110 protein-coding genes, 2 tRNA genes and 4 pseudogenes (1 of these 116 only partly in view) are annotated in these 112,113 nt (G+C 61.8%); 70 read left to right on the top strand and 46 right to left on the bottom strand.

Going from position 1 to position 112,113, the window contains the following annotated elements:
- Positions 1-214 (bottom strand): annotated as a pseudogene (locus J5Y06_RS18760) (LysE family translocator); the annotation flags it as partial.
- 573 nt (positions 215-787) lie between these two features.
- Here J5Y06_RS18760 and J5Y06_RS18765 point away from each other — a divergent pair.
- The gene (locus tag J5Y06_RS18765; RefSeq protein ID WP_209336904.1) at positions 788-2,029 is read left to right on the top strand and encodes an acyl-CoA dehydrogenase family protein; all 1,242 of its coding nucleotides are present in this window, start codon (positions 788-790) and stop codon (positions 2,027-2,029) included.
- Here the strand turns inward: J5Y06_RS18765 and J5Y06_RS18770 are convergent.
- Positions 1,987-2,865: pseudogene (locus J5Y06_RS18770) on the bottom strand (FAD-binding oxidoreductase); the annotation flags it as partial. The gene J5Y06_RS18765 and the pseudogene J5Y06_RS18770 overlap by 43 nt on opposite strands.
- Before the next feature lie 57 nt (positions 2,866-2,922).
- Between J5Y06_RS18770 and J5Y06_RS23620 the strand changes: the two are divergent.
- Positions 2,923-3,159 (top strand): helix-turn-helix domain-containing protein, encoded by a 237-nt coding sequence (locus tag J5Y06_RS23620; protein WP_385932009.1) that lies wholly within the window; start codon positions 2,923-2,925, stop codon positions 3,157-3,159.
- On the opposite strand, the pseudogene J5Y06_RS23160 reads toward J5Y06_RS23620, so the two are convergent.
- A pseudogene (locus tag J5Y06_RS23160) lies at positions 3,114-3,314 on the bottom strand (integrase core domain-containing protein); the annotation flags it as partial. The gene J5Y06_RS23620 and the pseudogene J5Y06_RS23160 overlap by 46 nt on opposite strands.
- Positions 3,315-3,382: 68 nt before the next feature.
- Positions 3,383-3,508, bottom strand: a pseudogene (locus J5Y06_RS23625) (IS3 family transposase); the annotation flags it as partial.
- Between the two features lie 696 nt (positions 3,509-4,204).
- On the opposite strand from J5Y06_RS23625, the gene J5Y06_RS18780 reads away from it, so the two are divergent.
- The 10 genes from J5Y06_RS18780 to J5Y06_RS18825 all read left to right on the top strand — a co-directional run bounded on the left by J5Y06_RS18780 (position 4,205) and on the right by J5Y06_RS18825 (position 13,479).
- Complete coding sequence (locus J5Y06_RS18780) at positions 4,205-5,134, top strand: LysR substrate-binding domain-containing protein (protein ID WP_209336735.1); 930 nt, start codon at positions 4,205-4,207, stop codon at positions 5,132-5,134.
- Positions 5,135-5,255: 121 nt separating this feature from the next.
- A complete protein-coding gene (locus J5Y06_RS18785; RefSeq protein WP_209336736.1) occupies positions 5,256-6,065 on the top strand; it encodes an enoyl-CoA hydratase-related protein in 810 nt (269 codons plus the stop codon).
- A 3-nt stretch (positions 6,066-6,068) separates the two neighbouring features.
- Positions 6,069-7,310 carry a CaiB/BaiF CoA transferase family protein gene (locus tag J5Y06_RS18790; RefSeq protein ID WP_209336737.1) on the top strand — a complete coding sequence of 414 codons (1,242 nt, stop codon included), beginning with the start codon at positions 6,069-6,071 and terminating at the stop codon, positions 7,308-7,310.
- Positions 7,303-7,722: a thioesterase family protein gene (locus J5Y06_RS18795; RefSeq protein WP_209336738.1), complete on the top strand. Its 420-nt coding sequence runs from the start codon at positions 7,303-7,305 to the stop codon at positions 7,720-7,722. The genes J5Y06_RS18790 and J5Y06_RS18795 overlap by 8 nt, the downstream gene beginning before the upstream one ends.
- Before the next feature lie 53 nt (positions 7,723-7,775).
- On the top strand, positions 7,776-8,759 hold the full coding sequence (locus J5Y06_RS18800; protein WP_209336739.1) for a TRAP transporter substrate-binding protein: 984 nt from the start codon (positions 7,776-7,778) through the stop codon (positions 8,757-8,759).
- A 26-nt stretch (positions 8,760-8,785) separates the two neighbouring features.
- On the top strand, positions 8,786-9,370 hold the full coding sequence (locus J5Y06_RS18805) for a TRAP transporter small permease (protein ID WP_209336740.1): 585 nt from the start codon (positions 8,786-8,788) through the stop codon (positions 9,368-9,370).
- Positions 9,367-10,647 carry a TRAP transporter large permease gene (locus J5Y06_RS18810; protein ID WP_209336741.1) on the top strand — a complete coding sequence of 427 codons (1,281 nt, stop codon included), beginning with the start codon at positions 9,367-9,369 and terminating at the stop codon, positions 10,645-10,647. Before J5Y06_RS18805 ends, J5Y06_RS18810 begins: the two co-directional genes overlap by 4 nt.
- Before the next feature lie 4 nt (positions 10,648-10,651).
- On the top strand, positions 10,652-12,166 hold the full coding sequence (locus J5Y06_RS18815; RefSeq protein ID WP_209336742.1) for a malonate--CoA ligase: 1,515 nt from the start codon (positions 10,652-10,654) through the stop codon (positions 12,164-12,166).
- Between the two features lie 129 nt (positions 12,167-12,295).
- Positions 12,296-13,057 carry a short-chain dehydrogenase/reductase gene (locus J5Y06_RS18820; protein ID WP_209336743.1) on the top strand — a complete coding sequence of 254 codons (762 nt, stop codon included), beginning with the start codon at positions 12,296-12,298 and terminating at the stop codon, positions 13,055-13,057.
- Positions 13,058-13,278: 221 nt separating this feature from the next.
- Positions 13,279-13,479, top strand: coding sequence for a sigma factor-like helix-turn-helix DNA-binding protein (locus J5Y06_RS18825; RefSeq protein WP_209336905.1), 201 nt, complete (start codon positions 13,279-13,281; stop codon positions 13,477-13,479).
- Positions 13,480-14,284: 805 nt separating this feature from the next.
- Here J5Y06_RS18825 and J5Y06_RS18830 read toward each other — a convergent pair.
- From J5Y06_RS18830 to J5Y06_RS18850, 5 genes are all read right to left on the bottom strand, one after another.
- A complete protein-coding gene (locus J5Y06_RS18830) occupies positions 14,285-14,554 on the bottom strand; it encodes a hypothetical protein (RefSeq protein WP_209336744.1) in 270 nt (89 codons plus the stop codon).
- A 373-nt stretch (positions 14,555-14,927) separates the two neighbouring features.
- A tRNA-Lys gene (locus J5Y06_RS18835) sits at positions 14,928-15,003 on the bottom strand.
- Positions 15,004-15,126: 123 nt separating this feature from the next.
- Positions 15,127-15,327 carry a hypothetical protein gene (locus tag J5Y06_RS18840; RefSeq protein ID WP_209336745.1) on the bottom strand — a complete coding sequence of 67 codons (201 nt, stop codon included), beginning with the start codon at positions 15,325-15,327 and terminating at the stop codon, positions 15,127-15,129.
- A 172-nt stretch (positions 15,328-15,499) separates the two neighbouring features.
- The gene (locus J5Y06_RS18845) at positions 15,500-16,369 is read right to left on the bottom strand and encodes an SDR family oxidoreductase (protein ID WP_209336746.1); all 870 of its coding nucleotides are present in this window, start codon (positions 16,367-16,369) and stop codon (positions 15,500-15,502) included.
- A 60-nt stretch (positions 16,370-16,429) separates the two neighbouring features.
- The gene (locus J5Y06_RS18850) at positions 16,430-17,437 is read right to left on the bottom strand and encodes an SDR family oxidoreductase (RefSeq protein ID WP_209336747.1); all 1,008 of its coding nucleotides are present in this window, start codon (positions 17,435-17,437) and stop codon (positions 16,430-16,432) included.
- A gap of 135 nt (positions 17,438-17,572) precedes the next feature.
- On the opposite strand from J5Y06_RS18850, the gene J5Y06_RS18855 reads away from it, so the two are divergent.
- The 5 genes from J5Y06_RS18855 (at position 17,573) to J5Y06_RS18875 (ending at position 19,490) form a co-directional block, all read left to right on the top strand.
- The gene (locus J5Y06_RS18855) at positions 17,573-17,866 is read left to right on the top strand and encodes a hypothetical protein (RefSeq protein ID WP_209336748.1); all 294 of its coding nucleotides are present in this window, start codon (positions 17,573-17,575) and stop codon (positions 17,864-17,866) included.
- A gap of 77 nt (positions 17,867-17,943) precedes the next feature.
- Positions 17,944-18,291, top strand: a complete 348-nt coding sequence (locus J5Y06_RS18860) for a hypothetical protein (RefSeq protein WP_209336749.1) — start codon at positions 17,944-17,946, stop codon at positions 18,289-18,291.
- Between the two features lie 31 nt (positions 18,292-18,322).
- Positions 18,323-18,472, top strand: a complete 150-nt coding sequence (locus tag J5Y06_RS18865) for a hypothetical protein (RefSeq protein ID WP_209336750.1) — start codon at positions 18,323-18,325, stop codon at positions 18,470-18,472.
- A 77-nt stretch (positions 18,473-18,549) separates the two neighbouring features.
- Positions 18,550-18,909, top strand: a complete 360-nt coding sequence (locus J5Y06_RS18870; protein ID WP_209336751.1) for a hypothetical protein — start codon at positions 18,550-18,552, stop codon at positions 18,907-18,909.
- Positions 18,910-19,349: 440 nt separating this feature from the next.
- Entirely contained in the window at positions 19,350-19,490 is a 141-nt protein-coding gene (locus J5Y06_RS18875) for a hypothetical protein (RefSeq protein WP_209336752.1), read from the top strand.
- A gap of 58 nt (positions 19,491-19,548) precedes the next feature.
- On the opposite strand, the gene J5Y06_RS18880 is transcribed toward J5Y06_RS18875, so the two are convergent.
- Complete coding sequence (locus J5Y06_RS18880) at positions 19,549-20,265, bottom strand: GntR family transcriptional regulator (RefSeq protein WP_209336753.1); 717 nt, start codon at positions 20,263-20,265, stop codon at positions 19,549-19,551.
- A 129-nt stretch (positions 20,266-20,394) separates the two neighbouring features.
- Here J5Y06_RS18880 and J5Y06_RS18885 point away from each other — a divergent pair, with 129 nt between their 5' ends.
- The 8 genes from J5Y06_RS18885 (at position 20,395) to J5Y06_RS18920 (ending at position 29,102) form a co-directional block, all read left to right on the top strand.
- Entirely contained in the window at positions 20,395-21,615 is a 1,221-nt protein-coding gene (locus J5Y06_RS18885) for an aminotransferase class III-fold pyridoxal phosphate-dependent enzyme (protein WP_209336754.1), read from the top strand.
- A 25-nt stretch (positions 21,616-21,640) separates the two neighbouring features.
- Positions 21,641-22,513 (top strand): transketolase, encoded by an 873-nt coding sequence (locus tag J5Y06_RS18890; protein ID WP_209336755.1) that lies wholly within the window; start codon positions 21,641-21,643, stop codon positions 22,511-22,513.
- Positions 22,513-23,544, top strand: coding sequence for a transketolase family protein (locus tag J5Y06_RS18895; RefSeq protein ID WP_209336756.1), 1,032 nt, complete (start codon positions 22,513-22,515; stop codon positions 23,542-23,544). The genes J5Y06_RS18890 and J5Y06_RS18895 overlap by 1 nt, the downstream gene beginning before the upstream one ends.
- A 72-nt stretch (positions 23,545-23,616) precedes the next feature.
- A complete protein-coding gene (locus J5Y06_RS18900; RefSeq protein ID WP_209336757.1) occupies positions 23,617-25,212 on the top strand; it encodes an ABC transporter substrate-binding protein in 1,596 nt (531 codons plus the stop codon).
- Positions 25,213-25,236: 24 nt separating this feature from the next.
- Positions 25,237-26,265 carry an ABC transporter permease gene (locus J5Y06_RS18905; RefSeq protein ID WP_209336758.1) on the top strand — a complete coding sequence of 343 codons (1,029 nt, stop codon included), beginning with the start codon at positions 25,237-25,239 and terminating at the stop codon, positions 26,263-26,265.
- A complete protein-coding gene (locus J5Y06_RS18910) occupies positions 26,262-27,110 on the top strand; it encodes an ABC transporter permease (RefSeq protein ID WP_209336759.1) in 849 nt (282 codons plus the stop codon). Before J5Y06_RS18905 ends, J5Y06_RS18910 begins: the two co-directional genes overlap by 4 nt.
- The gene (locus J5Y06_RS18915; RefSeq protein ID WP_209336760.1) at positions 27,107-28,108 is read left to right on the top strand and encodes an ABC transporter ATP-binding protein; all 1,002 of its coding nucleotides are present in this window, start codon (positions 27,107-27,109) and stop codon (positions 28,106-28,108) included. Before J5Y06_RS18910 ends, J5Y06_RS18915 begins: the two co-directional genes overlap by 4 nt.
- Positions 28,101-29,102, top strand: coding sequence for an ABC transporter ATP-binding protein (locus J5Y06_RS18920; RefSeq protein ID WP_245248108.1), 1,002 nt, complete (start codon positions 28,101-28,103; stop codon positions 29,100-29,102). The genes J5Y06_RS18915 and J5Y06_RS18920 overlap by 8 nt, the downstream gene beginning before the upstream one ends.
- Before the next feature lie 20 nt (positions 29,103-29,122).
- Here the strand turns inward: J5Y06_RS18920 and J5Y06_RS18925 are convergent, their stop codons facing one another.
- Both J5Y06_RS18925 and J5Y06_RS18930 read right to left on the bottom strand, forming a co-directional pair.
- Positions 29,123-29,848, bottom strand: a complete 726-nt coding sequence (locus J5Y06_RS18925; RefSeq protein WP_209336762.1) for a TetR/AcrR family transcriptional regulator — start codon at positions 29,846-29,848, stop codon at positions 29,123-29,125.
- A gap of 19 nt (positions 29,849-29,867) precedes the next feature.
- Positions 29,868-31,130, bottom strand: coding sequence for a four-carbon acid sugar kinase family protein (locus J5Y06_RS18930; RefSeq protein WP_209336763.1), 1,263 nt, complete (start codon positions 31,128-31,130; stop codon positions 29,868-29,870).
- Positions 31,131-31,263: 133 nt separating this feature from the next.
- Between J5Y06_RS18930 and J5Y06_RS18935 the strand changes: the two genes are divergently transcribed.
- Complete coding sequence (locus J5Y06_RS18935; RefSeq protein WP_209336764.1) at positions 31,264-31,911, top strand: class II aldolase/adducin family protein; 648 nt, start codon at positions 31,264-31,266, stop codon at positions 31,909-31,911.
- A gap of 3 nt (positions 31,912-31,914) precedes the next feature.
- On the top strand, positions 31,915-32,718 hold the full coding sequence (locus J5Y06_RS18940; protein ID WP_209336765.1) for a shikimate dehydrogenase family protein: 804 nt from the start codon (positions 31,915-31,917) through the stop codon (positions 32,716-32,718).
- A 56-nt stretch (positions 32,719-32,774) separates the two neighbouring features.
- Here the strand turns inward: J5Y06_RS18940 and J5Y06_RS18945 are convergent, their stop codons facing one another.
- The 4 genes from J5Y06_RS18945 to J5Y06_RS18960 are packed head-to-tail and all read right to left on the bottom strand — an operon-like array spanning position 32,775 to position 36,623.
- Positions 32,775-33,824 carry an extracellular solute-binding protein gene (locus J5Y06_RS18945; protein ID WP_209336766.1) on the bottom strand — a complete coding sequence of 350 codons (1,050 nt, stop codon included), beginning with the start codon at positions 33,822-33,824 and terminating at the stop codon, positions 32,775-32,777.
- A 38-nt stretch (positions 33,825-33,862) separates the two neighbouring features.
- Positions 33,863-34,663: an ABC transporter permease gene (locus J5Y06_RS18950; RefSeq protein ID WP_209336767.1), complete on the bottom strand. Its 801-nt coding sequence runs from the start codon at positions 34,661-34,663 to the stop codon at positions 33,863-33,865.
- On the bottom strand, positions 34,660-35,529 hold the full coding sequence (locus J5Y06_RS18955; protein WP_209336768.1) for an ABC transporter permease: 870 nt from the start codon (positions 35,527-35,529) through the stop codon (positions 34,660-34,662). The genes J5Y06_RS18950 and J5Y06_RS18955 overlap by 4 nt, the downstream gene beginning before the upstream one ends.
- Positions 35,526-36,623 (bottom strand): ABC transporter ATP-binding protein, encoded by a 1,098-nt coding sequence (locus tag J5Y06_RS18960; protein WP_209336769.1) that lies wholly within the window; start codon positions 36,621-36,623, stop codon positions 35,526-35,528. The genes J5Y06_RS18955 and J5Y06_RS18960 overlap by 4 nt, the downstream gene beginning before the upstream one ends.
- A 247-nt stretch (positions 36,624-36,870) precedes the next feature.
- Between J5Y06_RS18960 and J5Y06_RS18965 the strand changes: the two genes are divergently transcribed.
- On the top strand, positions 36,871-38,538 hold the full coding sequence (locus J5Y06_RS18965) for a N,N-dimethylformamidase beta subunit family domain-containing protein (RefSeq protein WP_209336770.1): 1,668 nt from the start codon (positions 36,871-36,873) through the stop codon (positions 38,536-38,538).
- Between the two features lie 11 nt (positions 38,539-38,549).
- Here the strand turns inward: J5Y06_RS18965 and J5Y06_RS18970 are convergent, their stop codons facing one another.
- Complete coding sequence (locus tag J5Y06_RS18970) at positions 38,550-39,020, bottom strand: MarR family winged helix-turn-helix transcriptional regulator (protein WP_245248109.1); 471 nt, start codon at positions 39,018-39,020, stop codon at positions 38,550-38,552.
- Between the two features lie 80 nt (positions 39,021-39,100).
- Here J5Y06_RS18970 and J5Y06_RS18975 point away from each other — a divergent pair, with 80 nt between their 5' ends.
- From J5Y06_RS18975 to J5Y06_RS19065, 19 genes are all read left to right on the top strand, one after another.
- Positions 39,101-40,879, top strand: coding sequence for an N-acetylglutaminylglutamine amidotransferase (locus J5Y06_RS18975; RefSeq protein WP_209336771.1), 1,779 nt, complete (start codon positions 39,101-39,103; stop codon positions 40,877-40,879).
- A gap of 13 nt (positions 40,880-40,892) precedes the next feature.
- Entirely contained in the window at positions 40,893-42,692 is a 1,800-nt protein-coding gene (gene ngg, locus J5Y06_RS18980) for an N-acetylglutaminylglutamine synthetase (protein ID WP_209336772.1), read from the top strand.
- The gene (locus tag J5Y06_RS18985) at positions 42,689-43,792 is read left to right on the top strand and encodes an osmoprotectant NAGGN system M42 family peptidase (protein WP_209336773.1); all 1,104 of its coding nucleotides are present in this window, start codon (positions 42,689-42,691) and stop codon (positions 43,790-43,792) included. Before ngg ends, J5Y06_RS18985 begins: the two co-directional genes overlap by 4 nt.
- A gap of 407 nt (positions 43,793-44,199) precedes the next feature.
- Positions 44,200-45,180, top strand: coding sequence for a TAXI family TRAP transporter solute-binding subunit (locus J5Y06_RS18990; protein WP_209336774.1), 981 nt, complete (start codon positions 44,200-44,202; stop codon positions 45,178-45,180).
- Positions 45,177-45,662 (top strand): DUF1850 domain-containing protein, encoded by a 486-nt coding sequence (locus J5Y06_RS18995; RefSeq protein WP_209336775.1) that lies wholly within the window; start codon positions 45,177-45,179, stop codon positions 45,660-45,662. Before J5Y06_RS18990 ends, J5Y06_RS18995 begins: the two co-directional genes overlap by 4 nt.
- The gene (locus J5Y06_RS19000) at positions 45,659-47,896 is read left to right on the top strand and encodes a TRAP transporter permease (protein WP_209336776.1); all 2,238 of its coding nucleotides are present in this window, start codon (positions 45,659-45,661) and stop codon (positions 47,894-47,896) included. The genes J5Y06_RS18995 and J5Y06_RS19000 overlap by 4 nt, the downstream gene beginning before the upstream one ends.
- A 227-nt stretch (positions 47,897-48,123) precedes the next feature.
- A tRNA-Ser gene (locus J5Y06_RS19005) sits at positions 48,124-48,213 on the top strand.
- 262 nt (positions 48,214-48,475) lie between these two features.
- Positions 48,476-49,453, top strand: coding sequence for a glycosyltransferase family 2 protein (locus J5Y06_RS19010; protein ID WP_245248110.1), 978 nt, complete (start codon positions 48,476-48,478; stop codon positions 49,451-49,453).
- Entirely contained in the window at positions 49,450-49,860 is a 411-nt protein-coding gene (locus J5Y06_RS19015) for a GtrA family protein (protein ID WP_209336778.1), read from the top strand. The genes J5Y06_RS19010 and J5Y06_RS19015 overlap by 4 nt, the downstream gene beginning before the upstream one ends.
- Positions 49,861-49,921: 61 nt before the next feature.
- Entirely contained in the window at positions 49,922-50,236 is a 315-nt protein-coding gene (locus J5Y06_RS19020; protein WP_209336779.1) for a hypothetical protein, read from the top strand.
- A gap of 71 nt (positions 50,237-50,307) precedes the next feature.
- On the top strand, positions 50,308-50,652 hold the full coding sequence (locus J5Y06_RS19025; protein WP_209336780.1) for a RidA family protein: 345 nt from the start codon (positions 50,308-50,310) through the stop codon (positions 50,650-50,652).
- Between the two features lie 225 nt (positions 50,653-50,877).
- Positions 50,878-51,588: a nitroreductase gene (locus J5Y06_RS19030; protein WP_209336781.1), complete on the top strand. Its 711-nt coding sequence runs from the start codon at positions 50,878-50,880 to the stop codon at positions 51,586-51,588.
- Between the two features lie 194 nt (positions 51,589-51,782).
- Entirely contained in the window at positions 51,783-53,222 is a 1,440-nt protein-coding gene (locus J5Y06_RS19035) for a UbiA family prenyltransferase (protein WP_209336782.1), read from the top strand.
- On the top strand, positions 53,219-54,559 hold the full coding sequence (locus J5Y06_RS19040; RefSeq protein ID WP_209336783.1) for an FAD-binding oxidoreductase: 1,341 nt from the start codon (positions 53,219-53,221) through the stop codon (positions 54,557-54,559). Before J5Y06_RS19035 ends, J5Y06_RS19040 begins: the two co-directional genes overlap by 4 nt.
- A gap of 114 nt (positions 54,560-54,673) precedes the next feature.
- Complete coding sequence (locus J5Y06_RS19045) at positions 54,674-55,108, top strand: DMT family transporter (RefSeq protein WP_209336784.1); 435 nt, start codon at positions 54,674-54,676, stop codon at positions 55,106-55,108.
- Positions 55,105-56,115: an NAD-dependent epimerase/dehydratase family protein gene (locus tag J5Y06_RS19050; protein ID WP_209336785.1), complete on the top strand. Its 1,011-nt coding sequence runs from the start codon at positions 55,105-55,107 to the stop codon at positions 56,113-56,115. Before J5Y06_RS19045 ends, J5Y06_RS19050 begins: the two co-directional genes overlap by 4 nt.
- Positions 56,116-56,226: 111 nt before the next feature.
- A complete protein-coding gene (locus J5Y06_RS19055; protein WP_245248130.1) occupies positions 56,227-57,609 on the top strand; it encodes an aspartate aminotransferase family protein in 1,383 nt (460 codons plus the stop codon).
- Between the two features lie 184 nt (positions 57,610-57,793).
- Positions 57,794-60,355 (top strand): GcvT family protein, encoded by a 2,562-nt coding sequence (locus J5Y06_RS19060; RefSeq protein ID WP_209336787.1) that lies wholly within the window; start codon positions 57,794-57,796, stop codon positions 60,353-60,355.
- Between the two features lie 84 nt (positions 60,356-60,439).
- Positions 60,440-61,273, top strand: a complete 834-nt coding sequence (locus J5Y06_RS19065) for a DUF1194 domain-containing protein (RefSeq protein ID WP_209336788.1) — start codon at positions 60,440-60,442, stop codon at positions 61,271-61,273.
- A gap of 16 nt (positions 61,274-61,289) precedes the next feature.
- On the opposite strand, the gene J5Y06_RS19070 is transcribed toward J5Y06_RS19065, so the two are convergent.
- The 4 genes from J5Y06_RS19070 to J5Y06_RS19085 form a co-directional block, all read right to left on the bottom strand.
- Positions 61,290-62,228 (bottom strand): GlxA family transcriptional regulator, encoded by a 939-nt coding sequence (locus J5Y06_RS19070; protein ID WP_245248132.1) that lies wholly within the window; start codon positions 62,226-62,228, stop codon positions 61,290-61,292.
- A gap of 279 nt (positions 62,229-62,507) precedes the next feature.
- The gene (locus J5Y06_RS19075; RefSeq protein ID WP_209336790.1) at positions 62,508-62,645 is read right to left on the bottom strand and encodes a hypothetical protein; all 138 of its coding nucleotides are present in this window, start codon (positions 62,643-62,645) and stop codon (positions 62,508-62,510) included.
- Between the two features lie 20 nt (positions 62,646-62,665).
- Positions 62,666-62,812 carry a hypothetical protein gene (locus tag J5Y06_RS19080; RefSeq protein WP_209336791.1) on the bottom strand — a complete coding sequence of 49 codons (147 nt, stop codon included), beginning with the start codon at positions 62,810-62,812 and terminating at the stop codon, positions 62,666-62,668.
- 139 nt (positions 62,813-62,951) lie between these two features.
- A complete protein-coding gene (locus tag J5Y06_RS19085; RefSeq protein ID WP_209336792.1) occupies positions 62,952-63,110 on the bottom strand; it encodes a hypothetical protein in 159 nt (52 codons plus the stop codon).
- A 116-nt stretch (positions 63,111-63,226) separates the two neighbouring features.
- Between J5Y06_RS19085 and J5Y06_RS19090 the strand changes: the two genes are divergently transcribed.
- Positions 63,227-64,123: a LysR family transcriptional regulator gene (locus J5Y06_RS19090; RefSeq protein ID WP_209336793.1), complete on the top strand. Its 897-nt coding sequence runs from the start codon at positions 63,227-63,229 to the stop codon at positions 64,121-64,123.
- Positions 64,124-64,125: 2 nt separating this feature from the next.
- On the opposite strand, the gene pdxY is transcribed toward J5Y06_RS19090, so the two are convergent.
- The 7 genes from pdxY to J5Y06_RS19125 all read right to left on the bottom strand — a co-directional run bounded on the left by pdxY (position 64,126) and on the right by J5Y06_RS19125 (position 70,973).
- Entirely contained in the window at positions 64,126-64,980 is an 855-nt protein-coding gene (pdxY, locus tag J5Y06_RS19095; RefSeq protein WP_209336794.1) for a pyridoxal kinase PdxY, read from the bottom strand.
- A 132-nt stretch (positions 64,981-65,112) separates the two neighbouring features.
- Positions 65,113-67,164, bottom strand: a complete 2,052-nt coding sequence (locus J5Y06_RS19100) for an ASKHA domain-containing protein (RefSeq protein WP_209336795.1) — start codon at positions 67,162-67,164, stop codon at positions 65,113-65,115.
- Between the two features lie 78 nt (positions 67,165-67,242).
- A complete protein-coding gene (locus tag J5Y06_RS19105; protein ID WP_209336796.1) occupies positions 67,243-68,208 on the bottom strand; it encodes a methyltetrahydrofolate cobalamin methyltransferase in 966 nt (321 codons plus the stop codon).
- A gap of 42 nt (positions 68,209-68,250) precedes the next feature.
- Positions 68,251-69,105 carry a methylenetetrahydrofolate reductase gene (locus J5Y06_RS19110; RefSeq protein WP_209336797.1) on the bottom strand — a complete coding sequence of 285 codons (855 nt, stop codon included), beginning with the start codon at positions 69,103-69,105 and terminating at the stop codon, positions 68,251-68,253.
- Positions 69,102-69,419, bottom strand: coding sequence for a virulence factor (locus tag J5Y06_RS19115; protein WP_209336798.1), 318 nt, complete (start codon positions 69,417-69,419; stop codon positions 69,102-69,104). The genes J5Y06_RS19110 and J5Y06_RS19115 overlap by 4 nt, the downstream gene beginning before the upstream one ends.
- Positions 69,420-69,520: 101 nt before the next feature.
- Entirely contained in the window at positions 69,521-70,183 is a 663-nt protein-coding gene (locus tag J5Y06_RS19120) for an exopolysaccharide biosynthesis protein (RefSeq protein WP_209336799.1), read from the bottom strand.
- A gap of 124 nt (positions 70,184-70,307) precedes the next feature.
- Complete coding sequence (locus J5Y06_RS19125) at positions 70,308-70,973, bottom strand: DUF1638 domain-containing protein (RefSeq protein ID WP_209336800.1); 666 nt, start codon at positions 70,971-70,973, stop codon at positions 70,308-70,310.
- A 57-nt stretch (positions 70,974-71,030) separates the two neighbouring features.
- Between J5Y06_RS19125 and J5Y06_RS19130 the strand changes: the two genes are divergently transcribed.
- Positions 71,031-71,186 carry an entericidin domain-containing protein gene (locus J5Y06_RS19130; protein ID WP_209336801.1) on the top strand — a complete coding sequence of 52 codons (156 nt, stop codon included), beginning with the start codon at positions 71,031-71,033 and terminating at the stop codon, positions 71,184-71,186.
- 109 nt (positions 71,187-71,295) lie between these two features.
- Here J5Y06_RS19130 and J5Y06_RS19135 read toward each other — a convergent pair whose 3' ends face one another.
- The gene (locus tag J5Y06_RS19135; protein ID WP_209336802.1) at positions 71,296-71,994 is read right to left on the bottom strand and encodes a corrinoid protein; all 699 of its coding nucleotides are present in this window, start codon (positions 71,992-71,994) and stop codon (positions 71,296-71,298) included.
- A 245-nt stretch (positions 71,995-72,239) separates the two neighbouring features.
- Here J5Y06_RS19135 and J5Y06_RS19140 point away from each other — a divergent pair, with 245 nt between their 5' ends.
- A complete protein-coding gene (locus J5Y06_RS19140; RefSeq protein ID WP_209336803.1) occupies positions 72,240-73,817 on the top strand; it encodes a trimethylamine methyltransferase family protein in 1,578 nt (525 codons plus the stop codon).
- A 120-nt stretch (positions 73,818-73,937) separates the two neighbouring features.
- On the opposite strand, the gene J5Y06_RS19145 is transcribed toward J5Y06_RS19140, so the two are convergent.
- The 3 genes from J5Y06_RS19145 to J5Y06_RS19155 all read right to left on the bottom strand — a co-directional run bounded on the left by J5Y06_RS19145 (position 73,938) and on the right by J5Y06_RS19155 (position 76,720).
- The gene (locus J5Y06_RS19145; protein ID WP_209336804.1) at positions 73,938-74,690 is read right to left on the bottom strand and encodes a DUF1206 domain-containing protein; all 753 of its coding nucleotides are present in this window, start codon (positions 74,688-74,690) and stop codon (positions 73,938-73,940) included.
- Between the two features lie 117 nt (positions 74,691-74,807).
- The gene (gene bmt, locus J5Y06_RS19150) at positions 74,808-75,824 is read right to left on the bottom strand and encodes a betaine--homocysteine S-methyltransferase (RefSeq protein WP_209336907.1); all 1,017 of its coding nucleotides are present in this window, start codon (positions 75,822-75,824) and stop codon (positions 74,808-74,810) included.
- Positions 75,825-75,880: 56 nt separating this feature from the next.
- Positions 75,881-76,720: a helix-turn-helix domain-containing protein gene (locus J5Y06_RS19155; protein WP_209336805.1), complete on the bottom strand. Its 840-nt coding sequence runs from the start codon at positions 76,718-76,720 to the stop codon at positions 75,881-75,883.
- Positions 76,721-76,882: 162 nt separating this feature from the next.
- On the opposite strand from J5Y06_RS19155, the gene J5Y06_RS19160 reads away from it, so the two are divergent.
- The 6 genes from J5Y06_RS19160 to J5Y06_RS19185 all read left to right on the top strand — a co-directional run bounded on the left by J5Y06_RS19160 (position 76,883) and on the right by J5Y06_RS19185 (position 85,740).
- Positions 76,883-77,896, top strand: coding sequence for a fatty acid desaturase (locus J5Y06_RS19160; RefSeq protein WP_209336806.1), 1,014 nt, complete (start codon positions 76,883-76,885; stop codon positions 77,894-77,896).
- Positions 77,893-78,696, top strand: coding sequence for a PhnD/SsuA/transferrin family substrate-binding protein (locus tag J5Y06_RS19165; protein ID WP_209336807.1), 804 nt, complete (start codon positions 77,893-77,895; stop codon positions 78,694-78,696). The genes J5Y06_RS19160 and J5Y06_RS19165 overlap by 4 nt, the downstream gene beginning before the upstream one ends.
- Positions 78,697-78,754: 58 nt before the next feature.
- Entirely contained in the window at positions 78,755-78,931 is a 177-nt protein-coding gene (locus J5Y06_RS19170; RefSeq protein WP_209336808.1) for a hypothetical protein, read from the top strand.
- 183 nt (positions 78,932-79,114) lie between these two features.
- Entirely contained in the window at positions 79,115-81,127 is a 2,013-nt protein-coding gene (locus J5Y06_RS19175) for an acetyl-CoA carboxylase biotin carboxylase subunit (RefSeq protein WP_209336809.1), read from the top strand.
- Positions 81,128-81,229: 102 nt separating this feature from the next.
- Positions 81,230-84,754: a DNA polymerase III subunit alpha gene (gene dnaE, locus J5Y06_RS19180; protein ID WP_209336810.1), complete on the top strand. Its 3,525-nt coding sequence runs from the start codon at positions 81,230-81,232 to the stop codon at positions 84,752-84,754.
- The gene (locus J5Y06_RS19185) at positions 84,751-85,740 is read left to right on the top strand and encodes a DUF2156 domain-containing protein (RefSeq protein ID WP_209336811.1); all 990 of its coding nucleotides are present in this window, start codon (positions 84,751-84,753) and stop codon (positions 85,738-85,740) included. Before dnaE ends, J5Y06_RS19185 begins: the two co-directional genes overlap by 4 nt.
- On the opposite strand, the gene J5Y06_RS19190 is transcribed toward J5Y06_RS19185, so the two are convergent.
- The 3 genes from J5Y06_RS19190 to J5Y06_RS19200 form a co-directional block, all read right to left on the bottom strand.
- Complete coding sequence (locus J5Y06_RS19190; RefSeq protein ID WP_209336812.1) at positions 85,741-87,060, bottom strand: DNA polymerase IV; 1,320 nt, start codon at positions 87,058-87,060, stop codon at positions 85,741-85,743.
- A gap of 67 nt (positions 87,061-87,127) precedes the next feature.
- The gene (locus J5Y06_RS19195) at positions 87,128-87,793 is read right to left on the bottom strand and encodes a hypothetical protein (RefSeq protein ID WP_209336813.1); all 666 of its coding nucleotides are present in this window, start codon (positions 87,791-87,793) and stop codon (positions 87,128-87,130) included.
- Positions 87,790-88,092 (bottom strand): DUF3572 domain-containing protein, encoded by a 303-nt coding sequence (locus J5Y06_RS19200; RefSeq protein WP_209336814.1) that lies wholly within the window; start codon positions 88,090-88,092, stop codon positions 87,790-87,792. The genes J5Y06_RS19195 and J5Y06_RS19200 overlap by 4 nt, the downstream gene beginning before the upstream one ends.
- A 161-nt stretch (positions 88,093-88,253) precedes the next feature.
- Here J5Y06_RS19200 and J5Y06_RS19205 point away from each other — a divergent pair, with 161 nt between their 5' ends.
- Both J5Y06_RS19205 and J5Y06_RS19210 read left to right on the top strand, forming a co-directional pair.
- On the top strand, positions 88,254-88,625 hold the full coding sequence (locus J5Y06_RS19205; protein WP_209336815.1) for a response regulator: 372 nt from the start codon (positions 88,254-88,256) through the stop codon (positions 88,623-88,625).
- Between the two features lie 22 nt (positions 88,626-88,647).
- The gene (locus J5Y06_RS19210; RefSeq protein ID WP_209336816.1) at positions 88,648-90,018 is read left to right on the top strand and encodes a PleD family two-component system response regulator; all 1,371 of its coding nucleotides are present in this window, start codon (positions 88,648-88,650) and stop codon (positions 90,016-90,018) included.
- A 374-nt stretch (positions 90,019-90,392) separates the two neighbouring features.
- Here the strand turns inward: J5Y06_RS19210 and rpmG are convergent, their stop codons facing one another.
- The 6 genes from rpmG to topA form a co-directional block, all read right to left on the bottom strand.
- Entirely contained in the window at positions 90,393-90,560 is a 168-nt protein-coding gene (rpmG, locus tag J5Y06_RS19215; RefSeq protein WP_209336817.1) for a 50S ribosomal protein L33, read from the bottom strand.
- A gap of 84 nt (positions 90,561-90,644) precedes the next feature.
- Complete coding sequence (locus J5Y06_RS19220; protein ID WP_209336908.1) at positions 90,645-91,838, bottom strand: MFS transporter; 1,194 nt, start codon at positions 91,836-91,838, stop codon at positions 90,645-90,647.
- A gap of 13 nt (positions 91,839-91,851) precedes the next feature.
- On the bottom strand, positions 91,852-92,598 hold the full coding sequence (locus tag J5Y06_RS19225; protein WP_209336818.1) for an NUDIX hydrolase: 747 nt from the start codon (positions 92,596-92,598) through the stop codon (positions 91,852-91,854).
- Positions 92,595-93,053 (bottom strand): DUF983 domain-containing protein, encoded by a 459-nt coding sequence (locus tag J5Y06_RS19230; protein WP_209336819.1) that lies wholly within the window; start codon positions 93,051-93,053, stop codon positions 92,595-92,597. The genes J5Y06_RS19225 and J5Y06_RS19230 overlap by 4 nt, the downstream gene beginning before the upstream one ends.
- Positions 93,050-95,368: a ribonuclease R gene (rnr, locus tag J5Y06_RS19235; RefSeq protein WP_209336820.1), complete on the bottom strand. Its 2,319-nt coding sequence runs from the start codon at positions 95,366-95,368 to the stop codon at positions 93,050-93,052. The genes J5Y06_RS19230 and rnr overlap by 4 nt, the downstream gene beginning before the upstream one ends.
- A 5-nt stretch (positions 95,369-95,373) precedes the next feature.
- The gene (gene topA / locus J5Y06_RS19240; RefSeq protein ID WP_209336821.1) at positions 95,374-98,001 is read right to left on the bottom strand and encodes a type I DNA topoisomerase; all 2,628 of its coding nucleotides are present in this window, start codon (positions 97,999-98,001) and stop codon (positions 95,374-95,376) included.
- A 262-nt stretch (positions 98,002-98,263) separates the two neighbouring features.
- Between topA and J5Y06_RS19245 the strand changes: the two genes are divergently transcribed.
- On the top strand, positions 98,264-98,488 hold the full coding sequence (locus J5Y06_RS19245) for a hypothetical protein (RefSeq protein ID WP_209336822.1): 225 nt from the start codon (positions 98,264-98,266) through the stop codon (positions 98,486-98,488).
- On the opposite strand, the gene dprA is transcribed toward J5Y06_RS19245, so the two are convergent.
- The 4 genes from dprA to J5Y06_RS19265 are packed head-to-tail and all read right to left on the bottom strand — an operon-like array spanning position 98,450 to position 102,458.
- A complete protein-coding gene (dprA, locus tag J5Y06_RS19250; RefSeq protein ID WP_209336823.1) occupies positions 98,450-99,589 on the bottom strand; it encodes a DNA-processing protein DprA in 1,140 nt (379 codons plus the stop codon). The genes J5Y06_RS19245 and dprA overlap by 39 nt on opposite strands.
- A complete protein-coding gene (gene plsY, locus J5Y06_RS19255; RefSeq protein WP_245248140.1) occupies positions 99,586-100,203 on the bottom strand; it encodes a glycerol-3-phosphate 1-O-acyltransferase PlsY in 618 nt (205 codons plus the stop codon). Before plsY ends, dprA begins: the two co-directional genes overlap by 4 nt.
- Before the next feature lie 15 nt (positions 100,204-100,218).
- A complete protein-coding gene (locus tag J5Y06_RS19260; protein WP_209336824.1) occupies positions 100,219-101,502 on the bottom strand; it encodes a dihydroorotase in 1,284 nt (427 codons plus the stop codon).
- Complete coding sequence (locus J5Y06_RS19265) at positions 101,499-102,458, bottom strand: aspartate carbamoyltransferase catalytic subunit (protein ID WP_209336825.1); 960 nt, start codon at positions 102,456-102,458, stop codon at positions 101,499-101,501. The genes J5Y06_RS19260 and J5Y06_RS19265 overlap by 4 nt, the downstream gene beginning before the upstream one ends.
- A gap of 137 nt (positions 102,459-102,595) precedes the next feature.
- Between J5Y06_RS19265 and J5Y06_RS19270 the strand changes: the two genes are divergently transcribed.
- The 3 genes from J5Y06_RS19270 to J5Y06_RS19280 all read left to right on the top strand — a co-directional run bounded on the left by J5Y06_RS19270 (position 102,596) and on the right by J5Y06_RS19280 (position 105,163).
- The gene (locus tag J5Y06_RS19270; RefSeq protein ID WP_209336826.1) at positions 102,596-104,224 is read left to right on the top strand and encodes an acyl-CoA dehydrogenase family protein; all 1,629 of its coding nucleotides are present in this window, start codon (positions 102,596-102,598) and stop codon (positions 104,222-104,224) included.
- A 76-nt stretch (positions 104,225-104,300) separates the two neighbouring features.
- Complete coding sequence (locus J5Y06_RS19275) at positions 104,301-104,858, top strand: hypothetical protein (RefSeq protein WP_209336827.1); 558 nt, start codon at positions 104,301-104,303, stop codon at positions 104,856-104,858.
- A complete protein-coding gene (locus J5Y06_RS19280) occupies positions 104,858-105,163 on the top strand; it encodes a DUF6105 family protein (RefSeq protein WP_209336828.1) in 306 nt (101 codons plus the stop codon). The genes J5Y06_RS19275 and J5Y06_RS19280 overlap by 1 nt, the downstream gene beginning before the upstream one ends.
- Here the strand turns inward: J5Y06_RS19280 and ruvX are convergent.
- Positions 105,133-105,612, bottom strand: a complete 480-nt coding sequence (gene ruvX / locus J5Y06_RS19285) for a Holliday junction resolvase RuvX (RefSeq protein ID WP_209336829.1) — start codon at positions 105,610-105,612, stop codon at positions 105,133-105,135. The genes J5Y06_RS19280 and ruvX overlap by 31 nt on opposite strands.
- Before the next feature lie 78 nt (positions 105,613-105,690).
- Between ruvX and J5Y06_RS19290 the strand changes: the two genes are divergently transcribed.
- From J5Y06_RS19290 to J5Y06_RS19320, 8 genes are all read left to right on the top strand, one after another.
- Positions 105,691-106,392 (top strand): metal-dependent hydrolase, encoded by a 702-nt coding sequence (locus J5Y06_RS19290; protein WP_209336830.1) that lies wholly within the window; start codon positions 105,691-105,693, stop codon positions 106,390-106,392.
- Between the two features lie 81 nt (positions 106,393-106,473).
- Positions 106,474-106,761, top strand: coding sequence for an Asp-tRNA(Asn)/Glu-tRNA(Gln) amidotransferase subunit GatC (gene gatC, locus J5Y06_RS19295; RefSeq protein ID WP_209336831.1), 288 nt, complete (start codon positions 106,474-106,476; stop codon positions 106,759-106,761).
- 63 nt (positions 106,762-106,824) lie between these two features.
- Positions 106,825-108,306 (top strand): Asp-tRNA(Asn)/Glu-tRNA(Gln) amidotransferase subunit GatA, encoded by a 1,482-nt coding sequence (gene gatA / locus J5Y06_RS19300; protein WP_209336832.1) that lies wholly within the window; start codon positions 106,825-106,827, stop codon positions 108,304-108,306.
- A gap of 29 nt (positions 108,307-108,335) precedes the next feature.
- Positions 108,336-109,175 carry a YdcF family protein gene (locus tag J5Y06_RS19305; RefSeq protein WP_209336833.1) on the top strand — a complete coding sequence of 280 codons (840 nt, stop codon included), beginning with the start codon at positions 108,336-108,338 and terminating at the stop codon, positions 109,173-109,175.
- Between the two features lie 218 nt (positions 109,176-109,393).
- Positions 109,394-109,528: a hypothetical protein gene (locus J5Y06_RS23350; protein ID WP_280819363.1), complete on the top strand. Its 135-nt coding sequence runs from the start codon at positions 109,394-109,396 to the stop codon at positions 109,526-109,528.
- 145 nt (positions 109,529-109,673) lie between these two features.
- Positions 109,674-111,077, top strand: a complete 1,404-nt coding sequence (locus tag J5Y06_RS19310; RefSeq protein WP_209336834.1) for an L-serine ammonia-lyase — start codon at positions 109,674-109,676, stop codon at positions 111,075-111,077.
- A gap of 69 nt (positions 111,078-111,146) precedes the next feature.
- Positions 111,147-111,566 (top strand): DUF1489 family protein, encoded by a 420-nt coding sequence (locus J5Y06_RS19315; protein WP_209336835.1) that lies wholly within the window; start codon positions 111,147-111,149, stop codon positions 111,564-111,566.
- Between the two features lie 75 nt (positions 111,567-111,641).
- Positions 111,642-112,113, top strand: partial view of a dihydrofolate reductase family protein gene (locus J5Y06_RS19320; RefSeq protein ID WP_209336836.1) — the 5' portion only. Its footprint extends 203 nt past the window's final position; the window shows 472 of its 675 coding nt (coding positions 1-472); the start codon lies at positions 111,642-111,644; the stop codon falls past the right edge of the window.

The following is a 112,113-nucleotide window of genomic DNA, read 5'->3' on the forward strand; positions in this document are numbered from 1 at the left end:
CTTCCGCGCTAGCCAGAACGATGGCTGAAACACCGAGGCTCCCGGCGAGGACGTGGACTAATCCGCCAAGCCCGTTACCGAAGCTGGACGAGATGCCTTCGGCGCGTCCGCCAGCAAGGGTGCGTGCCGCGACATAGAAGATGCCGGGGCCGGGCGTGATTGCCAGCAGGAATGCGGCCGCAGTGTAGAGGGCGAGCTGCGGGAAGTCGGGCATGTCGGTCCTTGTCGAAGTCGGCGTTCGGAGGTCAGCCGGTTATTTCCACGAGAGCAGCCTCGAGCCGGGGTAGTGCCTCCGCCGGGATCGGCAGAACCGGTTTCGACGGCGAAATTTGGGCGAGGCCAAACCTTTCGACCAGAGCGTAGTTCACCCGGAGCTGCCGCGCATCCTCGTCAATGACGCGCCCGCGCAGGCTGGAAAGTTAGCTGCCGTTGCCGGTCGCAGGGGTCGGAAGCACTCACCCCTGCTCGAGCATGGAAGACGAGTAGGCCCGCAATAGCGCTCAAAACCAGCGGCTCTGGTCTTTTCGGCAAGCACGTCTAGCACCTTCGAAATGTCCTGCGTTATGCCGGCGGCCACACACTTTCGAGAGTGCTGGCCCGCTTCCCCTCAGTTTATGCTTGCGACCTCATCTGGTTTGCGGATGATCTCAGTGAATCATGAGATGACCTGAGCGAACATGAAGCTGGTTGCCATCGTAATTGGTGAGGGATTTCCGCTTCTTTCTCTGTCCCTCGTCACGGAGCCCCTCCGGCTGGCGAACCGGGAGAAGATAAGTTGCTCTCCTTTATGGAAGAGCACATCTACCCCAACGAAGCTCGCCACCTTCGCGAAGCCGAAGACCTGGGCCCATGGTGCATCTACCCGATTGTCGAGGAACTGAAGCCGAGGGCAAAGGCGGCGGGACTGTGGAACCTGTTCCTGCCGGAGTCCGCACATGGTGCGGGACTCAAGAACATCGAGTATGCGCCGCTTTGCGAGATCATGGGCCGGTCATTCCTTGCTCCGGAGGTCTTCAACTGTGCCGCGCCGGATACCGGCAACATGGAGGTGCTGGCACGCTACGGGACGCCGGAACAGCAGGACCAGTGGCTCAAGCCATTGCTTGCCGGCCAAATCCGCTCGTCCTTTGCCATGACGGAGCCGGACGTGGCGTCGTCCGATGCCCGCAACATCGAAAGCGCCATCGTCCGCGACGGCGACGACTACGTCATCCACGGCCGTAAGTGGTACACGACCGGCGCAACCGACCCGCGCTGCAAGATTTTGATCTTCATGGGCAAGACGGATCCTGGCGCCGACACCTATCGGCAGCAGTCGCTGATCCTGGTGCACAAGGACACGCCTGGGGTAACCGTGATCCGCTCCCTGCCGATCTTCGGCTACTACGGCGTGCCGGACCGCGCATCCGAAGTGACCTTCGAGAACGTCCGCGTGCCGGCTTCGAACATGCTGCTTGGCGAGGGACGCGGCTTTGAGATCGCGCAGGGACGGCTTGGACCAGGGCGGATTCATCACTGCATGCGCCTGATCGGCTTGGCGGAGCGCACCTTGTCGAAGATGTGTCGCCGCGCCGAGCAGCGCGTGGCCTTTGGCAAGCCAGTCGCCGAACAATCGGTGACACGCGAACGGGTGGCCGAAGCCCGCATCATGATCGAGCAGTCGCGCCTCCTCACCATGCGGGCTGCGCACATGATGGACACGGTCGGCAACAAGGAGGCCAAGGCGGAGATCGCGATGATCAAGATCGCCGTGCCGAACATGGCCTGCACCATCACCGACTGGGCGATCCAGATTTTTGGAGGTGGTGGCACCAACAACGACTTCGGCATTGCGGCAGCCTATGCCAATGCCCGTCTGCTGCGCTTGGCCGATGGACCGGACGAGGTGCACCGCGACCAACTCGCGCGCCTGGAATTCAGGCGGCAGCGCACCCTGGACAATCAGGGCGGAATCGCCAACTGGACCCCGGCACTTTCGAACAAGGCGCTCGGCCCGAACCTGCCCGGCGCCAAGGCTTCGGCCGCATGATAGGCGTTGTGCCGCGCCTTCCAAAGCTTGGCGCGCTCCTCGGCAACCTTGGTCCAGCGGAAAGGCCCTCCAGATCAGCCGCAATCTCGGTAGAAAGTTCCGCCTGCTCGGCCACGCCTGTTTCAGAACCATGGAACTCAAGGAACAAGCAAGGCTGCTCGGGATAATCCGTCTTGTTGTAGCGGTTGATCGCCTGCATCTGCAGCGCGTTGACGAGTTGGATGCGCGCCACGGGAATGCCCATTCTGTACGGTGGAGATCACCGTGCGGCAGGCGGCGTCCAGCGTCGGGAAGGTGCAGATCCCGCCGGATATCGCCTGCGGGATTCCATACAGCTTGAGCGTCAGCGCCGTGATGATGCCCAGTGTGCCTTCTGATCCCACCATGAGCCGGGTGAGGTCGTAGCCTGCGCTGGTTTTCTTTGCGCGCATGGCGGTTTTCACGATCGTGCCGTCAGCCATCACGACTTCCAGCGCCAGCACATTGTCGCGCATCGTGCCGTAGCGCACGGCGTTGGTGCCGGAAGCGCGTGTGGCCGCCATGCCGCCTAGCGATGCATTCGCGCCCGGGTCGATCGGAAAGAAAAGGCCGGTGTCCCGCAGATGGACGCTGAGTTCTTCGCGCGTCAGGCCGGGCTTAATCGTGCAATCCAGGTCGTCCGAATCAACGGAAAGCGCCTTTGTTTATGCAGCTGGTGTTGATGGTGATTCCACCAGCTGGCGCGTTTACCTGGCCTTCAAGGGAGAGCCGCCGACACCAAAGGGAATCATCGGCACCCGACGGGCTGCGCACAATTTGACAATCGTGCTCACTTCCTCGGGGCTTGGAACGTCCGCCGGGCAAATGTTATTTGGATCATCGGGGAGCATTTCGGAGAGCCAATCAGGAGCCTCGTGATAGCGACCCTGTTAGGCGTTTCGACGCGTCAGCTCCAACGAAAGTTTGAACGGCACCTGAACCTTCCCCCCAAGCACTCTATGATGGAGTTACGACTTCAGCGTGCTCGCAATCTCATTCTGCAGTCGGAACATGGAGGAGACCCGGTTTCGCCGGACAGTCGGCGGCTGGGTTTAGGCACTGAGCGCAGGAACTCGCGTGGTGAGCGAAACCTGAGACCGGAGTGCGGGTGAACTTCACAGTAGTCGTCGATCCAGCTAGCCATCAAGGCCATGATGGTGTCGGCGTCTGGGAGGATGACGGTTGAAGCCTCCCGCTTCAGTGTTTTGACGAAACCTTCGGACATCCCGTTGCTCTTTGGGCTTCGAACCGGAGTGAAGAGCAGGTTACGATCCCAATCGTCTAACTGAGGGCGCTGGTTGGCAAAGGCGTTCTTAGAAGCTGACAACGTTATGGCCAGTGCCGCGGCGACCTGTGCGGTCTGCCTGGCGAGTAGGCGCTGCCATTATCCGACAGCCATTCAAGCCGGTGCGGGACTTTAAGGGTCTGGAAGCGGCGCTCGACGGCCGCCGCAATCAGGTGATGATTTCGACCCTGCTGAACGGAACGTCAGAGGCTTGGACATGGTCTTACTCATAGGCGTGTGCCTATGCCTTATCAGTTATGCCGCCTGTCCGGTCCAAAAAGGGCGCGCTCCAGAACAGGCGATCACCGAAATTGCAATGGCATCCGAGTTTACGTCTACCTCTCACTGTTCGATGGCCTACCGCGAGCACGTTGGGAGCAGTCCGACCATGCAACGCGCTGTTCTCAACTGAGACTGAGCCTTCAATGTCCGCAATTTTGCTGAGCTAGTGAATGGAATTGCTTGGCATGATGTCTGTACCGGCAGCGCTAAAAGGCTTGGATCATAAAGTGAACGCCGACGCTCGGGGACGGGGCGAGGCGTGTCAGACCTAACCAGCTCGGCGGTGTTAACATCCCGATTCACCAGCCGCCACACGGCGCCCATGGCGGACAGCCGCCCGCTGTGGTCTACTTCACCAGCATCGAAACCGATCAGCAGGGGCAGGCCGCTTTGAATGGTCTGGTGAGCTACTCCCCAATCTCAGGAAAGGTTTCGGCGTGACTTAAGCTACTCGGCATTACAATGGATCCAACTTGTCCAAGATTGGCGTGCAGCACACCTGATGAGCAGATTGCCACGTGATGCTGTTTCGGACGACTAAACTCTCTTGTCCCGTGCCCGGGCATCCGCAACGTTAACCTGGAACGACTGTGCTCGACCTCAAGCGGCTTCGTTATTTTCTCGCGATCGTTGAAACCGGCAGCCTCAACAAGGCGGCAGCGAATCTAGGTGTTGCGCAGCCGGCGCTCAGCCAGTCCATTGCCTCTCTCGAGGCCTACCTTGGTCTCAAGCTTCTTAACCGCTCCAGCACTGGCGTTGTTCCGACGGAGGCTGGTGGAACGCTCTACCGTCATGCCGTGCAGATCACCAAGCAATTGGAACGCGCGGTAGAGGATGTACGCCGCGCGGACAGCCACCTTGAAGGCACGATCGTGATCGGCTTGCCGGTTTCCAACGCAGCGCTGCTTTCGCTGCCGATTGTTAAGGAAACCCGCGCGCGCCAGACTGGTATCCGCCTTCAGATCAACGCTACGCCTAGCCAGCTGGTAGTAGACATGATTCGACAGGGCCGGATCGATCTCGGCATCATCTTCGACGACGTGCTCGGCCCCGAGCTCAGCACCGAGCCGCTCATTGATGAGGAGCTTGTCTACTTTACCGCTGGCGACCAGCCGGACGGCGATCTTCCCGAAATCACGCTCCGCGCGATCGCTCGCCAACCCTTGATGATCCCCGGGCCGCCGAATAGCATCTCGAAACGGCTGTCGGTATCCTTTGAGGCGATAGGCGAAGTTCCAAACATCATTGCCGAGATTGACGCGCTGTCTTCAATTATTGGCGGCGTGGCCGAAGGTCTGGCTGGTGCGGTTCTGCCGTGGGCAGCGGTGAAGCACAGCCCTGGAGCGAGGGTCAGCGCCTACAGAATTGCTGAGCCGAAGGTCGTGCGTCGCATGTACCTCTGCCACTCCGCCACTACGCCGCTGACTAGGGCAGGCGCAGTCGTCCACGACATCATTCTCAGCGAGACGCGCCAGTTGATAATGTCCGGCAGCTGGAAAGCTGCGACTCTAACTGTTTGAGCCGCGATATAAGTCAAACTTATAGGGGTCTTCCAAAGCGATATTTCCAGCCTTTCCCGACCTTCCCTATGCTTTCCCCACCGATGAAGCGGGCAACGGCGCCTGTTAGGGAGTTGTGATCATGGACAGAGCTACGTCCGCGGCGGAAAGCCCATCGATCCTCATGGCGCGACCATCTGAGTTCATCGCTACCGTCACCCTAAATCGACCGCATCGTCATAACGCTCTCGACCATGCCGCCTGGGCAAGTCTAGCCGACACATTCCGGACGCTTGCGGGCGACGAGACCGTACGCTGCATCATCATCTTCGGAAGGGGGGGCAAAGCCTTTAGCAGTGGCGCAGACATCATCGAGTTCGAAACCGTTCGCAAGACGCGTGAACAGGCCGTCGTCTACGGCAATCATGTGGCTGACACGTGGAACGCGATCATCGACTGCCCGCATCCGATCATTGCCGCGATCGACGGTATATGCGTGGGTGGGGGATTGGAACTGGCCTGCTTGGCCGACATGCGCATCGCCAGCACGAAGAGCCGGTTTGGCATGCCGCTAAAAAATCTGGGGCTCGTCCTCGCCTACCCCGAACTCAAGCCGATCTTCGATGTTGCGGGCGCGGTGAACACGCTCGAGATCCTGCTGGAGGGCCGCATCTTCGGAGCGGATGAAGCGCGCGACCGGTTTCGCCTAGTCAACCGAGTCGTCGCCGATGGCGAAGTCGAGTCTGAAGCGATGAAGCTGGCGGCGACAATCTCGGCCGGCGCACCCCTTTCCGCGCGCTGGCACAAGAAATTCATACGCCGGCTGATGCAGCCGGAACCTCTGAGCGCCGCAGATCGTGCCGAAGCTTTCGAATGCTTCGACACCCAGGATTTCCTGACCGGCTACAGCGCTTTCCTGAACAAGTCGAAACCGACTTTCACCGGACGCTGAACCATGAACGAACCCTTGACCACCCCCTCTCCTACGGGTCCTCTTAAAGGCGTTAAAGTCGTCGAACTATCGATGTTCATGGCCGGCCCTACATGCGGCATTATGTTAGCTGATCTCGGGGCCGACGTGATCAAGGTCGAGCGGGTACCGGAAGGCGACGACACCCGCCGTTTTCGCCCACCCGAAATCAACGGCGAGGCGGCCGCCTTCCTGATGATGAACCGCAACAAGCGGGGCATCGCGGTTGATGCGAAGTCTCCGGAAGGATTGAAAGTCCTGCAGGACCTCTGCCTTTCGGCTGATATCGTGATCGAAAACTTCAGACCGGGCACGCTTGATCGCCTCGGCCTTGGCTATGCCGAGCTTGCCGTCCGTAAGCCAAGCCTCGTTTATGGCACGATCAGCGGCTACGGTCTGACGGGTCCGGAGTCCAAACGCGCGGGCCTCGATCTCATTGCCCAAGCCTTTAGCGGGCTGATGAGCGTGACTGGGGAGGGGCCGGGGCGACCACCGGTCAAGGTCGGTGCTCCGGTTAGCGACACCACTGCCGGTATGTTGCTGGCGCTCGGCGTCACAGCAGCGTACGCGCATGTGCTGAAGACCGGCGAAGGGCAACATGTTGACACGTCGCTCATCGAGGCGGCAATCACGCACAGCTACTGGCAATCGGCGATCACGCTGGCGACTGGCGAGACGCCGCATCCACTCGGCTCAGCACATCCATTAAGCTCACCCTATCAAGCTTTTGAGTGCGCAGACGGTTGGCTCGTCGTGGGGGCGCCGAACAACCTCAACTTCGGCCGCATTGTCAGTGTTCTTGGCATGCCAGGACTCGCAAGTGACCCGCGCTTCGAAAGTAATGCGATGAGGCTGGCCAACCGTGCCCTGCTGGCTGAAACAATGGCACCAGCCTTCCTTAAGCGACAACGTGCCGAGATCCTCGCGGAGCTCGACGCGCAGGGCGTGCCGTCCGGTCCGGTAAACACGGTGCCGGAAATGCTAGATCATCCGCAAACGCGAGCGCGAGATATGGTTGTTGCCGCCCCACATCCGGCCGGTGGCGAGGTGGAGACGATCGGCTGCCCGATCAAGTTCTCGAAAACGCCATCTGGTGTTTTTCGTGGTGCGCCGCTGTTCGGCCAGCACAATGAAGATGTCGCGCGCGAAATAGGCTATTCTGCAGATGAGGTTGCTGGAATGACCGAGCGTCGCGTGTTTCAGCAACAGGAAAAGAACCATGGCTGAACCTATTGGAGAGCTGGAAGTCGGCAGCATCGGCGAGGTTGCAATCACGGTCGACCCGACGATGACTGCCGCCGTGTTCGCGCAAGGCGAAGACGAAAGCTTTCCGGATGTTCTCGCCACGCCCTTCATGATCGGCGCGATGGAGCGCGCTTGCGCTTCCTTGATGGCGCCGCTCTGCGCGCTTGGCACGCTTTCGGTGGGCGCCAAGGTTGAAGTAGCGCATTTTGCGCCTACACCGGTGGGCGCCATGGTTCGCGCCTTTGGCAAATTTGCCGGTCGCGAGGGGGCGCTGTTCTGGTTCGATGTTTGGGCGGAAGACGAGGGCGGCAAGATCGGCAAGGGACGGCACGCGCGTGCCTTCGCAGAGGCAGATGCGATTGTCGCAAAAGCTGAAGAACGCATGAAGAAATAGACGAAGACCGGGCGGTTGAGGAGCCGCGCGAAACCATAACGGGAGGAAACGCCATGCTCAGGACCATGACTATCGCAGCAGGCTCGGCACTGCTCGCACTCACACTCTCATTGCCAGCCGCCTTTGCCCAGGAAGCGCTGAAGCTGCGAATGTCGAGCGAAGATCCGGCTTCCAGCCCGCTGCCGATCATGGCCCGCGCCTTTGGCGACGCGCTGAAGACCAAACTGCCGGACTCGAACTACGAAATGTTCGACACCCGCCAGTTGGGTGATGAAACCGTCCATATGCAGATGATCCGCACGGGCCAGCTAGACGTTTACCCAATGGGTTCGGATGCTGTCGCCCTCGACCCTGCCTGGGCAGTCTTCGACATGCCCTTCCTGTTCAAGGATCGTGAGCAGGTCTACACGCTGCTAGACGGCGAGGTGGGCGCTGAACTCGCCGCTTCGATGCGCAAGATAGCGGATCTCGAAGTTCTAGCGTTTGGTGAAGTGGGGTTCCGGCAGATCACCAATAACACTCGCCCCGTTATCAAGCCCCAGGATCTGGCCGGCATCCGGCTGCGTGTGCCAGGCAGCGAAACCCGCATCCTCGCCTTTACCGAACTCGGCGCCTCGCCTGTCACCATGAACTTCGGCGAACTCTACCTGGCGCTTCAGAATGGCACTGTTGACGGGCAGGAAAACCCGGTTGCTCTGATCAAGGGCTCCTCCCTGCAAGAAGTCCAAAAGTTCATGTCGCTTTCTAACCACGTTTATACGCCGGTGACCTTCGTTATGAATGGGGCAAAGTTCGACGCGCTAAGCGATGATCAGAAGGTCGCCGTCAAGGAGGCCGCCAAGGAAGCCGCCCAGGTTTCGCGCGAACAGGGCCGTGCTGCGGATGCCAAGATCATCGATGAATTTCGAAGCGTGATGACGGTGGACGACATCGACCTCGCTGCTTTCCAGGCTGCGTCCAAGGACATCTGGACGCAGATCTCTGCGGTAGCTGGCGAAGAAATCGCTGCGAAAGTCATCGAAGCGGCTACCAAGTAAACCGGATTGGCTGTGGAGGAACCGCGATGGTCGAACAGGTCGAGGAAACGCGCCTGCGAAGCCTCGCGTACGATTTTGAGGAGGCGACGCGCGACGCAGATCTCCACCAATACGATCCGTCGACGCCACGTATTCTTCGCGTCGTCGACAGAATCGCGGAGGGCGCAGGCGTGGCGATCATGGTGGTCATCACACTGCTCATCTTTGCAAATGCCACCGGTCGCTACACGATGGGAATGCCGCTGGTATGGGCTGATGAGCTTGTGATCGCGCTCATGCCCTGGCTAACGATGACCGGACTATTCCTTTCGGTACGTCGAGGCTCTGTTATTCGCATTGAATACTTCTTCTATCGCCTGCCGCCTTCACTGCGACCCGCGACCCAAACCTTCACTTCGCTTCTGTCGGCGATCGCCTTCACTTACCTCGCCTTCTACAGCTTGCAGCTTCTCCAACTCTTCGGTTCCGATCTCTCTCCTTATCTGCGCATAAGGGATGGCTGGTTCACTTCCGCCCTGTTGATCGGATCCATCGCCTCCTCGCTAGTCTTCCTGGTTCAGGCATTCATCACTTGGCGCGATCGCGGTGGCTCGCGAGCGCAACCGTCATGATCGTTGCGCTTTTCTCGATCATGACGCTGTTGTTGCTTCTTGCAATCGGCGTGCCGATGGTTGCGGGGTTGCTGATCGCCGTTTTTATCAACGTTGTATTCGCCGGTCAGTGGCCGCTAATGGTGCCGCAAACCATGATCTCGGGCATCAGCACATTCACCCTGATCTCGCTGCCCATGTTTGTGCTCGCTGGTACAATCATGAATATCGGCGGCATCTCTGGCCGCCTTTTTGAGTTCGCTCGCTCGCTGGTGGGCTGGATGCGAGGCGGACTGCCGCAGGTCAATGTATTAACCTCGATCTTTTTTGGTGGCATGATTGGCTCCTCGACTGCTGATTTAGCGGGATCAGGCTCAGTACTGATTCCCGCCATGAAGCGCGAAGGCTATCCCGCAGACTTCTCGGCAGCCGTCAGTGCTTCTTCGTCCGGCATTGGTCCGCTGATCCCCCCAAGCTCGCCGCTGATACTTTATTCTGCGGTTACGGGGACCTCGCTGGGCGCGTTATTCCTTGCCGGGCTTATACCGGGCCTTCTTCTTGGCCTAGTGTTTATGGCAGTGGTTGCCATCCTGGCGCGTCGCCACGGTTGGACGTCCGAAAAGTTGTTCCGATGGGCATCCGTTTGGGAGAGCGGCAAGCGCGCACTGCTGGCCTTCGGTATGCCAGGCATTATCGTCGGCGGCCTAGTACTAGGCGTCTTTACGCCCTCCGAAGGTGGCGCCTTCGCCGCCGTCTATGCTGTCTTCCTCTCGGCTTTCCTCTATCGGACGATCAATCTGCGCAGCCTCTACCGCGCAACCGCTGCATCAGTTCAGATCACTGGTGAATTGCTGTTGATCGTCGCTTTATCGGTGGCGCTTGGCTCGGCGCTCTCCAGCGCGCAGGTGCCGCAGTCAACGACGCCGATTATCGAATTTCTGGCGGTCGGCGATAGCATGTATATGCGACTTGTGGCTCTGATGATCCTCGCGATCATTGCCGGTATGTTCCTGGATCCGCTGATCCCAGTGTTGGTGCCCATCATCCTGCCGACGCTGCTCGCCTTCGAGATTGATCTCGTGCATTTTGGCGTGCTGATGGTGATGGCGGTGGTGATTGGGCAACTCACTCCGCCGATGGCGATTGCAGTAATCATCTCAGCGAAGATCGCAAAATGCGATCAGGTCGAGGTCTTCAAGGCCAACATGCCCTTCTTTGTCGCGATCATCCTTTTCACGCTTGTGCTCATAGGTGTGCCCGAGATTGCGACCTGGCTCCCTGAGATTGCGCGAGATTAGCTTTATGAACCACCTCTTCGACGCGCTCTTTCCTGCAGGACGGGATCTTTCGAAAACCTGCGTCACGCGACCCGGCGGGTCGATAATCGATTACGCAGCGATCATCGAAGGCTCAGCGCGCTATGCCCGTGCGCTTGTACAGCTTAGAGTTGGAACCGGCGACCGTGTTGCGGTTCAAGTCGACAAATCTTTAGAGGCGCTGCTGCTATACCTCGCCTGCGTTCGAGCGGGCGCAGTCTTCCTTCCGCTGAACACCGCTTATACCTCGCATGAGGTAGGTTACTTCTTGCGCGATGCGGAACCAGCGCTGTTTGTTGGCCGTCCGGAAGCACACGAGGAACTCGCCCCTGTCGCGTCTTCGGCCGGCGTCCAGGCGATCGAGACACTGGGTAGGTCCGGTGACGGCACTCTGCCTAGCCTGATGCGAAACGATGGAGGCATTTGGCAGGATGTGCCGCGCGGCGCTGATGATCTTGCTGCAATCCTTTACACATCCGGTACCACCGGCCGCTCTAAAGGGGCAATGCTGACGCATGAGAATCTGCGTTCTAACGCCGCTGTCTTGGTAGAGACGTGGCGGTGGACCAGCGAAGACATCCTAATCCACGCATTGCCGATCTTCCATGCGCACGGACTTTTCGTCGCGAGCAACGTGACCCTGATGGCGGGGGCCGCGATGATCTTTCTGCCGAAGTTCGAACCGGCAGAGGTGCTGCGCTGGATGCCGCAGGCCACAGCCATGATGGGCGTGCCGACCTTCTACACGCGCCTCCTAGCAGAAGATCGTCTAGACCGTGATGTGGCATCCAGAATGCGTGTCTTCATCTCCGGCTCCGCACCGTTGCTTGCAGAAACGCACGAGGCCTTCAAAGATCGGACTGGTCACGCGATCCTTGAGCGCTATGGCATGACAGAAACCAGCATGAACACGTCCAACCCCTATGACGGCGCTCGCCTACCGGGATCGGTGGGCCTACCGCTAAAAGGCACTTCGGTCCGCGTTGCCGAGCCCGAAACCGGGGAAATTCTCGGAACCAACGAGATTGGCGTGATCGAGCTGAAGGGCCCGAACGTCTTCAAGGGATATTGGCAGATGCCGGAAAAGACGGCTTCGGAGTTTCGCGCTGATGGATGGTTCATCACCGGCGATCTCGGCAAGATCGACGAGGCCGGCTACGTCTGGATCCTCGGACGCGCCAAAGATCTGGTGATCTCCGGCGGCTACAATGTCTATCCCAAGGAGGTCGAGGAGGAGCTCGATCTTCTTGACGGCGTCGCCGAAAGTGCGGTGATCGGCATTCCCCATCCTGATTTCGGCGAAGCGGTCGTTGCCGTTGTTGTTCCGGAACGGGGGAGGACGGTTGCTGAAACAGAGCTTATTGCAGCACTTCGCCAGAAGATCGCTGCCTACAAGCTTCCTAAGCGTGTAGTGGTTGTTGAAGAGCTTCCGCGCAATACGATGGCTAAGGTGCAGAAAAACCTCCTGCGCGAGGACCTGCAGCATCTGTTTGCATCGTGAGCTGGCGAACACCGAGGTGGTAGCGGAGTGACCGGCGACGAGTTCGGTGCCATGTTCCCGAACCGAAATGGGCGAACTGTTCGAAGAAGTCGGCGACCAACGATGCCGCAAGACGGGGAGGAACTTTAGGTGGACCTGGATCTCGACGGCAAGTCCATCATCGTAACCGGCGCATCCGCCGGTATCGGGCTCGCGTGCGCGAATCGCTTTGCTCAGGAAGGTGCTCGCGTCGTGCTGGTGTCCAGAGGCACTGACCGGCTCAAGACCGCTTTGAACAAGCTCGGCTCGGCCAACGCAGTCGTCCATGCCGCCGATCTCGGTCGCCACGATGATCGTGAAGCCCTGTTCGAGGCCTTTCCCGATGCCGATGTGCTGATCAACAATGCCGGCGCCATCCCGGGAGGAAGCCTGTCAGCCATGTCGATGGACCGCTGGCGCGAAGCCTGGGAGCTCAAGGTGTTCGGCTACATTCACCTGACCAAGCTTTTCCTCGCCGCGATGCAGCAACGGAAGGCAGGGTGCATCGTGAACATAATCGGCATGGCCGGTCGTGCACCGAGACCGGACTATATATGCGGAACTGCCGGGAATGCGGCATTGATCGCGTTCACGGAAGCGGTCGGCGGTGCTAGCACGCGGGACGGCGTACGGGTGTGCGGCATAAACCCTGGAATGACGCTCACGGACCGAGTACGCAGACTGATACCGGGGCGACAGGGAGCAGAACCCTACGGATCGCTGTCCGCCGGGTGGAATGACCTCGATCTGCCGTTCGCACGCATGGTGACTCCCGACGAGATCGCCGCAGTGGCGGTCTTCCTGTCATCTTCGGCGGCGAGCTATATCAGCGGGACCGTTGTCGACATCGACGGCGGCAATCGTTTTCGCTGATGCGTAGCGCTGTGGGGAGAACGCTGCGTATCTACGCCCATGGCCTGTCCAAGCACCGTCCTGACGAAAGGGTGAACTCGTTTCATCGTATGTCGCTTCGATTCGCATGAGAGCCTCCGCGCGATCCAGATCCTTCGCCTCGAATGGCCCGAAAGATCCGCTGATGTTCGGCGACGGATCGGCCCGGCGGCCCGGCAGCTCTAGGGTCATTCGCCGGTAGCCTGGACGACCGCGAACGCCGCACCCTTGAGGCGAGGCGACGGACGGACTGTCCAGTGACGCTGCAGGAACTGGGTACGGAGTTCGGCCTCACCGGCGAGCGCGTGCGCCAGATCGAGTCCCGCGCGTCGGCGAAGGTTCAAGACGCCTTAGCGCAGCAGGCAGCGCGGGGTCGCGCCGTCCGGCTGAAGGTCACTCCCTAGGAGGCGGGGCTGGCGTTCGGCCACACGGCCGGGGGGGGAGGGCTTCCGCTCGAGGAGTGCGAGGCAGCTTCTCGCTTGCCTTCCAGGCCAGCCAGAACGGCGTTTCCGGGACTGCCAGCGATCCCGTTTCCGTTGCCCTGGCCACGGAGGCAGGCAGGCTCGAGCTGCTCCTGCCTGAGGAGATGCGGGCGGCAGCGCGGCCGAAGGCGGTCCGGGTCCCGGTCGAGAAGGCCCCGCTGCGCGAGGCGACTTCCGGACTGTACGGGGCGGCCTATTCGCTCGCGCTCGACGCGTGGCGGGGCGATGGCGGCAGGGACCGCTCACGGCGCCACGCCGTAGGATTCGACCAGCTTCTCGGCAGCTGCGCAACGCGGGCCACAGGATCGAGAGGAAGTCGGAGCGGCTCTGTCGCTGGACGCTCTTCGTCACGGTCCCGCGATGCCTGCTTCTCGCGGGCGCGTTCCTTCGGATCGAAATAGCCGGGCTTCACGGCGGTCTCCTTTGACATCGCGAGCCTGGATGCCCCCGTTGCGGGCGTCAAGCGTTTGACGCCCTCCCGCCGCCGCCGCATGGTGTCGTCTTACTCTCCCGGTGGCGGCACGATGGTCTCGCATGGCACACTCCGGGGGAGTCTAAATGCGCTTCATATCCGCCAGCGCTGCCGATCCAGCCTGCGTCGTCCGGACGACAGGATCGGTATCCCAGCGGTGTCACGTCCCAAGGGACGCTTCGCCGGGTGGTGGGTGTCGCCCGGCCAGACCGCACTGTAGGTGCAACCAGGGAGGTCTTCGGGCCTCCCTATTCCTCACAGCTTCACCCGCAGCTCGTCCCACCACTCGTCGACCCACAAGGCGATCTCGCCCAGCTTCGCGTTGACTTCCTGACCTGCGAGCATCCGGCCTATCGTCAGCTCGACGCAGCCGATCCACCACGCGTCCGCCTCGTCGACGAGCGGCACGTCCGGATCAAGCGTCTCGCCTACAGCCTCGAACAGCAGGGCGACGGCAGCCGCCGGATCGGGGAAGCCGGCTGCGCGCTCGGCTTCGATCTTCTCGCGGAGGACGGGGTCAAGCATGAGGTCACGCTAGAATGTTGCAGCGCCCTGCGTCCAGATCGTCGAAGGCTTCTGTACGCGTTAGGGTCACGCTTCCGTCGGACAAGTGGGAGCGGAAAGTCCTCGAAGCAGCGGCGCCCGCCGACCGCGCCGGACGGAGTGCGCTCCCGTCGAGCCTGCGGTCCGTCGGAAATTGCATGCGCGCGTTTGTGAGCTAGAGCCAGTTGGCTTCACTACGGCCACGCAGCGAGAGGGCCTCCGGGCCACGCCACGGAAACAAGTTTGTTGACCCACCCCAGCAGGGGCTGAAGTCGCCGCAGTGGCCCTGCGGTGGCCTTGTGGCCTTTGGTCTGATGATCGGAAAACCACAAACCCTTGCGCTGCAAGGGGTAGGTGGTGGGTGCGACAGGGATCGAACCTGTGACCCGCTGATTAAGAGTCAGCTGCTCTACCAACTGAGCTACGCACCCGACCGTCGCTGAGGCACCAGGTGCCCCGCGAGTGGGGCGTTCTTAGCCATTGTTGCCGCGGGGCGCAACCCACACGAACAGCAATTTTTACCCGCTAATTTGTTAACCCGCTTCGGTGGTGCTTCAGCAGGCGGCTTCCGCGCAGAGCCCAGCAAAGCGGGCTTCTTCGCGCAAGGTATCGGCAACGTCGTCATAGGTCACGCCGTCGACTGGAAAAGCGCGAAGCAGTTCGTCCGCCGTGGCGCTGACGTCGAGACCGACATGTCGACGCGCGGCAGACAGAATCGCATCCGCGATCCCCAATGCAAGGGGGAGTGTGGCCATGGTTCTCTCCTCGGTCCCGCCGCCATTTACCCAAGGTGTTCCGACTAAAAGGCAGGAGAAAGGCAAAGGTTGCAAATGATTTTCGCTGCCCAGCCGACCGCCACCGCGCACCGTCGAGCTGGACTTCCCGCCTGACCGGTTCCCTTGCAAAGCGGGATGGCGACCGTTCCGGTTACATTGGGCGCCCGCCCGTGACCGGAAGAACCGCACCGGCGATGTAGCTGCCTTCGTCCGAGGCGAGGAGAACATAGGCGCCCGCCAGCTCGGCTGGATGGCCCGGCCTGCCAATTGGAGTGTTTTGTCCGAACTTCTCCACCTTTTCCGGCGGCATGGTGGACGGGATCAGAGGCGTCCAGATTGGCCCGGGAGCGACCGCGTTGACGCGAATGCCGCGCGACGCAACCATCTGCGCAAGCCCTTGCGTGAAGTTGACGATGGCGCCCTTCGTGGTGGCATAGGACAGCAGCTGTGGCGAGGGATCTGCCGCCTGGATGGACGCCGTGTTGATGATCGAAGCGCCGGGCTTCATGTGCGGGATGGCAGCCTTCGACAGGTAAAACTGGCTGTAAAGATTGGTGCGGATCGTTTTGTCCCACTCCTCGGAGCTCACATCCTCGATCCTGTCGATCGTTGCCTGATGGGCAGCGTTGTTGACGAGGATGTCGAGGCGACCGAACTCGGAAACGGCCTTCTCGACGATTGCCTTGCAGTGGCCTTCATCCGAAACGTCGCCGGGCATCAGGACGATTTTTCGACCGGCTTCTTCCACCAGCCTTGCTGTTTCCTTGGCGTCGTCATGTTCCGACAGATAGCTCACGAGCACGTCGGCCCCCTCGCGGGCAAAGGCGATCGCGACTGCGCGGCCAATGCCCGAGTCGCCGCCGGTGATGATGGCCGCACGCCCAGTCAGCTTGCCGCTTCCCTTGTAGCTCGTTTCGCCGTGATCGGGCCGCGGATCCATGGCGTCCGTGGTGCCGGGCATGGGTTGTTGTTGACGCGGGTGAGGCGGCTGCAATGCGTCCGTGTTCGGGTCCTGGCTCATGTTGGCTCCTTTGACTTGTGGCGCTGCTTACGCGCCAAACAATGTTCGTGACCGCGGTTCCTATCGGGAGAACAGGCGTCGCTTGCGGCGACGAATCGGCCTGCCGAACCCGGTGCTTCGCCCAATCGCAAACAAGGCGAGGAGGGCGCCGACGATCCCGAGACCAACAAGAAGCGTGGCGCGGCCGCCCGGCGACCGCAGGCCCCCGTCGATGCCGCCCGGAATGGCCGGCGGTTCATACAGGTTGCCGTTCCGGACCATGATGGTCTTTGCGCGCGCGAAGTATCGCTTCATGACGCCAGCCATGCTTCGCGCAACGAAATCGGGCGCGAGGCTGTGCGCCGCCCGTACGGCAACGCCGGACCACCCGACCATCGTGGTCGCTCGCGGATGCTTGACGAGGCGCACCACGGCCGCCGCAACGACGCGTGGATCCAGGAGCGGCGGTGGCATGGTGAGCTCCTTGCCGACATAGTTCCCGGCGTGGCCGATGGCCGGCGTGTCCACAAAAGCGGGGTGAACATCGCAGATGTGGATGCCCGGGCGGTCAGCCAGTTCTGCCCGCAGCGCTTCGGAAAAGCCGCGCAGGCCGAATTTGCTTGCGGTGTAGGACGCGGCAAACGGCAGCGCGGTATAGCTGCCAAGCGAAATCATGTTGATGAAGATGCCGCGGCTCTGCTTCAGGAAGATCGGCAACACGGCATGCATGTCATGCATGTGACCGATCAGGCTTGCCAGGATCACCTGGCGGTGCGCTTCCATCGGGGTCTGTTCGAAGCGTCCGACGGTACCGATGCCGACATTGCTGACCCAGACATCGACGCCTCCGAACTGTTCCACCGCGTGGGCTGCCAGACGCTGCACCGCGCTTTCGTCCGTCACGTCGGTGGGGAACACGCTGATCGTGCCGCCGAGCTGACGGCAGTTTTGCGCCACATCTTCAAGCGCTTCTCCGTTGCGCGAAGCGATCACAATTCGTGAGCGGAGGCGCGAAAACGCTTCGGCCGTGGCCTGGCCGATGCCGCTTGAGGCGCCGGTGATGACAACAACGAGGTCTTCGTACTTCATTCCGGCGATACTTCCGCGACGTTTCCTGCTGCCCCGAACGTACGCGTTGGCAAGCTGTTCCCCCGTTCACGACGAATGGATCAGAAGAAGCGTGCTGTGCGTTGCGGCCACGACCACAACAAAGGAACCAGCATCATGAACGTCGCCAATCTCCAGCTCGAAGGCCTGATCATGGCCGTCGCTGCGGTCAACCAGGCACTTGTGCGCAAGGGCTTGCTCAATGTGGATGAAGTGGATGCGGCCTTGCGTGGCGTGGAAGCCTCTCTGTTGTCCGACGAGCGGCTTTATGAAGACCTTTCCCCATCCCACCGGGATGCCGTTTGTTTTCCGGTTCGCTTGCTGCAAACCGCCAATGCCGGGCAGTCTGAAACATCCCTGCAGCCCTTTTCCGAACTTGCGCGGCAGGTCGGCCGCACAAAATCCTCATAAGCAGCGGAGCTTCTCTTTGGAACTTCCCCGGGCGTGAAGAACTTGATGGCTGAAGCAGCCACGAAAGGGCCGGGCAGATGAGTGTCAGTTCCAGAACAGATGACCAGGCGGAACCAACGGCAACCGTTCGTGGTGAGATCGATCGCGGCGAAACAGGTGAAAAGGTCGCGGGTTTCGATCCGGCGACCGTTCCGCTGGAAACCGATGCCGAGGCTGGCGGTGCGCCGACCCACGGCGCCTCGCAGCCTGTTCCACCCCGCAGCACGAGCCTGCCGAATGCAAACGCGAGTGACCACGGCACGGCGATGCGCCCGTTTGACGACGCAGCCAAGCCCAACAAGTCCGTCGTTCCGCTCATGACCTATGCCATTGGTGTGGTTGTGGCGCTGCTGGTGATCGTCGCGGTGGCAAGCATGCTCGGCTGACTACGCGGGGGTTGGCAGGAATTGCTAACCCATGGAACGCAAAACCAAGCCGCGCTGGTCGCCTCCTCTTGTTTGGCTGCTTTTGTTTGGCCTGATAGTTCTCGTCTTCTTTTTCGGCTGGCAATATTCCTCGCCGGACCAGGAGCTTTTGATCGTGCCCTCCGGAGCCGGGGGCAGCTAGCGCTACGGGCGGCGTAGAACGTTGACCTGCGGAAAAGGGAGAATGCGATGCGTCATTATCGAGCGGAGCACAGCACAATGAGTGCGAGCCGTGCCGCCCGCCTGCTTGGCTGGTTTTCCATCGCGCTGGGGCTTGTGGAACTCGTGGCGCCCGGCACCCTGAAGCGCAAAATCGGAATTCCCGGGCCGAAGGGGGTGGTGAGCGCTTTCGGGTTGCGCGAAATCGGCGCTGGCGTTGGGATCCTGCGGTCCGATCGGCCCGTACGGATGGTGTGGGGGCGCGTAGCTGGAGACCTCGCCGACCTTTTCACGCTCATGCCGGCAATGGCAAGAAGCAATCCAAACCGCGCCACGGCATCGGCAGCGCTGGCGTTTGTGCTCGCCGCAACGGCAATTGATCTTTACGTCGCTCTACAGGGTGATGAGGGCGACGAGTAAGCCGTCCAGCGGCGGCGGCCTGCTCGCGGGCAGAACCGCGATCAGCTGTGGCCCGTCATCACGTCATGAGGGCGCGCTTCCGCTGGAGGGCGTCGGCCGGTCCCTGTTGTGAGCGAGCGCATCACCGGCCCAACTGGGCTCTGTTTCGAGGTGACCATGTTTGGTTTGGCACCAGTGAAGACAAACGCCATAGCTTGATTGCTGGCGCGGCTGCCAGGGCAGCGCCAATTCGGGACGATGGGCACCCTTCATTGTGATGTTGTCCTCGCCACGCAGCGAAATGCTCGAGGCAAATGCCTTCGAGCGCCAAATCCGCGTGCACACCAAATGTTCCCGTGGCTCGGACAAAGCACCGAGGAGGTTAAGGAAGCGGACCATTGCCGCAACCAGCGGTGTCGGGAACCGGAAGAAAACCAGCACGTTGTAGGAGCATGAACAAGATGTCCTTCATGCCCTGGCGCCGAACGCTTCTAGCCGTCGCCGCAATTTTCGGAACCATTGTTGCCGCTTTCTCAGCGGGCGGCAGCATGGAAAGCAGCCAGCCAATCACCACGGCCGCTGAAGTCGCCGCCGACCAATAAACCTTGGGTTCGGACGCGGCGCAGCCGCCAAGACCCGCCAGTTCCTCCCGCAAACAAACTAGGAAAAGGCACTCCGTTTCGCCGGGGTGGCCGCAGTTGCGGCGGGGGCCGTTTCCACGCTTTCGAGATAGCGCACGAAGGACCGCCCACCTTCCGTGAGGTCGTCGCGAAAAGCCCTTGCCAAGCCCTCCGCATCACGCGACCGCAGAGCCGCAAGCACGTTTAGGTGCTGGTGGGGACCGTCGTAGCTCGGATGTCCAAACGGGTAGAGAAAATTCAGCAACGGGCCGATCTGGATCCAAAGGCGCTCCAGGATCTCGATCAGTTGCGGCATCTCGGATCGGCGGTAAACGGAGAAGTGGAACTCGTAGTTCGCCAGGAGGGCGGCCGGATAGTCCTTTTCGAGTTCTGCACGAATCAGCGCCTCGTGCACCTCTTCCAATTTTCCGATGAACGCGTCGTCGATGTTTGCAAGCGCCTTTCTTGCCGCTTCCGGCTCCAGCAGAAGCCGAATGTCCCGCAACTCGAGGTATTCGCGCAAGGTCAGGCGCCGAACGCGTATGTAGTAGCCCGGCTTCATTTCCAGCGCGCCGTCTCGCACGAGCTGCAGCAGCGCTTCGCGCACCGGCGTTTCGCTGGTTCCGAGGGTCTGCGCCAGTTCACGGATCTTCAGTCGGGCACCGGGTTGAAGACGCGCAGCCATCAGCTGGTAACGCAGCTGTTCATAGATCTGCGCGGAAAGACTTTGGGACTGGATGTCCATCACTGCCTGCATTGATCCTTCCGCAACTCGTTCTCGGCTCCCCCTTGCAGCAGTTTCCAGAAAAGGATGCCACCAGAAAGCACTTGCTGCTCCTGGATACATGATATATCAAAATGGAACGCGAGATAGTGGGTTGGAGCGATGGACAGCCAAGCTTTCGATGCCGATGCAGCCTTGAAGGAGCGCGCCGTCAGGGTGATCCCAGGCGGAATGTGGGGACACCAGAACAGCGCGCGCTTGCCTGCCGGATATCCGCAGTTTTTCTCGGGCGGCGAGGGGTGCCGGAGCCGCGACGCCAATGGTCGCAGCTACATCGACTATATGTGCGCCTGGGGGCCCATGATCCTCGGCTATGCCGATCCGGATGTGGAAGAAGCTGCGGCGCGCCAGCGCGCCGAGGGCGATGGTTTCAATGGCCCAACGCCGCGCCTCGTTGAACTGGCTGAGCTTGTTGTCGACGTCGTTCCTCACGCGGACTGGGCGCTGTTCAGCAAAAACGGTACCGATGCCACCACCGCCTGTGTGACAACCGCAAGGGCGGGCACGGGGCGCCGCAAGGTGCTCGTGGCGCGTGGCGCTTACCATGGAGCCATCCCCTGGTGCACGCCGTCCGTGGCCGGCGTGACGGAAGAAGACCGCGCGCACCTGGTGCCCTACGATTACAACGATGTCGAGAGCCTGGAGGCCGCTGCGGAAAGCGTGAAGGGCGACCTGGCAGCAATTCTGGTTTCCGCCTTCAAGCACGATCTCGGCAAGGAGCATGTGCTGCCAACCAGCGCTTTCGCGCAGGCGGCACGCCGCATCGCGGATGCGCATGACGCCGCGCTGATCGTGGACGACGTGCGTGCAGGTTTTCGACTCGACCTCGGCGGCAGCTGGGAAGTGGTGGGCGTGCGCCCCGACCTGTCGGCATGGAGCAAGGCGATTGCCAATGGCCGCGCGCTCGCCATGGTGACTGGCAACGATCGATTCCGCGAGGCGGCAACCAAGATCTACACCACCGGCTCGTTCTGGACGGCTGGTGTTGCCATGGCTGCATCCATCGCCACCATCACGAAGCTCAGGCATGTGGACGGCGTTGCTAAAATGTGGGGCGCGGGTGAACGGCTGCGGAAGGGCTTGCAGGCGCAAGCCGACAAATACGGGCTGCCGCTGAAACAAAGTGGGCCGGCGCAGATGCCGGTGTTCCTGTTTGACGGCGATGGGGACCGCAGCCTCGGCAACCGCTTCTGTCTCGAAGCGCTTGCCCGCGGCGTTTATTTCCACCCAACCCACACGATGTTCCTGTCCGTGGCGCACACGGATGCGGTGATCGACGAAACGCTGGAGATCACCGACGAGGTGTTCAAGGCCATCGCCTGAACGGGACGCTTGAGGAGGAAGATCGATGAGTGAAGCGCAAGACCGCCGCAACTTTTCCGAAGATTATCTGGCGGATCGCGCGAAGTTCGTTCGGCTGGAAACGCTGCGGCTGACCCGCATCGCGGGTGCCGGACACTATTCCAGCACGTTTTCGGCCGCTGAACTGTTTGCTGCGCTTTATTACAGTCATTTGCGCCTAGATCCGCAAAACCCGAAGTGGGAGGATCGGGACCGCTTTGTGCTCAGCAAGGGGCACGCGGCAATCGGGCTTTATCCCGTTCTTGCGGATCTCGGCTTCTACTCGCCTTCGAAGCTCGATGACTTCACGCGCCTCGGCAGCGCGTTTGGCGATCACCCCGACATGAAAAAGATCCCGGGCATCGACTTCTCGTCGGGCTCACTTGGCCATGGGCTTTCGGTGGCGCTGGGAATGGCGCTCGCAGGACGCATGGGCAAGCGCGATTACCGCACCTATTGCATGCTCGGCGATGGAGAGCTCAACGAAGGGCAGATCTGGGAAGCCGCCATGGCGGCCGGTCATTTCCAGCTCCAGGGCCTCGTCGGGATCATCGACCGCAACCAGCTTTCCATCGACGGCCCGACGGAGAAGGTGATGTCGGTGGAGCCGCTCGCGGACCGGTTCACGGCCTTTGGCTGGGACGTCACGCGGATCGATGGCCACGATCTTTCCGCCATCATGAACACCTTGTCGGGCCTCAAGCCTGCAGGCACTGGGCGGCCGCAGATGATCATTGCCGACACGGTCAAGGGCAAGGGTGTCAAGTACATGGAGCTTTCGCTCGACTGGCACGTCGGCAACCTGGTTGGCGCCGATTACGACGACGCCTGGGCGGAGATCGAAGCTGGTTTGCAGCCGATGGAAAAGGAAGACGCGTGATGGGTGCGGCTGGACAGGACCAAAGCACGCTTTTCCGCGGCGATGATGCAGAACTGCGCCTCAAGGATGCGAAGTCGGTTCGCGGCACGCCGGCACGCACCATGCCCGCCTTCATTTTGGGTGAAGAGCTGGCGGACCTTGCCGATCATGATCCGCGGATCGTCGTTGCAACGGCAGACCTCGCGAATTCCAGTCGCACGCGCGACTTCGCCAACCGGCATCCGGATCGCTTCATCGATTTCGGCATTGCCGAGCGGAACATGATCACGGCTGCGGCCGGCATGGCATCCTGCGGGCTCGTTCCTTATGTCGCGACGTTTGCGTCCTTCGCCGGCATCCTGGCTGCCGAGGCCATCAAAACGGATTGCGCTTATCCGCGCATGCCGGTCCGCGTGATCGGCCACCATTCCGGCATCTCGATGGGCTTCTACGGGACGAGCCATCATTCCACGGAAGATCTGGGCATGATGCGGCCGATCGCGGATCTCACCGTCGTGTGCGCGGCGGATGCCAACCAGTTGCGCGCCATCCTGCGGGCCTCGGTGGATCATCCTGGCGCGATGTATATCCGGCTCGGCCGCGGCAGGGACGCGGAAGTCTACTCGACTGTTCCCGACGACTTCGCTTTCGGCAGGGCTACGCAGCTGCGGGACGGGCGCGACCTGACCATCATTGCTACGGGTTCGCAGGTGCATGCATCGCTGGCGGCGGCAGACCGGCTCGCCGAACAGGGCCGAAGTGTTCGCGTGCTCGACATGCATACGATCAAGCCTCTGGATGAGCAGGCAATCCGTGCTGCCGCACGGGAAACCAAGGCGATCCTGACGGTGGAAGAACACAACGTCATCGGTGGCCTGGGCTCGGCGGTGGCCGAGGTGCTGGTCAGCGAAGAGCGCAAGCCGTTCCGCCGTCATGGCATTCTGGACGAGTTTTCGCTGATCGGACCTCCGGCTGCCTTGTACGCGCATTACAAGCTCGACGCCGACGGCGTAACGGATGTTGCTAATGGGCTTCTGAAAGAGATTAACTGAACGCAACGCGGCCGAAGAAGTCGAACAAGGACCACGGGCGCTGAAACACATGATGGACAATGGGAGACTGTGATGACGACCATCGCGCGAATTCTTGCATCCGGGAGCACGGCCCTTGCCGTTCTCGCAGCCTTAGGGGCGACACCGCCGGCCGCTGCCCAGGAGCAGCCGCTGGTGATTGCCCGTAACCTCGAGATCAACTCGCTCGATCCGCACCGGGCTTTTTGCGACACCTGCCAGATTTATCTCAGCTCCACCTACCAAGGGTTGGTAAAGCTCGCCGCCGACGACCGCTCCGTCGAGCCTTCGCTTGCCACTGAATGGACCGCAAACGAGGATCAAACGCAGTTCACCTTCAAGCTTGCTCCGGACGCCGTTTTTTCCGACGGGTCGCCGGTGGAAGCCAAGGATGTGAAGTGGACCTTCGAGCGCTTGAAAAACATCCAAGCCGACCCGTCCTTCATGATGAGCGGCGTGACCTCCATCGAGACGCCGGACCCGAAGACGGTCATCGTCAACATGGAGAAGCCAAATTCCGAGTTCATCGGGATCCTGGCGGCGCCCTATACCGGCATCATCAACAGCGACGTGGCGAGCGAGAATGGCGCAGTGGCCGGTGCGGATGCCGCAACGACGGATCAGGCGGAAACCTGGTTCCTGTCCAATTCCGCCGGCAGCGGACCCTATGTCCTCGACACCTATCGCGCGGATGACGAACTGCGCTTCCGTGCCAACGACAAGTTCTGGGGCAAGGCTCCGCCGATCAAGGAGATCGTGATCGACCAGTCGGCGGATGCCGTTTCGCAGGCGCAGATGCTGCAAAGCGGCGCTGCCGACATTGCGATGCAGGTCGATCCAGATACCGCTGAAACCATCAACTCCCCGGACATCACGATCGAAACCGTGCCGTCCTACAACTTCATCTATGTCGTGTTCTCGCCGGGGGCTGCGGGCAACCAGGTGCCGCTCGACCGCGAGGTGCGCCAGGCGCTGGCCTACGCGATCGACTACCAGGGTGCGATCGACTTCACCGTCGGGGGCAATGGCGCGTTGCAGGCGTCGCCGATCCCGAACGGCTTCCCCGGCACCGACGACCTGCCGATGCCGGAAGAGAACCTCGAAAAGGCCAAGGAGCTGCTGGCGGCGAAGGGTCTACAGGACGGTTTCTCGGTCGACGCCACCGTTGCCGCCATGAACGTCTACGGCGTGGATCTCGCCATGCTGATGCAGAAGATCCAGCAGGACCTCGCGCGCATCAACGTCACGCTCAACATCCAGCCGGTCGCTTCGGCGGTTTGGCGCCAGCAGATCACCGATCCCGGCATTCCGTTCAGCGCGCGCTTCTACGCTCCGGACTACTACGGCTCGGCGCAGTATGTGCAGTTCTTCGGAATGATCCCCGGCTCCTGGTGGGAACGCAATGCCAGCCAGAAGGGCAAGGTCGACCTGGTGAACCAGAAGGAAGTGGATCTCCTGCAGCAGGCACTCGCAGCCTCCGGCGACGATGTTGCCCGGCTTTATCGCGAAATCGCGCTGGAGATGATCAACGACCGGATCATCGTGCCGGTGGTTAGCCCGAACCTCGTGCTTGCTTACCGCAACACTGTGGAAGGCGTTCGCTACAGCGCCTGCTGCAACCTTCCCCTCGCTGAGCTCAGCAGGAAATAAGGCAGGCAGAAGCAGGGCGTCACGATGTTTGCCTATGTCGCAAAACGGCTCATCGCGATGCCCTTCCTGCTTCTGGGCGTGATCACGGTCGCCTTTCTTCTGACCCACTTCACGGCTGCCGATCCGCTCACCTCGATCATCGGGGAGCGGCAAATGAACAACCCGCAGGTGGTTCAGGCTGCGCGTGAACGCTGGGGGCTCGACCAGTCTCTCCCCGAACAATACGCCATCTATCTTGGCAATCTCGTCACCGGCGATTTCGGAACCTCGTTTCGGACGCGCCAGCCCGTCGCGCACGACCTTCTCCTGCGCCTGCCGGCGACGCTGGAACTGGTGATCTCCGCGATGCTGCTCGGCACGTTTTTCGGGGTGACACTCGGGGTTCTGGCGGCCCGCTTCCGCGATGGCATGATCGACAACCTGGCCCGCCTGTTCGCGCTTGTCGGCGCATCGGCGCCGGTGTTCTGGTCGGGACTGGTGGTTCTGTTTGTGTTTTCGGTGCAGCTCGGCTGGCTGCCCGGACCCGGGCGCATCGACAGTCGTGCTGTGGCTCCGCCCTTTGTCACCGGCTTCTTCACGGTCGATACGCTGCTTGCAGGAGATTGGGCGGGCTTTCGCAGCGTGCTGCTGCATCTGATCCTGCCCGCTTCTGTTCTCGGGTGGACGGTGACAGGCATCGTTTCCCGCATGGTGCGGGCTTCCATGCTCGATGTTCTCAGCCAGGAATACATCCTTGCAGCACGGGCAAAAGGCGCGAGCCCGGTCCGCGTGCTGCTACACCATGCGCTGCGCAACGCCATGCTGCCAACCCTCACCATCATCGGCTTTTCCTTTGCCTACCTGATCACCGGCGCGGTGTTGACGGAGGCCATCTTTGCCTGGCCCGGCATCGGGTCCTATGCCGTGGCGGCTGCGCGCGGCCTCGATCACCCCGCGATCATCGGCGTGACCATCGTCGGCGGAGCGGCGTTTCTGATTTCCAACCTTTTGACCGATCTTGCCTATGCGTTCGTGGATCCCCGCGTGAAGCTCGGCGGGCGAGCGGGCGCATGAGCGTTGTCGTGCCCACGCAAAGGCGATGGCGGTCCGTGGTTCCGGCCTGGGCCACGCTGCCGCTTGTCGGCGGCGGCGTGATCATCCTGTTGTGGGTGATCATCGGTTTCACGATCCCCTTGTGGGCGCCCTATGACCCGGTGAGCCTCGCCGGCATGCGGTTCCAGCCGCCAAGCGCGGAACATTGGCTCGGCACCGATGCGCTCGGCCGCGATGTGTTCACGCGCACGCTTTACGGCGTGCGCCATTCGTTTCCGATCGCCGTTGTCGTGATCGGCTGCGCGCTTGTGATCGGCTGCACGGTGGGGGCCATCGCGGGCTATGTCGGCGGTCTCCTCGACAGCGTGCTGATGCGCCTCGTGGATGTCACCTTGTCGTTTCCGGCCATCCTGCTTGCCATGGCGGTGACGGCATCGCTGGGGCCGGGGCTTGGCAACGCCGCCATCGCAATGGTGATCGTGTGGTGGCCGATCTATGCCCGCCTGATGCGCGCGCAGGTGCTTTCCGTGCGAAACCGCGAGCACGTGGAAGCCGCAGTTGCATCCGGTGCCACCCGTCCCCGCGTTCTGATAAAGCACATCCTGCCCCTGTGCTGGAGCCCCATCATCGTCAACGCCACCATGGATTTTGGGCAGGTCGTGCTTTTGGCTGCGAGCCTTTCGTTTATCGGTCTCGGCGCCGTGCCGCCAACGCCGGAATGGGGCCAGATGATTTCCGATGGTGCCCTTCAATTCTACCGCTGGTGGATCGCACTCGGACCCGGCCTTGCGATCCTGACGGTTGTGCTCGCGTCGAACTTTCTTGGCGACGGGCTGCGCGACTTCCTGGATCCGAGAGCGAAATGACAGCACCGCTGCTCCAGATCGAAGACCTGACCGTCTCCTTCGGAAACCGCTCCGGTGCCGCGTTCCAAGCGGTGAGTGGCGTCGACCTCACCGTGCGGGCGGGCGAAGTTCAGGGCATCGTGGGCGAGTCCGGTTCCGGCAAAAGCGTCACCATGCTGGCCGTGATGCAACTCCTTTCGCCAAGCGCGGCCATTGCCGGATCCATCAAGCTCGACGGCCAGGAACTCACCGGGCTGTCCGATCGGCAGATGCGAAAGATCCGCGGCGCGCGCATCGGCTACATCTTTCAGGACCCCATGACTGCGCTGAACCCGCTCCTGACGGTAGGGCAGCAGATCTCGGAAGCGGTGCGCATCCACAAGCCGGAGGCTAGCCGAAGCGAGGCGAAACAGCGCGCCGTGGAGCTTTTGCGCCTAGTGGCGATCCCGATGCCCGAAAAGCGCGCCGAGCAATATCCGCATGAGTTTTCGGGCGGCATGCGACAGCGCGCGGTGATCGCCATGGCGATGGCGAACGAGCCCGACCTCCTGATCGCAGACGAGCCGACAACCGCCCTGGACGTCACCATTCAGGCGCAGATCATGGAACTGCTCGACCGCCTTCGGCGGGAAAAGGGAGTGGGCATCGTCCTTGTCACCCATGATCTCGGCGTGGTCGCCGGTGTCGCGAAGAGCCTGTCCATCATGTATGCCGGCCGGATCGTGGAGCGAGGGCTGGTGGACGACGTGTTCGCCGCCCCCCATCACCCCTACACACGAGGTCTTCTCGACAGCCTGCCGCAGATGGATCAACGGGTCGAGCGCCTGCGCGCAATTGCCGGCGCGCCGCCGCCGATCAGCGCACGGCCATCCGGCTGCGCCTTTCATCCCCGCTGTTCCTATGCGATCGAGCGGTGTCTTGTGGAACGACCACCCCTACGCCCTGTGGGGCCGGTGGAGGCTGCCTGCCATCGGGCGGAGCATGTTGCCGCCGAAAGCCGTGCGAGGCAGGATGCCTGACGCCACCGTGGAGCCGCAGCCCCGTCCGCTCCTATCCGTCCGGAAGCTTGTGAAGGAGTTTCCGATATCCGGAGGATGGTTCCACGCGTCGTCCGGCGCCGTGCGCGCCTTGTCAGAGGTCAGCTTCGACATCGGGCATGGTGAAACCCTCGGCCTTGTAGGCGAGTCCGGCTGTGGAAAATCCACCCTCGCGCGCTGCATCGCCCGCTTGCTGCAACCGACCTCCGGTGAGATCGTTTTCGACGGGATCGACCTTGCTCCGCTTGGGCACAAGGACATGCGTGCGCTGCGCAAGCGGATCCAGTTCGTGTTCCAGGACCCGCACGCCTCGCTTCATCCGCGCATGAAAACCGGCGACATCATCGCCGAACCGTTGCGCATGGAAGGCGGCTCCAAGGAGAGCAAGCGCCAGCGCGTGGCAGAGCTCCTCGACCTGGTGAAGCTCGACCCGGGTCATGCCAATCGCTATCCGCATGAGTTTTCCGGCGGTCAAAGACAACGCATCGGCATCGCACGGGCGTTGGCGCTGCAACCGGAGCTGATCATCCTTGATGAGCCTGTGTCTGCCCTGGACGTTTCCATCCAAGCCGGCGTGCTCAATCTCCTGAAGGACCTTCAGGACCAGTTTCGCTTGTCGTATCTCTTTATCGCGCACGACCTTTCGGTTGTGCATCACCTCTGCGATCGCATCGCGGTGATGTATCTCGGCAAGATCGTGGAGATCGGCGAACGCGACCGCTTGTATGCGGCGCCGAGCCACCCCTACACGAACGCGCTGCTGTCAGCCGTTCCTCTGGCTGATCCCCAAAAGGAGCGCGCGCGCCAGCGCGTCGTGTTGCAAGGCGACGCGCCGAGCCCCAGCAATCCGCCTTCGGGCTGCCGTTTTCGTACCCGCTGCCCACGGGCGCAGCCGCTTTGCGCGGAAAAAGAGCCGCCGCTCGAGGGCAAGGCAGGCGGCACAAGGGCGGCTTGCCACTTCCCGCTGACCGGCTAGTGGCGACCGTTACCTGAGCCTCATGTTTCGCGCGCAAACGGGTTGCTCGCCATCTGTTCCAACGGAATGTAGAGCCGATCGATCGCCTTTTGCGTGAGCGGCTTGCGCGGCAGGAACTCAGGCAGGAAGCGGCGCAGGTAATCGATCGCGCCGGCTGTCGCTTCCTTGCGGAAATCTTCCGTTATGAAGCCGTGGCGGCCATATGACAGCGCCCAGATCCCGTCCATGCTGGCGCCGGCGATTTCCAGCCGATCCACGAAGTCGGGGATGTGCGGCATGTAGAAATAGGCCTCGAACAGGCGCTCTCGGCTGCGCGCGATCCGTGCATTGCCGGAAAGATCCGCATTGCGCACGGCGACGCTCACGCCGGCTCCAAGAAAAAGGCGCAGTGCTGCGGGACGGCTGTTCTGGAAGGCCGCGGCGCGCGCGTGCTTCATATGCAGCATGTCCTGCCAGCTTTGCGGTTCCGGATCCGCCAGCGGCTCGATGGAAAGCCGGTAGATCTCTTCGTTGAAGCGCAAGGCAAGGGCGACGAAGGCGGCGTTACGGTTGGGAAAGAAGTGATAAACCGACGCGAGCGGAATGCCGGCTGCTTCGGCGATCTGGGCGAGGCTGATGTCCTCGTCGCTGTTTTCCGCCAGAAGCTGTTCCGTGGCATCTAGCAGGGTGTTGTACCGCTCGAGGCCCCGCCGCCGCATCTGGCGCGAAGGAAGAAGATCTGTTCGGGGCGCCGTTGCTTCCGTCAAAACGCGCAGGGTTCCTTTTCTAAGCGTTAGATCCGCCGGCCATTGCCTCAACAGCGCGCAGCAGGATGTCGTCCGAGCCGAGTTTACCGGGTTTGAGGTAGAGCGATAGGGGCAGCGGCGTTTCGGCAATACAGAAGCCAGTGCCCAGGGCGGACTCCGGCAAGGCACGGACGCGGCTGATGCCAAGGGCTTCCACCACGGCACCGGAGGTTTCGCCGCCCGCAACAGCCAAGCGGCGGACGCCACGCTCCACGAGGCCCTTGGCGATCCTGGCAAGCAGCCTTTCCGCCTTTTTCGCGGCCGCCACGGAGCCCAAGGCAAGCTGCGCCTCGTCGACGCGGACCTGTTCTGTGGCCGTGGTGATCGCCAGAGGCTGGGCCCCGATATGGAGGTCGGCCCACCGCAGCGCGTTTGAGACCAATGCGTCTTCTGGGCGTTCATCGAGGATGTCGATGGTAAGAACCGGATGATGCTGGTGGAAAGCGGCTAGTTGCGCCAGGGCAACCGGCCCGACGCTTCCCACCAGTACGGCTGCCGGTCCGGTGGCCTCAACAGGAGCGGAGATCCCAGCGCCATCAGCCCCTTTTGCGCAAGCCTTGGCCAAAGCGATGATGTGCGCGTCGCTGCCGATTGTGGTGCGGTCGCGGCTGGCGATCTGCGCCCCAACCGCGGCATCCGTGTCGTCGGAACAATCCATCATGATGTAGTCGAAGCCTTCGGCAGCCAGTTCTGCCAGGTGTGCGTCAGCGGGACCCTGGCCGGCATGCAAGGCGCTGTGCGGCAACAACCCGACGCGTGCTCGCGTTTGGCGCGACAGAGTCCGCACGAGATCAGGATCACTCATGGGGGTAAGCGGATCGAACCGCTTGATCGATTCCGACACCAGCCTTGCTCTGTAAAACAGATAGCCCTGGTGCACGGTGGTTCCGAAACGCGGGAAACCGGCGCTCAACAGAAGCGGCCTTTGGCGATAGCGGCGGGCCAGAAGATCAGCAACAGGGCCGATATTGCCATCATCGGTGGAATCGAAGCTGGCGCAGACCTTATAGGCGATCCGGGTGCAGCCGGCAGCATCGAACCGCTCCGCGATCGCTTCCACGTCGGCAACCGCTTCCGTCGCCGGGGCCAACCGCGTGCGCGTCCCCACCACGAAGACTTCGCAGGGTTCGAGCGACGCCACTTCCGCGCTGTCAAACAACACAGGGCACCGAATGCCGGCCCCTTCGATGTAGCCGGCAATCATCAGCCCGCCTGTGAAATCATCCGCAATGATCCCGAGCATATGCCCACCCAAAGATGACAATCTTTTCGACCTTCCTGACATAAGCACGGGAAGTTTTACAGAGATATCCCACCGATCCGTTGAGGTTTCTCGAAGTTTCGACTAGCTTTGGAGAAATAGAGGGGGGTGGACCATGGATGAGCAGCAGGCGCGGGAGCGGATCGTGGAGGCCGTCCTTTTCCTTGAAGAAAAGGGGCTCAACCACGGCAGCGCCGGCAATGTCAGTCTCCGCCTCGGTGACCATCTGCTGATCACGCCCACAGGCGGCCGCGGCAGCTGGCTGAAGCCAAAGGATATCGTCCGTTTATCGCTGGACGGAACCGTGCAGGGCGATGGCATCCCGTCAAGCGAATGGCGGTTCCATACCGGGATCCTCGGTCGTCGCCCCGAAGCACAAGCGGTGGTGCACACTCATGCGGACTGCTGCGTGGCGCTCAGCTGTTTGCGCAAGCCGATCCCGGCCTTTCATTACATGGTGGCGAGTTTCGGCGGCAACGCCATCCCTGTTTCGCGCTATGAGCCGTTCGGGTCCAAGGCCCTCGCGGAGGCAGCTGTGGAAGCGATCGAAGGACACTATGCGTGTCTGCTCGCCAATCACGGCATGATCGTCACGGGTCGCAGCCTGCAGCATGCGCTTGATCTGACGGTGAAGCTGGAGACCCTCGCGCGGCAATACATCCTGGCCTGCCAGGCGGGTGACCCGGTGATGCTGAGCGACGAAGACATGGTTGAAGTGCACCGCCGCTATGGCAACTACGGCACCGCCGCCATGCCGGAGTGATCGATGCGGATCACCGGCAAAACCCGTATCATGTTCATCCTGGCGGATGCGGTTGATCATATTGTCGGCTCGCATGTGCTGAACGAGGCGTTCGCGGCCATGGAGCTCGACGTGGCGGTTTCGCCTTTGTCGGTTGCGCCGGAGGATCTGCCGCGCAGCCTCGAGATGATCCGCAGCCTGCGCAACGTCGCAGGCTTCGGTGTCACCATCCCGCATAAGATGTCAGTTGTTCCCCTGGTCAATCACCTGACGGACGCAGCCCGCGCGATTGGGGCCGTGAACTTCGTGCGCCGCGAGGCGGATGGGAGTTTGACCGGGCATAACATCGATGGTGAGGGATTTCTGGCTGGTCTCGCAGTTCATGGCGTCACACCCGTGGGTGCGCGGGTGCTGCAAGCTGGGGCAGGCGGGGTCGGGCGGGCCATCGCCTTTGCGTTGGCCGACGCCGGCGTGGCGTCGATCCATCTTCTCAACCGCGACGAGACGAAGGCTCGAGATCTGGTGGAGGCCGTCGCTCGCCAGGCGCCGCAGATCGAGATCGCCGCCGTCGCGGATCGCGATGCGCTGCAGAACACGCGCTTCGATCTCATCATCAACGCGACTTCCGTGGGCATGCATGCCGACGATCCGTTGCCGCTTCCGCCGACTTGGATCGGCTCTGGCTCGGTGGTGGCCGAGGTCATCATGAAGCCGGCAATCACATCGCTCCTCCACGAGGCGGAGCGGCGTGGCGCGAGGGTCGTGCCCGGGTTGGCCATGATGCAACCGCAGCCGCGCCTTGTCGCGCGCTTCCTCGGCCTGACCTGAAACAGCAACTAAAAAGGCCGGCTGAGCCGGCCTTTTTACGAGCGGAAAGCCGGGGATTACTGGGCGAGCCAGGCAGTCCAGCGCTCGCGCAGGGCCGCACGGTTGGCGCCAATCCACTCGAAGTCCGGGTCCACCAGGACCTCGTAGTTCGCGGGGTAGGTGGCATACAGCTTCTGTTCTTCTTCAGGCAGCTTCTGGAGGCCCGCCGAAGAGGACGTCGCGTAGCCGACCGTCTGGATGAAGGGCGGGTGCCCTTCTGAGTTGCCATAAAAGAAGTCGATGTATTTCAGCGCCCCTTCCGAGTTCGGCGCATCCTTCAGGATGGACATGTAGCCGGTATCGCGAATGGCGCCCTCCCAGGCCATCCCAAGCGGCGCGCCATCCTTGATGGTTGCCAGTGAACGGCCGGAATAGGACATCGCCATCACGACTTCCTTGTCGCGCATGATCTGCTGCACCTGGTTGCCCGTTTTCCACCAGACGGCGACATGCGGCCGGATCTCGTCGAGCTTCTTGTAAGCGCGGTCGAGATCCATCGGGAACAGGTCTTCGCGGGCGACGCCATCGGCGAGAAGCGCCACGGCCGGCACCCACCAGTCGCGGTCACCCGTATCCGGCAGGCCACGCGGTCCGGGGAACTCTTGCACGTTCCAGAAATCGGCCCAGTTCTTCGGCTCTTTCCCGCCAAAGGCTTCCTTGTTGTAGGTCAGAACCATGCCGCCGGTGGTCCGCGCCACGCCCTTGTCCGTGCAGGCACCTTCCAAGGCGAACTTCTGGACGTTTTCCAGCTCTGCGCAGGGGATGGTGAGAAGGATATCAGCCTTTTCGATGAGGTCGGGGCCGGTTGCCGTCACGATGTCGAACTCGACATTGCCGCTGCGCACCATGCCTTCCGCGCGTGCCCATTGATCGGGGACTTCGATGTCAAAGGGAATGACTTCCGTTCCGGTCGCCTCCTGGAAAGGCTTGTACATGTGTTCCTCAAGCGTGTTGCGCATGAGGCCACCGGTTGTGGCAATGACGATCTCGTCGGCCACGGCCTGCGAGGCGGTGGTGGCAAGCAACGCCGCTGCGAGCAAGCTTCCGAAGTGCTTCCTGTTTTTCATGTTCAGCCTCCTTTGCTGAGTTCCCTTATGGTTCAGGATCATTGCCCTTCCGCGCCCTTGTTGCGGTCGGCCATGTGCTTGAGCACGGCCGCCGCCAGAAGAACGAGAATGGACAAGAGCGTCAGCAGAACCGCAATGGCCGGGATGATGGGCGTGAGGTTCTGCTCGATATCGTCAAACATCATGCGCGGCAGCGTCTTGTCGCGAATGCCGGCAAGGAAAAAGGCGATCACCGGCTCGTCGAACGAGATGATAAAGGCAAACAAAGCGCCGGAAATCACGTTCGGCAGGATGATCGGCAGGGTCACGAGCCGGAACGCGTTGAAGCGGCTGGCGCCGCAGCTCATGGCGGCATCTTCCAAGGCCGGGTCGACGCTGGTCAACGCGGCTGCCACCGTGAACACGGTAAATGGCATGGCAATCACCGAGTGCGCCAGAACATAGCCGAGCGTGGTGCCGGACAGGCCTGCGTTCTGGAAGAACAGGTACAAGGCCACCGCGAGCGCGATATGCGGCACGACGATGGGCCCGATCAGAAAAGCCTGGAACAGCGTGCCCATGGCATTTGCGCCTCGCACGAGCGCGTAGGTGGCCATGGTTCCGACCACGGCGGTGGTGATCGCCGTCAGCACCGCGATTTTCACGCTGAACCAGGTCGAGGCCATCCAGCGCGAGTCGGTGAAGAAATCGCCAAACCAGCTTAGCGTCAGCCCCTGCGGGGGGAAGGTGAGGTAGGTGGTTTCGCTGAACGCCATCGGCAGGATCACGAGGATCGGCAGCAGAATGAAAACCAAGACGGCGTAGACGTAGGCATGCAGGAGAAGGGAGCGCGGGTTCATGCGCGTCCTCCCATCATGCGATCGAACTGGAAGACCTTGCTGAAGATTAGCGTGATCACCGTCACGATCAGCGTGAGAACACCCACCAAGGCTGCCGCGAATGGCCAATCAAGGTTTTCGCGCATCTGCTGGGAGATCAGCGTGGCGATCATCATTTCCTGGGGTGACCCCAGGAGCGACGGCGTGATGAAATAGCCGAGGGCGGTCAGGAACACGAGAATGAAGCCGCCGATGATGCCCGGCATGGCAAGAGGCAGGGTCACTTCCCAGAAGGTGCGCAGCGGACCGGCTCCGCAGATGGCGGCGGCGCGATTGTAGGCCGGCGGGATGTTGCGCAATGCGCCATAGATCGGCAGCACCATGAAGGGCATCAGCACGTGGGTCATGGCGACCACGACGGCTCCTTGCGTGTAAAGAAGGCGCAGGGGCTCCGAGGTGAGGCCGATTGCCTGCAGGAAGCCGTTCACCATGCCGTTGCGCTGAAGAAGGATGGCCCAAGCCGCCGTTCTCACCAGCACCGACGACCAGAACGGCAAAAGGATGCAGGCGGTGATCAGGACGGCTTTCGGGCCGCGGGAGTTTGCCATCAGCACGGCAACCGGCAGCGACAACACGAGCGACAAGATGCTGACCAGCAAAGCAATCCGGAACGTGCGCAGGAGGACGGTGGCGTAGATCGGATTGTCGAAAACGCGCTCGTAGTTTGCCAGTGTCGGCGTCGGCTCGAGGACGGAAATGGAAAGCAGGTTGCCGAGCGGATAAAGAAAGGCCACGAACACCAGCAGGAAAAAGGGTCCCATCAGCAGCAGAATGGCGCCCTTGGACATCTGGCGCCCATCCGCTTCGAAGAAGCCCGGCCCCTTCATGCGGCATCTCCGGATGGATAAAGCAGGACTGCTTCGGGAGGCATCCGTATGCCAATTGTGTCGCCCGAGCGCACGTTCGCTTGGCCGGCGCTTGGCATTCGCAGCCGCACTTCGCTGCCGTCATCCAGATGCGTGATCAGCAGGCTGCCAGCGCCTGCGTAAACAACATCGCGCACAGTGGCTTTCCAGGTGCCCGCTTCGCCTGGAGCGGCCACGGAAAGGCGTTCCGGACGCACGGCCAGAACGGCAGCACCCGGGCGGATCGGCTCGATCAGGGCTTCGGCTGGCAGGCGAATGTCCTGGTTGTTGGAGAAGGTGGCCTTCTCGCCGTCCCATGTCACCGGCAGGATGTTCATCTCGCCAATGAAGCCGGCGGCGAACAGGTTCGACGGGCGCTCGTAAAGCGAGCGGGCGGGCGAAACCTGCTGCAAGCGGCCGGCCTTCAGGATGGCGATGCGATCGGCCATCGTCAGCGCTTCGCCCTGATCATGCGTCACAAACACGACGGTGAAGCCGAGTTCGGCATGCAGCCGCTTGATCTCGATCTGCATTTCTTCGCGCAGGTTCTTGTCGAGCGCGGACAAGGGTTCGTCCATGAGGAGAACGCGCGGGTTGTAGACGATCGCCCTGGCCAGCGCGACGCGCTGCTGCTGGCCGCCCGACAGCTGTTTCGGCATGCGTTCCGCGTAGCCGGAAAGGCGTACCACCTCCAAAGCCTGCTCGGCCTGGCGCCTGCGTTCAGCCTTGCCGATCCCTCGCATCTTCAGGGGAAAGGCGACATTGTCGCCGACGCTTAGATGCGGAAACAGCGTGTAATGCTGAAACACCATGCCGATGTTGCGCTTGTTGGGCGGCAAGCCAGTGCAGTCCACGCCGTCGATCAGGATCTGACCTGCGGTGGGCCGCTCGAAGCCTGCCACGCTCATCAGAACCGTTGATTTCCCCGAGCCACTCGGTCCCAGCAGGGCAACAAACTCGCCGGCGTCGATGGTGAGCGACACATCATCCACCGCCACAACGCTGCCAAACCGCTTTCCCAGCCCCCGGATCTCGATCAGAGCACCCTTGCTGTGTGGGCTGGCGGCTTGAGGCATGTTTGGCTCCATGTCTTCAGTTCAAGCGAAAAGGATGAGCAGAGTTCACGCTACACGATATATCCTTAACCTCAAGGATTTTGATTACTGCCTGTGAGAGGCTGCACAACGTCTCCCCAGAACAGGTGTTTCGCCCGCACCTCGTCCCGAAGAATCCCGAAGTTCCTATCACTAACTCTGCGGTTGCTCTTGACACGTGCAGTGTCGCGGGATCCTTTTATGGCGAAAAGCGGAGCTGTCAGCGACCATGGCCAACGACCCATTCAAGTTCCCGGAAGTCGGTCCACACGCTATCCTGCCCCGCACAGTGCGCAAGGGTTATGCCGACGAGCATTTTCTGTCGGACTACCGGTTCCAGTTTCCTCGGGAAGATCGCGAACTGGCGGAGGTGTTTGTTTACACCGACCGGATGTCCTTTGATCCCGGCGAGACGGTGGAATTCCGGGGTTCCACAACGGCTGATACATGGTCGATCCAGATCTACCGCGACGGGTCCAAACCCGAGATGGTGCATGAAAGCTTCGATCTGCCGGGCAGCTTCACCAAGACATCCGAAACGGCGTATTCAGACGGATGCGACTGGCCCGTCCTGCATCGTTGGGAGATCCCGCCGACCTTGCGCTCCGGCTTTTATCGCGTTGTGTCCACCTGCCAGCGCGCCAATGGCGAGCGTTTCGTGCAGCATCACTTCGTTGTTGTGCGCCCGACCGCAGAAACACACCGCGGCCGCATCCTGTTCATGCTCGCTACCGGCACCTGGACGGCCTACAACGATTGGGGCGGTGCCAACCATTATTTCGGCACCTGGGGTCCTAACAAGAACGAGGGTTCGCCCATCCTGAGCCTCAAGCGTCCGTGGACGCGCGGCATGCTTTGGCTGCCGAAGGGCGCGGCGCGCATCATGACGGCACCGCTACCCGACATGAACGACGCGCCCCGCTTTCCGTCCAAGGAGTGGGGCTATTCCGGCGGCTGGGGGCAATACTACGCGGCGGCCGGCTGGGCGCAGTTCGACCGTCATTTTGCGGTTTGGGCCGAACGGGAAGGCTACGACTTCGACATCATCACGCAAACGGACCTGCATTATCGCCCCGAAATTCTCGATGATTACAGCTGCCTCGTAACTGTCGGGCATGACGAATACTGGTCCTACGACATGCGCAAAACGGTGGAAGGGTTTGTTGAGCGGGGCGGGGGCTTTTCGCGCTTCGGCGGCAACTTCCTTTGGCAGATCCGGCTGGAAGACAACGGCAGCGAGCAGCACTGCTGGAAGTTCAAGGCGCCCACAATGGACCCCGTGCGCGATGATCCGGAGCGCAAGCACCTTCTGACGGCATCCTGGGAAAGCGGCGGCGTCAACTGGCCGGGCGCTTCCACCGTCGGTGTGAACGGATGCCATGGGATGTATGCGAGCTGGGGCGGGTTTGCGCCGCGCGGCTCTCGCGGCTTCACCGTGTACCGGCCCGAACATTGGGCCTTCAAGGGTACGGATCTGCGCTACGCCGACATCTTCGGTGCGGAAGCCGGCATCTTCGGATATGAGGTCGATGGCCTCGACTACACCTTCCGGCAGGGGCTGCCTTACCCGGTCGAAGCACCGGGCGTTCCTGCCGACATCGACATCCTGGCGATGAGCCCCGCCGTGCTGTTCGAATACGAGCACGAGGGCGAGGGCGTGCGCTATTACGTGCGCGACAGCGACCTCAACGGCCTTGCCGAACTGGCCGCGGATGATTTCCCGACCGCGCGGCGCAAGTTCCAATATGGCTCGGGCATGGTGGTGGGCATGAAGCGGGGGCGTGGCGAAGTGCTCACTGCCGGCTCCTGCGAATGGATAATGGGCCTGACGCGCAGCGATCCCTTCACGGAGCAGATCACCCGCAACGCGCTTGACCGCTTTTCTGCCCCGCGTTGACCAATGGGCGCTCAGCGAGCGCTGAGAAGATCTGCCAACACGGCAATGCTTGAAACCAGCGCCTGGCGTTCGGATGCCGGCAGCTCGGAAAAGCGGCGCGCGAAATCGTTGCCGAAGACATGCGGCGCGCTCGACATCATCTGCTGCCCTTTGGCGGTGAGCTTCGTGTACACGATGCGGCGGTCGGCGCCGGATCGATAGCGCTCGACGATGGCGCGCTGTTCCAGATTGTCGAGGACGGTCACCACCGTTGCGGAGCTTAGATCCGCATGGTCCGCCAGCGACTTGGTTGTGACCTCGCCCAGCTCCGCCACCGCCATCAAGATCACAAGCTGCGGACCCGTGAGCCCGTTCGTGCGCGCCAATGCGCGCGACTGCAGGTCGCTGGCGCGCGCGATGCGGCGGATCGACTTCAGCAGGTTCCGGGTTTCAGCGGGCGACATACCCGCTTCGGCGGGTAAAGAGAAAATTTCTGTATCCATCAGGGTTCAAATCATTTGATGTCTTACTATGTAGTCACTCACCGACTTTCAGCAACCGACAGCAAGGAATTGAACCGCCCATGTGCGGCATATGTGGTGAGATACGATTCGACAGCGGCGCTCCGTCCGTTGCAGCCATTTCGAAGATGATGGAAACGCTGGCTCCGCGTGGGCCAGACGGTTCCGGCGTGGTTGTCCATGGCAATGCCGGTTTCGGACACCAGCGCCTGCGCATCATCGACCTTTCGGAAAAAGCGCAGCAGCCGATGGTGGATCCGCAGCTCGGACTGACCATCGCCTTCAACGGTTGCATCTACAATTACGAAGAGCTTCGCTCGGAGTTGGAAGGGAAGGGCTACACGTTTTTTTCCCACGGCGACACGGAGGTGATCCTCAAGGCCTGGCACTGCTGGGGCGAGCGCTGTGTGGAGCGATTCCACGGCATGTTCGCCTTTGTGATCCAGGAACGTGACAGCGGCCGCATCGCCATGGCGCGGGACCGCTTCGGCATCAAGCCACTTTACCTGGCGGAGAACGGCAAGACGCTTCGCTTTGCTTCCTCGCTGCCGGCCCTTGTGAAAGCCGGCGGGGTCGACACCAGCATCGATCGCGTGGCCCTGCACCACTACATGACGTTCCACGCGGTGGTGCCGCCGCCGCGCACGATCCTGAATGGCGTACGCAAGCTGCCGCCGGCCACGCTGCGGGTGATCCATCCGGACGGTGAAACCGTGGATCGCCGCTACTGGGATCCACCGTACCAGCGCGATCCTGCCGATCGCGGGGTGTCGAGCGAGGAATGGCGGGACCGTGTCCTCCAAGCGCTGCGGCTCGCCGTGAAGCGGCGCATGGTGGCCGACGTGCCAGTGGGTGTCCTGCTGTCCGGCGGCGTCGATTCCAGCATGATCGTCGCGCTTCTGGCCGAGGCCGGCCAAACCGGGCTGATGAGCTTTTCCGTCGGCTTCGAGGAAGCCAATGGCGAGAAGGGCGACGAGTTCGTTTATTCCGACCTGATCGCGCGCGAGTTCGGCACGGACCACCACAAGATCTTTGTTCAGTCGGACCGTCTGATGGACGCGCTGCCCGGCACCTTTGCCGCCATGTCCGAACCGATGGTGTCCTACGACAATGTCGGCTTCTACCTTCTGTCGCAGGAGGTGTCCAAGCACATCAAGGTGGTGCAGTCGGGCCAAGGCGCGGACGAAGTGTTCGGCGGCTATCACTGGTATCCCCCGCTTGCCCGGTCAACCGACGTCGTCGGCGACTATGCTTCGGTGTTTTTCGACCGCTCCCATGAAGTCCTGAAGCGGCAGCTGGGTGCGGACTGGATCAACGGTGAAGACCACAGCCGAGCGCTGGTGGAAGCGGAACTCACCCGCGGCGGGGCAGAAACGCCCGTGGACCGCGCGCTTCGGCTCGACACCAACGTCATGCTGGTGGATGACCCCGTGAAGCGGGTCGACAACATGACCATGGCCTGGGGACTGGAAGCGCGCGTGCCATTCCTCGACCACGAGCTGGTGGAACTCGCGGCCCGCATTCCGCCTGAGGAAAAGCTCAAGGACGACGGCAAGGGCGTTCTCAAGGCGGCGGCGCGGCAGATCGTGCCGCACGAGGTGATCGACCGCAAGAAGGGCTATTTCCCCGTTCCGCAGCTGAAATATGTCGACGGCGCTTATCTCGACATGGTGCGAAACGCCCTGACCTCGGATGCCGCGCGCCAGCGCGGCCTGTTCCGGCAGGAATACCTGGACGACCTTTTTGCGCGACCAACCGAACATATCACGCCGCTGCAGGGTTCGGAGCTTTGGCAGGTGGGGCTGCTTGAGATGTGGCTCCAAACCCATGCCATCGGTTGAGGAGGCTTGAGCGATGGCCAAGAGGAGCAGCGCCGGGCGCAGCGAACGGGCGCTCGACCATCGGCTGAAACGGCTGCGCGGTTATTCCATGAACCCCATGCCGGAGGGCTATCCGGAGCAGGGGCAGCCGTCGCGCGGCTCGGTGGTGCTGGATTGCGGCTGGGGGCGCCTGATCTTCGCGCAGACCTTTGGGTCCAACGAGGAAATCGTTGATGCGCTGCGGCAGGAACAGCCTGGGCAGCGCGACATCGCCTTTTATGTTCGCGACCCGCATGTGTTGTTGACGCTGGCGCCGCAGGAAACCTTTCTGGATCCCTCCCACACCTATCGCCTCGACCTTCCGACCTATCGCGTCGGGCGCCGCCGGCCGAACGGCTTCTTTGTTCGCCGCCTCAGCTCGGAAGCGGATGCAAAGGCGGTGAACGCCATCTATGCGTCCCGCGGCATGGTGCCGGTGTCGCCCGACTTCTTCTGGGCCAATCGCGACAGCCGTTCGCTCACCTACCTCGTTGCGGAGGAAGAAGGCACTGGCGACATCATCGGCACGGTGACCGGCGTGGATCATGGAAAGCTGTTCGGAGATCCCGAGCAGGGTTCCTCGCTGTGGTGTTTGGCGGTGGACACGCATTCGCGCCATCCGGGCATCGGCGAAATGCTTGTTCGCCGTTTGGCTGAACACATGCAGGCGCGCGGTGCGGCGCATCTCGACCTTTCGGTGCTGCATGACAACAGCGGCGCGATAGGGCTTTACGAGAAGCTCGGCTTCCGCCGCATCCATGCTTTCGCCGTGAAGCGCAAGAACCCGATCAACGAGAAGCTGTTTGCCGCGCCGTTAGCCGAGTACGACGCGCTCAACCCCTATGCCCGCATCATCGTGGACGAAGCGCGGCGGCGCGGCGTGCGCGCGGAAATCACCGACGCAGCTGCCGGGTTTTTCCGGTTGTCCTATGGTGGCCGCACCATTCATTGCCGCGAAAGCCTGTCGGAGCTGACCTCCGGCGTTGCAGTTTCAATCTGCGACGACAAGGCCGTGACGCGGCGGATCATTTCTGCGGCCGGTCTCAAGGTGCCGGAGCAGATCCTTGCCGACGATGAGGAGGCCGTGGCGCGATTCCTCCAAACGCAGGGATCCGTTGTGGTTAAACCAGCCCGCGGCGAACAGGGGCGGGGCGTGTCCGTTGGCTTGCGCACGATGGACGATGTGCAGCGCGCAGTGGCGGAAGCGCGGGAGATCAGCGAGCGCGTTCTCGTGGAAGACTGTTTCGAAGGGCAGGATTTGCGGCTGCTCGTGATCGACCACCATGTTGTTGCGGCCGCGATCCGTCGACCGCCTAGCGTGATCGGGGACGGTCAAAAGACCCTGCAAGCTCTGATCGAGCAGCAATCGGGCCGTCGCGCCGCTGCCACGGGCGGCGAAAGCAGGATCCCGATCGATGATGAAACGCGCCGCTGCCTTGCCGCAGCCGGCATGGACCTCGAAACCGTGCCTGCTGCTGGCCAGGAGGTGCTTGTTCGCAAGACCGCCAACCTGCACACGGGCGGATCGATCCATGACGTGACGGACAGCGTTCACCCACAGCTTGTGGAAGCCGCCTGCCGCGCATCGCGCGCCATCAATATTCCCGTGACGGGCATCGACTTCATGGTGAAATCTCCGTCTGAGCCGGATTACGTTTTCATCGAAGCCAACGAACGTCCGGGACTTGCCAACCACGAGCCGCAGCCAACGGCCGAGCGCTTCGTGGATCTTTTGTTCCCGCAATCAAGGGCGCGGCAGTTCCCCAAGACTGTTGCCAGGACCGAAACAGCTTGAAACAGCCAAGGATCAATCCCGATTACCTCGTGGCACAGTTGAAGGCGCTTTTAGCCATCGACAGTCCAATGGGCTACACCGACAAGGCCGTACGCTATGTCAGCCGCGAGCTGGAGCGACTTGGGCTGACGCCCGAGCTCACGCGGCGCGGGGCGATCCGCGCCATCAGCCAGGGCGGAAAACGGCAGGGCGCCCGCGCGATCGTTGCCCATGTCGACACGCTTGGCGCGCAGGTGAAGGCGATCCGGCCTAATGGACGGCTTGCGCTGGTTCCAATCGGGCATTGGTCAGCGCGCTTCGCCGAAGGCGCGCGCGTGACGATCTATGGCTACGAAACGATGCTGCGGGGGACGATCCTGCCGCTCAAGGCGTCGGGCCACACCTTCAACGACGAAGTGGACAAGCAGCCAACCGGCTGGGACTTCGTGGAATTGCGCATCGACGCAGCGACTTCGAGCAAAGAGGAGACCGAAGCGCTGGGCGTTGCAGTTGGCGACATTGTTGCCGTCGACCCGCAGCCGGATTTCAGCAAAACCGGCTTCATCAACTCGCGCCATCTCGACGACAAAGCCGGCGTGGCAATCATCCTTGCCACGATCGAAGCGTTTGAGCGCGCAGGCATGGTCGCCCCTGTGGACATCCACTGGCTGTTCACCATCGCTGAGGAAGTCGGCGTCGGCGCGTCTTCCGTGATCATGCCGGATGTGGCGTCGCTTGTTGCCGTGGACAACGGCACGACGGCACCGCTGCAGAACTCCGCCGAAACCGGAGTGACGATCTGCATGGCAGACCAGTCTGGCCCGTTCGACTACCATCTGACGCGCCAGTTGATCGAGCTGTGCCAGGCGAATGGCATCGATCACCAGCGGGACGTGTTTCGCTATTACCGGTCCGACTCGGCGTCCGCGCTGGAAGCGGGGCACGACATCCGCACGGCGCTGGTGACCTTCGGCGTAGATGCTTCGCATGGCTACGAGCGCATCCATCTCGATGCGCTGACCTCGGTTGGCGAGCTCTTGCTGAACTATGTCGCCAGTCCGATCCAGATTGCGCGCGACGTGGAAGAGTTTTCGGATCTCCGCTCCTTCCCGCAGCAGTGAACTTGATGCTGCGCCAGTCAGGCGTGGTCCAGGTGGAAGATGCCAAGCAGAATAAAGAGCCCGATAAACAAGGTTCGGGGACGATCAGGACCGCAGCGTCGCGGCCTTTGGCGACGAGGCGGCGCCTTCATGCCCTCCGCGACGATGCCGACCAGCAAAGCCCAGCGCGATGCTTCGACGCAGCGAACGCCACCGCCGCCGGCACGATGCCTGTGGAGTCCAGCGCGGCCAACACACGAAAGGCGACCACAGAGCAAAGGCGCCAGCAGGGCGACACGCACTGGCTTGGAAAGGAAGAATGTTCTTAGCCGCCTTCTGCCAAGCGGAGTCGGGTTGACAGCGAGCCCATGCGCCCGCAGGAGGGCATGACATCTTCTGATGTTATCACCGCATAATGGAGTTTGCCTATGTTGATCACTCGTCGCTCATTCCTGGCTGCTGCCTCTTCCGCTGCTTTGATTGCTGCGTCCGGCGGCTATTCCTTTGCTCAGTCGCGCGCCTTTTTCGGCATCGCGACCGGCGGCACGGGCGGCACCTATTATCCGCTCGGCGGCATGCTGGCCCAGCTGATCTCCAATACGGCGGAATTGCCGGACACCAAGCTTTCGGCAACGGCTGAAACGGGCAACGCATCGGTGGCAAACGCGCAGCTGCTCGGCCGCTCGGAAATCGAGTCCGCCTTTATCGCCGCGGACATCCTCGACGCTGCCTACAAGGGCATCAACCAGTTTTCGGACGGCAAGGTCGAAAACATCCGCGCCATCGGTGCGCTTTATCCAGAAACTGTGCAGCTCGTGGTTCGCGCCGACAGCGGCATCGAGAAGTTCGAAGACCTCAAGGGCAAGTCGATCTCTTCCGGTTCGCCGGGCTCGGGCCAGTGGCAGCTGCTCGGCGACCTTCTTGCCGCTCACGGCATGAAGCGCGAAGACGTGACGGAAGACTATTCGTCGTTCGCCCAGTCGGTGGAAAAGATCAAGGACGGCAACCTGCATGCGTCGCTGATCACGGCCGGCCTGCCGACCTCCTCCGTGACCGACCTCGCCAACGGCCATGCCATCCGCGTCGTGCCGCTGTCTGGTCCCAGCATCGCCAAGCTTCAGGAAGCACAGCCCTACTACGCCAACGCTGTGATCCCGGCCGGCAGCTATGAAGGCGTCGACCAGGATGTCGAAACGCTGGCGGTTCGCGCCATCTGGGCGACACACGCCGAAGTGCCGGACGAGATCATCTATGCCGTGACCAAGGCGCTCTACGAGAACACGGAAACGCTTGGCCAGGTGCATCCGATGGGCAAGCAGATCTCGGCTGACAAGGCTCTGGAAAGCGTGTCCGTCCCGGTCCATCCCGGCGCCCAGAAGTACTACGACGAAAAAGGCATTTCGAAGTGAGATGGCGCGGCAGCCTTCTGGCTGCCTTGGGGCTGGCGGCAAGTGCCGGCCCTCTTCTTCCCTTTCCGGCGCATGCGGCGGCACTGCTTTGCTTGACGCCTTCGCGTGAGCAGGGCGAGGTCGTCCGCGTGGCCACCGGACCCGACGGTGGGTTCTCCTTGTCCTTTATCCATTCCGTTTCCCAAACGCCCGTGACCGACATTTACCGGATCCACGGCAACGAGATCATCCAGACCGCGGAAGTGTTCCAGGCGCATGGCGCCGGACTTCCTTCGTTTCCCGATGATGTCGGCGTGACTGGCTGGCGCCGCGAAGGCGATCACTTCGTGGTGGAAATGCATCGTGTGTTGGGCCCGATCCACTTGCGCGTGCAGCCCGCCTACCGCAACACACTGCACACGCCCGACATCACTCTTCCTCTTGAGAAGCTTGGCGCCCCTGCGCTGATCCTCGCCCCCTGTTCTGCGGAGACCAACCCGTGATTGCCGACCGAACGCCTGCCGCGCCCGAAGATCGCGAATTGACCGCGGATGAACTGGAAGCCCTCGTTCGGGAATACGACTCCGAATCCAATTTCCGCAGGCTAGCCGGCGCCACCGCGCTTCTGGTCACCGTCGCTTCCGTGATCCTTTCGATCTTCCACGTTTATACGGCAGGCTACGGCCTCTTCAACGAAGTCAGCCATCGCACCATCCACCTCGCCTTTGTGATCGGGTTGATCTTCCTGGTGTTTCCGCGCAAGCGCGCGCAACCGACCCGTCGGCTTTGGGTCGACTCGCTGCTGTTCGCCGGCTTCTACCTTTACCTTCTTTACCAACTGGCGCTTTCGCTACCGGCGTCGGGCACCAAGACCGCGTTCGTGGCAGCTATGGTAGTTCTCGTGCTGTTGACGCTGCCGGTGAACCGCCCGGGCGCCGAGCCGGGCAGGGTAGCCCTTCGCGACTGGATCTTTGCCGCGCTGGGGGCGGGATTTTCAGCCTACCTGGTGTTCTTCTTTGAAGATGTCTTCATCATCAATGTCGGGAGCCCTTCGCCGCAGGTTTACATGATGGGCCTGATCGCCGTGATCATGACCATGGAAGCCACGCGCCGGACTATGGGCTCGACGCTCGCCTACATTGGCGCGGCCTGCCTGATCTATGCGCTGCTCGGACCCTACCTGCCGGGCATCCTCGCGCACCGCGGCTACAGCATCACCCGCATCATCAACCATCTTTATGTTGGAACCGAAGGCATCTACGGCGTCGCCGTCGGCGTGGTCGCGACCTACGTGTTCCACTTCGTCTTGTTCGGCATCCTCGCGCAGATGAGCGGCCTCGGGCAGCTCTTCATCGACCTGGCCACCATTGTTGCCGGGCGCGCCTCCGGCGGCTCCGCCAAGGTGTCGGTCGTGTCGTCCGGCTTCTTCGGCATGATCTCCGGTTCGCCGATCGCCAACACGGTGACCACTGGCGCGTTTACCATCCCCTTGATGAAGAAAAGCGGCTTTTCCAGCCGTTTCGCCGGCGCGGTGGAAGCCTCCTCCTCATGTGGAGGGCAGGTCACGCCGCCGGTGATGGGAGCGTCAGCCTTCGTGATGACGGAAATGCTTGGCGTGCCCTACAACGAGATCATCCTGATCGCCATCGTTCCGGCCGCCTTCCATTATCTCGCGATCCTCCTGATGGTGCATCTTGAAGCCAAGCGCCTTGGCCTCGAAGGGATGCCGAGCGACCGCATCCCGCAGTTTCGCGCCGTGCTTGCCCGTTCCTGGCACCTGTTCATTCCGCTCGGCGTCATGGTGGCGCTTCTCTTGATGCAATACACGCCCTTCCTGGCGGCGTTTTGGGGCATCATCCTGACCATCGTCTTTTCCTATGTGCCGCTGATCATGCGAGCGTTCGGCAACACCAGCATGGACACGTCCACCGTTTTGACGCCGCCGCGGCTCGTCCAAGGTTTCGAGGACGGTGCGAAGTTTGCACTGGCCATTGGTGCGGCCTGTGCTTGCGTCGGCTTCCTTCTGGGCATGACCACGCTGACCGGCCTCGGCTTCAAGTTCTCGGCTGCAGTGGTAGAACTGGCGCATGATACGGCAGGGGTGATTTCCAGCCTCGACTTCACCGGGCTCTTGTCGGAGCAGGGGGTCGCGCTGTTCTGCGCGCTGGTGTTTATCGCGATTGCCTGCATTCTGATGGGCGCGGGCATTCCCACGACGCCGACCTACATCATCCTGGCGTCAATTGCGGCTCCGGCCCTGCTCGAGTTCGACATCCCGCTGATCGCCACGCATTTCTTCGTGTTCTATTTCGGCGTTCTGGCGGATGTCACGCCGCCTGTTGCCCTGGCCGCCTATGCCGCCGCGGGACTGGCACGGTCGGATCCGATGAGCACGGGCATGACGGCCTTCCGCTTGTCCATGGGCAAGGCGCTGGTGCCGTTCATGTTCATCTACGCGCCGAGCCTTCTTTTCGTGAACTTCTCCTTGTCCGAGTTCATCGTGGCGATTCTATCGGGGTGCCTGGGTATTCTTGCCCTGTCCGCCGCCTATATCGGCTGGTTCCGCCGGCCGCTGGTCTGGTGGGAAAAGATCGCACTGACAATTGCCGGCCTGCTTCTGATTTCCACGAGCTGGGTTGCGATTGCAGCTGGGGTGGTGACTGTGGCGTTCGTTCTGTTGCGGAAGAAAGCAGAGGCAGCGGCCTTGCCGCTGGCCGTCTCACGTCCGGAAGGTTGAAGATCGGCCAGCTTGGCGACTTCACCTGATGGTGGAGCGCCGGGTTGTAAGTGCTTGAAGCCGTCGACAGGCGCTGCTTGCCTCTCGTTCCGCCTCGCAAACCTGTTTGCCTGCTGGCTGCCTTGTCTTCTGACCCATGCTCCAGGGGGGTCATCGCCGGATAAGTGGAGAAAAGGGCGCCTTCTCCATTGATTGTAGCCGGCGTTTTCTTTATGCGGGCAATCGACGGAGAGGTGGCCGAGTGGTCGAAGGCGCGCCCCTGCTAAGGGCGTAGAGGTGAAAGCTTCTCGAGGGTTCGAATCCCTTCCTCTCCGCCACCAGCCGGTTTCAAGCATCATCGATGATCGGCCGCTCCAGCGTGCGCTCCGCGGGATGAACCTTTTCCGGGTACAGCGGATTAGCGGAACCCGAACTCTGCGATCCCTGCCGCTTCAGTCACGGCAAGAGTGAACGATCCGGTCCTTTTTGTTACGGCAATCTTCACCCGTCGGGTGCCAGATGCTAGGGAGAACCGGGCAGCGCAACCTTTGCAGCAGTCCGCATCGGCAACCTTGTTATCGGGGCAACGTGCAGCAGGCCTTGCTTCCAAGAGCGGTCGGAACCGAACCGCCAACCTTGTCCATCGTGGTGCCGTGCTTCAACGAGGACGATGCGCTCGGTCATTTCTGGACCACGATCGTGCCGTTTCTCGAAACGCTCCTCGTGCGCTGGGAAATTGTGTTCGTGAACGATGGAAGCTCCGACCGCACCCTGGCAAAGCTCCTGGAAATGCATCGCGCCGACCGCCGCGCCAAGGTGGTGGATCTCACCCGCAACTTCGGCAAGGAAGCGGCCATGACGGCCGGGCTCGACCATGCACGCGGCGACATGGTCGCGGTGATGGATGTCGACCTGCAGGATCCGCCGGAGCTTCTGGGCGAGATGGTTGATCTGTGGCGGCAGGGCTATGATGTCGTGGTGGCGCGGCGCGTGTCGCGCTTCGACGACACGGCCATCAAAAGGGTTTCGGCCGGACAGTTCTACCGCGTGTTCAACAGCATCAGCCCATCCAAGATCCCGGCGGACGTGGGCGACTTCCGCTTGATGGACAAACGCGTCGTGGCTGCGCTGCAGCAGCTGCCGGAGCGCGTCCGCTTTATGAAAGGGCTGTTTGCCTGGGTCGGCTTCCCGACCGCTACCGTGGACTACGAGCGACCGGTGCGGCAGGCCGGCACTACCAAGTTCAATTACTGGCGGTTGTGGAACTTCGCGCTCGACGGGATCACCTCGTTTTCCACGCTTCCGCTGCGAATCTGGAGCTATTTCGGCGTTTTCGTTGCGACCGTTTCCTTTATCTACGGCCTGATCATCATCGGGCAGACCCTGATCTTTGGCATTGAAGTGCCAGGCTACGCGTCGCAGCTGACCGTGATGCTGTTTCTGGGCGGCATGCAGTTGATGGGGCTCGGCATCATGGGCGAATATCTCGGGCGCATCTATTCCGAAACCAAGCACCGGCCCATCTACCTGACGGCAGCGCTGTACGGCTTCGCGCCAGAAAAGGATGCGCAGTCGTGAGCAACGCCTTGGCTTCGTCAAGCCTGCCGCGGCAGATGCTGGCCTTCGCTGCCGTGGGCCTTGCGGCAACGCTCACCCATTACTGCGTTGCGCTTCTGGCGGCGCAGTCTCTTCCCGTCACCTGGGCCAATCCGGTCGGCTTCATCGTCGCCTTTTTCGTATCGTATGGCGGACATGTGCATTTCACCTTCCAGGTCAAAGGCGAACACCGGCGGCACCGACAGCGCTTGCCGCGCTTTGCCGTGACAGCCGCAACAGGTTTTCTGATCGGGCAGGCTATTCTTCTTGTTCTCACCCGATTGACTGATGGGTCGGACTGGCTGGTGCTTGGGCTGGCGGTGGGCAGCGTTCCCGCCATCACCTTCCTTCTTTCCAGGCTTTGGGTGTTTCGCGACCTTCGCGTCTAATTCCTGGATCCTTGGGCCGTTTCGCTGGTTGGGTGACCAGTTGAAGATGGGAGCCATCCTCATGGGAACCAAAGTTACAGGCTGCCGCACCGTGATAATCGCGGGGCTGGCCTTGATCTCAACAGCGGCTGCAGCAGCACAGCGCCCTGATGTCACGCGGATGAGTTGTCAGCAGGCCCAGCGCCTCGTCGCGGAAGCCGGTGCGGTGGTCGCGACCACGGGCCCGAGGACCTACCAGCGCTTCGTCAGCGACAAGCGCTTCTGCGACGCCGGCGAAGACGAGTTGCACCCGGCCTATACCGACACCGCCGACAAACGATGTCTCGTAGGCTACACCTGCGAAAGCTGGAACCTTTATTTTCCTGACCGCGATTGATCGGAGAGCGGTATCGCAGGGGCGGTTGATTGGGTAAGGAGCCTTCTGTTGCATCAACGCAGGAGTTCTTCATGACCATTCGCCGCATCGAAGCCGGGCCTCGCATGAGCCAGGCGGTGATCTACAACAACACCGTTTACCTGGCGGGCCAGGTCGGCGCGCCGGGCGAAAGCGTAACGGCCCAGACTCAGGCGATCCTGCGCTCGATCGAGGCGCTTCTGAAGGACGCCGGCAGCGACAAGTCGAAGCTCCTTTCAGCCCAGATCTGGCTGGCCGACATGGCCGATTTCGCCGAGATGAACGCCGTTTGGGACGCATGGATCGGCGGCAAGGACGCACCGGCGCGCGCCACGGGCGAAGCCAAGCTTGCCACACCCGATTACAAGGTCGAGATCATCATCGTCGCTGCCGTTTAAGGCATTGCGAAGCGCGGCACAGGCCGCGCTTCCTGCCTGCCGGTGACCTTCTTTGCCCCGAGCAACGGCAGTCACCAGCCACTCAAGATTTCAGCTCTGTCACGAAAAGTGCGAGCAGAAGCAGTGCGATGAACAAGGTGCTTCATTGCCTGCTTTGGCCTTCTATGCGAAGCGAGCCTTTCAGCGCCACGAGGATCGGCAAGACGAATCGCGGGAGACAAGGCGATGCTTGCGCCCAATCTGCAGAATGATGATCGCTCCGAAACGGACCTGATCGACGAAGCAATTCGCTCGCGGCGCTCCGTGCGCGCTTTCCTGCCCAGACCCGTTGAACCGCACTTGATCCGGGAGATCCTGGAACTAGGCGCCCGCGCGCCGTCAGGAACCAACATGCAGCCGTGGAAGGCCTATGTGGTTCAAGGCAAGACAAAGGCTGCCATTGCCGACGCGATCGAGAATTCCGGCGTTCGGGCAGAAAAGATCAAGTGGGAAGAATATCGCTATTATCCAGACAAATTCTTCGAGCCCTACCTGACGCGGCGCAGAACCGTTGGCTTCGCGCTTTACAATGCGCTGGGCATCGAACGGCGGGAAGTGGAAAAGATGCGGGCACAGCATGACCGCAACTTCGTGTTTTTCGACGCTCCCGTTGGCATTCTCTTCACGATCGACCGTCGCCTGAACCAGGGTTCCTGGCTCGACCACGGCATGATGCTGCAGACCGTGATGATCGCCGCGCGGGCACGGGGCCTTCACACCTGCCCGCAGGCTGCTTTCGCTCCGTATCACGCCGCGATCCGACCGATTCTCGGAATTCCGGACGAGGAGATCCTCGTTTGCGGAATGGCCTTGGGCTATGAGGACGAAACGCGGCCGGAAAACAACTTCCGGACGGAGCGGGCGCCTTTGGAGGAATGGGTCACCTTCGTGGAGTGACCGGCGCGGCCGCTTCCCGCCACCTGGTACTCGATCAGATAAAATGCCGCTGAACGCGGTTACGGGCTGTTAAGCCTGCGAGCAACAACGCGCGGCCGGAGGTCGACTTTCGGCGCTGTCTTAACGCTCCGCCACCACTTTGCTGCTTAATGCTGATGCCTATCAAGCAAGCGAAGTCGCAGGGCAGGCTCAGGATGGATGTACGTTCCGATGTTTCCGCCATTCCGCTGGCAGTCGATCTAGACGGAACGCTGATCGCGACCGATCTACTTTGGGAGGGCTTGTTCCTTCTTTTGCGGAAGAACCCCCTTTACTTGTTCCTGGTGCCGTTCTGGGTTTTTGCCGGACCCGCCCGCTTGAAGCATGAGATTGCCAAGCGCGTCGAAATCGACCCCGCGTCTCTGCCCTACCGTCCGGAAGTGCTTGAGCGGATCGCACGCGAACAGGCAGCGGGTCGGCGCGTCGTTCTTGCGACAGGAACCCCCAAGAAGTTTGCCACTGCCATCGCAGAGCATCTCGGCCTTTTCGATGCCGTTCTGGCCACCGAGGGGCTGCACAACCTGACGTCCAAGAACAAGGTGGCAGCCCTGACCGCGACCTATGGGGACGGGGGCTTCGATTATATTGGCAACAGCCGCCACGACGTTGCGCTTTTTGACGCCGCGCGGCAGGCAATCGTGATTGCACCGGATCGCCACGCGTCGCGCTGGCAGCTTGCCCATGGTTGCGAGCTGATTGACACACCCAAACCAACCGCGAAGACCGTCCTGAAAATGCTGCGGGTGCATCAGTGGCTAAAGAACGGGCTGATCTTCGTGCCGCTGCTTCTGGCGCATGAATACCAGAACCCGCGCGCTGTGCTTGCCTGCGTGATCGCCTTCGTGTCGTTCAGCGCGGCTGCGTCGGCCATCTACATCATCAACGACTTTTTCGATCTCGCGCTCGACCGTCAGCATAGGACGAAACGGCATCGGCCGTTTGCAAGCGGCCTTCTGTCCATGCCGTTCGGCTTTGCCTGTTCCGGGCTCCTTCTGGTGATCAGCGTTGTCACGGCGGCCTTTCTGCCGCCCCTGTTCTGGCTGGTGATCGGCACGTATCTGGTGACCACCACGGCCTATACGTTTTCCATCAAGCGCATGCTGCTGATCGACGTCCTGACGCTGGCGGGCCTTTACACGATCAGGGTTTTGGCCGGACAGGCGGCCACGGACATCGAGCCGTCCTTCTGGCTCCTGGCGTTTTCCATCTTCTTCTTCTTGTCCCTGGCGCTGGTGAAGCGCTACGTCGAATTGCGGTCGACCGTTTCCGACGCCAAGCAGCGGATTGCCGGGCGCGGCTATCGCCCCGAGGACCAGGACGTAATTGCGCAGGCAGGAATGGGCGCTGCCTTTGCCGCCGTGGTGGTGATGGCGCTTTATATCGACAGCAGCGCGGTCAGCGAGCAGTACAACCATCCCTACGTCATGTGGCCGCTGGCGCCCATCGTGCTTTACATGATCATGCGCATCTGGATCCTGGCCCGTCGCGATGAGATGCATGACGATCCTGTGGTGTTCATCATCACCGACTGGCGCTCCCAGCTGATGGCGGCCCTTGGCCTGATCCTGATCCTGATCGCGGTTGTTTTGCCATGAGCGAGCGCTTGCGCAGCTTCGGGCTGCCTTCCGACCAACCGCGCAGCACCATCCTGCCACCACAGGCAGTGGCCCGCCTCAAGGGAGGGCAGGTCGCCAACGGAAGCCTGCTGGCCTTCGGCAATGGCCGTTCTTATGGAGACAGTTGCCTGAATGATCGTGGCACGCTGGTCGATATGCAGGCGGCAAACCGGATCCTCCGGTTTGACCCCGAAATTGGCCTGTTCCAAGCGGAAGCCGGCGTTCTCCTGAGCGACGTCATTGCGCATTGTGCCGGATCCGGGTGGTTCCCGCCTGTGGTGCCGGGTACACAGTTCGTCACTTTGGGCGGCGCGATCGCAAACGACATCCACGGCAAGAACCACCACGGCAGCGGCACATTCGGCTGCCACGTCGAGAGCTTCACGTTGTTGCGCTCGGACGGAGTGATCCGCGAATGCAGCGCGACAGCCAATGGCGAGCTCTTCAAGGCGACAATAGGCGGCATGGGGCTGACCGGCCTGATCCTTTCGGCCACGATCCGGCTGATGCGGGTGCGCTCGCTCGGTGTTGAGCAAACCGCCACGCGTTTTTCCGGTCTCGACCACTATTTCGATCTGGCTGCCGAAGCGGACCGCAATAACACTTATGCGGTGGCATGGATCGATCAGCTTGCGCGCGGCAAGCAGGCGGGACGTGGCGTGCTTCTTGCCGGAAACCATGCGAACGACGGTGATTTCGCAACCAGCGAACACGGCCGAACGCTCGGCGTGCCGGTGCAACCGCCATTCAGCGTCCTCAACCGGCCCTTCATCTCCGCCTTCAACGCGGCCTATGGCTGGATGCAGGCGCGCAAGACCCACTCCCGCGTGAGCTATCAGAGCTATTTCTTTCCGCTCGACGGCGTGCGCAACTGGAACCGCCTGTATGGTCCCCGCGGATTGCTCCAGCACCAGAGCGTGGTGCCGGAAGAGGCCGCGCGGGAGGCCGTCCCCGCTTTGCTCCAGGCAGGACGGGATGCCGCGCATGCGTCGTTCCTGACCGTGTTGAAGCGCTTCGGTCCGCGCAAGTCACCGGGCGTGCTGTCGTTTCCGCGCCCCGGCTACACGCTGACCCTGGACTTTCCAAACGCCGGAGCATCCACGCTCGCGCTGTTTGATCGGTTGGACGCCATCACGGTCGGCGCAGGTGGCGCGGTGAACCCTTACAAGGACGCGCGCATGAGCGCTGCGACGTTTGAGCGATCCTTTCCCCACTGGCGCCAACTGGAAGCAGAGCGTGATCCCGCCTTTCTGTCTGACTTCTGGCGGCGCACGGCGCTTGCGCTGGAGCCGGGGCAGTGGGCCGCGGCTGCCTGACGCTCAGAATCAGGTTGGCAGAATAACTAACCGAATTGGTTCAATTATCACGAGCCGCTTCACTGAAGGTTTCGGCGGTTGGTGTAGGACAGAAACTCCCTTCGGAGTGGGTGCATGAAATATATCGGGTTCATTCTCTTTACGGTTCTGACCAACGCGGCGGCACAGCTTATGCTGAAGCACGGCATGATGACGCTCGGACCGCTGTCGTTTGCAGGCGTGAACCCGATCTTCAAGATCCTGCAGATCGTGTTCAGTCCCTGGGTGTTTCTCGGCCTTTGCACCTTCGTGATCTCCATGGCCTCGCATCTCTTCGTGTTGTCGAAGGTGGAGCTTTCCTTTGCGTATCCGTTTCTCAGCTTGGCCTATGTCGCCGTGGCCATCTTCGCCTACTTCGTGTTTCGCGAGGACCTGAACGCCTGGCGCATCGCCGGCATTGCCGCGATCTGCGTCGGTACCATCCTGATCGCTCAAGGCGGCAGCGGCCATGAAGTTGTCGCCGAGCCCATCCCATCTTCCGATATCAAGACAAGCGAGCTAGCCCGATGAGACACATCATCTTCGGCGGCGACGGATTCGTCGGCCGCCACCTTGCACCGAAACTCGTGGCGGAAGGCGAGGAGGTGATCGTCGCCGACATTGCCCGGAGTCCGCTGGGGCATTACGGCGCCGTTCGTCACATCCACTGCGACGTCACCGACAAGGCCTCCGTTGCCGCGGTCGGCGTCACGGCCGACGACATGGTCTACAACCTGTCGGCCAAGATGCTGTCGCCGATCCAGGTGCGCGCCAAGCGCCACGACTTCTTTTTTCCAGTGAATTACCACGGGGCGGAAAACATCATCGAGGCTATGGATCGGGCCGGTGCGCCGAAGCTCGTGCATTTCACCACCGACATGATCTACGGCCATACGGTGACGACGCCGATGACCGAAGATCATCCCGTCGCACCGCTCGGTGAATACGGCCTGTCCAAGTGGAAGACGGAGGAACTGGCCGCCGAATGGCGCAAGCGCGGCATGCGGATCTCCTTGTTCCGTCCGCGCCTGATTATTGGCCCAGGACGTCTCGGAATCCTGGAAAAGCTGTTCAAGCTGATCGACGCCAACCTGCCGGTGCCGATGATCGGCTCGGGCAAGAACCCCTACCAGTTTATTTCCGTCTTTGACTGCGCCGAAGCCGCGCGATTGGCCTGGAAGGCCGGCGTTCCGAACGAGGCCTACAATCTCGGCTCGCTCAACCCGCCGCCGGTTCGCAGGCTGCTCGGAGACCTGATCAAGCATGCCGGCTCGAAGTCCATCCTGGTGCCGACGCCGGGCTGGGCCGTGAAGCGGACGCTCGACTTCCTTGATGCCCTGAACAAGCCGCTGATGGATCCTGAACAATACCTCATCGCGGATGAGGAATGCGTGCTCGACGTGTCCAAAGGCAAGCGCGACCTCGGCTGGGTGCCGCAGTATCGGGACGAGGACATGCTGATCGCCGCTTACCGCGAATACCGCGCCAAGAAGGACGGCCAAGCCGTCTCCCATGCCGAACATGTGCCGGCGGAATAGGAAAGTTCCATGAACGTCATGACTCGTCCTGAACCAATCACGCCCGCAACACCGACGCGCGCCTTCATTGACGCGCCGACACTGGCCCCGCAGGCGCTGCCAAAGCCGAACATGATCACGGTGGAAGAAGCCAAGGCGATGGATGTCGCCCGCATGACCGACCTGTTCAAGGCGCATATGAACCCGGGCCAGCTGCACTTCATGAAGCTGCTCGGCTTCCACAAGATCAAGGTCGAGCGTGCCGAAGGCATGCATTACATCGACCAGAACGGCCGAAAGATCCTCGACTTCTTTGGCGGCTTCGGGTCGCTGGCTTTCGGTCACAACCATCCGCGCCTTCTTGAAGCCCGCAAGCGCTTCCAGGAAGAAAAGCGCCACGAGATCGCTATCGCCTTCATGTCGCAGTATCAGGCGGCGTTCACGCACAACCTGGCGGCGTGCTCGCCGGGCGATCTCGACATGGTGTTCTTGGGCTCGTCCGGTTCGGAAGCGATGGAGGCGGCCGTCAAGGTTGCCGAGCGCGCTGCCGGACCGCGCAAGCCGAAGGTTGTGTATGCCGAAAATTCCTTCCACGGCAAAACTAAGGGCGTTCTTTCCATCACCGATGGCTCGCTTTACCGGGGCGAGTTCCGGTTGGTGGAAAACACGGTGCGGGTGCCGTTCGGCGACATTGATGCTATCGAGCACGCCTTCCGCTCGGATCCGGCAATCGGCACCATCGTGCTGGAGACCGTCCAGGGCGGCGGCGGCATCATCACGGCCCCTACCGAGTTCTGGCGGAAGCTGCGCGCGCTTTGCGACAAATACGGCGTGCTATGGGTCGCGGACGAAGTGCAGTGCGGTTATGGCCGCACCGGCCGCTTCTATGCCTTCGAGCATCATGGCGTGGTGCCGGATGTCACCGCACTGGCGAAGTCGCTCGGCGGCGGCAAGACAGCCATGGGCGCGATGATCGCCCGCCGCGAGGTCTTCACCAAGGCTTACGGCACACCAAAAACGGCGATGATCCATGCGCCGGCGACGTTTGGCGGCATGGGAGAAGCCTGCGTCACCTCGATCGAGGCACTGAACGTGCTTTACGACGAAGGCCTGATCGACAACGCGGCTTCAACGGGCGCGTATCTCCTGGAGCGGCTGCAAACGCTGCAAGCCAAATACCCCAAGATCATCAAGGAAGTTCGCGGGCAGGGCCTTATGGTTGGCCTTGAATTCCAGGACTTCAGCCAAACGCTGCCGATGGTGCTGCGGCCCATGGTTGCCATGCTGGACGACAAGCTGAAGGGCTCCCTGTCGGGGTTTGTCGGAGCGCTGCTCCTGCGCGATTACGACGTGCTGGTTGCTTTCACTGAATACAACCGCAACGTCATTCGTCTTGAACCGCCACTGATCTGCACCGCAGAGCATGTCGACACCTTCATCGCCACGCTAGACGACCTGCTTGGCCGCGGCATCGTGGCGATCGTCAAAGACTTCGTGAAAAGCCAGATGGGCTGACGTACCAGGGAACTCAGCCCTGATTTGTTGCACGACGCGTGGCTTGCCGCTGCGCGTCGTGCTGTCAATTCTGGCAGGTGGCGTTGCATCCGTCGCGGCGCGTTTTTGCGGTGTCGCAAACAGGCTGCAAATCGCCCCTGCGGCTCTATAGTCTGCGCCGCAAATCAGTGGTGGGGTACAGGCAATGGCAGCGTTTCCGGCGAAGGCGAAGGTCGTCATCATCGGGTTGGGCGGTATCGTGGGTGCGTCTATCGCGCACCACTTGATCGAGCGCGGCTGGGACGACATCGTCGGCATCGACATGTCCGGCATTCCCACCGATGTTGGCTCCACCGCCCATGCTTCCGACTTCTGTTACGCGACGAGCCACGATTTCCTGTCGTGCTGGACAACGCTTTATTCCGTCGATTTCTACGAAAAGATGGGCCACTACGCCCGCGTCGGCGGCATCGAGGTGGCGCGTGTCGGCGACGACGCGCGCATGGACGAGATCAGGCGCAAAGTGGCCTCCGGCAAGGCGTTCGGCACCCGGGCGCGGCTGATGGAGCCTGCCGAGATTAAGGAAAAGTTCCCACTCATCGAGGAAAGCCTTGTTCAGGGCGGCTTGTGGGACCCGGATGCAGGGCTCGTTATTCCGCGCAGCCAGACGGTTGCCGGCAAGCTTGTCGACCAAGGCGTGGCGGCGGGAAAGCTGCACGCCTTCGCCAACACCGAATGCACCGACCTCGTGATCGAGAACGGCCGCATCAAGGGCGTGGTGACGAGCCGCGGCACGATTATGGCTGATCATGTCGTGGTCTGCACCGGCATCTGGGGTCGCTTGACCGCCGCGCTGGCGGGCGAAGACCTGCCGATCATGCCGATCGACCATCCGCTCACCTTCTTCGGGCCGTACAACGAGTTTGCCGGCACCGGGAAGGAGATCGGCTGGCCGCTGATGCGCGATCAGGGCAATTCCGCTTACATGCGCGACACGGGCGATCCGAAAACCGCTGAAGGCGGGCAGATCGAATGGGGCTACTACGAGGAGCACAATCCGCGCCTCGTTCATCCGCGCGACATCCTGTCGAAGAAGGAGTCGCGGCTTTCGCCTTCGCAGCGCGACCTTGACATGGAACAGATCATGGCGCCGCTCGAACGCGCCATGGAGCTTACGCCGATCCTGGCAGAACTCGGCTACAACGAAAGCCATTCCTTCAACGGCCTCCTTCAGGTGTCGACCGATGGCGGCGCGTCCATGGGCGAAAGCCAGAAGGTGCGCGGGCTCTGGTATGCCGTTGGCATCTGGGTCAAGGACGGCCCGGGCATGGGCAAGCTCATCGCTGACTGGATGACGGACGGCCGCACGGAAATCGACCATCACCAGATCGACTACGCCCGCTTCTACCCGCACCAGACGCAGGAACAGTATATCTGGGATCGCTGCACCGAAACGGCGATGAAGGTCTACAATCCGGCCGTTCATCCCCGTGAGCCGTTCTCCAAAGGGCGCGGTGTTCGGCGCTCGCCGTTTTACGAGCGGGAAGTGGAACTCGGCGGCTACTTTATGGAACTCGGCGGCTGGGAGCGCGCCCACGGCTATGCCGCCAACGAGCCTCTCCTGGAAAAGTACGGCAACCGCGTTCCCGTTCGCGAGAACGAATGGGACAACCGCCACTTTCACCGTGTGTCCAATGCCGAACATCTCGCCATGAGCGAGGATGTCGGCATCGTGAACCTGTCGCATTTTTCGATGTATGACATCGAAGGGCCGGATCACGTGGCGCTGCTGGAATATCTGTGTGCAGCCAAGATCGGTGGCGACAACAACATCGGCAAGGGCATCTACACGCACTTCCTCGATGAGGAAGGCATGGTGCGCGCCGACTTCACGGTGATCCGCATGGCGGATCGCTGCCGACTGGTGGACGGTGCCGATGCCGGTCCGCGCGACTTCAACTACATGAAGCGTGTCGCCCAGGATAAGGGCTTCGACGTCACCATCACCGACGTCACGGAGAAGTTCGTCACGATCGGCATCTGGGGGCCTAACGCCCGCACGACCTTGCAGAAGGTCGTTGAGGATCCGGCCGGTCTGGAGCCGGAGAACTTTGCCTTTGCCGCCATCAAGCCGATCAAGATCGGCGGCGTGGACGTCACCGCCTTCCGCATCTCCTATGTCGGGGAGCAGGGCTGGGAACTGCACATGCGCTACGACGACGGCTTGGCCGTTTGGGACGCGCTGCGCTCCACCGGCGTGATGCCGTTCGGTGTCGAGACCTATGCCAACACGCGCCGCATGGAAAAAAGCCTGCGCCTGCAGAACGCGGATCTCCTGACCGAATACAACCTGTTGGAAGCCGATCTTGCCCGTCCGAAGGTCAAGGAAGCGGACTTCGTGGGCAAGGCAAAGCATCTCGAATATCGCTCCCGCGATCATCAGCCGGCCATGCTTTGCACGCTGGTGATGACGGAGAACACCGACGCCAAGGGCGTTGCACGTTATCCCGTCGGCATCATGCCAGTAATGGATCCGGACACTGGCGAGGTTTTGGTGGACGAGCTCGGACGGCGCTCCTTCACCACTTCAGTGGCCTACGGCCCAACACTGGGCAAGAACATTGCGCTTGCTTACCTGCCGCATGCCTATGCGCAGGAAGGCCGCAAACTGAGTGTCGAGTATTTCGGTGAAACCTATCCGGTCGAAGTGGCGGCGGTTGGCTACAAGGCGCTGTACGACCCGGAGAACCTGAAACCGCGCAGCTGAAGCCCCGCGCCGCTCGCGGGAACGTGAGCGGCACTGCCATCTTCTCGGCTTTCGCATCGACGCAAGCGGCGTATCATTGCCGTCATGCGGTGTTGGCCGGTTGCGCGATCGGGAGTGACAAAGCTTTTCGCAGCCTTCGCTGCCGGGATCTTTTCGTGTTTCCCGGTTGCTGCGGCAGAACCCGTGGATGTCGAACTGGTTCTGGCCGTGGATGTCTCGTTGTCCATGTCGCCGATGGAACTCGACATCCAGCGTCGCGGCTATGTGGAAGCGCTGACTCACGACGCTGTGCTGCAGGCGATCCGCGATGGCGTGCACGGCCGCATTGCCGTCACCTATTTCGAGTGGGCGGGCGACACCACGCAACGCGTGATCGTTCCGTGGACGGTGATTGCTTCGAAAGAGGATGCAAGGGCCTTCGTCGCGCGGCTTACAGCGCGCCCGCCTTACAGCGCGCGCCGCACCTCCATCTCCGGAGCGCTAGCCTTCGCTGCAGATCTTTTTGCGGAAAGCGATTTCAAAGGCTTGAAGCGCGTGATCGACATCTCGGGGGATGGGCCGAACAACCAGGGCGTTCCTGTTGTCTCGGTCCGGGATGCGCTAACCGCGGATGGGATCACAATCAACGGCTTACCCTTGATGACCTCCAGCGGCTTCAGCGGCGGTTTCGACATTGCCAACCTCGACCTCTATTATCGGGAGTGCGTGATCGGCGGGCCGGGTGCCTTTATGGTCCCGGTGAATGATTGGACGCAGTTTCCCGAGGCAATTCGGCGCAAGCTGGTTCTGGAACTCGCGGGACGCAGGCCGGAAGGAGGCGACTTGCCCCTGGTGCTGGCCGCAGGCGAACAGCCTTATGATTGCCTGATCGGCGAAAAGCAGTGGAACAGCCGGCGCTGGAACTGGACCACGCCGTGACGCCTTTGCCGGCGGTTCAAGCCGCCAGCAACTGCTTGCGATCGGCGCGCTCCTGTTGCGGAGAACGGGCGTAAAGCTCGCGATAGCATTTCGAGAAATGCGACGCCGACACGAACCCGCAGGCCACGGCGACTTCCACCACGGGGAGCGACGATTGGATCAAGAGGTGGCGCGCTCGGTCGAGCCGGATCTCGAGGTAATAGCGGGCAGGGGAGCGGCCCATTTCCTGGCGGAACAGACGCTCGATCTGGCGGCGCGACAGGTCGACGTCGTCGGCGATCTCGATCAGCGACAGAGGCTCCGACAGGTTCGCTTCCATGAGTTCGATGATGGAAAGAACCTTGGCATTCTGGACGCCAAGGCGTGCCCGGAGCGGCAAGCGCTGGCGATCCGTCGGGCTGCGTACGCGATCCGTCAGCACCTGCTCGCAGATGCGGTTGACCAGCGTCTCATCGAAATCGTCGCCGATGAGCTTCAGCATCATGTCCAGCGCGGCTGTTCCGCCCGCGCAAGTATAGATGTTGCCGTCGACCTCGAAGAGATCGGCGAAAACATTGGCCTTCGGAAACGCTTCGGAGAAGCCCGGCAGGTTTTCCCAGTGAATTGCGCAACGCTTGTTGGCAAGGAGCCCAGCGGAGGCAAGAACATGAGCGCCGGTGCAAAGCCCACCGATCGCCACGCCGCGATTGTATTCTTCCCGCAGCCAGGCGAAGGCAGACCTGTTCTGGTAGGTCTCGATGTTGATGCCGCTGCAAACGATCACCATCGATGGACGATCCGGGCCTGCCATCTTCTTGCGCTCGTCTTCGAGCGACGTATCGACGGCGATTTCAACGTAGTTCGAGCCGCGCACGGGCTTGCCGTCAGCGCTGGCAAGACGCCACTTATAGGCCTCGTAGCCGAGCATCCGGTTCGCCGACCGCAACGGCTCAACGGCCGTCGCAAAGGCGATCATCGTAAAATCGGGCACCAGAAAGAAGACAATCGAACGCTTGATCGCCTGTTTTGCCGACACGTAGGTAGTCTCCCGCAGATGCCGCTAAGTTCCCCCGCAAGTCTCAACGCTTGCTGTGGAGGCCATTAGGGGGCCGTTGTTCCCTCACGTCAACCGCAAAATCATGGCGGAACCATGAGCACCACTGATGTGGTCGGCAGATGGACGTCGTGCTTGAAAAGACAAGCGCAACCGCCGCTGCCGAGCGGAATTTACGGTCTTGTTGGAGTGCCTCGTTGCTTAAACGAGGAAGCCAAGCCTCGCGCCGACCATGGCGGCCGTTTGGCCCGGCATGGTGCGGTTGAAGCGTTCGCGCTCCATCACGGTGACCATGTTGCGATGACGACGATTGGCGAAGATGCGGCTGATGAGCTTCATGACACTTGTTCCATGCGTGATTACACGGTGTGCCGTTGCTGACTTTGGTTCGGGCAGGCCGGCAGGCCGTCGATGCCCTCGATATAGGCATCCGCTGCCTGTTTTGCAGCGGCGAAAGCGAAGTGCGACGCAGCAAATGCGACATGGATCTTGTCGCGTTCTGGCAACCTCCTTGAAGCCGCTCCTTGAGCCTCCGATCCGCGCCGACAAAGCACGTCAAGCTTGTTGTGCCCCACGAGAGAGGCACTGCCACTAAGAGAAACCCCGCCGGAGAGGGCGGAGTTTACTTCGACGCGGTGTTCAATCTCAATACTCTTGGTTGTGCCGGATCTTGATCCGTTCGTTGCGATCCGGCCATCCGATGTCCTTGCGGATTTCCAAAGGCATCGCGCCGATCAGCCGTTCGGTGCGGGCTTGACGGCGATAGCGCTGGTAGGCGCGAAAAGCTTCTTCAAAGAAGCGCATTGTCGTTTTCCTTCTTCAATTGAAACCACCATCGGCTTCATGAGATTGACTGTAGAGCGCGGTTGGTGTTCAATCTAACGAATTCACATGATGTTTCAGTTCAGGAAATCTGATCGATGAATGCCCCCTTGAACCATCCTCTGCCTTTGCTTGAACTCGATATCCTGCGGACCTTCGTTGCAATCTCTGAGACAGGCAGCTTCACGCTTGCGGCCAATGCGGTGTTCCGGACACCTTCGGCCGTGTCGATGCAGATCAAGAAGCTGGAAGACATCCTGGGGCGGCAGGTTTTTAATCGCGACGCCCGCTCGGTCTCGCTCACTGCCGATGGCGAGATGCTGCTTGGCTATGCGCGACGCTTGTTGGCATTGAATCGTGAAGCGATCGCCAAGTTCGTGATGCCTGACATCAGCGGCGTTGTGAGGCTCGGTTCACCCGACGACTACGGCGAACGTGTGCTGCCGCAGGTCTTGAAGCGCTTTGCCCAGTCGCATCCCTCCGTTGCGGTGGATGTGACGATCGACATGTCTTCGAACCTGAAGCGGCGCATGGCGGAGCGGCAACTGGACATCACCTTGTTCACCGTGTGCCGTGACGCACCCGCGGGCGCAGAGATCCTGCTGACCGAGCCGATCATCTGGGGCGGTGCGCGAGGTGGCACCGCGCATCTTCGCGATCCGCTTCCTGTTTCCTTGTGGGAAGAAGGGTGTGTGTGGCGCGCCGATGCCCTGGACGCGCTGGGGAAGGCCGGCCGCAACTACCGCGTTGCGTATATGAGCGCGCATACGGCGGGCCAGCGGGCGGCGATCCTATCTGATCTGGCCGTCGCTCCGTTGCCCAAATCGTTCATCGGTGACGAGATCGTTGCGCTCGGCACCAGGGACGGACTGCCGGAGCTGTCCCATTACAACCTTGCGATGATGCTCGTTCCCGACGCGTCTGCGCCCGTGCGTGCCGCAGCCGACCACATCCGTGCGACATTCGAGATGTTTCGTGAAACGGGGAAGTTCTGATCTCAGGCCGAAAGGTGCTCGACCGGAAAGTGCTGGGTCGGAGCTACAAACTCGTCCTGAGCCGCCACGGTCAGGATTTCGTAAGAGCCGGCTTCCACGGTTTTCTTGAGCAGGCCGTAGGTGGCTGCGGCCGCATGGGCGAGAGCTGCTTCCGCAGACCTCTCCTTGAGGAACTTCGCGAAAAAGAGTGCCGCGACCGCATCTCCGGCGCCGTTGGGGCTGATCGGCAGCCGGGGCGTGCGCACCCGCATCGGTGCATCACCGGCCGATACAACGATATCCACCGCGTCGTTAGGGGTATCATCGAGCTGCACGCTGGTGACCATCACGATCTTGGGCCCCATCTTGTGGAGCGCGGAAACCGCACGAGCGAGATCGCGTGAGTTCCGAACGGGGAGCTGCGTGAGAAGCTCAAGCTCGAACTGGTTGGGGGTGACAATGTCTGCCGCCGGAACTGCGCGCTCGCGCATGAATTCAGGGATTCCCGCCCTGACGAAGATGCCCGGCTCCACGTCGCCAATCACCGGATCGCAGCAATAAAGGGTTCCGGGGTTGGCGAGCCGGGTGCGCGCCACGGCATGAAGCACGGCTTCACCGATGCCGGCATCGCCCATGTAGCCTGACAACACACCATCGCAGCGAGAAAGCGCGCCACGCTCCTCGATGCCGTCCACCAGTTCGCGCACGCTGTCGCCGGTGTAAACCTGGCCGCGCCACGCGCCATAGCCGGTGTGGTTGGAAAACTGCACCGTGTTGACGGCCCAGACCTCAATGCCCATCCGCTGCATTGGAAAAACCGCCGAAGCATTGCCCGCGTGGCCGTAAGATACCCAGGATTGAATCGACAAGATGTTCATGGCAGCGCTTTCAAGGCTTGGACGCACCCGGGTGTGCTAACCACGGCGCTTGTTTGATGCAAGGGAACGGCATTGCGCCAGCCGTCGCGCTGCGTCGCGACGGAAGGCAATCGGGAGCAGCGGGACGGCTGCCTAGCCTTCTCTGCCGCGCCGGCCCTCGCGGCCACGACGGCGCCCGCCACCCTCACCAGCGCCTGCCTCGGCAAGCACCTTGCGTGGCGGAAGCTGGACCTGCTCGGCAAGCTTTGGAAAGCTATCAACCTTGTTCGGCAGCGCCATGGCGTAAACGAAGTGCTCCTGGAACTTCGGCTCAAGCGCCGTTTCGATCTTCTCGATCTGCTTCACAGTAGATTCAATCTCGCGGCGGTGATCTCGATTCAAAAGCGCCATCAGAGCCCCGGTGCCAGCCGCATTCCCAACCGCCTTCACCTCTGCCAGATCGCAATCCGGGATCAGGCCAAGAACCATTGCGTATTTCGGATCGATGAACGACCCGAACGCGCCGGCAAAGCGGATCGTGTCGACATGGTCCACCCCCTGCTTTTCCATCAGGAGTTTCACGCCCGCGTAAAGCGCGGATTTCGCCAGCTGGATTGCCCGGATGTCGTTCTGGGTAACGGTTATGCGGGGGCTGCCGTCATGCAGCAGGTAGGAGAAGGTGCGGCCATTCGACAGAATGCGGGCGCTGCGCTCCACAAGGGCGCCATCCACCACGCCATCTTCGGAGATGATGCCGGACAGGAACATTTCTGCCACCACTTCGATGATGGCAGAACCGCAGATGCCGGTGACCCCGGTGGCCGCCACCGATTCGGCGAACCCCTCTTCGTCTGACCACTTGTCGGATCCAATCACCCTGATCTTTGGCTCCAGCGTTGCTGGGTCGATCCGCACGCGTTCGATGGCGCCGGGCGCGGCACGCTGCCCGGATGAGATCTCCGCGCCTTCAAAGGCTGGACCTGTTGGCGACGACGCAGCAACCACCCGCTGGCGATTGCCGAGCACGATCTCCGCGTTGGTGCCGACGTCCACCAGCAGCATCATCTTGTCCTGGCGATATGGACCTTCGGACAAGGTCGCCCCTGCCGCGTCCGCGCCCACATGGCCCGCGATGCAAGGCAGGATGTAAACGCGCGCGCCCACATTCACATCGAGGTTGATTTCGCTGGCCCAGGTATGAACTTCGCCCGAAACCGCCAGCGCAAAGGGCGCCTGGCCCAGCTCGGTCGGGTCGATGCCCAGGAACAGGTGGTGCATGATCGGGTTTGCCACGAACACCGTATCGAGGATGTCGTGCCGGTCGACGCCACTTTCGGCACAGACCTGGGCCGTCAGCTCGTTCACTGCCTGGCGAACTGCCTTGGTCATCGCCTCACGGCCGTCCGGGTTCATCATCACATAGGAAACACGGCTCATCAGATCTTCGCCGAAGCGGATCTGGGGGTTCGACGTTCCCGACGAGGCAACCACGCGACCCGAAAGCAGCGAAACGAGATGCATGGCAATGGTGGTCGAGCCGATGTCGCAGGCTATGCCATAGGCCTCGTTCTTGAGACCAGGCCACAGCGCGATAAGTGTCGGGCGCGAGGTTTCGAGGTCGCGGTGGATGGCGGCGGTCACGCCCCATTCGCCCTTGCGCAGGATCTTCTGGACGTCCGGCAGGAGGTGCTGCGACACCAGAAGATCTTTCCAGCCCCAATCGGCTTCCAGCACCACTTTCAGGCGATCGAGATCGCCCAGCGGCTTGTGCATGTCGGGCTGATCAACTTCCACGTAGCAGAGCTGAACCGCAGGGTTGCGCTCGATGATGCGGTTCACGGCGGCCTTGCGGATGACCTGCGCGTTGATCACCGTTTCCTGTGGGATGTCGATCACCAGATCGCCCTGGACCGTGGCCGAGCAGGACAAGCGGCGGCCATCCGCCAGCAAGCCGCGCACCCGCTCGTAGCGCTCTTCCTTCGGCCCCTTGGGCGAAATATGGCTGTTGGACGAGGTGATCTTGTGCTTGGCGAAATGGCCTTCCTGCACGACCACCTGACACCGGCCGCAGGTGGCGCGCCCACCGCAAACGCTCTCCACATACACGCCGAGCTGGCGTGCCGCTTCGATCACCGGAGTGCCGAGGGGAAAGTTCCCGCGCTTGCCTGAGGGCATAAACAGGACGAGGGGATCGGAAGCGGTCATGGCAGCGTCACTTCAAAGCAAGAAAGCCCTCTACAGGCTGTGCCTGGAGAGGGCCGAAGAATGTGGAACGTAAGAGCGTTATCCTCGGCTCATCCGTGCCTCGCGTCCGCCGCGGCGGCGGCCGCCACCTGCGGCTTCACCCGGTGCATTCACGGCAACAGGCGCCGGTGCCGCATGTTCGCCGGGCTTGTAGTCCTTGTAGGTCTTGATCCAGGTGGTGCAGTTCTCGTCCGTTCCCGCGAGGACGTTTGCGCCACGCACCGCTTCCATTTCCTGCGGACGGCAGGGGTTCATGATGGCGGAGGTCATGCCTGCGCCGATCACCATCGGGATGAATGCGGCATTGATGCCATGGCGGTGCGGCAGGCCGAAGGAAATGTTGGACAAGCCGCAGGTCGTGTTGACTTTCAGCTCCTCGCGCAGCCGGCGCAGCAAGGCAAAAACCTGGCGGCCGGCATCACCGAGGGCGCCGATCGGCATGACCAGCGGATCCACAACGACGTCGTGAGCCGGGATGCCATGGTCGGCGCAGCGCTCCACGATCTTCTTGGCGACAGCGAAGCGCACATCGGGATCCATGGAGATGCCGGTTTCGTCGTTGGAAATGGCGACCACCGGCACATTGTACTTCTTCACGAGCGGAAGAATGGCTTCGAGCTTTTCTTCCTCGCCGGTTACCGAGTTGACCAGCGGACGGCCCTTGGCGACCTTGAGTGCGGCCTCGATTGCCGCCGTCACGGAACTGTCGATCGAGATCGGCAGGTCCACCAGACCCTGGACGATCTCAAGGGTCTGCACGAGCAAGGCCGGCTCGGTGGCATTCGGGTCAACGGCTGTGACGCCGGCATTGACGTCGAGTATGGTTGCACCAGCCGCTGCCTGCTCGAGCGCATCCTTGATCACCGTTTCGAAGTTGCCGGCGACCATCTCGGCTGCAAGCTTCTTGCGCCCCGTCGGGTTGATGCGCTCGCCAATCACGCAGAAGGGCTGGTCGAAGCCGATAACGATTTCGCGGGTAGCCGAGGCCACGATCGTGCGGGTCATGAGGAGAAGCCTTGCTTTCGAGACGGAGCGATGACGATGATCTTAGGCAGAAGCATATGCAGATGTCTTTATATCCAGTGAGCCACGCTCCGCAAGCCATTCGGCTGACTTCTTCAAGCCGCCGAAGGGAAAGACATGGATATGGCTGATCGGGGACTGCGGGCGCGCCGCGCGCCTTTCGAGCGGACTCACGATCTCTTCGGGGGAATGGCCGACCGCCAGCGCGGTGAGCGACATCGCATTCTTCTTCAGGAACTGGATGGAATTACCAACGCCGCACATGGCTGCGTATTTGATGAGGGTCGGGATCTTGGCAGGGCCTGCGACGCCGATGTGCACGGGCAGGTCGATGCCGTTGTTCTTGAGCCCCTCCGCCCAATCTGCAAAGCGATCCGCATCAAAGCCGAACTGGGTCACGATGCGAACATCGATGCCTGAGCGGCGCGCAAAAGCCTGCTTTTCCCGCAGCGCTTCAATTGCAGTGTGCTCCGAAAAGTCTGGGCTGCCTTCAGGATGGCCCGCCACGCCCATTGCGGTGATGCCGTGCCTTTCGAAAACGCCCGTGTTCAAGACGTCCATCGTCGATGTGAACTCGCCCGCCGGAGCATCAAGCCCGCCGCCGATCACCAGCACGTCAGTGACACCGGCTTCCGATGTGGCACGCTTCACCCGGTCTTCCAACGCGGCTCGTGTCGTCAACCGGCGAGACGCGAAGTGCGGCACCGGCTTGTAGCCGAGATCATGAACACGGCGCGCGGCAGCGGTCAGTACATCCGCTGGATCGGTGCCGATGTCGGTGATGTACACGCGGGTGCCAGCCGGAAGCAGTCCCGGGAGGTCAGCAGACTCGATTGCTTGCTTGGGAGCGACTTCGATGGAAGCGGGCAGGCGGCTCATTGTGTGTTCTCCATGGCGTCAACGCGGCCGCCGGCCTTCACCAGCGTGACCAAGCGTTCGCGGGTCCAATCTGCTTCAAGGTGGGCTGCAGCCTTGTCGGCTTCCGCTTCTAGATCATCGGAAACCGGTTCCGGCGTTCCGCGACGCCATTCCGCGAGGTAGGCGTCCGTTTCGCCGGCGCCGGTGCGCATGGCGCACATGTCGATGGCTTCCGTGAAGCGCAGGGAAAGCTCGCGCTTGGCGGTTTGCCGCCCCTTTTTCACAATCACCTGGGCGGGAATGTCCCGCCAGTAAACCACCACCAGATCGGCCATGCCGCGTCCTCCGAACTGGGTCGGACGTTGCAGGAAGCGGGGGGCGGCTGCTTGTTATGCGACGACGCGCCCGCATTCAAAAACGACGCGCGTCAAGCGGCTTACCAAATGTAGCCGGCGAGGGCCTGCAGCGCGACCGTCACCGTTCCGGCCAGGGCGACGAGAAGCACAACCGCAAACACGCCGATCACCAGCGACAGACCCAACAGAACGCCATCGCGTTCCGACAAGGCCAGAGCCGACAAAGCAATCGTCAGGGCCGGAAACCAGTTGCCGAGCGGAATGGGGAGGGTGACCAGCGTTCCCATGATCAGCGCGAGCAGACCGATCAAACGCTCGTCGTAGCGATCAGGCATCGGCCAATAGCGTGGCTTGATCCAGCGCTCTACCCAAACCAGCCGAGGGATAAAGCGCTCCGCCAATTGCCGGAACTGCTCCGCACCCACGGAGCGCGACAGGATGCTGCGGGGGAGCCAAACAATTTTTGTGCCCCAAACCATCTGGGCAGACACGATCACCAGGGGCAAACCCAGCACCAACGTTGTCCCGGGAGGCAGGGGGAGGAGGTTTACGGCAGCGAAAAACAGGAGCAGGGCCGCAAAGCTGCGATCGCCCAGGGCGTCGCGAATGCGTTCCACAGATACGTCCTGCTCGGCTTCTTCCGCCAGGCGTCGAAACACCTGCGACAGCCGCATCGGCTCGTTCTCATCCGGAGCGGAAGCGGTTCCAAGAACGCCTGGCTTTAAAGCGCGGTCTTCAATCATGGATAATTGCCCTCGCGCCGTGTTAGCCGCCGCCGGTTAAGCTAAGATGACGGTTGTAACGCAGCCCGGCAGCGGTTGTTCGCATCCCTCGATGTCGAATATGCGAATTCCGGTTGTTTGATGGTCAGATACCCGCGGCGCGTTGCAAAGCCGGAACGAGATCGCCATAACCGGTGAAGCGATACTCGTAGTCGAGCTTCAGATAATCGGCCGCCCACCGGGCTTTCGCCTGGAGTTCGGCATCTTCGGTTTGCGCGAGGTAGACCACCTTCGTGTAGTTTCCGAAGATCATGTCACGCAACTCGGGATGTTGTTCGAGTTTCAGCGGCTCGATGACGAAGGCTTCGAACTGGCGCGTGATCAGATCGGTCAGGTAAAAGGCAGTGAATTCTTCGTCGATGCGCGCCATGAAGGTGTCGTTGCCGGTGAAGAAGGCATAGCAGTGCGGACCCGCTATGCGCTCGACACCTTCTTCCGCGCAGATCTTGTCGAGCTCGCCTTGTGTTCCGCATTCCGCATAACCGATGAAGATCCGGCGATAGCCCTTTTCTCGGGCCTTGCGGATCTCTTCACGTATCGCCGGCGCAATCTTGTTTGGCTGTACGTGCCAGATCGCAGGAAGGCAGGTGAGGTCCACGTGATCCAAGGCGTTGGTTTGACGAACCGCGAGCACCTCCCGCGCAATCGCACCGCAGGCGATCACCAACAGCCGGTCAGCAGTTGGCGCGGCGCTCCCATCGACCGTGGTCGAGACCGCTTCTTCTTTCTCTGCAGTTCGACGCTTCCGCATGGGAACTATCGTAGCACCTTTCCGTTGTGGGAGCGAAAACAACTCGAGGGACAAACAATGACCTACTCGCGTATTGCCACCGTCGCCGTTTTGGGCGCTGCCCTTCTTTCCGCCGCTTGCGCCAACACGATCCGCGGCGTTGGTGCCGACACGGCAAATACCGTCAACGCTACGCAGTCTGCCGGTGCCAACGTTGCGAAGGCTGCCCAGTAGGAACACACGAAAGCGCGAACTGGACGCCGCGATCCGCCGCCGCCAGTTCAACTAAAACAAAGGCCGCGATGGATGTCGCGGCCTTTGTTTCGTTTCCTGGCGGTCCCGTTCACGCAGACGCGTGGACGTTGTGACGGCGTTTCATGTAGTCCTTCGCTGTTTCAACAGCGACCGCGGCATCACGACAATAAGCGTCTGCGCCAACCGCCTTGCCGAACTCCTCGTTGAGCGGGGCACCGCCCACCAGAACCACGTAGTCGTCGCGGATGCCCTTTTCCTTCATCGTGTCGATCACGACTTTCATGTAGGGCATCGTGGTGGTGAGCAGCGCCGACATGCCGATGATGTCAGGCTGATGCTCCTCGATCGCGTTCAGGTAATTCTCAACCGGATTGTTGATGCCGAGATCGATCACGTCGAAGCCGGCGCCTTCCATCATCATGCCGACGAGGTTCTTGCCGATGTCGTGGATGTCGCCCTTCACCGTGCCGATCACCATCTTGCCCTGCTTCGGCGCGTTGGTGGCGGCGAGAAGCGGCCGCAGGATGAACATGCCGGCCTTCATGGCATTCGCTGAAAGCAGCACTTCCGGAACAAAGAGAATGCCGTCGCGAAAGTCTTCGCCAACGATGCGCATGCCTTCCACGAGCGCCTCGGTCAGGACTCTGTAAGGCTCCCAGCCCCGCTCAAGCAGGATGTTCGTGCCTTCCTCGATTTCCTCCTTGAGGCCATCGTAAAGGTCGTCATGCATCTGCTGGACGAGTTCATCGTCGGACAGTTCTGAAAGGATGATTTCATCGTCGGACATGCGGGGCTCCCAAATTGCGGCTGCTCCATCAGCAACGCGCAACGCTGCTAGCTTATTCCTCAAAGTGCCGCGACGGCATAGCCATTTTGCGACGTCAGGCGAGAAGAAAAGCGACTGAAGGCTGCATCACTACCTTGTCGATTTTGCGACACCTGCTGGCGCTGGGAAACCGTTTCCGAGAAGGTGCTTGACTACTCTCCGGTTCAAGGCGTCAAGCAAGGACGCAGACAGGAAAGACAAAGACGATGAGCGATTCAGTTGCGATCGAGCAGGAAGCACCCGGCGGTGGGCGTCGTGGGCGGGGCGCCAGCGGCGGCGCTGCCGCGCGGCGGGCGGCACGCACGGGCGGCGGACCGGGCACGCAACTCACCTACATCAAGCGCCAGATCAATGTGTTCGAGGTCCTCAACGAAGAAGGCCTGGCGTTGATCGAAAAGAATGCTGAAACGGTGCTGGAAGAAATCGGCATCGACTTTCGCGACGATGCTGAAGCGCTTGCGATGTGGAAGGATGCCGGCGCCGACGTCAAAGGCGAAAGAGTGCACTTCCCGCGCGGGCTCTGCCGCTCGCTTCTGAAGACCGCACCTTCGCAGTTCACGCAGCATGCCCGCAATCCGGAGCGCTCCGTGCAGATCGGCGGCAAGGCCACCGTTTTTGCACCGGTTTACGGACCGCCTTTTGTCCGCGACCTGGAAGGCAATCGCCGCTACGCGACCATCGAGGACTTCCGCAATTTCGTGAAGCTCGCCTACATGGCGCCGTCCATCCACCATTCCGGTGGCACGGTTTGCGAGCCGGTGGACGTTCCGGTGAACAAGCGTCACCTGGACATGATCCACGCGCATATGACGCTTTCGGACAAGCCGTTCATGGGATCGGTTACGGCGCCTGAGCGTGCCGAGGACACGGTCGCCATGGCGAAGATCCTGTTCGGCGACGAGTTCGTTGAGAACAACACGGTGATCATCAACCTGATCAACGCCAACTCGCCGATGGTGTTCGACGAGACCATGCTGGGCGCGCTCAAGGTTTATGCACGCAACAACCAGGCCTGCATCGTCACCCCCTTCATCCTGGCCGGTGCGATGAGCCCGGTCACGGTAGCGGGCACGCTGACGCAAGTGCTGGCCGAGGTGCTCGCCGGTGCTTCCTTCACGCAGCTTGTGCGCCCCGGTGCGCCGGTGCTGTTCGGCACATTCGCCTCATCGATCTCCATGCAATCGGGTGCGCCGACCTTCGGAACGCCGGAACCGTCGCTCGTGTCCTATGGCGCAGCACAGCTTGCCCGCCGTCTGGGCCTGCCGTTCCGCACCGGCGGATCGCTTTGCGCTTCCAAGGTGCCGGACGCGCAGGCAGCCTATGAAAGCGCCAATACCTTGAACTCGACGCTGCTCGCCGGCACCAACTTCGTGCTCCATTCGGCTGGCTGGCTCGAGGGTGGCCTCGCATCCTGTTATGAAAAGTTCATGATGGATGTGGACCAGCTCGGCATGGCGCAGAAGCTGGCCGAAGGCGTTGACCTCAGTGAAAACGGTCAGGCGATGGATGCCATCCGTCAGGTTGGCCCCGGCAGTCACTTCCTTGGCTGCGACCACACGCAGGCGAATTTCCAGACGGCGTTCTACCGGTCTAGCATTGCCGACAACAATTCCTACGAGCAGTGGCTGGCCGAAGGCGAAAAGACCGCTCCGCAACGGGCAAACGAGCTCGCGCGCCGCTGGCTGGAAAGCTACGAGGCTCCAGCTCTGGATGCCGGCATTGCAGACGGCTTGAAGGACTTCATCGCCAAGAAGAAGGAGTCGATGCCCGACGCCTTCACTTGAAAGGAGCCCGAGTCAGGCCGGGCTAAAGTGGCCAACATGATCCACCACGACGTTTGGAGAAGTGCCTTCTCCGAACCGAAATGATCTTGCGCGCGATGATCTCTGCTAAAGTTGCAGGGTTCAGGTGACTTCCACGCGCCGCCAGCGTGCTTCAGCGAATGAATAAAGCGCGAAGGCAAGAAGGCCGAGTGCCGTCAAGATCAGGAGAATGCGGCCGGCCGGCAGGTCGCGGATAAAGCTCAGCGCGTCATCGGTGCCCGGCTGCCCGCCAGCCAGGGTGCCGCCGTAGAACAGAAGGATTGCAAGAACGAGGAAGATCGCGCCGCGGGCGATGAGCCCCGTCATGGCCACCGGTGCGATGACCTTCTTTGTTTCTTCGTCAAGTTCCATGTACTTTTCGTAGCCGCGGCGCCAAGCCTTGATGAAGTGGGCAATCGCCACGCCCGCTAGGATCAGGGCGAGCAGATAAGCAGCTACCTGCCCACCGATAATGCTCGTGACCCACTGCGAGAATGCGCCGGCGCCTTCGCTTTGCGAGGCCGATCCGCGCCACAAGGAGAAGGTGTAGGCGGTCAAGCCGATATAGGTGATGCCGGAGGCGAACAGTCCGGCGCGGATCGCTGCTCCCTTGGCTGAGGTTCCGTGATCATCGGGATCGAGGGTAGCTTGGATCAAGCGCCACAACGCGTAGGAAAGCAGACCTAGGATCAGAATCACGGCGATGGCAGAGCCGGGCCCGCTTCCCATCAGGGTCTGCACGGCGCCCTTGGAGTCCGCGGCTTGGCTCTCGTGCCCACGGATGCCGGACAGGAAGGTAAGCCATCCGATCACGAGGTAGACCAGGCCGCGTGCGGCGTAACCAGCCTTTGCCATGGGGCGCACCCATGGTCTTGCAGCATGGACGGGCACCGAAGCCGTGTTTTGCATATGCGTCACCTCTTAAACGTTGAGGCTGCAACGAGCAAAGAAGATGACGGTTCCCGAAGGCGATCAGCTGCGGCGGCGTCTCCGGCCGCTGCCACCTTCACCGGAGCCCGCACCACTCTCGTCGGCCTGCTTGTTGCGCAAGGGACCGATCCGCTCGACCACCGTTTCGATGGTTGGTCGTTCCGACTTGGCATGCCCGTCGATGGCGTCGCGCATCGCCTTGAGATGAGCGAAGGAGGTGCCGCAGCAACCGCCGATAATCTTTGCGCCACTGTCGATCGCTAGCCGGGCGTAATCGGCCATGAGCTCGGGTGTCCCGGAATAATGGATATCGGTGCCACGGAATTCCGGAATGCCGCAATTGCCTTTGACGATCACGGTAGCGTCGGGCTTGGCAGCCGTCATGTCCAGCAGAGAAGACAGGATGTCGGATGCACCGACACCGCAATTCGCCCCCACGGCCTGCGGTGCCTGGGGCAGTCCGTCGGCAACCTCATAGATGTCGCGCGGATGGAGCCCCATCATGGAGCGGCCGGCCGTGTCAAAGGACACGGTATAGGTATAAGGAAGCCCGACCTTCACGGCCGCTTCGGCGGCGGCGCGTGCTTCAGCGGGCGCGGACATGGTCTCGATCCAGGCGACATCGACGCCGCCGGCCTTCAAGCCCTCCATCTGCTCGACGAAAGCTTCCACGGCTTGGTCGTAGGTGAGGGCGCCGAGCGGTTCCAGCAGTTCACCGGTCGGACCAACCGATCCTGCGACGATGACCTTGCGCCCGGCCTTGTCGGCCACGCCGCGGGCGATCCGGGCGGCCTTCTCGTTGAGCTCGTGAACGCGATCCTGCGCATGATGGAGCTTCAGGCGGTGCCGGGTGCCGCCAAAGGAATTCGTGAGGATGATGTCGGCGCCCGCATCCACGAAGCCCTGATGCAACGCAGCGATCTTTTCTGGCTGATCCTCGTTCCAAAGTTCTGGGGCCTCGCCAGACGCGAGACCCATGTTGAAGAGGTTTGTGCCGGTTGCACCGTCGGCAAGCAGAACGCCCTTTTCCGCGAGCAGTGCCTCGAGCGGAGTTGCCATCATGATGTTCCTTTAGCTGAAATGCCATCAACGCATAAAGAAGTCTTTATGTGCGGTCAAGTTGAGGCGCTGTTCTGCAGCTTGATGGCGTGCGAGGCCGCTTCGTGAGCATGAACCACGGCGCTGCGGATCAGGGTATCAAAGTGGCGGGTGAGGGTGCGCACCGGCTCCGTCGCATTCAAGACCAGATACATGTCACCCACGTAGATCGCGGCCCGCATGGAACCGAAGATCGTGTAGGGCACGGAAAAGCGCTCGCGGCCGTCGTAAAGAAAAAGGCGGAGGGATGGGTAAAGATCATCCAGGAGTTGCGCCATGTGCGCGAGCTGGCGTTTGCGCGCTTCAGCAGGGAAGTCGGACCAGATGCCGAGGCCATGGGCGAAGATTTCCAGCGTGTGCCACGGCATGCAGATCTCCATGTCGCTTTCGGGGCGGCGGCTGTAGCCGATGCGCGAATGCGTTTCATCAATCTGGATGACGCTGTTGCGGTTCGATCGCTCCGACTCGTAGGCGATCAGTTCGTTGCTGCGCAGAAGGTCGGGGATACCGGCTGGAACATAGCGGACTTTGGTGCCGCTCGCTTCCGTGTGCCAGCGCGCGAGCAGGGCAGGGTTTTCGCCGCCTTCCTCCATTTCGAGGATCGGGCGCAACTCGCCTGTGAGCCCTTCGTCCTGACTGAGGCCAAGCAGCCAATCGAGCGAGACCTGCTGGTCGGCTGCGATGTTGAGCAGCGTTTCAGCACGGGGAAGCCGGGTGGTCGCGCCTGACATCAGTTGGGAGAGCGCAGACCGATCGATGCCCACACGGGCCGCAAAGGCGGCCTGATGATAGCCGGACCGCTGTAACAGGAGGCGCAGCCGCTCGCGGAAAACCTGCGAAAGATCTCTTTTGTCCATTAGCTCACCCCGCACCACTTGCGTTCACAATACACAACACGCGCGGTGTTTGCAGCGCAAGTTAAACATTCTGTGCGCGTTGTCTCATTGCTTGGCTAAGCTCCTCCTGACAGCATTGTGTCAGGGAGTCGGGGGACTCCTGCGGGGCAACCAGAGGCACTTATGAATCAACGCATCCGCGCGTCGGGGAGACGTGCGCCTTCCATCGAATGGCCGACTCTGGTCTTGATCGCAGCCTGCTATGGCGGCTGGCTTCTTGCGGGTCTGATGCTCTGGCCGAGCACTCCACTTCTCTGCCTTCTCGCCCTGTCGCTGGCTGTGGCGATGCAGTCATCGCTGATGCATGAGGCGAGCCATGGCCACCCTACCCGCAAGGCGCTCGTGAACGAGATCCTGGTCGGTCTCCCGATCGGCCTCGTTTACCCGTTTCGCCGCTTCAAGAAGCTGCATCTGCAGCACCATGCGGACGAGAACCTGACCGACCCTTTCGATGATCCGGAAAGCTACTATCGGGCGCTTTGGCAGCACCGCACTCTCCCAGCCTGGCTGCAAACGCTTCTTGCGGTCAACAACACGATGGTCGGTCGGTTCGTAATCGGGCCCGTACTGGCGAACGTCGCCTTCCTGGCAACGGATCTCAAGCTAATCCGAAGCGGCGACAAGGCGGTGCAGAAGGCCTGGAAGCATCACGCGCTCGGTCTTGCGGTTGTGTTGCCGGTGATCCACTTCGGCTTCGGCCTGCCGCTCTGGCTATACGTGCTGGTGCCGGTCTGGCTTGGGCAGTCCTTTATCGCGATCCGGACTTTTGCCGAGCATCAATGGTCCGAACGGCCTGATGGACGCACGGTAATCATCGAGCGCTCCCCGCTGTCGTTCCTGTTTCTCAACAACAACCTGCACCTCGTGCACCACAAGAACCCGACCGTTGCGTGGTACCACCTGCCTGCGCTTTACAAGGCGCGTCGAGCGGAGTGGCAGCAGATGAACAACGGCTATGTCTTTCCGAACTACCTCGCCTTGCTGAAAGCATATGCGTTCAAGGCCAAGGAGCCGGTGGTGCACCCATTTTTGCGCCGCGCGCCGGAACTCGGACGCGCTTTCCGCCCACGCGTTTTCTCACGCAGCATGAATGGCGCGGGATCCGTTCCCGTTCCGGCACAGCCACCCAAGGAATGAGCGCCTTTATCGCGGCCTTGCCGATGTATGACTGGCCGGAAGTTGCTGCCGACACCGATGCGGTTTGGCAGCAACTTCATCATCACCTCAGCGACGCCGGGATCGATGCGCCCGCGCGGCTGGTTCGAACAAACCGCGATCTGCCGGGGGTGCCCGGCGGCATCCGTGATGCCTCGGGACAACTGCTTGCACCGGATCCGGCGACGCTGCGGGCTGACGATCTCAACCTCCATTCCTTGTGGCACCACCCCCAGCTTCTCCTCGCGCAGACTTGCTGGGGTCCCATGAGCCAGGGGCTGCAGGATCGCGTTCTGGTTGTTGGGCAGCCCGATTATTCCGATGTGGAGGGTGGAGCCGGGCCACTTTATTCGAGCGCAGTCTTGATGCGGCGCGGCGAGCATCCACCGGTCGCAGCACCGGAGGGTGGCGAGGCGATCATTCCCTTGAATGCTCTGCGGGGGCGTCGCCTTGCGTTTAATTCAGCGGACTCGATGTCTGGCCAGCTCGCCCTCGAGCAGGACTTAGCATCGGTAGGGCAGGATCTTTCCATCTTTTCCGACCGGCTCGAAACCGGCGGCCACCGCTTTTCAATGCGTGCGGTTGCCGGGGGGCAGGCGGATATCTGCGCCTGTGATTGCCGCAGTTGGGCGCTGATGCAGCGTCTGGAGCCGAACACGGCGGAGCAATTGGCGGTTGTCGGCTGGACTGCAAGGCGCAAGGGCCTCCCCTTCATCACGGCGCTTGCCCACGCCCATCTCCTGCCCACCCTGCGCGAAGCGTTGAAAGGAGCCGGACTGTAGCCTCGGAACTTCGGGGGCGTTGGTGGGTTCCCTTGGGAAGGTGTTCAAGGAGATTTCGATGGAAGGGGAAGGCTTTTCCGGATTCTGGTCGCTGACCGTGATACTCGGACCGATCGTTCTTTTTTGCGTCATCCTGTTCGCGGTTCTGCGCCGGCGACGGTTGACGGCTCGCGAACACGTGGCGCAGGACGCAGCCACGGAACGGGCTTACCGCGAACCTGAAAAGCTGAATTGATCCGCTTCCTCCTGAGGGATCGAGCGTGAGACGGTCGTACGACCGCTAGAAATCTCTCCGTCGGAGTGGACGCGTTCGGTCGCGACCTCCGCCGGCAGCCACTTCCAAAGCAAACATTCGTTCGGCTCGCTTGACGCTTGCGCCAGAGATCATAAAAGGGGCGTGCTCACGAGGACCTAACAAGTGTTCGACAAGATATTGATCGCCAACCGTGGCGAAATCGCCTGCCGCGTCATCAAGTCCGCCAGGAAGATGGGCATCAAGACCGTGGCGGTGTATTCCGACGCCGATCGCGATGCGATGCATGTCGAGATGGCGGATGAAGCCGTCCACATTGGCCCGGCGCCGGCCGCGCAAAGCTATCTCGTCGCAGAGAAAATCATTGAAGCCTGCAAGCAAACGGGCGCGCAAGCCGTGCATCCGGGCTACGGCTTCCTGTCCGAGCGCGCTTCTTTTTGTGCGGCGCTGGAAAAGGAAGGCATCACCTTTATCGGTCCCAAGCCGAAGGCCATTGAGGCCATGGGCGACAAGATCGAATCCAAGAAATTTGCCAATGCCGCGAAGGTCAGCACGGTGCCGGGCTATCTCGGCGAAATCCGCGATGCCGATCATGCGGTCGAAATCGCCGGGGAGATCGGCTATCCGGTGATGATCAAGGCATCCGCCGGCGGCGGCGGCAAGGGCATGCGTATCGCCTGGAACGAGGCCGAAACCCGCGAAGGCTTCCAGTCCTCGCGCAACGAAGCCAAGAGCTCGTTCGGCGACGACCGCATCTTCATCGAAAAGTTCGTGGTCGATCCCCGCCACATCGAGATCCAGGTCTTGGGCGACAGCCACGGCAACGTGATCTATCTCGGCGAACGCGAATGCTCGATCCAGCGCCGCAACCAGAAGGTCGTGGAAGAAGCGCCGTCGCCGTTCCTGGACGAGGAAACGCGGCGCGCCATGGGCGAGCAGTCGGTCGCGCTTGCGAAGGCCGTGGACTACCAGAGCGCCGGCACGGTCGAGTTCATCGTCGACAAGGACAAGAACTTTTATTTCCTCGAGATGAACACCCGCCTGCAGGTCGAGCATCCGGTGACGGAACTCGTAACCGGCGTGGACCTCGTCGAGCAGATGATCCGCGTCGCCTTTGGCGAGAAGCTGTCGATCAGGCAGGACGACGTGACACTGAACGGATGGGCGGTGGAAAGCCGGCTTTATGCCGAGGACCCATACCGTAACTTCCTGCCGTCGATCGGCCGCTTGACGCGTTATCGCCCTCCGGAGGAAGGCCAGTCCGGCGACATCATCGTGCGCAACGACACAGGCGTGACGGAGGGATCTGAGATTTCGATGTTCTATGACCCGATGATCGCCAAGCTCTGCACCTGGGCGCCCACGCGTATCGAGGCGATCGATGCGATGTCAGTTGCCCTGGACGAGTTCGTGGTAGACGGCATCGAGCACAACATCCCCTTCCTCGCAGCTCTGATGCAGCATCCGCGCTGGCGTGAGGGCCGCTTGTCGACTGGCTTCATTGCCGAGGAATATCCCGATGGCTTTGCTCCGCGTCAGCCGGATGCGGAAGAGCAGAAGGTAATCGCCGCTGTGGCGCTGGCGGTGGAACTCCTTCGTCGCGACCGGCTCGACCGCCACACGGGCCGCCTTGCGCCGCATTCCGGTGTCATGAAGCAGGAGTGGGTTGTTCGCATCGGTGACGATTACATTAATGCGTCGATCATTGAAGGCATGATCTCGGCACCCATCGAGGTTGATGTTGCCATTGCGGGCGCAAAGCCCGTCACCGTGACGTCGGACTGGCGCCCGGGCGAACCTGTTTGGAAAGGCGAAGTCGGCGGCAGGCCTGTTTCTGCGCAGATCCGCCCCGTTCTCAACGGCAGCCGCATTGCCTGGAACGGCAAAGCCGTGATTGCCAAGGTTATGCTGCCGCAAACGGCCCAGCTCGAAAAGCTGATGCCGGTGAAGCTGCCGCCGGACACGTCGAAGATGCTGCTGTGCCCGATGCCTGGCCTGGTTGTCTCGATCTCGGTCGAGGAAGGCCAGGAGGTCAAGGCCGGTGAAACGCTCGCCGTGGTCGAAGCCATGAAGATGGAAAACGTGTTGCGGGCGGAGCGCGACCTCACGATCTCCAAGGTCAATGCCAAGGCTGGCGACAGCCTTGCGGTGGATGCTGTGATCATGGAGTTCGCCTGATGGCATCTGTGAACTGCAAGCGGTTTTGACTCGCTTCCCGTCTCTTGATCCCGGACAATGCCGCCACGACATCTGAGTCCTGCCGGCTGAGCCGTTTACATCATGAGCGACAAACTTCCCCGCGATCCGCTTCTGCGTGAAGCAGCCATCAAGGCCGGCCAGCCGGAAGCGCCGGCGCGGCCTTTCGTGCATCTGCGCGTTCATTCGGCCTACTCCCTGCTGGAGGGCGCGCTGCCGGTGGGCAAGATCGTTGGCCATGCCGTCAAGGACAATGCGCCGGCAATCGCAATCACCGACACCAACAACCTGTTTGGTGCGCTGGAGTTCGCGCAAAAGGCAACCAAGGAAGGCGTGCAGCCCATCGTCGGCTGCCAACTCGACCTGTGCTTCGACGACGAGGAAGCCGACACCTCGCGTTCGGCCCGGCGAACAGGACCGACCTATTATCCTTTGATCCTGATCTCGGCGACGGAAGCGGGCTACGCCAACTTGGTCAGGCTCGTCAGCCGCTCCTATCTCAACCACCCCGACGTGGTTTCCCCGCATGTTCTGATGGACTGGGTGGAAGAGCTTGCTGGCGGCATCATCTGCCTCACCGGCGGCCCGATGGGTGCAGTGGGTGCGATGCTCGCTGCCGACAAGCGCCCGCTTGCGGACACGCGCATCCAGAAGCTCAAGGCTATCTTCGGCGATCGGCTTTACGTCGAACTGCAGCGACAACAAGGCTACAACCGCCATGTCGAGGCCGGCCTAATCGATCTCGCCTATGCGCATGACCTGCCGCTTGTCGCCACCAACGAAGCCTTCTTCCCCAAGCGTGACGATTATGACGCGCATGATGCTCTGGTGGCGATCGCCGAAGGCTCTGTGGTGGCCGAAGACAATCGCCGGCGGCTGACGGCCGACCACTACCTCAAGAGCCAGGCCGAGATGAGCCGGCTTTTCGCCGACCTGCCGGAAGCGATCGACTCCACGGTCGAGATCGCCATGCGATGTTCGTATTACCCGCAGAACCGCAAACCAATCCTGCCGCGCTTCACAGGCGGCGACGTGGCCGATGCCGAAGAAGCCGTGAAGGCGGAAGCCGACGAGTTGAAACGGCAGGCACGCGAAGGTCTGGCTTACCGGCTCGAGCATTTCGGCATCACGCCCGGCTACACGCCCGAGCAGTATTCCGAGCGGCTGGAATTCGAGCTCGGCATCATCGAGCGCATGAAGTTCCCTGGGTACTTCCTGATCGTGGCGGACTTCATCAAGTGGGCTAAGGCGCACGACATCCCGGTCGGTCCGGGCCGTGGTTCGGGTGCAGGCTCGCTCGTGGCGTATGCGCTGACCATTACGGACGTCGATCCGCTGCGGTTTTCGCTGCTGTTCGAGCGCTTCCTCAATCCCGACCGCGTTTCGATGCCCGACTTCGACATCGACTTCTGCCAGGATCGGCGTGAAGAGGTGATCCGCTATGTTCAGGCGAAGTATGGCCGCGACCAGGTCGGCCAGATCATCACCTTTGGAACGCTGCAGGCGCGCGCGGTGCTGCGCGACGTCGGTCGCGTCCTCCAGATGCCCTATGGCCAGGTGGACCGTCTTTGCAAGATGGTGCCGGCCAACCCCGCCAATCCGGTGACGCTGGCCAAGGCGATCGAAGGCGAGCCGCGCTTCCAGGAAGAGATCGACCGCGAGCCCATCGTGCAAACGCTGCTCGACATAGCCCAGAAGCTGGAAGGTCTTTACCGTCACGCCTCGACGCATGCCGCCGGCATCGTGATCGGTGACCGCCCGCTGTCGGAACTCGTGCCGATGTATCGCGATCCGCGCTCTGACATGCCGGTCACGCAGTTCAACATGAAGTATGTCGAGCAGGCGGGCTTGGTGAAGTTCGACTTCCTCGGGCTGAAGACGCTGACCACGTTGGAAAACGCTGTACGCCTCATCAAGCGGCGCGGCGTCGACATTGATCTGCCGCGCCTGCCGCTGGACGATCAGAAGACCTACGAGATGCTGTCGCGCGGAGAGGTCGTCGGCGTGTTCCAGGTGGAATCGGCCGGCATGCGCAAGGCGCTGATCGGCATGAAGCCCGACCGCATCGAGGACATCATTGCACTCGTGGCGTTGTATCGCCCGGGTCCGATGGAAAACATCCCGACCTACAATGCCCGCAAGCACGGCGAAGAGGAAATCGCGTCGATCCATCCGATGATCGACCACCTGGTGAAGGAAACGCAGGGCGTCATCGTCTACCAGGAACAGGTGATGCAGATCGCCCAGGTCCTGTCGGGCTATACACTGGGCGAAGCCGATCTCTTGCGCCGCGCAATGGGTAAGAAGATCCGCGCTGAAATGGAAGTGCAGCGCGTGCGCTTCGTTGAAGGCGCGATGAAGAACGGGCTCACCAAGCCGCAGGCCGACTTCATCTTCGACCTTCTTGCGAAGTTTGCGGACTACGGCTTCAACAAGTCGCATGCCGCGGCCTACGCCATCGTTTCCTACCAGACGGCGTATCTTAAGGCGCATTACCCCGTGGAGTTCCTGGCGGCGTCCATGACGCTCGACATGAACAACACGGAAAAGCTGTCGGACTTCCGGCAGGATGCGATGCGGCTCGGGATCGAGGTGGTTCCCCCTTCGGTGAAGACCTCGCACCGGATCTTCGAGGTGGGCGACAACAAGATCTTCTACTCGCTTTCGGCCATCAAGGGTGTCGGCGAGGCGGCGGTGGAGCACATCGTGGCGGTTCGGGCTGATAGACAGTTCAGTTCGCTGGAAGATTTCTGCACGCGTATCGACTGCAAGATCGTCGGCAAGCGCGTTTTCGAAAGCCTGATCCAGGCCGGGGCGTTCGACTGCTTCGGCTATGACAGGGCTTCCCTGATGGCGGGCATCGAACGCATGATGGGAATGGCAGCCCGTGCCGCAGAAAACGCTGCGAGCGGCCAGGGCGACATCTTCGGGATGGGTGCCGCTGCGCAACCGGAGAAGCTTTACCTGCCGCAAGCGGACCCATGGCTGCCGGCAGACCGGTTGCAGCGCGAATTCCAGGCCATCGGCTTCTACCTTTCCGCTCACCCCTTGGACGAATACCGCAAGGTGCTCGAAAAGATGCGAGTGCAGAACTGGAGTGACTTCCAGGCAGCCGTGAAGAAGGGCGCAACGGCAGGACGGCTGGCAGGCACCGTCACGTCCAAGCAGGAGCGCCGCACCCGCACCGGCAACAAGATGGGCATCATTATGCTCTCGGACGCATCCGGTCAGTATGAAGCGGTGATGTTTTCCGAAACCCTGGCGCAATATCGCGACATGCTGGAGCCCGGTACGTCTGTCGTGATCACCGTCGCTGCGGAGGATCGACCGGAGGGCGTCAACCTGCGCATCCAGACCGTGCAGTCGCTCGACGAGGAAGCGAGCCGCGTGCAGAAAGCGCTGCGCGTGTTCGTGCGCGATGCTGCGCCCATCCAGGTTGTTTCGACACAGCTGACCACGCGCGGGGAAGGGCAGGTCAGCTTTGTTGTCATCAAGGAAGGTGGGCGAGGTGAAATCGAGATCGAACTGCCCAACCGCTACCGTATCGAGCAACGCATGGCGTCCGCCATCAAGGCCGTCCCCGGCGTGGTGGAAGTCGAACTGGTTTGAGAATCACGGAATTCGCATCAGCCACCCGCCACGCCCTTCTTCAACGGCATGGCTCCTTTCCGATCGCCTATTCCGCAGCCTTTCAGCAAGATCTGCTGCGCTTCGGGGACGAGAGGGGCTTCCTCGCCTACACGGTGGTGGGCGGAACAGCCTTTGTGCTGGCTGACCCGATTGCCCCACCCGAGCACCGCGCTGACCTGATCGACGCCTTCCTTGCCCGGCACAAGGACGTCAGCTTCTGGCAAATTTCGCGCGCAACCGCTGCACTTCTGAACGAGCGGGGTTTCTTCGTGAACGCGCTCGGAACGGAAACCGTTGTGGATCTCCAGCGCTTCACCTTTGCGGGACCGGCGCGGCGCAGTTTCCGGACGGCCGTGAACCGCTTCGCGTCATCAGGGCACGTGGTGCGGGAGGTCGTGATCGACAGCACGGTATCGGAGCAGCTGCAGGCGATCTCGGAGGGCTGGCGAAAATCCAAGGCCACGAAGAACCGCGAGCTTCGCTTCCTTGTTCGTCCGGTGGTTCTTGCCGACGAGCCAGGCGTGCGCAAATTCGTCCTTTTCAACGCCGCGGGAGATGCGGAAGGGTTCGCTTTCTTTGATCCGATCTTCGAAGACAGCAAAGCGGTAGGCTACCTTTCCGCAACGCGCCGCTGGCTGCCGGGCACTGACCCGCTTGCCGGCTACCTCCTGATGCGCGCGGCAATCGAAACGTTCCAAGACGAAGGCGTGCGTGACCTCCACCTTGGCTTGTCGCCGTTCCACAAGATCGAGGACAAGGAGTTCAACAAGAACTGGGTGACGCGGCGCGCTTTTCGCTTCTTCTACACGAATGAGCTCACCAACCGCTGGTTCTACCCGGTTCGCTCGCTTTCGCAGCACAAGGACATCTACGGCGGCGAGCAGCGGCTGGTTTACGTTGCCTTCAACAGGCTGCCGGCGCTGCTTCGGCTGGTGAAACTTCTCAGGGCGTGCCGGATCCTGTGATCAGTCTTCTTCCAGTTCCTGGATGATGGGTCGCCGCTTAACGCGGCCAAAGGTGTAGCCGGTTTCCACAGCCGTCTTTCCGAACTTTTCGCGCAGCGAATCCATGGCGCCTTCCGCCAGGGCCCTTTTGCGCGCGCTGCTATCAACGAGATCCGCAGGATCGGCCCGCGCGTCGTCGCTCAGATCGGACACACCGATGCCGAGCAGGCGATAGCGGGTTCCGTCCATTTCGCGTTGCAGAAGTTTCAGGCCGGTCTCGAAGATACGGTCGGCAAGCCGGGTCGGATCGGACAGCTGCTTGTTGCGCGTCCGGCTCTTGAAATCACGGGTCTTGAGTTTCAGCACCACGGTTCGTCCGGCAATGCCACTCCTTTTCAGGCGTTCCGACACACGCTCGGATAGCGCCCGCAGGATGGGCACGAGATCCTCCTTGGCGCTGAGATCGCTGTTGAACGTCGTTTCGGCCGAAACGCTTTTCGCCTCGCGCTCCGGGGAAACCCTGCGCGTGTCTTCGCCGCGCGACAGGTGGAACAGGCGGTCTCCCATTCCGCCATAGCGCTTCATGAGCTCGCCGCGATCAAGGGCCTGGATCTGGCCGATGGTGCGCAAGCCGTCGCGCTCCAGAACGGATGCGAAAGACTGCCCAACGCCCCAGATCAGCGTCACCGGCTGGTCCCGCAGAAACGACACCGCTTCGGTTTCCCCAATCACCGAAAAGCCGCGCGGCTTGTCGAAGTCCGACGCCACCTTGGCGAGGAACTTGCAGTAGGAAAGCCCAACCGAGACGGTGATGCCGACTTCGCTTTCCACCCGTTTTGCAAAGCCCGCTAGAACCCGTGCGGGCGGTTCTCGATGGAGCGCTTCCGTTCCGGCGAGATCAAGAAACGCTTCGTCGATGGAGATCGGCTGCACCAGCGGCGTGAGGTCCTGCATCATCGTTCTAACCTGCCGGCCGACACGCGCATATCTTTCCATGTCCGGCTTCACGATCACCGCGTCAGGACAGGCGGCGAGCGCCTTGAACATCGGCATGGCCGAGCGCACGCCATGGATTCGCGCGATATAACAAGCGGTAGATACTACGCCGCGCTTGCCGCCGCCGATGATCACCGGCTTGTCGCGCAACTCGGGATTGTCGCGCTTTTCTACCGCGGCATAGAAGGCATCGCAGTCGATATGCGCGAGCGACAGCCGGTAAAGTTCAGTGTGGCGAAGCACGCGCGGGCTCCCGCATGCGTCGCAGCGACGCCCGGCGGTGCGCTGTTGCGAAAGACAATCGCGGCAGAATCCGTGTTCGGGATTGTTGACGGCAGCAGCCATGGCGCGGAACGTAAATGGAACATCGTCACCGTAGCGGGCAAGGTCCGTTCCCGCAAGGGCGGATGCCCTAGTTGCCGCGGGGGATCCCCAATGCCTCGGCGATGCGGGGCGCGGCATCCGCCCAACTCGCCACATGGTGCATGCCTTCCTCCAGCGGATCGAGCAGCGCGCGAACCTCGTCGTCTCCCATCATGTGGAAGACATGGGCGTCGGGCACCGCCCGCCGCACGGAAACGAGGTTGTGTGGGATATCGTCCACGAAAGCGACCGCGCGGTCTGTTTGCCCCCGCAGCCGCCGCACGGCGGGACCCTTGGGGGCTTCGGTGGTCAGCAGGGGATAAGGCAGCCCCAGCGCATCCAGATGGAGGCGGCGGGCATCGCGATGCTTGTGCGGCATGGCGGTGAGGAGCACGATCTCGGCGGCATCGCCAAAGCTTGCCAGTGCGTCGGCCGCACCCTCGGTCAAGGGCTGCCAATCCGCCTGGTTGCCGAAGAAGTCGTCGATCATCTCGCGCACCTTCGCCACAGGCGCTTCCTCGCGCGTCACCTTGTCGATGATGTTGCCTGTGAGCTTGAAGGTCCTGAGCTTCAGTTCGAAGCCTTGCTGATCTAGGAAGTTAGGGAACACGCGCAGGAACTCCAGCAGCACGTCGTCCACGTCCAGAACCAGCAGGGGACGCGTGTCGGCTGCCAGTTCGGCAATCTGCCGGGCGGTTTCGGGATCGTCACTCATATGGACCTGTCATAATCATCGGAGCCGTTCGGCAGCGCCTGGCGCGCCCGCTCAACATTTGCGGGATCGAGGTCTGCTGCCTGTGAAAACGCAATCAACGTGGGTTCATGCGCCAGGATGAAATCCAGAACGCCAGCGAGAAACCCGGGTGCTCGTGCTGCCGACCGGATCTGGCTCGGCTCGATCCCCGTCACGCCAACGAAGCGGTTCATGAGGTCGACGTCGGAAGCAATAAAGCTCAGCGCCTGGATCGCGATCGTTTCGGCCGTCTGTTTGTCGCGAGTCACGCGCGTTTCCATCTTTTCCAAGAGAAGCGCATAAGCCGCACGGTAGCCGCGCGCAACCGGGATGGCTGCAAAGCGCCGGCCGCGGTTTGCGTTTCATCAATGAGTTTATAGCTATAGTGCAAGCCCGTGGTCGCCAGGGCTGCTTCCCCAACGCCACGAGGAACGGAGACAGCATGTCGAAAAAGGTGATGATCGTCGAGGACAACGAGCTCAACATGAAGCTCTTCCGCGACCTGATCGAAGCCAGCGGCTACGAAACCGTTCGGACCCGCAATGGCCTCGAAGCGCTTGAACTCGCCCGCGAGCACCGGCCGGACCTGATCCTGATGGATATTCAGCTGCCCGAGGTTTCGGGGCTGGAGGTCACGAAATGGCTCAAGGAAGATGACGACCTCCACACGATCCCGGTGATCGCGGTGACGGCTTTCGCCATGAAGGGCGACGAGGAGCGGATCCGGCAGGGCGGGTGCGAGGCGTATATTTCAAAGCCCATTTCCGTCGGCAAATTCATAGAGACCATCAAGTCCTATCTCGGCGACGCCTGAGAAACCGGAGCGTGCTGCGACCATGACTGCTCGACTTCTTGTTGTTGACGACGTTCCCGCCAATGTGAAGCTGCTGGAAGCGCGGCTTACCGCCGAGTATTTCGAGGTGGTGACGGCCAGCAATGGCGCTGATGCGCTGGCCATCTGCCGCACGGACAAAGTAGACCTGGTGCTGCTCGACGTCATGATGCCCGGCATGGACGGGTTCGAGGTGTGCGAGACGCTGAAAGCCGATCCGCGCACCGCTCACATCCCCGTCGTGATGATCACGGCGCTGGACCAGGTTTCGGATCGCATTCGCGGTCTGGATGCCGGCGCGGATGATTTCCTCACCAAGCCTGTCGACGATCTGCAACTGATGACGCGTGTGCGCTCGCTGGTGCGGTTGAAGGCTTTAACCGACGAATTGCGGCTCCGTTCAGCCACCACGCGCGATATCGGCCTGGAAATCCTGCTTGGGCGCAAGACGCCGCAAGAAGATCACATGCCGCTGGTGCTCCTGATCGACGAACGGCCATCGTCCTACACGCGGCTGATGCCGATATTGGAAGAAGCGGGCGCGGCGGATCTCGCCGTGGAGCCGCAGGCGGGCCTCTTCCAGGCGGCCGAAAAGCCCTACGAGTGCATTCTCGTGTCCGCGAACTTCGCAAACTTCGATCCGCTGCGCTTGTGTGCCCAGCTGCGTTCGCTGGACCGCACCCGCAACATCCCGATCATCCTGCTGGCAGATGCGGCGGATGACAGCACGATCTTCCGGGCGCTTGAGATCGGCGTGAACGATTTCCTGATCCGACCCGTGGATCGCCAGGAGCTGCTGGCGCGGCTGCGCACCCAGGTGAAGCGCAAGCGCTACAACGATGAGCTGCGCGCGAGCGTCACGCAAACGATCGTCATGGCCGTGACCGATCCGCTCACCGGCCTCCACAACCGCCGCTACCTCGACACGCATCTTTCAACGCTCCTGGAACGGGCGCAGGGGCGGGGGCGCTCGCTTGCCGTGCTGATCACCGATCTCGACCGCTTCAAAAGCATCAACGATCGCTTCGGCCATGATGGCGGCGACGATGTTTTACGCGAGTTTGCACGACGGCTGCGCAAGAATGTCCGCGGCATCGACCTTGCGTGCCGGTTTGGTGGCGAAGAGTTCGTGGTGGTGATGCCCGATACGAGTGCCGATGTCGCCCACAGTGTTGCCGAACGAATCCGCGGCGAGGTTGCTGCCCGACCGTTTGCCGTTGGTCGCGATGGCGTCCCGCATGAGGTGACCGTCAGCGTTGGCGTGGCGCAAATGCAGCTTGGCGACACGCCGGCCGTTCTCATGAAGCGCGCCGATATCGCGCTCTATGATGCCAAGACATCGGGGCGGAATCGAGTTGTCGCAGCGGCCGCCTGACCGCCCAACCTCTTCCGAATCAGCTGCCTGATCACCCATCTAACGCACGCGTGTCAAGAGTCGGTTTAACCTTAACGACAGGTTGACAGCGGCTATCCCTAACAAAACGTTGCTTTTTCCCGCCTGAATGAGCAAATCTCCAGTGCAAGGACATGCACCGTCTATGGGTTCGGCGGAACATGTTCTTGGAGAAACCCCATGATGCTCAGGTCCGCCGCATCTCCTGGGTTCGTGGGGTCGGCCGACCGGCGCTGGCACACAGTGGCCTCCTCGTACCGCTGCCAGATTGCCGGTCGGCCCCCACCACCTTGACTTTTCGCAAAACAAAAAAGCCGCCCCGAGGGCGGCCTTTGCACGTTCAATCTGCCAGGATCTTACTTGATCTTGGTTTCCTTGAAATCGACGTGCTTCTTCGCAATCGGATCGTACTTGCGGAAGGAGAGCTTGTCGGTCTTGGTGCGGCTGTTCTTGCTCGTGACGTAGAAGAAGCCGGTGTCGGCCGTCGACAGAAGCTTGATCTTGATGTTTGCGGCTTTTGCCATGGTTCTATCCGTTCGAATGGAGCGCGCGCGCCGCAAGGTCCCGCAGCGCAAGGTTGGCGTCTGATACCAACTGCGGCCTGAAAGTCAACCCGGCGCCGACCGCCGCCTCATCCGGATCGTCACCAGAACGATAAAGCCAACAAAGAAGAGCGACATTGCGAGGCTGAAACCGCGCGGCCCGAAGAGATCCATGAACAGCCCGATCACCTGCGGCCCGAGCAGCATGCCGACGCCATAGCAAAACACGAAGGCTGCATTGGCGGACGCGAGTTCATGCCCGGCTAGGCGCGAACCAAGATGCGCAAGGCCGACGGTGTAGAGCCCCGCCACAACGCCGCCCCAGACGAACAGGGTGGCCGCTACAAGCAACCAGGACCCTTCCACCAGCATCAGCGTCAACATGCCAATGAGCCCAACCGCGGCACAAGCGAGGAGGATGATGCGGCGATCTGAAACGCGATCGCTGAGCATCCCGATCGGGATTTGCAGCAACACGTTGCCGAGCCCGATCATCGCCAGGAGACCTGCCATTTCTGCAAGTTCATAGCCGACGCGTGTGCCGTAAACAGGAAAAAGCGCGTAGCTGCCTGTTTCCACGGCCCCGTAAACCAGAACCGCTGCTGTGGCTGCCGGTACGAGCCAGATGTAGCGAACGAAGCTGCGCTCTTCAGCCGTGTCGCCGCGCGTTAGGTGTGGCGCTTCGCGTCGGGCAGCCCAGACCGGGAAAGCGGCCAGTGCGATCAGGCCCATGGCAATGGCGAAGGGCAGGAAACCACCGCTGCCGACAAAACTGAAAACGATCGGACCCAGCGCAAACCCCAGCGACAGGACGGTCGCATAAAGTCCGAGAATGAAGCCGCGCCTTTCCGGCGGGGCCGAGGTGCTGATCCAGAATTCAGACAGGATGAAGAGCGTTGTCAGCGCAACGTGGAGCGTGATGCGCAGCGGAAACCAGACCCAGAAGGGCTCTGCCAGAAAGAAGCCGAAGATCGAGAGGGCGCCGAGCAGGATCATGCCGAGCATGGTTGGTACCACGCCGAAGCGGGTGGCAAGCGGCGTTGCAAGCGGCGCAGCCGCAATGGACGCCAACCCAGCGGTGGCCGTGTTCAAACCGATCGCGCTTGCCGAATGACCCCGTTCTTCCAGGATCACGCTGAGAAGGGGCGCGCCGAGGCCCATTGCCGTGCCAACCACGCTGATGGCGGCGATTGCGGCGAACACCGATCGCCAGCGGATGCGCGCGGCAGAATCAGCCGCATCGATCGTTCCGACGTGCATCGGAGCCAACGGACTAGATCAACTGGCGCTGAAAGCGGTTGTGAAGCATGCGGTAAAAGGGCGTGGGCTGTTCGGGCGAAAGCTCCGGATCGTCCTGCAGCCGCTTCTCGAGATCAGCGAGGATGGTCATCGTGATCGAGGGCAGATCGGCCTTCCTGGCTTCTGCAAAGGTCAACCATGAGAGTTCCTCGAGCTCGAGGGTGGGGCCCTCAGGAAGGGCAACAGCCACGTCATCGCGCCAAGCGGTAAGAAAGCGCGTGTCGAAGCGGCGCACGCGTCCGGGCGGCGTGATCGCGCGAGCCACGAAGCGGAGCTTGGACAGGTTCGGCGCAACCGAGTGTTCGGAGAAAGCCTGCCACCCGTCCTTGGCGGTGGCAAACTCGGTTTTGTCGCCAATCAGCAGGCCGGCTTCTTCATAGGTTTCGCGGATGGCCGACAGCGCAATCGCGCGGGCGCGTGCCGGAGTGGCCTTGCGCCCCAAGCCCATCAAGCGGCGCTCGACGTCGGGGTGGAGCGAGGCGGCCACGGGAACGCGCGAATCGGTTGGGTCGGTCCGTCCGCCGGGAAACACGAACTTGCCCGGCATAAAGGCGTGCCGGCTGGCACGCTTGCCCATCAGCACGCGTGGCTCCCTGCCGCTGCGGTCGAGAAGGATCAACGTCGCCGCATCGCGAGGGCGGAGCGGACCTTTGCCGAGGGCGAAATCACCGGCTTCCTTCTTGTCGAGCTCAGCCCGGCTCATGCCCTCAAGCGTCGTCATCTTCCCGTTCCTCCCCTCGGCTCGATCTCCGGATGGGTCTCGAGCTCCTCCTCATGACCGCCAAAGCCATGCATGTACAGGGCCCATTGCAGGCCCACCACCGCACCCTTGATCGGCTGCAGCAAAACCACGCAGGCGATGATCGTCACGGGTATCCAGATCGCCAGATGTTGCCAAAGGGCAAGGTTGCCAACGGTTTCCACGCCCATAAAGGCTGCCACCACAACGTGGCCGACGATGAATACGACGATGTAGGCCGGCAGGTCGTCCGCGCGGTGATGGCGCAAAACCTCGCCGCAATTGGCACAATGGTCGTCGACCTTGATGAAAGCGCGGAAGATCTTGCCTTCGTTGCAGTGTGGACACCGGCCGCGGAAGCCGCGCCACATCGCCTGGATCCAGTCACGTGCGGGGCGACCGCCATCCGAGGTGCGTTGGATCTCCGTCGTATTCATTTGTGCCTCCTGCTGCCGCGAGTGGGACTCCGCGACGCTTGCCCGATCCGCGCCCGCTGGCGCTCACGGCCGGATTTCGACTTGTGGAAAGAGCGCGTGCCTTCCCGCATCGGCTTGGCTTCAGACAACATTTCGAAGCGCAGTGCGCCCGCCAAAGGCGCAACCTCCGCGAGCCGAACTTCCACGACGTCCGAAAGCTGGAACCCCGCTCCTGATCGTTCCCCGACCATGGCACGCGCCGCTTCATCGAAGATATAGTATTCACGGCCAAGCGTTGCGACCGGCACAAAGCCATCAGCGCCCAACTCCGGCAATTGGACAAAAAGCCCAGCCTTGGTGACGCCGGAGACACGCGCTTCGAAGGTTTCACCGACGCGTTCCGCCAGATGAGCGGCAATCAGCCGATCCACCGTGTCACGTTCGGCTGCCATGGCGCGCCGTTCGCTTGCGGAAATCAGTTCGCCGATCGTCCCCAGCCGTTCGACTTCCCCGCCCGTGAGGCCGTCGGATCCAAGCCCCAGTGCGGTAATCAGAGCCCGATGCACGATCAGATCGGCATAACGGCGAATCGGCGAGGTGAAGTGGGCGTAGCGGCGCAGGTTCAGGCCGAAGTGGCCGATGTTCTCCGGCCCGTACTCGGCCTGGCTTTGCGAGCGCAGCACGACCTGGTTCACGAGGGTCTCGTGTTCGGTGCCCTCCACGCGTGACAGGATCTGATTGAACTGCCCCGGCTTCATCTGGGCGCCGTGAGCCAGCGAGTGACCGATCGTTTGCAGGAATTCGCGCAGCGATTCCTGCTTGGCCAGCGAGGGCGCATCGTGGCGGCGGTAGATCAGCGGCTGACGCTTGTTTTCCAGCGTTTCCGCAGCGGCAACGTTGGCCTGGATCATGAATTCTTCGATGAGCTTGTGCGCATCGAGACGTGGCGGCACGACCACGCGATCAACCGTACCTTCCGGCGTCAGGAGAATTTTGCGCTCGGGCAGGTCGAGTTCCAGCGGCTGGCGCTTGTCACGGCCACGCTTCAACGTGGCATAGGCATCCCACAACGGACGCAACACCGTTGCGAGCAGGGGACGCGTCTTGTCGTCCGTCGCACCGTCGATGGCCGCTTGCGCCTGCTGGTACGATAGCTTGGCGTGAGACCGCATCAAGATGCGGTGGAAACTGTGGCGGATCTTTCTCCCGTCGGAAGCAAACACCATGCGCACCGCCATGGCCGGGCGATCCTCGCCTTCGCGCAAGGAACAAAGGTCATTGGAAATCCGCTCCGGCAGCATCGGAACGACGCGGTCCGGGAAATAAACCGAATTGCCGCGTTCCAGCGCTTCGCGATCAAGCGCCGAGCCGGGCCGAACGTAAGCGGCAACGTCGGCAATCGCCACCGTCGCGATCACACCGGAAGGATTCGCCTCGTCGGGATCTGGCACCGCATGCACCGCGTCGTCGTGATCCTTTGCATCCGCCGGATCGATGGTGATCAACGGGAGGTCGCGCCAGTCCTCGCGCCCTGCAAGCGTGGCATGCTCCGCTTCTTCCGCTTCGGCTAGCGTGGCGGCCGAAAACACATGCGGGATCTCGTGCGCGTGGATGGCGATCATCGACACCGCCTTTTCGCTGGCGAGCGAGCCTACCACCGTGACGACGCGGCCCCGCGGCAGCCCGTAGCGGACGTTGCCCGCCGGCTCCGCTTCGACGAGGTCGCCGACTTCCGCGCCGTTCAGGTCATCCAGGATCAGTTCGGGCTGTCGGCGCTCCACCGGATCAAGGCGCCAGCCATCGCGCGCCTTTCGTACAACGCCCAGCATCGTTTCGCGCCGACGTTCCAGCACCTTGACGATGCGGCCTGTGTAGGGTGGGCCGTCGGGATCCTTGCTCGGGAAGATCTTGGCGAGGATCCGCTGGCCGACACCCGGCGCCGGACCCTTGTCGCCACGCCCGGCGCGGATCGCCACGCGTATCAAGTCGTCTTCGCCTTCAACCGGTTTGCCGATGAGACCGCCGTCTCCGTCGCGCGACACGATGTCGAGCACCGCAACCGGGGGTAGGGTGCCGGGACGAGAGAGCCTCTTGGCCCGTTTCTGGAGAACGCCATCGTCCTGCAGGTCGCGCAGCATGTCTTTCAGCCAAACGCGATCCTCGCCCTTCAGGTTGAAGGCCTTCGCGATCTCGCGCTTGCCCGACTGGTCTGGGTTTTCGGCAATGAAGCGAAGCAGGTCGTCGCGGTTCGGACGGTAGGCTGCGCTCGACCCTGCAGGAACAGCCGCGCCCTTGGATGCCTTGCGCTTGCCTGTTCCCGGGATCTTACGTGCCACGTGCTTCAGGCTTTCTTCGCTTTGGCGGCCGGCTTTTTGGCTGCCGTCTTCTTTGCCGCTTTCGCCGGCGCCTTGTCGGCGGCGGCTTTCCGAGCCGGTGCCTTTTTGCGGCCAGTTGATGCCGCGCCACCCTTGGCCGCAATCAGCGCCAACGCATCCTCTAGGGTGACGGACGCGGGATCCTTGCCCTTCGGCAGCGTTGCGTTGACCTTGCCATGGTTGACGTAGGGACCAAAGCGACCTTCGCGAACGGTGATCGCGCCGCCGCCATCGGGATGCTCGCCAAGCTCCTTCAGAGCGGCCGGCGTTGCGCGGCCCCGGCCTGGCCCCTTCGTCTGCTTCTCCGCAATCACCGACACCGCCCGATTGATGCCGATCGAGAACACGTCCTCGATCGACTCGAGATTGGCATAAGAACCATCATGAAGGAGAAAAGGTCCGTAGCGCCCGAGACCGGCCGAAATCATCTTGCCGGACTCTGGATGCTTTCCGACATCGCGCGGCAACGCGAGAAGGGCGAGCGCCTTTTCGTGGTCGATCTGGTCGGGAGTCCAACCCTTCGGCAGGCTGGAGCGCTTCGCTTCCTTGCCGTCGCCGCGCTGAACATAAGGGCCGAAGCGCCCGTTCTTCAGCGTGATTTCCTCGGATGTGTAGGGGTCCTTGCCTAGAACGCGGTCGCCGCCTTCCATGGCACCGCCCCCTTCAGCCGGGTTATCCCCAAGCTGCTTGGTATAGGAGCATTCCGGATAGTTCGAGCAGCCGACAAAAGCGCCGAACTTGCCGAGCTTAAGCGACAACTGGCCATTGCCGCATTTCGGGCAACTGCGTGGATGCGACCCATCCTCGCGCTCGGGAAAAACGAGAGGCGCTAGATCCTCGTTGAGGGCGTCGAGCACGTCGGTGACGCGCAGTTCCTTGATGTCGTCCACAGCTGCGGAGAAGTCTCGCCAGAAGTCGCGCAAGACGTCCTTCCAGGCAAGCTTTCCGTCGGAAATCTCGTCCAGCTTTTCTTCGAGCGCTGCCGTGAAGTCGTATTCGACATAGCGGTCAAAGAAGCTTTCAAGAAAGGCGGTGACGATGCGGCCCTTGGAGTGCGGCATCAGCTTACGCTTATCGATCGTGATGTATTCCCGATCCTCCAGCGTCTTCAGCGTCGAAGCATAGGTGGACGGGCGGCCGATGCCGAGCTCTTCCATCTTCTTGATCAGCGAGGCTTCCGAATAGCGGGGCGGCGGCTCGGTGGAATGCTGGGTGGCCAGGATCGCTTCGCGCGCCAGTGCCTCGTTTGCGCGAATATCCGGGAGCCTCCCGTCTTCCTCGTCGGGCGAGTCTTCGTCGCGTTGGTCTGTGTAAGCGGCAATGAAGCCGTCAAAGCGGATGACGGAGCCAACCGCGCGCAGAGCCGCCTCGCGGCTCCCGTTCTTCGCCTCGATCTCAACCGTGGTGCGCTCGATCTCGGCCGGTTGCATCTGGCTCGCGATGGCGCGCTTCCAGATCAGTTCATAAAGCCGCGCCTGATCAGCATCGAGGTACTGCCGCACCGATGCGGGCGTGCGCGAAAAATCGGTTGGACGCACGGCTTCGTGCGCTTCCTGGGCGTTCTTGGCCTTGGCCGAATACTGGCGCGGCTTTTCCGGAAGGTATTTATCGCCAAACTCCTTGGCGATCGTCGCCCGCGCCGCCGAAATCGCTTCCGGCGCCATCTGGACGCCATCGGTTCGCATGTAGGTGATGAGGCCGGTGGTTTCGCCGCCGATGTCCACGCCCTCATAAAGGCGCTGAGCAACCTGCATCGTCCGCGAGGCTCCGAAGCCCATGCGCGAGGATGCAGCCTGCTGCAGGGTCGACGTGGTGAAGGGCGGGCCCGGGTTGCGCTTGGTGGGCTTTGCTTCAACGGACGCGGCCTTGAAGGTGGCACCCTCAAGCATGGCCTTTATGTCGTTGGCCTGCGCTTCGTTCTTGATGTCGAGGCGCTGCAGCTTCTTGCCCTCGAAGCCCGTCAATCGCGCTTCGAACCCGTCGCCGCGCGGTGTGTTCAGGTTGGCGGCGATGTTCCAGTATTCTTCGCGGATGAAGCGCTCGATCTCGGCTTCCCGATCGCACACCAGCCGCAACGCAACCGATTGAACGCGGCCGGCGGAGCGAGTACCGGGCAGCTTGCGCCACAGAACTGGCGAGAGCGTGAAGCCGACAAGATAATCAAGCGCCCGGCGGGCAAGATACGCCTCGACGAGGGGGCCATCGATGTCCCGCGGATTGGCAATCGCTTCCAGGACGGCCTGCTTGGTGATTGCGTTGAACACCACCCGCTTCACGGGCTTGTCCTTCAACACCTTCTTCTGGCGAAGAACTTCCAGCACGTGCCAGGAAATGGCTTCCCCTTCGCGGTCCGGATCGGTCGCAAGGATGAGGCCGTCGGCAGACTTCAAGGCAGAGGCGATTTCGGTCAGGCGCTTGGAAGAAGCCGAATCAACGCTCCACGTCATGGCGAAGTCGTCGTCTGGAAGCACCGAGCCATCCTTCGCCGGAAGGTCGCGAACATGGCCGAAGGAGGCTAGAACCGTGTAGTTCTTGCCAAGATACTTGTTGATCGTTTTCGCCTTTGCGGGCGACTCGACGACGACGACATCCATAATGTTGAGTGCTTTCCCTAGCGCGAGCCGGAAACCGACTTGGCTGTCGGTTCGATCGCAAGGCCCGTCACATGGCGGCGGATCAGCGTTCGGTCAAGAGGAGAGGGTCTGCGGCGCCGATGTTTGCAACCTATCCGAGCTCAACGTCTATGTTGCAATTTTAAGTTTCGCTGATAATCTGCGTCAGCTAAGATGTTCAGCGGTTGCGGAAAGCAAGTTCCGGCGCCATGAGGTCTCGCCCACCGCTTGCGGGGAGAAGCAAATGACGAACGCCAATCGTCGATCCAGTCACGATACCGCGCGACTGGAGTATATTCACGCGATGCTTGGGCAACTACAAGCTATGGCGCGCGGTGAGCAGGCTGACATGGTCGCCTACTTGATAGAACTTGCATATATCGAAGCCGGTGACGTTCTTCGCGGCGAACGGCCGTTCAGCCGCGTTGAACTACCGGGAAACGTCCACCAGCGAGACAGCGCCGCCTGAGTGCCGCTCAAGCCGGCCGCCGAGGTCGAGTTCGAGCAAGGCGAACTGAACATCTGCAGCGGCAAGCTGTGTATGACGGATGATCTCGTCGACGGTAGCAGGCACTGGCGACAAGCATTCCAGCACCTTTTCCAAGGCCCCATCACTTGCCTCCGAGGACGGGCCGTCCTCGGATGCACCCGATGCCGGGAGGTTGGCACGGGTGCTGTATGGGTTCGAAAGGCTCGGCGCTAACGCTTGCAGCACGTCGTCGGCTTCCGTGACGAGGATCGCGCCGTCTTTCAGCAGAGCGTTGGACCCGGTATTCCGCGCATCAAGCGGGGAGCCGGGCACCGCAAACACCAGCCGCCCCTGTTCTCCTGCCAGGCGAGCGCTGATCAACGACCCCGATCGCTGCGCGGCTTCCACCACCACGAGCCCGTGGGAGAGCCCCGCGATTAGACGATTTCGGCGCGGGAAGTCGATCGCACGGGGTGACCAGCCAAGTGGCATTTCCGAGATGAGACTGCCGCCCCGCTCGACGATCTCGGCAGCCAGCTTGATGTTTTCCGGAGGATAAGGCTTGTCGAGGCCGCCTGCCAAGACGGCCACGGTGCCGCTTTCTAGGCTGCCGAGATGGGCCGCAGTGTCGATGCCGCGGGCCAAACCCGATGTGATTCCATAGCCGGCAGCGCCGAGCTGACCTGCCAGCAGTTTCGCGATCTTGATGCCGGCCAACGATCCGTTTCGCGCCCCCACGACGGCGATCTGGGCGCGCCCGAGGAGCGCGGGGCTCCCTTTCACGCAAACAAGTGGAGGCGGATGGTCGATCTCCTTCAAGAGCGGCGGGTAATCGGCTTCGCCAAGCGCAACGAAGCGTGCCCCCAGTCGTTCGGCGGCCTCCATCTCTCGCTCTGCTTCTGCCAAGCTGGTGATTCGCAACCGCGCTGATGCGCCGCCTCGCCGGGCAAGATCCGGAAGCGCTTCAAGCGCGGATCCGGCCGAGCCATATCGGCTGAGAAGCTGGTGAAAGCTCGCGGGTCCCACCTTTTCGCTGCGGATCAGGCGCAGCCAGGCGAGGCGTTCCTTGTGCTCCAGCTGTCGCGGTGCAGTGGCACTCACCCCTTGCTGCCGATTTTGGATTCCTGCCCCGACATTAGGCGCGAAATGTTCGCCCGATGCTTGATGAGCACCAGAATGCTCAGCAACGTAAACAGCTGGGCAGCGCGCATGTCACCGTAAAAGGCCAGCGCGATTGGCACCGCAACCGCTGCAATCAGCGCAGCGAGCGACGAATAGCGGGTGATCACAGCAACGGCGATCCACACGAGGGCGAACACCAGAGCGCCGGGAAAGGCAACGGCGATCAGAACTCCGAGATAGGTGGCAACGCCCTTGCCGCCCTTGAACTTCAGCCATACGGGATAAAGATGGCCGAGAAAGGCACCCAGTCCCGCCAACAAGGCGGCATCGGAAGCAAAGCGTCCCACGATCCAGACAGCCAGGGCACCCTTAAGCGCATCACCGATCAAAGTCAGCGCGGCGAGCCCCTTGCGGCCGGTGCGCAGGACATTGGTGGCTCCGATATTCCCCGAGCCGATGGCGCGCACATCGCCGACACCTGCGGCTCGCGTGATCAGGACGCCCGACGGGATCGATCCCAGGAGGTAGCCGAAGATCAGGGCGCCGAGCAGCATCGGCATGGATGATGTCAGCGCAACGGTTTCAGGCAACATCACCAGTGGTACCCCTCAGATTTCGAAGACTGTGCGGCCGCCAACCATGGTTTGCAAGACCTTGCCCTGTAGCCTGGCGCCTTCAAAACAGGTGTTTTTCGAGCGCGACACGAGATCCGCTTCGGTGACGACCCATGGATGGTCGAGATCCACCAGGATGAGATCGGCCGGGGCACCTGGTGCCAGGCTGCCGGCCTGGAGCCCGAAGATGCGGGCAGGCGCAGTGGACAGCGTATCCACCAAGCGCAGAAGTGGCACTTCACCGTTGTGATGCAGGCGCAGGGCCACCGCCAACAGCGTTTCCAATCCCACGGCTCCGACTGCGGCATCGGCAAAGGGCAGACGCTTGGTATCCACGTCCTGGGGATCATGCGACGACACGATGATGTCGATGCTGCCGTCCTTCAGCGCTTCCACCATCGAAAGCCGGTCTTCCTCTGCTCGAAGCGGTGGTGCTAGGCGGAAAAAGGTCCGGTATTCGCCGACGTCATGTTCGTTCAAGGCGAGCGAGTGGATGGCGGTGCCGGCCGTAACGCTCGCGCCGTCGTTCTTTGCACGCGCCACGACGTCAGCCGATACAGCGGTGGAGATCTTTGCCGCGTGGTACTTTGCGCGGGTCAAGCGCGCCAAGCGAAGGTCGCGCTCGAGCGGGATGATTTCGGCTTCGCGCGGCACGCCCGGCAGGCCAAGCCAGCTGGCATACAGCCCTTCGTTCATCACGCCGCCACCCAGGGCGGGGTCGTTGGTTTCCAGGGCGATGACCGCACCGAAATCGCGCGCATAGGTCATGGCGCGGCGCAGCACTGCATTGTCTGTGACCGACCTGCGGCCGTCGGTGAAAGCAACCGCACCGGCCTCTTGCAGGAGCCCGAACTCGGTCATCTCGGCCCCAAGAAGACCGCGCGTCATGGCAGCGGACGGATGGATGTTGACGGCGGCGTGATCACGCGCGGCACGCAACACGAATTCCACCAACGCGACATCGTCGATCACCGGATCCGTGTCCGGCATCATGATCAGCGAGGTCACGCCGCCGGCCGCAGCAGCCAGGCCGGCCGAAGCGATGGTTTCGCGATGCTCCGCCCCCGGCTCGCCGATAAACACGCGCGCATCCACCAAGCCGGGCATCACGGTTTTCCCGCGCGCCTCAACCACCTGCGCCCCCTCGGGAATGCCCTGGTTGCGAGCCGAAGCACCGGCGGCCTGGATGATGCCATTGCCGACGACCACGGTTCCGACCTCATCGAGGCCGCGCGACGGGTCGACGATGCGGGCGTCAGTGAAGATGGTTGTCGTCATGCGCGGCCCCCGCTTTTGCGCGGGTCCAGAAGGGCTTCCATCACAGCCATGCGCACCGCGACACCCATTTCCACCTGTTCCTGGATGACGCTTTGAGGACCGTCAGCGATTTCCGATGCGATTTCCACGCCGCGGTTCATCGGCCCCGGGTGCATCACGAGCGCGCCTTCTTTCGCGAGGGCAAGCTTGCGTGTGTCCAGGCCGAACAGGTGGAAGTACTCGCGCACCGAAGGAACGAAGGCGCCGGCCATCCGCTCGCGCTGAAGGCGCAGCATCATCACCACGTCGACGCCGCGCAGACCCTCTTCCATCCGGTTGAAGACCTCGACGCTCATCTCGTGAATGCCTGTTGGGAGCAGCGTGGAGGGCGCGATTACCCGAACCCGCGCGCCGAGCGTATTCAGAAGCAGGATGTTGGAGCGTGCGACACGCGAATGGAGAACATCGCCGCAGATGGCGATCGTCAAACGCGAAAGGTCGCCTTTGGCGCGGCGGATCGTCAGCGCGTCGAGCAGGGCCTGTGTCGGGTGTTCGTGCGCGCCGTCGCCGGCGTTCACCACCGAGCACCCGACCTTCTGCGCCAGTAGCGCCGCCGCTCCTGCCATGGCGTGGCGAATGATCAGGATGTCCGGGCGCATGGCGTTCAGCGTCATTGCCGTGTCGATCAGCGTCTCGCCCTTCTTCACGGAAGAGCTTGCCACCGACATGTTCATGACATCAGCGCCCAGCCGCTTTCCCGCCAATTCGAAGGACGATTGCGTGCGTGTGGACGCCTCGTAGAAGAGGTTGATCTGGGTTCTTCCGCGCAGGGTCGACGTCTTCTTTTCCGGCTGCCGGGACAGGGCAACGGCCGCGTCGGCGCGATCAAGAAGCAGGTTCAGATCGACGGGAGAAAGGTTCTGGATGCCAAGGAGATGGCGATGGGGATAGGGAGGGAAGATGGAAGGCTCGGACATCTTGAAGCGGTGCTATAGGCACGCTGACGCCGGGCAGCAAGCGCTCTTCCACATGAAGCCGCCGCGTCCCCTCCTTTTTGGTCGCGCCGGCGACGCGCTCAGGTATAACTCGTCAGCTCGCTTGAGGGAAAATGCGCTTGACGCACGAAGTCCAGAACCAGCCGCCGCCAATGGCAGGCGGAAATGCTTGGCGAAGCGATCCGCTTCTCGTTCAACTCGCCGAAAGCTTTTCGGCCGATGTGCGGGGCGATCTGGATCAGCTTGGCCGCTTCGTGTTGAGTGCGGAAGCGCAGGACCTTGCCCGCCTCGCAAACAGCGAGGCGCCGCGTTTGCGAACTTACGACCGGCAGGGCAACCGCATCGACCTCGTGGAGTTTCACCCGGCCTACCACGCGCTGATCCGCCGCTCGATTTCAAACGGGCTTCATGCCTCCATCTGGGAAAGCGGCGAAACGGAAGCGGGAAAGCGCCACCAGGCACGCGCGGCGCGTTTTTACCTCACGGCCGAGCTCGAAAGCGGGCACCTTTGTCCGCTCACCATGACGAACGCCTCCCTGGCGGCGTTGATGGCCTCGCCCGATCTATTCCGCGACTGGGCTCCGCGCATTACGACGCGCAAATACGACCAGTCGCAGAAATCGCCCGCCATGAAGACCGGCCTGACCATCGGCATGGGCATGACGGAGAAGCAGGGCGGCACCGATGTCCGGGCAAACACCACCACGGCCGAGCTGGTCGGCAACAATGTTTATCGGCTGACCGGCCACAAGTGGTTCATGTCGGCGCCGATGTCGGACGCCTTTCTCATGCTGGCGCAGGCACCGGAGGGGCTCACCTGCTTTCTCGTGCCGCGCGTTCTTGGAGACGGTACCCTCAACGCGCTGCGCTTCCAGCGCTTGAAGGACAAGCTCGGCAACCGGTCCAACGCCTCCTCGGAGGTTGAGTTTACCAATGCGCTTGCCGAACGTGTGGGCGAACCGGGTGCGGGGATCCGCACCATCATGGACATGGTGACGCTGACCCGTCTTGATTGCGCCGTGGCCTCGGCCGGCCTCATGCGGGCCGGACTTGCGGAAGCCGTGCATCACGCCCGCCACCGGCAGGTGTTTGGCAAGGCGCTGATCGACCAGCCGCTGATGATCCGCGTTCTGGCAGACATGGCCCTTGACGTGGCGGCAGCAACGGCCTTGTCGTTCCGCTTGGCGCGATCCTTCGATGAAGCCGCGAACGGAAGGGGGGAGGCGGCGTTTGCGCGCGCGATGACCCCGGTGGTGAAGTACTGGGTGTGCAAAATCGCGCCGGCGCTGCTTTACGAGGCCATGGAGTGCCTAGGCGGGAATGGCTATGTCGAGGAAGCGCCCTTGGCCCGCTACTACCGCGAAGCGCCCGTGAACGCGATCTGGGAAGGATCGGGCAGCGTCATGGCGCTCGACGTTCTGCGTGTGCTCGGTCGCGCGCCGAGCCTGTTCGAGGATGTGTTTGCCGGCATCGAAACCGATCTCGGGCCCGGCGGGCAGGGGACGACCGACGTGTTGCGGGCTGCCGCCCAGGTCGCCACGGCCGATGAAGGCTCCGCGCGCATTCTGACCGAGCAACTCGCCTTGTCGGCAGCTGCTGCGGAACTGCGCCGGCTGGGCGCGGGACGCATCGCCGATGCCTTTGTGGAAAGTCGCCTTGGAGGCCAGTGGCGCGGCACCTATGGCATGCTGAATGCGCGCCATGATGCACGAATGATCATCGACACGCTTTATCCCGAGGTGGCATGAGGCCTGTTAAGGTTAACAAAGGGTTTCGATTGCCGCTTCGGTGATCCGGCGTCACCTATCCGCAGGGAGCCTGCTGATGCCGCGAGTCTTGAGCCTTTGCCTGACCTTCCATTGGATGGTTGTTTTCGGGCTGTTGTCGTTTTTTACGATCCGGTCGATCGGTCGCGCCGACGAAGGCGTGCTGGGGACGCTTGGGATCGAGCTTGCCGCACAGGATTTCACGGCGATCGATCGTTCCGTGCCCGCTCTGTTCGCGATCATGATCTCCATCGTGTCGGCGCTTTTTCTTTGGGCCTTTCTCACCCAGCTTGCCGAAGGCACCGAGGAAACGAAGGCCGGCGGTGATGCAGTTCGCATCGCGTTCAGCGCAGCCATTGGGTTGATGACGTTCTCCTTGGCGATCTTTGCCCTGTTTCCATTATCCGGCCAGATGCTGACGGCTGCGGTGTTTTGCGCAGCCTTGCTTGTTTCGTATCGCACAATCGCTACCGAGCGTGGGGTGGTGGTCGCCTCCGCCGAGGCTCCCGGCGAGGTCAGCGCAAGACTGGCGAAACTGATGGCACGGGATGCGAGCCGCATCGCCGAGATGCCGCGCGGGTCCAATATCTATGCTTTTCCCGAAAAGGAGCGGTGATGCGCTATCTGCTCTTGTTCTGGGCTTTGCCGCTTTCGACCTTCTGGGGCTGGTATGGCCTGTCCTATAACGACATGAGCTTCGGTTTCATGTTCCTCAGCCGACCGATGCATGATCTGGTTTTCCAGATCTATGGGGCGATGCTGAACCTCGATGCCGCCAGCGTTCCTGGCTTGCTGGCCAAAGCCTGCATCATCGATACGGCACTCATCCTCGCCATCTTCGCCTTTCGACGGCGGCGCCAGATTACGGGCTGGCTACAAGCACGGCGCGATCAAAAACGCGTACCGACCCCAAGCGCCTGAAGCCGGTCCAGCGCGCCTTGCAGGATGAAGGCGGCGGCGGCCGAATCGATTCGCTCGCTGCGTTTGGCGCGGGACACGTCCATGCCCAAGAGAGCCCGTTCGGCTGCGACTGTGGACAGCCGTTCGTCCCAGTAAACGAAAGGAAGGGGCGTCATCCGGTCCATGTTGCGCACGAACGCGCGCGTTGCTTGCGCCCGCGGTCCTTCACTTCCGTCCATGTTGAGCGGCAGACCGACGACGATTGCTTCCGTATCATCCGGAAGAGCGGAAAGGAGCGCTTGCGCATCGACCCCGAACTTCTTGCGCAGGATCACCGGCTTCGGGTGGGCGAAAGCAAGCGATCGATCGGAAATGGCGACCCCGATCGTTTTCGTGCCGAGATCGATGCCCGCAAGCACCCGGCCAGCCTCATGCTGGGACGCGGCCTCCTCGATCGTCAGAATTGCCATGTTCGAACCATCCCGGTCACTTGTCGCGCCGCCTCAAGGGCCTATCCTTCGCCACACCCCAAGCGCTGAGGAACGACGATGGAACTGACCTGGTACGGCCACGCCGCCTTCAAGATCAAAGCCGGCAATGCCAACATCCTGATCGATCCCTTCCTGACCGGGAATCCGTCGTGGAACAAGGGGTGGCAAGAGGCGGCCGAAGGTGTGACCCATGTTCTCCTGACCCATGGCCACAATGATCACGTCGGCGACGCCGCGGAGATCCTGAAGGCGACGGGTGCGATGCTCGTCGCCAATCCGGAGATTTGCGGTTATCTCGGCAGCAAGGGCATCGACAAGGTCAACCCCGGCAACCACGGCGGCACGGTGGATGCGGGTGGTTTTACGGTCACCTTCGTCAACGCGTTGCACTCCTCCGCCTACAGTTTGGAAGACGGCGGGAATGTTTATCTCGGCAACCCCAACGGGCTTGTGCTGCATTTTCCGGATGCACCAACGGTCTACCACATGGGCGACACCGATATCTTCGGCGACATGGCCCTGATCAACGAACTGCACCAGCCGGACGTCGGCCTGGTGCCGATCGGTGACCGCTTCACCATGGGTGGCGCCGTCGCCGCGCTCGCCTGCCGCCGCTTTTTCAACTTCAAGACGGTTGTGCCTTGCCACTTCGGCACCTTCCCGTTGCTGGATGCAACGGCCGAAACTTTCCAGGCCGGCTTAGCCGATACGGATGTTGCGGTTCTCACGCCGGAGATCGGAAAGCCGTTTACTGTGTGATGGCCAGCCGCCCGGGCGGGTTGCGTGCTGACCCCAGCGCCGGTATAGCGCGAGGATCTCAAACAACCCTTCGGTGGCAGCATGTCGGTGGATCTCGAAACCGTGAAGCGTGTGGCGCGCTTGGCCCGCATCGCGGTCACGACCGAGGATGCCGAGCGCATGACCGGCGAACTCAACGCCATTCTCGGCTTCGTCGAACAGCTGGACGAGGTCGATGTGTCCGGCGTCGATCCGATGACGTCGGTCATCCCGATGGTGATGCGCAAGCGCCAGGATGCCGTGACGGATGGTAACAAGGCTGCCGACATCGTGGCCAATGCGCCTGCCGCGGAAGAAAACTTCTTTCTGGTGCCGAAGGTCATCGAATAGCGCGATGGCTTACAACCCGGCCTCATCCTGTTTCCTCCGCATCGACGAAAAGAACTCCATCTGATGAGCGACCTGACGCACCTCACAATCGCGGAAGCACGCGCAAAGCTCGCCACCAAGGACTTTACGGCCCTTGAACTGACCGACGCCTACCTCGGAGCAATCGACGCGGCCAACGACACGCTCAATGCCTATGTTGCGGTGACGCACGAGCAGGCGCGCGATATGGCTAAAGCGTCGGATGCGCGTCGTTCAGCGGGTGAAACTAGCGCCCTCGAGGGCATTCCGCTGGGGATCAAGGACCTGTTTGCCACCGAAGGTGTGCACACGCAGGCGGCAAGCCATATTCTCGACGGGTTCAAGCCACGCTATGAATCCACCGTGACGGCCAACCTGTGGGCTGATGGCGCGGTGATGCTGGGCAAGCTCAACATGGACGAGTTTGCCATGGGCTCCTCCAACGAGACAAGTTACTACGGCCCGGTGAAGAACCCCTGGCGAGGTCAGGGCTCCAACACCGATCTCGTGCCCGGCGGCTCGTCGGGCGGTTCGGCGGCAGCCGTCGCCGCCTGGCTCTGCGCTGGCGCCACTGCCACCGACACCGGCGGCTCGATCCGCCAGCCGGCGGCCTTCACCGGCACTGTCGGCATCAAGCCGACCTATGGCCGCTGTTCGCGCTGGGGCACTGTCGCTTTCGCTTCCTCGCTCGACCAGGCAGGGCCGATCGCGCGCGACGTGCGTGACGCTGCCATCCTTCTGAAATCCATGGCTTCGGTTGATCCCAAGGACACCACCTCCGTTGACCTCCCCGTTCCCGACTATGAAGCCGCCCTTGGCCAGTCGGTGAAGGGCATGAAGATCGGCATCCCGCGGGAATACAGGCTCGACGGCATGCCCGAGGACGTGGAAAAGCTTTGGAGCCAGGGCATCGCCTATCTGCGCGACGCAGGGGCCGAGATTGTCGACATCTCCTTGCCGCACACAAAATACGCGCTTCCCGCCTATTATATCGTTGCTCCGGCTGAGGCGTCGTCGAACCTCGCGCGTTATGATGGTGTCCGCTACGGCCTGCGTGTGCCCGGCAAGGACATCACCGACATGTATGAGCAGACGCGCGCTGCCGGATTTGGACGCGAGGTGAAGCGTCGCATCATGATCGGCACCTATGTGCTGTCGGCCGGATATTACGATGCCTATTACGTCCGGGCGCAAAAGGTCCGGACACTGATCAAGCGCGACTTCGAGACGGTATTTGCCGATGGCATCGATGCGATCCTGACGCCGGCCACGCCGTCGTCGGCCTTTGGCATCGCCGACCAGGACATGGCCGCGGACCCGGTGAAGATGTATCTCAACGACATCTTCACGGTGACGGTGAACATGGCAGGCTTGCCGGGCATCGCCGTTCCCGCAGGCCTTGATGCCAAGGGTCTTCCGCTTGGCCTGCAGCTGATTGGTAAGCCATTCGAAGAAGAAACGCTGTTCCGCACCGCTCACGTGATCGAGCAGGCGGCAGGGCGCTTCCAGCCCACCAAGTGGTGGTGAAGCTGGCGTCCGCCGGATAGGGCGGCGCCATGTTCTTTGTTGCCGCAAAGCTCTTCTGGTTCCTGGTTCAGCCGATCAACCTGATCGGCATTATGCTCCTGATCGCTGTTGTGGCGCAGGTCCTGCGCTGGCGGCGGCTGGCGCTCACAGCCTCGATTGCGGGCTTTCTTCTGGTTGCGCTATCCGTTTGGACGTCGCTCGGCCCCGTGCTGCTGCGCCCACTCGAAGACCGGTTTACTCGGCCCGATCCAGCGCCGACCGAGGTCGCGGGCGTGATCGTGCTTGGCGGTGGCCTGGAAGGGGCGATCAATCTCGTGCGGGGCGGCTATGAGCTGAACAGCGGTGGCGACCGTTTGGTGGAAGCTGCCGTGCTGGCGCGCCGGTATCCGGACGCGCGCATCGTTGTTTCAGGCGGCAATGGATCTCTGGTGCTTGAAGGCGAGGGTGACGCCGACACAGCGCCGCGGCTCTTGCAAGCGCTTGGCGTCGATCGGCAACGACTGGTGCTCGAGAACCGCTCCCGCGACACCTATGAAAACGCCGTGTTCAGCCGGCAGCTGGTGAAGCCCGGGAACGGTGAGGTGTGGCTCCTCGTGACGTCTGCTTTCCACATGCCACGCTCGATGGCGCTCTTCCGCCGTGCTGGCTTCGATGTGGTGCCGTGGCCGGTCGATTACCGAACGCGGGGCGATGAACAACCAGGCGCTGCCACCGACAATCCGCTGGACTCGCTTTCGGCAACAACGGTTGCCTTGCGCGAATGGATTGGCCTTCTTGCCTATTGGCTGACGGGTCGCATCGACACGCCACTGCCGTCTCCGACGAGTCGAGACGACTCGTCGCAGGGTGTTGTGGGAAGGGCGGGCTGAAAGGGCTTGCGTAAGGGCGTCGCCAGGTCCAGAAGGCGCCCCAATCTTTAACAGCGGATTAACAGCACGCCGGCTGAACCTCTGGAAACACCGCGCCGTGGCTCGCGCGAGGCTGGAACCTCTGCCACGATTTTGCCTTAAACTGATTGCTGCGCAGGAAGCTGGATGGTAGTTTCGGCAGGTCTTCGCGTGCTCCGACCATGAGCTGACGGAAAAGAATGGACGACGACGATCAGAAATCCTGCTGGGGCGTGACGGCAAAGGCCGTTCTCGGCTTCCTCACGATCCTTCTTCTCACCTGGTTGATCGGCGGCGGCGAGTCGGCGGCCGTTCTTGCATCGGCGGGCGGCTAACACCTTTCGAAGGTGAGTCGTACCAGCGACATACGTTGGCATGGCATGTCGCGTGCGGATCATAGGAAGTCGGATCGCGCGCCGTGACGTCGCTGAAATGAGCGCATCTCTTTAGCGCCGGTTCGGCGTCTCAGATGGAAGCGCGATGTTTCTCTCAGTTTTTGACCTTTACAAGATCGGCATCGGCCCCTCGAGCTCTCACACGATGGGCCCGATGACGGCGGCTGCGCGCTTCCTCCAGGAGATCCAGTCCGGGGACTGGCCGCGGCCCGCAGGCGCTCGCGTCTTGAAGATCCGTGTCAGCCTTCATGGTTCGCTGGCGTTCACTGGCATCGGCCACGGCACCGATCGCGCCGTTGTTCTCGGCCTTACCGGCTTTACGCCAACCACCATCGATCCGGACCGATCGGATGAGATCCTCGCGCGCGTGGCCGAAGAAAAGCGCATCTGCCCGGAAGGTCACGAGCCCGGCTATCACTTCGATCCCGCGACTGACCTCGTTCTGGACAAGAAGGTGCCGCTGCCGGGTCACGCCAACGGCATGGCGTTCAATGCGATGGATGCTGATGACCGCCTTTTGCTGCGCCGTATCTATTATTCCATCGGCGGCGGCTTCGTGGTTTCCGAGGAGGAGTTGCAGCGCTTGAAGTCTGCTGCCTCGCCTCAAGGCTCTTCATCCGTGCCTTATCCGTTCAAGAACGCGGCCGAGATGCTGCGGATGGCTGCGGACAGCGGCCTTTCCATCGCGGAAATGAAGCGGGCGAATGAAGAAACGCAGGTCCCCCGCGACGAGCTCGATGCGGGATTGGATCGCGTCTGGTCAGCCATGAAGAACTGCATCGACCGCGGCTTGAGCAAGGAAGGCATCATGCCGGGCGGCCTGAAAGTCAGGCGCCGCGCCCGCCAGCTTCATGACAAGCTTCAGGAGGAATGGCGCCTGAACCGTCCCAATCCGCTGCTCGCGAATGACTGGCTTTCGATCTATGCCATGGCCGTCAACGAAGAAAACGCCGCAGGAGGGCGTGTTGTCACGGCGCCGACCAACGGCGCTGCCGGCGTTGTGCCGGCCGTGATGCGCTATTGGCTGCATTTCTACCCTGAAGCCGACCAGGACGACATTCGCACCTTCCTTCTGACGTCCGCCGCTGTTGGCGGGATCATCAAGCACAATGCGTCCATCTCGGGGGCGGAAGTCGGCTGCCAGGGCGAGGTAGGTTCCGCATCCGCGATGGCTGCTGCCGGCTTGGCCGCCGTGATGGGTGGAACACCCGAGCAGATCGAAAACGCCGCCGAGATTGCGCTTGAGCATCACCTCGGCATGACCTGCGACCCGGTCGGCGGCCTTGTTCAGGTTCCCTGCATCGAGCGCAACGCGCTGGGTGCGGTCAAGGCGGTGACCGCGGCATCGCTCGCGATGAAGGGTGACGGCAAGCACTTCGTGCCTCTGGACGCCGCCATCGAGACCATGCGCCAAACCGGTCTCGACATGAGCGAGAAGTACAAGGAAACGAGCCAGGGCGGCCTGGCGGTGAACGTGGTGGAGTGCTGACGCCGCGGCACCTGTGGAGAACGCTCCTTGTCCTGTTTGACGCCACATTTGCGGGGCGTAGAACGGGGCATGGCTCTGAACATTCTCAAGCTCTGCGTCGGCTGCGATTCGGTTGAAGACCTGGAAGCGTGGATCGCGCATAAGCGTGCCGAACGGGGCGGACCGCATCATTTTCACATCACGCGCATGGTGCCGCAGCGCACCGCAGATCTCGATGGCGGCTCGCTGTACTGGGTGATCAAGGGCAGCGTGCAATGCCGGCAACGACTGCTTGGCATTGAACCCTTTGTGGATGGGGAAGGCATCGGCCGCTGCAAGTTCCTGCTTCATCCGGATGTGGTGCGCACCCACTGGCAGCCGCGCCGACCGTTCCAGGGGTGGCGCTATCTGCAACTCGAAGATGCTCCGGACGATCTGGGCGCCGGGAGTGCTTTGGCAGAAATGCCGCCCAAGCTGCGGCTGGAACTGGCGGAACTCGGTCTCCTCTAGGATTTTCTCGTCGCCTCAGTCGGCTTCTGCTTGTGTTGTGCGTCCTTGGACCAGCGAACAAGCAGGAGTACCTCGATGCGCAAGGTCATAGCTTCCACATTCCTCAGCCTGGACGGCGTTATGCAGGCGCCCGGCGGGCCCTCGGAAGACCCGACTGGAGGCTTCCGCTTCGGCGGGTGGTTCACCAGCTATTTCGACGAGCTGCTGGGGCAGGCGGTGGACAAGGTGATGGCCGATCCCTTCGACCTGCTGCTTGGCCGCAAGACCTACGAGATCTTTGCTGCACACTGGCCGTTCATCGATCCGGATGCGGAATACAGCGAGATCACGCGCAAGTTCGCTGCCTGCCGCAAATATGTTGCGGCGTCGCCTGATCAGCCGCTCACCTGGCAAAATAGCGTGAACCTTGGCAGCAATCCTGTTTCCGCCGTTGAGCGGTTGAAGCGGGAAGACGGCCCCAACCTTTTGATCCAGGGCAGCGGGCAGTTCGCGCAGGCGCTGCTTGCGGCGGACCTCATCGACGAGATCACCGTGATGGTCGCGCCTG

This window comes from Tianweitania sediminis, from assembly GCF_017813335.1.
GTDB lineage: Bacteria > Pseudomonadota > Alphaproteobacteria > Rhizobiales > Rhizobiaceae > Tianweitania > Tianweitania sediminis.

Bases quoted from the DNA above. Each gene is read 5' to 3' on its own strand.
- J5Y06_RS18765 (WP_209336904.1), top strand. From the start codon at position 788: ATGGAAGAGCACATCTACCCCAACGAAGCTCGCCACCTTCGCGAAGCC.
- J5Y06_RS18885 (WP_209336754.1), top strand. From the start codon at position 20,395: ATGGACAGCCAAGCTTTCGATGCCGATGCAGCCTTGAAGGAGCGCGCC.
- J5Y06_RS18935 (WP_209336764.1), top strand. From the start codon at position 31,264: ATGGATGAGCAGCAGGCGCGGGAGCGGATCGTGGAGGCCGTCCTTTTC.
- J5Y06_RS18915 (WP_209336760.1), top strand. From the start codon at position 27,107: ATGACAGCACCGCTGCTCCAGATCGAAGACCTGACCGTCTCCTTCGGA.
- J5Y06_RS19315 (WP_209336835.1), top strand. From the start codon at position 111,147: ATGGCTCTGAACATTCTCAAGCTCTGCGTCGGCTGCGATTCGGTTGAA.
- J5Y06_RS19200 (WP_209336814.1), bottom strand. From the start codon at position 88,092: ATGGAAACGCGCGTGACTCGCGACAAACAGACGGCCGAAACGATCGCG.
- J5Y06_RS19105 (WP_209336796.1), bottom strand. From the start codon at position 68,208: ATGACCCGCACGATCGTGGCCTCGGCTACCCGCGAAATCGTTATCGGC.
- J5Y06_RS19100 (WP_209336795.1), bottom strand. From the start codon at position 67,164: ATGACCGCTTCCGATCCCCTCGTCCTGTTTATGCCCTCAGGCAAGCGC.
- J5Y06_RS19025 (WP_209336780.1), top strand. From the start codon at position 50,308: ATGACCATTCGCCGCATCGAAGCCGGGCCTCGCATGAGCCAGGCGGTG.
- J5Y06_RS19160 (WP_209336806.1), top strand. From the start codon at position 76,883: ATGAATCAACGCATCCGCGCGTCGGGGAGACGTGCGCCTTCCATCGAA.
- J5Y06_RS19035 (WP_209336782.1), top strand. From the start codon at position 51,783: ATGGATGTACGTTCCGATGTTTCCGCCATTCCGCTGGCAGTCGATCTA.
- J5Y06_RS18845 (WP_209336746.1), bottom strand. From the start codon at position 16,369: ATGAGCCAGGACCCGAACACGGACGCATTGCAGCCGCCTCACCCGCGT.
- J5Y06_RS18785 (WP_209336736.1), top strand. From the start codon at position 5,256: ATGGACAGAGCTACGTCCGCGGCGGAAAGCCCATCGATCCTCATGGCG.
- J5Y06_RS18970 (WP_245248109.1), bottom strand. From the start codon at position 39,020: ATGGATACAGAAATTTTCTCTTTACCCGCCGAAGCGGGTATGTCGCCC.
- J5Y06_RS19140 (WP_209336803.1), top strand. From the start codon at position 72,240: ATGAGCGATTCAGTTGCGATCGAGCAGGAAGCACCCGGCGGTGGGCGT.
- J5Y06_RS19040 (WP_209336783.1), top strand. From the start codon at position 53,219: ATGAGCGAGCGCTTGCGCAGCTTCGGGCTGCCTTCCGACCAACCGCGC.
- J5Y06_RS19065 (WP_209336788.1), top strand. From the start codon at position 60,440: ATGCGGTGTTGGCCGGTTGCGCGATCGGGAGTGACAAAGCTTTTCGCA.
- J5Y06_RS19210 (WP_209336816.1), top strand. From the start codon at position 88,648: ATGACTGCTCGACTTCTTGTTGTTGACGACGTTCCCGCCAATGTGAAG.
- J5Y06_RS19275 (WP_209336827.1), top strand. From the start codon at position 104,301: ATGCCGCGAGTCTTGAGCCTTTGCCTGACCTTCCATTGGATGGTTGTT.
- rpmG (WP_209336817.1), bottom strand. From the start codon at position 90,560: ATGGCAAAAGCCGCAAACATCAAGATCAAGCTTCTGTCGACGGCCGAC.
- ruvX (WP_209336829.1), bottom strand. From the start codon at position 105,612: ATGGCAATTCTGACGATCGAGGAGGCCGCGTCCCAGCATGAGGCTGGC.
- J5Y06_RS19310 (WP_209336834.1), top strand. From the start codon at position 109,674: ATGTTTCTCTCAGTTTTTGACCTTTACAAGATCGGCATCGGCCCCTCG.
- J5Y06_RS18920 (WP_245248108.1), top strand. From the start codon at position 28,101: ATGCCTGACGCCACCGTGGAGCCGCAGCCCCGTCCGCTCCTATCCGTC.
- J5Y06_RS19115 (WP_209336798.1), bottom strand. From the start codon at position 69,419: ATGGCCGATCTGGTGGTGGTTTACTGGCGGGACATTCCCGCCCAGGTG.
- J5Y06_RS19155 (WP_209336805.1), bottom strand. From the start codon at position 76,720: ATGGACAAAAGAGATCTTTCGCAGGTTTTCCGCGAGCGGCTGCGCCTC.
- J5Y06_RS19060 (WP_209336787.1), top strand. From the start codon at position 57,794: ATGGCAGCGTTTCCGGCGAAGGCGAAGGTCGTCATCATCGGGTTGGGC.
- J5Y06_RS19265 (WP_209336825.1), bottom strand. From the start codon at position 102,458: ATGTCCGAGCCTTCCATCTTCCCTCCCTATCCCCATCGCCATCTCCTT.
- J5Y06_RS19075 (WP_209336790.1), bottom strand. From the start codon at position 62,645: ATGAAGCTCATCAGCCGCATCTTCGCCAATCGTCGTCATCGCAACATG.
- bmt (WP_209336907.1), bottom strand. From the start codon at position 75,824: ATGGCAACTCCGCTCGAGGCACTGCTCGCGGAAAAGGGCGTTCTGCTT.
- J5Y06_RS18795 (WP_209336738.1), top strand. From the start codon at position 7,303: ATGGCTGAACCTATTGGAGAGCTGGAAGTCGGCAGCATCGGCGAGGTT.
- J5Y06_RS19130 (WP_209336801.1), top strand. From the start codon at position 71,031: ATGACCTACTCGCGTATTGCCACCGTCGCCGTTTTGGGCGCTGCCCTT.
- J5Y06_RS19305 (WP_209336833.1), top strand. From the start codon at position 108,336: ATGTTCTTTGTTGCCGCAAAGCTCTTCTGGTTCCTGGTTCAGCCGATC.
- J5Y06_RS19050 (WP_209336785.1), top strand. From the start codon at position 55,105: ATGAGACACATCATCTTCGGCGGCGACGGATTCGTCGGCCGCCACCTT.
- topA (WP_209336821.1), bottom strand. From the start codon at position 98,001: ATGGATGTCGTCGTCGTCGAGTCGCCCGCAAAGGCGAAAACGATCAAC.
- J5Y06_RS18800 (WP_209336739.1), top strand. From the start codon at position 7,776: ATGCTCAGGACCATGACTATCGCAGCAGGCTCGGCACTGCTCGCACTC.
- J5Y06_RS18870 (WP_209336751.1), top strand. From the start codon at position 18,550: ATGAGTGCGAGCCGTGCCGCCCGCCTGCTTGGCTGGTTTTCCATCGCG.
- J5Y06_RS19020 (WP_209336779.1), top strand. From the start codon at position 49,922: ATGGGAACCAAAGTTACAGGCTGCCGCACCGTGATAATCGCGGGGCTG.
- dnaE (WP_209336810.1), top strand. From the start codon at position 81,230: ATGAGCGACAAACTTCCCCGCGATCCGCTTCTGCGTGAAGCAGCCATC.
- gatA (WP_209336832.1), top strand. From the start codon at position 106,825: ATGAGCGACCTGACGCACCTCACAATCGCGGAAGCACGCGCAAAGCTC.
- J5Y06_RS18880 (WP_209336753.1), bottom strand. From the start codon at position 20,265: ATGCAGGCAGTGATGGACATCCAGTCCCAAAGTCTTTCCGCGCAGATC.
- J5Y06_RS19225 (WP_209336818.1), bottom strand. From the start codon at position 92,598: ATGACGACGCTTGAGGGCATGAGCCGGGCTGAGCTCGACAAGAAGGAA.
- plsY (WP_245248140.1), bottom strand. From the start codon at position 100,203: ATGTTGCCTGAAACCGTTGCGCTGACATCATCCATGCCGATGCTGCTC.
- gatC (WP_209336831.1), top strand. From the start codon at position 106,474: ATGTCGGTGGATCTCGAAACCGTGAAGCGTGTGGCGCGCTTGGCCCGC.
- J5Y06_RS19290 (WP_209336830.1), top strand. From the start codon at position 105,691: ATGGAACTGACCTGGTACGGCCACGCCGCCTTCAAGATCAAAGCCGGC.
- J5Y06_RS18895 (WP_209336756.1), top strand. From the start codon at position 22,513: ATGGGTGCGGCTGGACAGGACCAAAGCACGCTTTTCCGCGGCGATGAT.
- J5Y06_RS18975 (WP_209336771.1), top strand. From the start codon at position 39,101: ATGTGCGGCATATGTGGTGAGATACGATTCGACAGCGGCGCTCCGTCC.
- J5Y06_RS19245 (WP_209336822.1), top strand. From the start codon at position 98,264: ATGACGAACGCCAATCGTCGATCCAGTCACGATACCGCGCGACTGGAG.
- J5Y06_RS18945 (WP_209336766.1), bottom strand. From the start codon at position 33,824: ATGAAAAACAGGAAGCACTTCGGAAGCTTGCTCGCAGCGGCGTTGCTT.
- J5Y06_RS18905 (WP_209336758.1), top strand. From the start codon at position 25,237: ATGTTTGCCTATGTCGCAAAACGGCTCATCGCGATGCCCTTCCTGCTT.
- J5Y06_RS19110 (WP_209336797.1), bottom strand. From the start codon at position 69,105: ATGAGCCGCCTGCCCGCTTCCATCGAAGTCGCTCCCAAGCAAGCAATC.
- J5Y06_RS19125 (WP_209336800.1), bottom strand. From the start codon at position 70,973: ATGCGGAAGCGTCGAACTGCAGAGAAAGAAGAAGCGGTCTCGACCACG.
- J5Y06_RS18840 (WP_209336745.1), bottom strand. From the start codon at position 15,327: ATGGCCACACTCCCCCTTGCATTGGGGATCGCGGATGCGATTCTGTCT.
- J5Y06_RS19205 (WP_209336815.1), top strand. From the start codon at position 88,254: ATGTCGAAAAAGGTGATGATCGTCGAGGACAACGAGCTCAACATGAAG.
- J5Y06_RS19170 (WP_209336808.1), top strand. From the start codon at position 78,755: ATGGAAGGGGAAGGCTTTTCCGGATTCTGGTCGCTGACCGTGATACTC.
- J5Y06_RS19055 (WP_245248130.1), top strand. From the start codon at position 56,227: ATGATCACGGTGGAAGAAGCCAAGGCGATGGATGTCGCCCGCATGACC.
- J5Y06_RS19090 (WP_209336793.1), top strand. From the start codon at position 63,227: ATGAATGCCCCCTTGAACCATCCTCTGCCTTTGCTTGAACTCGATATC.
- J5Y06_RS18830 (WP_209336744.1), bottom strand. From the start codon at position 14,554: ATGCTTGACCCCGTCCTCCGCGAGAAGATCGAAGCCGAGCGCGCAGCC.
- ngg (WP_209336772.1), top strand. From the start codon at position 40,893: ATGGCCAAGAGGAGCAGCGCCGGGCGCAGCGAACGGGCGCTCGACCAT.
- J5Y06_RS19165 (WP_209336807.1), top strand. From the start codon at position 77,893: ATGAGCGCCTTTATCGCGGCCTTGCCGATGTATGACTGGCCGGAAGTT.
- J5Y06_RS18855 (WP_209336748.1), top strand. From the start codon at position 17,573: ATGAACGTCGCCAATCTCCAGCTCGAAGGCCTGATCATGGCCGTCGCT.
- J5Y06_RS19045 (WP_209336784.1), top strand. From the start codon at position 54,674: ATGAAATATATCGGGTTCATTCTCTTTACGGTTCTGACCAACGCGGCG.
- J5Y06_RS19145 (WP_209336804.1), bottom strand. From the start codon at position 74,690: ATGGCAAAGGCTGGTTACGCCGCACGCGGCCTGGTCTACCTCGTGATC.
- J5Y06_RS19190 (WP_209336812.1), bottom strand. From the start codon at position 87,060: ATGGCTGCTGCCGTCAACAATCCCGAACACGGATTCTGCCGCGATTGT.
- J5Y06_RS18965 (WP_209336770.1), top strand. From the start codon at position 36,871: ATGGCCAACGACCCATTCAAGTTCCCGGAAGTCGGTCCACACGCTATC.
- J5Y06_RS18910 (WP_209336759.1), top strand. From the start codon at position 26,262: ATGAGCGTTGTCGTGCCCACGCAAAGGCGATGGCGGTCCGTGGTTCCG.
- J5Y06_RS18955 (WP_209336768.1), bottom strand. From the start codon at position 35,529: ATGAAGGGGCCGGGCTTCTTCGAAGCGGATGGGCGCCAGATGTCCAAG.
- J5Y06_RS18815 (WP_209336742.1), top strand. From the start codon at position 10,652: ATGAACCACCTCTTCGACGCGCTCTTTCCTGCAGGACGGGATCTTTCG.
- J5Y06_RS19220 (WP_209336908.1), bottom strand. From the start codon at position 91,838: ATGCACGTCGGAACGATCGATGCGGCTGATTCTGCCGCGCGCATCCGC.
- J5Y06_RS18875 (WP_209336752.1), top strand. From the start codon at position 19,350: ATGTCCTTCATGCCCTGGCGCCGAACGCTTCTAGCCGTCGCCGCAATT.
- J5Y06_RS19230 (WP_209336819.1), bottom strand. From the start codon at position 93,053: ATGAATACGACGGAGATCCAACGCACCTCGGATGGCGGTCGCCCCGCA.
- J5Y06_RS19195 (WP_209336813.1), bottom strand. From the start codon at position 87,793: ATGAGTGACGATCCCGAAACCGCCCGGCAGATTGCCGAACTGGCAGCC.
- J5Y06_RS18930 (WP_209336763.1), bottom strand. From the start codon at position 31,130: ATGCTCGGGATCATTGCGGATGATTTCACAGGCGGGCTGATGATTGCC.
- J5Y06_RS19135 (WP_209336802.1), bottom strand. From the start codon at position 71,994: ATGTCCGACGATGAAATCATCCTTTCAGAACTGTCCGACGATGAACTC.
- J5Y06_RS19030 (WP_209336781.1), top strand. From the start codon at position 50,878: ATGCTTGCGCCCAATCTGCAGAATGATGATCGCTCCGAAACGGACCTG.
- J5Y06_RS18860 (WP_209336749.1), top strand. From the start codon at position 17,944: ATGAGTGTCAGTTCCAGAACAGATGACCAGGCGGAACCAACGGCAACC.
- J5Y06_RS18950 (WP_209336767.1), bottom strand. From the start codon at position 34,663: ATGAACCCGCGCTCCCTTCTCCTGCATGCCTACGTCTACGCCGTCTTG.
- J5Y06_RS18865 (WP_209336750.1), top strand. From the start codon at position 18,323: ATGGAACGCAAAACCAAGCCGCGCTGGTCGCCTCCTCTTGTTTGGCTG.
- J5Y06_RS18850 (WP_209336747.1), bottom strand. From the start codon at position 17,437: ATGAAGTACGAAGACCTCGTTGTTGTCATCACCGGCGCCTCAAGCGGC.
- J5Y06_RS18810 (WP_209336741.1), top strand. From the start codon at position 9,367: ATGATCGTTGCGCTTTTCTCGATCATGACGCTGTTGTTGCTTCTTGCA.
- pdxY (WP_209336794.1), bottom strand. From the start codon at position 64,980: ATGAACATCTTGTCGATTCAATCCTGGGTATCTTACGGCCACGCGGGC.
- J5Y06_RS19120 (WP_209336799.1), bottom strand. From the start codon at position 70,183: ATGATTGAAGACCGCGCTTTAAAGCCAGGCGTTCTTGGAACCGCTTCC.
- J5Y06_RS19280 (WP_209336828.1), top strand. From the start codon at position 104,858: ATGCGCTATCTGCTCTTGTTCTGGGCTTTGCCGCTTTCGACCTTCTGG.
- J5Y06_RS19260 (WP_209336824.1), bottom strand. From the start codon at position 101,502: ATGACGACAACCATCTTCACTGACGCCCGCATCGTCGACCCGTCGCGC.
- J5Y06_RS18940 (WP_209336765.1), top strand. From the start codon at position 31,915: ATGCGGATCACCGGCAAAACCCGTATCATGTTCATCCTGGCGGATGCG.
- J5Y06_RS18790 (WP_209336737.1), top strand. From the start codon at position 6,069: ATGAACGAACCCTTGACCACCCCCTCTCCTACGGGTCCTCTTAAAGGC.
- J5Y06_RS18900 (WP_209336757.1), top strand. From the start codon at position 23,617: ATGACGACCATCGCGCGAATTCTTGCATCCGGGAGCACGGCCCTTGCC.
- J5Y06_RS19085 (WP_209336792.1), bottom strand. From the start codon at position 63,110: ATGCGCTTCTTTGAAGAAGCTTTTCGCGCCTACCAGCGCTATCGCCGT.
- J5Y06_RS23350 (WP_280819363.1), top strand. From the start codon at position 109,394: ATGGACGACGACGATCAGAAATCCTGCTGGGGCGTGACGGCAAAGGCC.
- J5Y06_RS18890 (WP_209336755.1), top strand. From the start codon at position 21,641: ATGAGTGAAGCGCAAGACCGCCGCAACTTTTCCGAAGATTATCTGGCG.
- J5Y06_RS18960 (WP_209336769.1), bottom strand. From the start codon at position 36,623: ATGCCTCAAGCCGCCAGCCCACACAGCAAGGGTGCTCTGATCGAGATC.
- J5Y06_RS19070 (WP_245248132.1), bottom strand. From the start codon at position 62,228: ATGATCGCCTTTGCGACGGCCGTTGAGCCGTTGCGGTCGGCGAACCGG.
- J5Y06_RS18990 (WP_209336774.1), top strand. From the start codon at position 44,200: ATGTTGATCACTCGTCGCTCATTCCTGGCTGCTGCCTCTTCCGCTGCT.
- J5Y06_RS18805 (WP_209336740.1), top strand. From the start codon at position 8,786: ATGGTCGAACAGGTCGAGGAAACGCGCCTGCGAAGCCTCGCGTACGAT.